The organism is Nocardia aurantiaca (assembly GCF_009708175.1).
Classification (GTDB): domain Bacteria; phylum Actinomycetota; class Actinomycetes; order Mycobacteriales; family Mycobacteriaceae; genus Nocardia; species Nocardia aurantiaca.
In genome coordinates, this window is the sequence record NZ_WMBB01000001.1 from 55,909 (window position 1) to 171,251 (window position 115,343).

The following is a 115,343-nucleotide window of genomic DNA, read 5'->3' on the forward strand; positions in this document are numbered from 1 at the left end:
GTGTACGACCACTACTTCTCGACCTTCCTGATCCCCAGCGACATCCTCTGGTCCTTCGCCCAGGCGATCTTCATGGCCATGGCGGTCATGCTGATCCACACCTATTACGGCTACAACGCCGCGGGTGGCCCGGTCGGCGTCGGCGTGGCGGTAGGTAATGCGGTGCGGGCCTCGCTGATCGCGGTCGTCATGGTGACGCTGCTGATGTCGCTGGCCATCTACGGCACCTCCGGCAATTTCCATCTCTCCGGGTAGGGCGGGACATGGTGCAACAACAGGGCGGTCCGACGAGCCCGATCGGCTCGCCGTTCGTCGAAAATCCAAAGCCCAAGCGATACCTCGAACAGGGGTGGGTGATTCGCCTGGCCGGCGCCGGGCTGGTGCTCGGTGTGGTCGCGGCCGTCGCGATCTGCCTGATCATGTTCGCGGGTGGTTTCCAGGACACCGTCAAGGTGACCGTCGCGGCGCCCCGCGCCGGTCTGGTCATGGACCGGGATGCCAAGGTGAAGATCCGTGGCGTCGAAATCGGACGGGTCAAGTCCATCAGCGACGCCGCCGACGGCAGCGCACGGATCGAGCTCGCCCTCGACCCCGACAAGCTGCGGCTGGTTCCGGCCAACGCCACCGTGGACATCAGCTCGACCACCGTGTTCGGCGCGAAGTACATCAATTTCGTTGCCCCGGAACATCCTTCGACCGACTCGCTGCGGCCCGGCACGACCGTGCGGGCGCAATCGGTGACGGTGGAGTTCAACACCATCTTCCAGCACCTCAACGACGTGCTCGCGAAGGTGCAGCCGGAGAAGCTGAACGCGACGCTCACGGCGCTCGGCACCGCGCTGCAGGGCCGCGGCGACAAGCTCGGCCAGGCGATGGCCGACGCCGACACCTTCCTGCAGCAGATCAATCCGTCACTGCCAACCCTGCAGACCGATCTGCAGAAGACCACGATCGTCAGCGGCACCTATGCCGACACCGTGCCGGATCTGTTGCGCACCACCGACAATGCGGTGGTCACCGGTAAGACCATCGTGGACGAGCAGCAGCGGATCGACGCGATGCTCACCGATCTGATCGGTCTGTCGGACACCACCACCCCGATCCTGAACGAGACCGGTTCGCCGCTCGTGGAGGCACTGCGGCTGCTGAATCCGACCACCGCACTGCTCGACAAATACAAGTCGGCGATCTACTGCACCATCGTGGGCCTCGGCTCGAATATGTCGATCGTCTCCGATGAGTTCGGTGGCCGGTACCCGGCAGTCAATATGAACGCCAGCATCATGCCCGGCGGCACCCCATACAAGTACCCGGAGGATCTGCCGAAGGTGAATGCCAGCGGTGGCCCGCACTGTGAGGGCGTTCTGGACCATGTGCCCGGCACCAATGCCGACTACCTGGTCACCGATACCTCCGAGGGCGAGGTGTGGCATCCGGAGACCAACCCGCACTTCAACGCCACCGTCTTCCAGTTGCTGTACGCGGGCATGCCCGGACTGTCGGGGGGGAAGTAAGTGAGGTTCAAACCACGCGCGGTCACCGTCAAGCTCGGTCTGTTCGCCCTCGTCATGGTGCTCGTGCTGGCCATGCTCGGGGTGATCTTCTCCCAGATGCGTTTCGCCCGTGAGAACGGCTACCACGCGGTGTTCACCAGCTCGTCGGGCATGCTGCCCGGATCGAAGGTGCGCATCGCGGGCGTGCCGGTCGGCTCGGTGAGCCGGGTGTACGTGGGCAAGGACAAGCTGGCGCACGTCGACTTCGATGTGGATCGCAAATACCGGCTCTACACCAGCACCCAGGCGACGATCCGGTACGAGAATCTCGTCGGCGACCGCTATCTGGAACTGCTCGAAGGACCCGGTACCGCACAGTCTCTCGGCAAGGACGGCACCATCCCGGTCGAGCAGACCAAGCCCGCGCTGGATCTGGACATGCTGCTGGGCGGGTTCAAGCCGCTGCTGCGTGGCCTGGATCCTGGTCAGGTCAACGACCTGACCAACGCGCTGCTGCAGGTCTTCCAGGGCCAGGGCGGCACGCTGGTAGCGCTGCTCAACAGCTCGGGCTCGTTCGGAAAGACCTTGGCGGACAAGGACGCCCTGATCGGCAGCGTGATCGATAACCTGAAGACGGTGCTGTCCACCATCGATGATCGCAACCAGGCGTTCGGCAGCACCCTGGACGAATTGCAGCGGCTGGTCAGCGGTCTGGCCGCGGACAAGGATCCGATCGGCGACGCCATCCCGCGGATATCCGGCGCCACCGGTGATCTCACCGATCTGCTGCGGACGGCACGGCCCGATCTGAAGGCCACCTTCGATCAGCTCGGCCGGACCGCCGGCCTGCTGGACGACAACACCGACGAACTGCAGTGGATCATCGAGAACCTGCCCGACGCCTACAAGAAGCTGGTGCGCATCGGTTCGTATGGTTCGTTCCTGAACATCTACGCCTGTCCGACCGACCTGATCGTGGACGGTCCGGACGGTAAGCCGATGCATGTCAAACTGCCCGGTGGCCAGACGACCGGAAGGTGCAGCAAGTGACCGAACGTTCGCCTTTGATCAATGTCGGCATCATCGGTATCGTGCTCGCCTCGACCGTCTCGCTGGCGTCACTGCAATTCGATCGGCTTCCCTTCGTGCGATCCGGCGCCGAATACTCGGCGCTGTTCGCCGACGCGGGCGGCCTTTTGCCGGGCGACCAGGTCCAGGTCGCCGGTGTGAAGTCGGGCCGGGTGGAAGAGGTCGAGCTGGACGGCGCCAAGGTCAAGGTGCGGTTCACGCTCGATGAAGCGATTCCGTTGGGGAACAAGTCCTCCGCGGCGATCAAGACCAATACGGTGCTGGGCCGCAAGTCGCTCGAGGTCACGCCGGCCGGCGAGGGCACGCTGCGCGGGCAGTCCACGATTCCGTTGGAGCGCACCACGTCCCCGTACTCGCTGAACGATGCGCTCGGCGATCTGTCCAATACTGTCAAGGGCTTGGACATGGACCAGGTCAACAAGACCCTGGACGCGCTGTCGGACACCTTCAAGGACACTCCCGCACCACTGCGTTCCGCGCTCGACGGCATCACCGCGCTGTCGCGCAGCATCAATACGCGTGATCAGGCGCTGACCGATCTGCTCAGCAAGGCGCAGGGCGTGACGAAGGTGCTGTCGGATCGCGCCTCGGAGATCAATTCGCTGCTGGTGGACGGCAACAGCCTGTTGGGTGAACTCGACGCGCGCAAGACCGCGCTGGGCCAGCTCATCACCTACGTCAACAATCTGGCCCAGCAGCTCACCGGGTTCGTCAACGACAACGAGGCGCAGCTCAAACCCACACTGGACAAGCTGAATTCGGTTCTCGGGGTACTGCAGAAGAACAAGCAGAACCTCTCCGACGCGCTCGATGCCCTCGGGCCCTACGCGGGCGCGCTGGGTGAGCAGGTCGGCAGCGGCCCCTACTTCCAGGCGTACATCGTCAACGCCAACTCGAGCTATGTCCAGATGCTGGTCGACTCCATGGTGTGGCCGGACCATCTGCCCACCGATCTGCAGCACTACCTGAAAGACTTCCCGCCGGTTATTACCCCGGCACAGACGGAGCCGGGCAAATGAACGCACTGCGCAAAGTTGGAACACTGCCCCGCTGGGCGCGAACCGTGGCGGTGGTGGCGCTCGTGGCCATCGTCGTCGCCGTCGGCTATTCGGCCGTGAGCCGGATCGGCAAGACGAAGATCACCGCGTATTTCCCGTCCACCAGTGGCTTGTACGCCAGTGATGAGGTGCGGGTTCTCGGCGTGAAGGTCGGCAGGATCGATTCGGTGGAGCCTGGCAAGGACCGGGTCACGGTCAAGATGACGCTGGACCGCGGTATCGACATCCCCGCCGACGCCAAGGCCGTGCTCGTCTCCCCGTCACTGGTTTCCGCCCGCTTCATTCAGCTCGCGCCCGCCTATACCGGTGGACCGAAGCTGAAGGACGGCGGGACCATACCGATCGAGCACACCGCCATCCCGGTCGAATGGGATGACATCAAGGCCGAACTGAACAAGCTGGCAACCACTCTCGGACCGGTCGGGCAAGACCAGCAGGGTTCGTTCGGGCGGTTCGTCGATACCGCCGCCAACAATCTCGATGGCAACGGCCAGGCGTTCCGCAATGCGCTCAAGGAGCTGTCCGGGGCGCTGACCACGCTCTCCGACGGCCGCACCGACCTTTTCGCCACCATTCGCAACCTGCAGGTGTTCGTCGACGCGCTGTCGCACAGCAACGACCAGATCGTGCAGTTCGGCGGGCGGCTGGCGTCGGTGTCCTCGGTGCTGGCGGGTGTGTCGACCGATCTCGGTGCGGCACTGGACAATCTGGATGGCGCGGTCTCGGACGTGCGCCGGTTCATCGAGGCACGTGGCGGCGCGCTGACCGACAGCTTGCAGCGGATGGCCGATGTGACCCAGCTGCTGGTGGACAAGCGGCCCCAGCTCGAGCAGGTGCTGCACGCCGGCCCAACCGCGCTGACGAACTTCTACCAGATTTACAAGCCCGCGACCGGTTCGGTGACCGGCTACCCCGTGCTCACCAATATGGCCGATCCCATGAGCTTCCTGTGTGGTTCGGTCGCCGCGCTGCAGGACAACGACTCGGACAAGAGCGCGAATCTCTGTGCTCAGATCCTGGGTCCGGTGTTCCAGAACCTGGCCATGAACTACGTGCCGTTCATGCTCAGCACGGCCACTACCGCGGGCGCCCGCCCGGATCAGATCAAATACAGCACACCGGAACTCGAAGCCCGGGCCAATGCCCAGGTCACCGTACCCAAGAGCCTCGCCGATCTGGCGCTCCCGGGAGGCAACTGATGAAAACCATTCGCGGCCGCAAACAGGTGGCGGGCCTGGCGATCGGGATCGCGATCGCTTTGGGCGCCACCGGATGTGAGTGGGACGGCCTGAACTCGCTGTCCATGCCCGGCGCCGCCGGTACCGGCGAGGGGGCGTGGCAGGTGAAGATCCAGATGCCGAATGTCACCACGCTGACCCGCAATTCGCCGGTCATGGTCAACGACGTCACCGTGGGCACGGTCACCGGAATCGAGGTGGAGGGCTGGCATGCGCTGGTTACCGTCAGCCTGGACAAGGGCGTGAAGCTGCCCGCCAACGCCGTCGCCAAGATCGGGCAGACTTCGCTGCTCGGCAGCAACCATGTCGAACTCGCCATGCCGACAGATGTGGCGGCGCAAGGTGAATTGAAGGGCGGAGACACCATTCCGCTGGAGCGGGCGGGCGCCTACCCGACCACCGAGCAGACGTTGTCCTCGCTGTCGGTGGTGCTCAATGGTGGCGGCATCAGCCAGCTCGAGAACATCACCGGTGAACTCGACAAGGCGCTTTCCGGGCGCACCGACGCGATCCGGGATCTGCTGCCGCAGCTGAACACGCTCGTCGGCACCCTGGACAACCAGACCAAGGACATCATTGCCGCCATGGGCGGCCTGGACCGGTTCTCCGGTATCCTCGCCCAGCAGAAGGATCAAGTGGCCAACGCCATCGACCACCTCCACCCGGCGCTGACCGTGCTGGCCGACCGGCGCGAGAACATCACCAAGACGCTCACCGCCCTCGGTGGTCTGAGCGACGCGGTGGACAAGATCATTCAGCAGGGCGGCTCCGACCTGAAGGCCAACCTGGCCAATCTCTGGCCCGTGCTGGAGCAGGTCGCGAATACCGGCAGCAACCTCACCAGCGCGCTGAACATTCTGCTGACCTTCCCGTTCCCCATGCACCAGATGGATGGCGCCGTCAAGGGCGACTATCTCAATGTGAAGATCACCTTCGATCTCACCGCGGCGCGCCTGGCCAAGAACTTCCTCACCGACACCCCGTTCGGTCCCCGCTACGCGGGGGTGGAGGGCGCACTCGGCCAATTGGGCGGCACGCCGGGCGATCCGGTTGACCCCAAGAACGCTCCGTTCCAGCCCCATCCGGATACGCCCGCGCCGATGCCGAGCATTCCCGGGATCGGGCAGATTCCAGGTCTGCCCGCGATTCCGGGTCTCACCGTGCCGCAAGGGAAGTGACGATGAAACTCACTCGCTTCGTCAAGGTCCAGCTGATCATCTTCTCCGTGCTGACGGTCATCGGCATCACGGTGATGGGTGGCTATTACGTCAAGGTGCCGGCCATGTTCGGCATCGGGCGCTACGGCGTGACCGTGCGGCTGCCGGCCACCGGCGGGCTGTACGAGCACGCCAACGTCGCCTACCGCGGCACCAATGTCGGCAAGGTGCAAGACGTCATCCTGACCCCGGCCGGCGTGGACGCGAAGCTGTCCATCGACAGCGATTACAAGATCCCGCAGGACGTCGACGCCTGGGTGCGCAGCGTGTCCGCGGTGGGTGAGCAGTACGTCGATCTGGTTCCGGTCGATAATCCCAAGGGCGGCAATCTGTCCGACGGTTCGGTGATCCCGGTCGAGCGCACCAAGCTCCCGCAGGATGTCGGCAGCCTGCTCGATCAGACCGACCGGCTGCTGAACAGTGTCGCCGACACCAAGCTGAAGCAGGTCATCGACGACGCCTTCACCGCGTTCAACGGCGCGGGACCGGACCTGCAGCGCTTCCTCGACTCCGCGACCCTGCTGGTGCAGGAGGCGAAGAACAACACCGACGCCACCAAGGACCTGATCGAGAAGATCGGCCCACTGCTGGACACGCAGGTCAAGTCCGACGACGCCATCCGCGGCTGGACCAAGGATCTGGCGACGGTCACCGACCAGCTGCGCGAGCATGATCCCGCACTGCGCAACGTCGTCGAGAAGACGCCGGGTGCGGTCTCTCGGGCGACCCAGCTCTTCCAGGATCTGAAGCCCACGCTGCCGTTGCTCGCGCGCAATCTGGTGAGCGTCGGCCAGGTCGGCTACACCTACAACCCCGGCATCGAGCAGCTGCTCGTGATCTTTCCGCCGCTCATCGCGGGTCTGCTGACCGTCGCGACCGGCGGGCCCACCGAGTACGGCGCGATGGTGGACTTCATGGTCAGCGTCAATGATCCACAGGGCTGCACGACCGGGTTCCTCACCCCGGACCAGCGCCGCTCGCCGGCGTTGCTGGACCACCCGGACACCCCGAAGGGTTTGTACTGCAAGGTTTCCCAGAACGCCCCGCAGGCGGTCCGCGGTATTCGCAATACGCCGTGCATGGAGGTTCCCGGCAAGCGCGCGCCCACGCCCGAATTGTGCCGTGACAGCGAGGGTTACGTGCCCGAGGGCGACAACCCGCCGTTCGGTAAGCCGAATCCGGTGGACAAGGACGGGAACCCGACCAGCGGCACTGCGCCGAGCTCCTACACCACCCCGTCCAGCGCATCCACCGAGGCCCAGCCCGCATCCGTCCAGACCCAGCCGTACGATCCGCGCACGGGTGAATTCCTCGGACCGGACGGACGCACGTATCGTCAGGCGAACATCGACAGCAAGGGTTCCGGGGTAGTCCCGGCTACTTTGACAGCAATGGTCCAGGAGCAGGTGAAATGAGCGATTCGAGTGTGGTGAGAAACCGGACACGACGGCGGGCTGTGCGCTCGGAAGGGCCCCCGCCGGAGGAGAAGGGGACCGCCGCACCGGCGTTCGAGGCCACCGTGCCCGCACCGGACAAGGTGGGCGCTGCCGAAGCCGTACAGGCGGATGGCGGCGTCATCGCGCCGAACGCGGAGTCGGCCGACGACTCGGCGCCGGTGGAGGTGACCGGGTGGGGCGACGTCCCCACCGCGGACGCGAAGCCGTCGGACTCCCCGCAGGAGTCCGCCGAGGACGCCGTGACCGCTGCTCCCGAATCCGAAGCGCCCGCAGTCGCTTCGGCCGACGGTGGCAGCCTCTGGATGCGAGTCGTCGCGGTCGCCGCCCTGGTGCTCGCCGTGGTCGTGGTGGGTGGCACCGTATGGGCCGCGCACCAGCGCAGCACGCTCTCCGATCAGGACGCGCTGCGCGCGGACTACGTGCAGGCCGCCAAACAGGCCATGCTCAACATCACCAATATCAGCGCAGACACCGCCCAGGACGACATCAACCGGGTGCTCGCGGTGACCTCCGGCGATCTCCAGAAGGAGTACACCGACCGTAAGGACGACTACGCGGGCATCGTGCAGAAGGCTCAGGTCCGGGCCAAGGGCGAGGTCGTCGAGGCCGCTCTGCAGTCTTCCGACGACCACTCCGCGATCGTGCTCGTCGCGGTCAAGCAGACGCTCACCAATGCGGGCGTGGACGGACCGCAGCAGCGGCAGTACCGATTCAAGGTGACGCTGTCCCGGGACGACAAGGGCATCACCGCGACCGGAATGGAGATGACGGTATGAGCAAGCGCCGGCGCGATCTGATACTCATGGTCTCTGCCCTCGTCGTATTCGCCGCCGCCCTCGGCGTCGGCGGCTGGATCGGCTACGGCTACTGGCAGGACAGCCACGTCGACAAGGCCCGCGAGCGGTCCGTCGTGGTGGCCAAGCGGACCGTGGAGGGCATGTTCGGCTACAACTTCCGGACCATCGACACCACCATGCCCAAGGTGTGCGACGACATGACCTCGACCTTCCGCAACGACTGGATGAAGGTCACCAATACCGTCCTCGCGCCCGCCGCGAAGGAGAAGGAACTCGTCGTCGAAGCCACCGCCGTGGAAACCGGTGTGATCAAGGCGGATTCGAAGCACGTCGAGGTCATGGTCTACCTGAACCAGAAGAGCGCGGGCAAGGATCCGTCCAAGGGCACCTACGACGCGAGTCGGCTGCGTGTGAAGCTGGACGACAGCGATGGCCGCTGGCTCGTATCGGACGTCAACCCGATCTGAGCCCGGTCCCCTCGATCCCTCCCCAGAACGCGCGCGGCCCTCGGCCACGCGCGTTCCTTTGTTGCGGGACCTCGATCGGGCACACCGCCCACGCGGGCTGATCGGAGCCCTTCACATCAGCGATCGAATCCATGTTCACCGAGCCACTCGATCATGGCATCGAATCCATCGACGCCGTTCAGCTCATGCGCGATGCTGTGGCCCGCGCCGGCCTGAACGTACGTACTGGGCACCGCTTGGGGGCTGAAGTACATCCGCTGCGTCTCCCGCACGGTCGCCGCGTCACACGATCGATGCTCGGGCGGGGTGCAGAAGAGCCAATCGTGCTCGCCGACCACCAGAAGTGTCGGCACCGCAATAGGATTCATGATCTGCGCGAGTGTCACCGTGGTGGGCGTCGCGATTTCGCCGACCGTGTCGGTCCCACGACGCCGATCATCCGCGGCGAGGACCTCCGGGTCGACATTGTCCGGTTGGTAGAAGATCGCCATGCCGCCGGGCCGCATCGTCAGATAGCCGGGCGGGATCGGTTGTCCGTCCGCGTAATTCGCCGACGTGTGTCGTGCCAGCAGTTCGGTGGACGGGAGCAGTCCGGGCATATTCATCCAACCGGTGCCGATGATTCCGTCGACATCGCGATAGGTCGCCGCCTCCAGTTCGGTCACGACGGTTCCGAAGGAATGGCCGACGGTGACGATTCGCGACCAGGGGTTCACCAAGTCGCCGCGGCGTGCCGCCTGGACGATCTGGTGGAGGACGTCCGCATTGGACAGCGCCGTGACATCGGTCCCCGCCGGGCGGGCGCTGCGGCCGGAGCCGATGCGGTCGATGGCGAGGGTGGAGTATCCCTCCGCGGCGGCACGCCGCACGTAGGAATAGCGCTTGTCGAATTCTGGTGGATCCCAATAGAAATGGTCATAAATGAGGCCGTGCACCAGCACCTGCAGGGTGGCCGACGGACCGGCGTCGGGGTTGCAGAGCCGGCCGTACACGGTGTACGCGGACCCGGCCACCGTGACCGGGATATCCATATCGCGGCAGGCCGAGCCGGTATCGGCATTCGCGTTCCCCGGCACCATCAGGCCTGCCAGCATTGCGGCGCTCGCGACCGCGATTCGTCCCCACCCCGACTTCACGACATCCTCCCCTGCCTGGCCCCGCGGCCCTGTTCGGCCGCCGAAGCCACAGAAATGTAACACGTTCTACACGCGTGGATTCGATGGTCCGTCAACCGCGATCTGCGGGACCGGGCGGGCCGGAATCCGCCGTGTGCGGTCATCGGCGCGAAGACAGTTCGCGCAACCGGTGTTTGAGGACCTTTCCGCTCGCGGAGATCGGCAGGGCGTCGATGAAGTCGATTCCGCGCGGTACCTTGTAGCCGGCCAGCCGCACCGCCACATGGTTCCTGAGTTCATCGGGAGTGACCGGCATGGTGGGCCGCGGTACCACGAACGCGTGCACCCGTTCGCCCCACAGGTCGTCAGGTAGGCCGATCACGGCGCACGATGACACGGCCGGATGGGTGGCCAGGGCAGCCTCCACCTCACCGGAGTAGACGTTCTCGCCACCGGTGATGATCATGTCCTTGATGCGGTCCACGATGTAGATGAAGCCGTCGTCGTCCATGGATGCCGCATCGCCGGTGTGAAACCAGTTCTCCCGTAGCACTTCCGCGGTCTCCGCCGGGCGATTGAAGTAACCCCGCATGACGCCGTCGCCGCGCACGGCGAGCTCCCCGACCCGGCCGCGTGGAAGTTCATTCCCGGCGGGATCCACAATGCGCGCCTCGCACTGCGGTACCGCGCGCCCGGCCGAGCGCAGTCGTCGCCCGCCCACGCGGTGATCGTTGCGGGTCAATGCGGTAACGATCGCTGTTTCGGTGGTGCCGTAACCCTGGACGAATCCCGCGGTGGGAAAGGCCTTCGCGGATCGCTCCAGCAGGTCCGGTGTGATCGGAGCGGCGCCGTAGCCGAGAGCCCACAGGCTGCTGGTGTCGAACGCGTCGAAGCCAGGGTGGTCGAGCAGCATTCGCAGCATGGTCGGGACGAGGGTCAGGCTGGTGACCCGGTGCTGTTCGATCGCTCGCAGCACCGCGGGCGGATCGAACGAGGGCAGGAATACCACGGTGCCGCCCAGATAGAGCTGAGTCAGCCAGCACGACAGCGCCGCGATATGGAACATGGGCGCGGTGAGCAGTGAGGTGCCGCCCGCGAAGGCGGTGTCATGACTGATCGCCGATGTCATCAGATTTCGATGAGTCATCAGCACGCCCTTGGCCGACCCGGTGGTGCCACTGGTGTACAACAGCGATGCCGGTGTTTGCTCGCCGATCCGCATATCCGCGACCGGTCGAGCTGCGCCGATGCCCTCTTCGTAGCTCGACATACCCGTCGGCGCCGCGCCATCTCCGCAGTACACGACATGGCGCCGGTGGGCGGTGAGGACTTCGGCCGCGGTGTCCGCGGTGGTGTCGTCGACCAGTAGCACCCGAGGCTCCGCGTCACGAAGCGCATGCGCGATTTCGCCCGCACTCCAGCGGATATTGAGTGGATTGACGACGGCGCCGCACCACCACGCGGCCAGGAACGTCTCATGGTAACGATCGGAATTCCGCGCGAGGATGGCGACCCGGTCCCCGGTCTGGACGCCGAGTTCTCGAAACACACTGGCGAGTCGAGAGACTCGGTGGAATACCTCCCGAGTCGTCCGTGTCCGGTCCCCGGAGATCGTCATCGGCAGGTCGGGTGTCTGTTGTAGTGCGCGATGCAGGGATTGAGTCAGATACATTGCGGTCGATTGCCTTTCGAGCCACAGTTGAACTGGTGAATTGCAGCGGCTCGGAATGGGCTGGCGATGTGAGGGATGCATCGAGGCCTGGTACGGGCGGGTAATGAAAACCGCAGGGCCACTGCGCGTTTGATTACACCATCCCGTGAGTTCGTCGGCAAGGTGAGCGATCGGCCGTGATGTACGTCACTATGTGTTGCTTGGAACATGTTCTATCTACGACTCTGGATTGCGGTGGCGGCATTTCCTTGCCGGTTCCAAAATCTGGGGGTGGCAATGCTTTCTATTTTTGATGCGCAGAAATCCGATCTGCGCGCATCGAAGGCTCTGGCGGCCATGCGTAATGGCCTCGAAATCGTCCGTTATGGGAAACTGCGCGGCGGCAACGAGCCGACTCCATACGAAGTGGTGGAACGGCGGCCGATGTATCGGTTGCGTCGTTATTCCGTTCCTGAGAGCTCGGACACGGCGAATCGCCCTGCGGTGCTGATGATCCCGGCCCTCATGCTGACGGCGGATCTCTACGATCTCGATGCCGAAGATGGCGCGGTGGCGATGCTCGGCGCGGCCGGTGTCGACCCGTGGGTGATCGACTTCGGCTCGCCGGCACACGAGGAAGGCGGCTGGCAGCGAGACATCGCCGACCATGTATTGGCGGTCAGCGATGCCATCGACACGGTGAGTCGGGTGACCGGCCGTGACGTGCACCTGCTCGGCTGGTCGCAGGGTGGCATGTTCGCCTATCAAGCCGCTGCCTACCGGCGTGGCACGGGGGTGGCCGGCATCATCACCTGCGGCAGTCCGGTCGACACCGACTCGGCGGGGCTGCCGTGGCGGGTGTCACCGGAGGTGCTGGTGCGGACCGCCGACTTCCTGGCCGACCGGGTCGTCAGCCGGATGCGTGTCAGCGACCGGACCCTGCGCATGTGGTTCAAATTGCTGGACCCGGTGGGAAATGCGCAGCGGCGACTCGCATTTCTCCGACAATTGCACGACCGCGAGGCATTGCTGCCCGATGAGCGCCGGCGGCGCTTTCTCGCGAAGGATGGATGGGTCGGGTATCCGGGTCCGGCCATCGCGGACCTGCTGCGGCAGTTCGTGGCGGACAACAGTCTGCTGTCGGGCAGTTTCGTACTTCGCGACCGCCTTGTCACGCTGTCGGCTCTGACCTGCCCGATCCTCGCCATCGCCGGCAAGTACGACACCATCGGCACCCCGACGGCGGTGCGTGCGATCGGCCGGTCGGCGCGGCAGGCGAGGGTGTACGAAATCGAGGCCGTGGCAAGCCATTTCGGTTTGGTGGCCGGCAGCGGTGCGGTCAACGTCACCTGGCCGGCCGCCGCTGCCTGGATCAACTGGATCGATGGCGACGGGGCTCGTCCGGCCGGCATTCGTGACGTCGCCGCCACCTCATCGCAGTCGGCTCCCGACAGCGTGGAGCGGCACGGCGGTGCGCTGTCCGGGCGGCATGTCCTGATCACCGGCGGCTCGTCGGGCATCGGCCGGGCCACGGCGCTGGCCGCGGCGGCCGAAGGCGCCACCGTGCTGCTGATCGCGCGCCGCGGCCCCGAACTCGAGCAGGTGGTCGGCAACATTCGAGACGGCGGCGGCGACTCGTACGGTTATCAGTGCGACATCACCGATTCCGAATCGGTCGAACTCGTCGTCAAGGCGATTCTCGACGAGCACGGCAAGGTCGACATGCTGGTCAACAATGCCGGCAGGTCGATTCGGCGACCACTGCATCTGTCGACCGAACGCCTGCACGACTTCGAACGCACCATGGCGGTCAACTACTTCGGTGCATTGCGAATGACGTTGGCCTTCTTGCCGCAGATGCGGGAACGCCGATTCGGGCACATCGTCAACGTCAGCACCGGTGCCGTACAGGCGGGTGTGCCGCGATTCTCGGCGTATCTGGCCAGCAAGGCGGCTCTGAACAAGTTCTCGGAGGTCGCGGCGGCGGAAACGCTCGCCGACGGCATCACCTTCACCACCGTCCATATGCCGCTCGTCGATACGCCGATGATCGCTCCGAACGATTACCGGGCCTTCAAGGTTCGAACACCCGAATGGGCCGCCGGCCAGATTCTGAAGGCACTGGTCGACCGCCCCAAACGAATCACGATGACGAAGGCGGCGCTGTGGGAGACCTGGGGATTGGTGGCGCCCCGGCAGAAGGATCGAATGATGAATCGGCGTTTTCTCGACTCGTTCGACAGCACACACTGAGTGGCCGATGGTATTGGGTAAGTGGGGAATTGAGGTCGTAGTGAGTCTCGACAGGTACCGCGCGCTCATGGCGTGGGTGAACGAAGGACGATTCGGCCCCTGGGCGCCGGCGATCCAATCCGGAATCGTCCGGTGGCTCTTCGAGGCGCGCAGTCACCGCGGGCGTCGGCCGGGGCGAGCCGCGGCACAGGTCACCGAGATCGCGGGCCGGCGAATCCTGATCACCGGTGGGTCGTCCGGAATCGGCCGGGCGACGGCGCTGCGGTTGGCGGGACTCGGAGCCGACGTGGTCGTCGTGGCCCGCAGATCCGCGGAGCTGCAGGAACTCTGCGACGAGATCGTCCGGACAGGCGGCCGGGCCGCGGCCATCGCGTGCGACCTGACCGACGAGGCCGCGGTCGCCGGTCTCTCCGAGCGGTTGATCGCTGAGTGGGGCGGTGTCGACGTCTTGATCAATAACGCCGGTCGTTCGATTCGTCGCAGCGTGGTCGAGACGTTGGGGCGCCATGCGGACGAGCTGCCCGAGAACTCGCGGCTCCTACACGATTTCGAGCGCACGATGGCGGTCAATTACTTCGGCGCCATCGCGCTCACGCTCCGCCTGCTGCCGACGATGCTGGCGAGCGGGGGAGGGCACATCGTGAATGTCGGCACGGCCGGCGTGCAGATCGGGACGATGCCCAAGTTCTCGGCCTACGGCGGGTCGAAGGCCGCGCTGGTCGCGTTCGGTCGCAGCTTGGATACCGAATTGAGCGGCCGTGGAATCACGGTGACCGCGGTGCATTATCCGCTGGTACAGACACCCATGATCGGTGGCACCGAAAACTACAGAGGATTGCCCGCGCTGACACCGGAAGAGGCCGCGGAGTGGCTGGTGACGGCGATCCGGACCAGACCGGTCGCAGTGTATCCACGCTTCGCCGGAATCCTGCGGGCTCTCGGCACCCTATCGCCCCGGTGGGCCGATCGTATGGTCCTGGCGGCGGCCTGACGAGCGGGACGGCCGGTCCCGCAGTGAGATTCGCGACGCGGCTGGTACCCGCGTACAACTCGATCTAGGCTCCCTGGCGGAAATTACTAGATCTGAGTAGTCAGGATCGAACCGTGGGTAGCTCAACGACGCCGTGGACCGCCGACAACATACCGGATCTCCACGGTCGCACCGCGATTGTCACGGGGGCCAGCGCGGGGCTTGGGCTGGAGACCGCGCGGCGGCTGGCCGAGCACGGGGCCCAGGTGGTGCTGGCCTGCAGGAATGCCGAGAAGGCCGCGGCGGCAGCCGAAGTCATCCGAGGGAGTGCGCCCGATGCCGAATTGCCGTTCGTCGAGCTGGATCTGGCATCGCAGGAGTCGGTGCGCAAGGCCGCGGTACGGCTGCACGACGACTTCGACCGGATCGATCTGCTGGTGAACAATGCGGGGACGTTGAACCGGGAGCGGTCGGTGACGGCGGATGGGTTCGAGACCACCTTCGCGACAAATCATTTGGGGCCGTTCGCGTTCACCGGGCTGGTGCTGGATCTGCTGCAGGCCGCGCCGCAGGGGCGAGTGGTGACGGTCTCGAGTGGTTCGCCGTCGCAGCGGGGGACCTCGTTCGAGCTCGACGACCTGTTCTACGAGCGACGCAAGTACAAGGCGCTGGCGGTTTACGCCCAGTCCAAGTTGGCCAATGCGCTGTTCGCGTTCGAGCTGCAGCGGCGGCTCAACGGGACCGGGTCCAGGCTGATCTCGGTCGGGGTGCATCCGGGGGCGGCGGAGTCGGACTTCGCCCAGAATCTCGGTCCCGCGGTGGCTTTCCTGTCGCGGCCGCAGATACGGTGGGTGTTCCGGGTCTTCATGCAGACCGTCGAGATGGGGGCGCTGCCGGCGCTGCGCGCGGCCACCGATCCCGGTGTGCGCGGCGGGGAGTTCTTCGGGCCCAGCGGTGTCAGCAAGGGGTATCCGGTCGAGAACCAGGCGGGGGAGCAGGCCCGCGATCCGGAGCTGGCGGCGAAGTTGTGGGCAGAGTCCGAACGGCTCACCGAGGTCACCTACCGGTTCGAGGACGCTTAGCGCACACACGGCGAACGCCCCCTGGAAGATCCAGGGGGCGTTCGTGTTTGGGCCGGTTCAGCGGCTCACGTCCGGATCCACATCGTCGTCGGACAGCAGTGCGCTGCCCGCCACCCGGTCGGTGGCCAGGGCGTCGAGGAAGGCGCGCGCCCAGCGGTCGACGTCATGGGAGAGAACCTGACGCCGCAGGGAGCGCATGCGGCGGCGACGGGTGTCGCGGTCGTCGTCGATCGCGCCGATCAGGGCGTCCTTGACGCTGTCGAGGTCATGCGGGTTGCACAGGTAGGCCTGCCGCAATTCCGCCGCCGCACCGGTGAATTCGCTCAGCACCAGCGCGCCGTTGAGGCTGCCCTGGCAGGCCACGTACTCCTTGGCGACCAGGTTCATGCCGTCGCGCAGCGGGGTCACCACCATGACGTCGGCGGCCACGAAGAACGCGATGAGCTCGTCGCGCGGGATCGGGCGGTGCAGGTAATGCACCACCGGATAGCCCACCCGGGAGAACTCGCCATTGATCCGACCCACCTGGCGCTCGATATCGCCGCGCATCTGCTTGTAGGACTCGACTCGCTCGCGGCTCGGCGTGGCCAGCTGCACCATCACCGTGTCCGCCGGATCGACCCGACCGTCGTGCAGGAGTTCCTCCAGCGCGGCCAGCCGGATGTCGATGCCCTTGGTGTAGTCCAGGCGGTCCACACCCAGCAGGATCGTCTTCGGATTGCCCAGCTCCGCACGGATTTTCGCGGCACGCTCCCGCACGCTGCGGCGGCGCGAGTACTCGTCCAGCTCCGTGGAGGTGATCGAGATCGGGAATGCGCCCACCCGCACGGTGCGGAAACCCACCTGCACCACACCGAGTTTCGAGCGGACACCCACATTACCGCGCGAAGTCGGCTGTCCCGCCAGCCTTCTGGCCAGGTACAGGAAATTCTGCGCGCCGCCGGGCAGGTGGAAGCCGATCAGGTCGGCGCCCAGCAGGCCCTCGACGATTTCGGTGCGCCACGGCATCTGCATGAACAGTTCCACCGGCGGGAACGGAATGTGCAGGAAGAAGCCGATGGTCAGGTCCGGGCGCAGCATGCGCAGCATCTTGGGCACCAGCTGCAGCTGGTAGTCCTGCACCCACACCGTCGCGCCCTCGGCGGCCACCTTGGCGGTGTACTCGGCGAAGCGGCGGTTCACCTGCACATACGCCTGCCACCACTGGCGGTCGTAGACCGGCCGCACGATCACGTCGTGATACAGCGGCCACAGCGTCGCGTTGGAGAAGCCCTCGTAGTAGTCGGCGACCTCATCGCCCGACAGCGGCACCGGATGCAGTTCCAGACCGTCCTCGACGATCGGATCCAGATCCACATCGGGCACGCCGGCCCAGCCGACCCAGGCGCCCTTGTTATTGCGCAACACCGGTTCCAGCGCGGTCACCAGGCCGCCGGGGCTGCGCTTCCAGCGGGTGGTCCCATCGGGTAGTCGCTCCAGGTCGACCGGAAGCCGGTTGGCGACGACGACGAAACCGGAGCCGGAGCTATCCGGGTGCACGGGTCATTCGCCTCGCGTCGGACCGATGCCCAGCATGGACAACAGCATGCGGCATTCGTCGGCGTCGGTGGCGTAGGCGGCCACCACACGCTGGGCCTGACGAGCGGTTTCGTCGGCGAGCGGCTCCAGATCGTCGTCCGCGATGTCGTTTGCGCCGGTCTTCGCGGCCATCTCATATCCTCTCGGGGAAGTCTGCTCGGTGCGAGAAGTCCATCGTATCTGCCAGGAAAGTCGCGGCCGTCCGCTGCGTGCATTGCGAGCCCTAACCGCAATGCTCACCGGTCGGCGGTCGAAACGGCGAGCCGTGTCGTCGGCATGAGCGAAACGTTCCGGTCCTGGGTACCTATACGGTGAACGAACCATACGAGTCGATGAAGGGGTCGCAAGCATGCCGTTGGCGACGGTGAACGGAATCTCGCTGAACTACCAGGTCAAGGGAGATAGGTCCAAGGGCACCGACGTCAAGGGGTCCGCGCCGCTGGTAGTCATGATCATGGGCACCGGCAGCGGGGGGCGGGTGTGGGAACTGCACCAGGTGCCCGCGCTGGTGGCCGCCGGGTACCGAGTCTGCACCTTCGACAATCGCGGCATCGCACCGTCTTTCGAATCGCCGAACGGGATCACCATCGACGACCTGGTGCGCGACACCGCCGCCCTCATCGAATTCCTCGACGAGGGACCGGCATTGGTGGTCGGGCAGTCCATGGGCGCTCGGGTGGCGCAGGAACTCGCGCTCGCCCGGCCGGACCTGGTGCGCAAGGCCGTGTTCATGGCCGGACACGCCCGGCTCGACCAGTTCCAGAAGACGCTGTCGCTCGGCGAGCACGAACTCGACGCCTCCGGCGTGCAGTTGCCCGCCAAGTACGAGGCCGCCATGTCGGCCATCATGAACCTGTCCCCGGCCACCATGGCCGACCCGCACGCCGCCCGCGACTGGCTCGACCTGTTCGAGTTCACCGGCGGCCCGGTTTCGCCCGGAGTGCGGGCTCAGCGACGCATGGACCACGACTTCGACCGCACGGCCGCCTACAAGGCCATCACCGTGCCCTGCCTGTCCGTGGGCTTCTCGGACGACCGGATGATCCCGCCCTACCTTTCGCGCGAAGTCGCCGATATCATTCCTGGAGCCCGCTACCAGGAGGTCCCCGACGCTGGACACTTCGGCTACCTGGAACAACCGGAGGCCGTCAACAAGATCCTCCTCGAATTCTTCGTTGCCTGAATGAAGTGCAGGTAACCGCCCAGCGGTAACACCTGCCTTGCTAGGGTCGAATCAACGTCGGGGGTCGTTCCGTACACTTCGGTGGCTGGACGATCCGTCTACGTCCCCGTACACAGCGCCAGTATCCAGTGAGGTGAAATGAGCACCAATCCCTTCGATGATGAAGACGGCCGGTTCTTCGTCCTGGTCAACGATGAGGAACAGCACTCCCTGTGGCCGGCCTTCGCCGAGGTTCCGGCGGGTTGGCGAGTCGTGTTCGGCGAGGACAGCCGCGCCGCGTGCGTCGAGTACGTCGAGAAGAACTGGACCGATATGCGTCCGAAGAGCCTGCGTGACGCCATGGCGGCGGACGACGCGGCTCGTCAGGCGGCTCAGTCCTGACACCCTGCGGTTAGTCCGATACTGCGCGAACGGCTTCTGAACGCGGCCGGGCGACGCCACAAGCGTCGCCCGGCCGCGTTCCGGTCCGTTGTGCAGTATCCCCTCCGAACGGGACGGTGGCCTTCTGTGCCTGGGCTCACCGAGCCGTAGCGGTCCTCGGTCGGTACGACTGCCCGCTTGCGTATCTCTCACGCCGAGAGTGCCTACCGTTGCCTCGGTTCCGGCTCTTGTACGCCGGTAGTTGAGAGTCGGAGTTCGGGCAGATGAGCCGCAGGTTCTCCCGTCGGTCGTGAATGGGATCGCCGTCAATGTGGTCGAGGACGAATGCGAGCGGCCGTTCGCACCATTCGCTCGCGATGCCACAGACGGCGCAAGTACGGCCTCGAGCTTCGGCCGAGCAATCACGGAGATAATGCCCTTGGTGGCCGCGTACTCGGGCCTCACCCGCATTCGGCCACAGCGGCATCCCACACGCAATAGCGCCGCCGGCTCGACAAACACCGCGTCACAGCCTTTGCCTCACCTCACTCCGTGGACGCCACCGATATTGTCGGAGGATCATTCAGGGGGCCGCACGACACCGGAAACCCGGTGTTGCACGGTCAACTTGGCCCGTTATGATGGCAACCGCTTCACCCGCCTCCTTAGCTCAGTGGTAGAGCACCGCTCTTGTAAAGCGAAGGTCGTCAGTTCAATCCTGACAGGGGGCTCGACAGGCAGCCTGGCTGCCCAGAACAGCAGTCGAGCGTGTGGGGCCGAGGCAAAACCTCGGCCCCACACGTTTTTCCGGGTTTGGGCCGGCCCCGAGAGCCGAGAGGCGCAGACCGCGGGTCTGGGGCGGAGCCGCGGGAGTTTCGGGGGTCGGGCGCGGATCCCCTGAGAGCATCGAGAGTTCATCCTTCCCAGGAAACTCCCAGGGAAGGGTCAGGTTCTTCGCGGCGGCGGCGCAGAATATGAGGTCATGACAGGTGTGCCCGTTCAGCCGCGCGAACCGGAGGCGAGGGTGCTCGTCGTTGACGATGAGCCGATGATCGTCGAGCTGCTATCGGTGAGTCTGCGATATCAGGGATTCGAGGTCGCGAGTGCCGCGAGTGGCACCGAGGGGCTGGACAAGGCGAAGACCTTCCGGCCGGACGCGCTGATCATCGATGTGATGATGCCCGGAATGGATGGGTTCGGGCTGCTGCGGCGGCTACGGGCCGACGGCATCGACTCGCCCGTGCTGTTCCTGACCGCGCGGGACGACGTGGACGACAAGATCACCGGGCTGACGCTGGGGGCGGACGACTACGTCACCAAGCCGTTCAGTCTCGAGGAGGTGGTCGCGCGGCTACGGGTGATTCTGCGACGGGCCGGGCGGTCGGCGCCGGAGACCAAGTCGTCGCGGCTGCGGTTCGCCGATATCGAACTCGATGACGACACGCACGAGGTGTGGAAGGCCGGGGAGCCGGTTTCGCTGTCGCCGACCGAGTTCACGCTGCTGCGGTACTTCCTGGTCAACGCGGGCACGGTGCTGAGCAAGCCGCGGATCCTGGACCACGTGTGGCGCTACGACTTCGGCGGCGAGGTCGGCGTCGTCGAGACGTATGTGTCCTACCTGCGCAAGAAGGTCGACACCGGGCCGGATCGGCTGATTCACACGCTGCGCGGGGTCGGATACGTCATGCGGGAACCGCGCGGTAAGACGGCCGCGACGTGAACGCCGCCGAGGTGGCGCGAACCGTGCGCGGCAGGCTCGCCGCCGGGCTCGCCGCGGTGCCGCTGCGCACCACCCTGGTGCTGGCTCTGGTCTCGCTGGTCGGATTCGGGCTGCTGGTCTCCGGCATCGCGGTCACCTCGCTCATGCGCAATGTCCTGGTCGAACGCATCGATCGGCAGCTCTACGACGCCGCCCACAGCTGGGCCGCGCCCGGCGCGCAACGCCCCGAACCGCTGCCCACCGTGCGCGGGCGGGAACGGCCGCCGCACCTGTACTGGGTGCAGGTGTGGGATTCGGCGGGGCAGATCACGCTGAGCCTGTCGGCCGGAGCACAGCAGCCCGAGGTGCCCGCGGACCTGGGTACCCGTCCGGAGACCGTCGGCTCGGTCGGCGCGTCCACCGAGGAGTGGCGGGTGCTGCGGACCGTCAACGAGTACGGCACCAGCATCATCGCGCTGCGCATGGACGAGACGAATTCGCTGCTGGACAAGCTGATCGTGCTGCAGCTGGTGATCGGTGCGCTGGTGCTGGCGGCGCTGGCCGCGGTGGCGCGCATCGTGATCCGGCGCAGTCTGCGGCCGCTGCGAGAGGTCGAGCGCACGGCGGCCGCCATCGCGGGCGGTGACCTGCATCAGCGAGTTCCGGTGCGTGGCACCGACACCGAGGTCGATCACCTCTCGCAGTCGCTGAACACCATGCTGACCCAGATCCAGCAGGCCTTCGCCGCCACCGAGGCCTCGGAGGAGGCGGCGCGGCGCTCCGAGGCCAAGATGCGACGTTTCGTGGCCGATGCCAGCCACGAACTGCGCACCCCGCTCACCACCATCAAGGGCTTCTCGGAGCTGTACCGGCAGGGCGCGATCACCGATCCGGACATGCTCATGGACCGCATCGAACGCGAGTCCAAGCGGATGGGTTTGCTGGTCGAGGACCTGCTCATGCTGGCCCGGCTGGACGCGCAGCGACCGGTGGAACGGCGTCCGCTGGACCTGCTCATGCTGGCCAGCGATGCCGTGCACAGTGCGCGCGCGCTGGCGGCGGCCCAGCATCCGGAGGGGCCGGAACGCAAGATCGACCTCGAAATCCGGCCCGGCCCCGGCACTTTGGAGATGCTCGGCGACGAGGCGCGGCTGCGACAGGTGCTGGCCAACCTGATCAACAACGCGCTGGTGCACACCCCGCCCGACGCGGAGGTGACGGTGCGGCTCACCCCGGCCGCCGACGAGGTGCTCATCGAGGTCGCCGACACCGGGCCGGGACTGGAGGTCGAACAGGCCGAGCGGGTCTTCGAACGCTTCTATCGCACCGACGTGTCCCGCAGCCGGGTCAGCGGCGGTACGGGACTGGGACTTTCGATCGTGCAGGCGCTGGTCGACGCGCACGGTGGCACGGTGTCGGTGACCAGCGCGCCGGGGGAGGGCACCACCTTCACCGTGCGGCTGCCACGCGAGCTGCCCCGCCAGCCCGGGCCGTCGTTGGCGTCCGGCTGAGAGCTGCCCCGCCGCTTCGCGCCATTCAGCGCCCGGCCGAGAGCTGCCCCGCCGCTTCGCGCCATTCAGCGCCCGGCTGAAAGTCGTCCTGGGTTGTGCATGCGTGCCGGCGGTTGGGAGCCGAACCGATGCTGGGCGTACCCCAGGAGTTATCCCGATCGGCACGAGATCAGTTGTCACGTTTCGATCGGCACGAGATCAGTGGTGACATTTCGATCGGCACGAGATCCGATGCTTCGGCCCCGCCGGCGCCGGGGTCGGCGACCGGCGGGCACGGGAACGTCGGGATCCTCAGCTCACTCCGGGACGTTCGCGAGCTCTCTGCGGGACGTTCGCGAGCTCACTGCGGGACGTTCGCGCCGTAGCCGAGGTCGCGCAGGGCCTGCTTGATCATGGCCTGCGCCTCGTCGAGGGATTCCTTGCTGGGCTCCGGGTCCGCCCCGGAGATGTCGAAGTCGCCCAGGTGGAAGGCCGGGAAGACATGCATGTGCAGGTGCGGGACCTCGAGGCCCGCGATGAGCAGGCCCGCACGCGGGGCGTCCCACGCGGCCCGCACCGCTTGGCCGATCCTCTGGGCGACAGCGGTCATGCGCGCGAAGGTGTCCGGATCGACGTCCTGCCACTGGTCGATCTCCTTGCGCGGCACCACCAGCGTGTGCCCCTGCGTCACCGGGGCGATCGTGAGGAAGGCGACGAATTCGTCGTCCTCCCAGACGAACCGTCCCGGCAGCTGACCGTCGATGATTGCGGAGAAAACAGAAGCCATGCCGGGGACATTACGCTCTGCCGCCTCGCCCCTGCGTCCCTCCGAACCTCTGCGCACGGCGGGTAGCCGTCGACCGCTGGGCGTGCGTGCCTGCGTTGGGAGCCGAACCGATTTTGGACGTGCCCGATGAGTTACCCCCATCGGAACGGAATCAGTTGTCGCGACCCGTACGGGCTTCCCGGGTGCGGAGCCGCCGGTTGGGTGATGCGGTCACCCTCTAAGCTGTCTGCCGTGCGCGTACTCGTGATCGGTTCCGGAGCTCGTGAACATGCCCTCGTCCTGGCACTGCGCAAGGACCCGTCGGTATCCGCGGTGTACGCGGCTCCCGGCAATGCCGGCATCGCCCAGCACGCCGAGGTGCGTGCGGTGGACGCCACCTCCGGGGAGGAGGTGACGGCGCTCGCCCAGGAGCTGGGCGTCGATCTCGTGGTGATCGGACCCGAGGTGCCGCTGGTGCTCGGGGTGGCCGACGCCGTGCGCGCCGCCGGGATACCGGCGTTCGGCCCGTCCGCCGCTGCCGCGCGGATCGAGGGTTCGAAGGCCTTCGCCAAGGACGTGATGAACGCGGCCGGGGTACGCACCGCGCACAGCGAGATCGTGGATCACCCGGGCGAATTGGATGCGGCGCTGGACCGTTTCGGACCGACCTGGGTGGTCAAGGACGACGGCCTGGCCGCCGGCAAGGGCGTCGTGGTGACCCCGGACCGGTCGGTGGCCCGCGAGCACGGCGCCGAACTGCTCGAGCAGGGCCACCCGGTGCTGCTGGAGTCCTTCCTCGACGGACCCGAGGTATCGCTGTTCTGCCTGGTCGACGGCGAGACCGTGGTGCCGCTGCTACCCGCCCAGGACCACAAGCGGGTCGGCGACGGCGACACCGGCCCGAACACCGGCGGTATGGGCGCGTACACGCCGCTGCCGTGGCTGCCGGACGAGACCTTGCAGGCGATCGTCGACGATGTGGTGAAACCCGTTGCGGCCGAGATGGTTCGCCGGGGCGTGCCGTTCAGCGGCCTGCTGTACGCGGGCCTCGCCATCGGGCAGACCGGGCCCGCGGTGGTCGAATTCAACTGTCGTTTCGGCGATCCCGAGACCCAGGCCGTGCTGGCCATGCTGGACAGCCCGCTCGGTGAACTGCTGTATGCGACCGCCACCGGCACCCTGGACCAGGTGGCCGCGCCGCGTTGGAAGGACGGCGCCGCCGTCGCCGTCGTGCTGGCAGCCGAGAACTACCCGGCCCGGCCGCGCAGCGGCGATGTGATCACCGGGGCCGAATCCAGTGGCACCGGAACCGAATCCGAGGTGCTGCACGCGGGCACCGCCCAGCGTGAGGACGGCGCGCTGGTGTCGGCGGGCGGCCGCGTGCTCGCCATTGTCGGCCAGGGCCCGGATCTCGCCCAGGCGCGCAAGAACGCCTACGACCGGCTGGCCGGAATCAAGCTGCCGGGCGGCCACTTCCGCACCGACATCGCCCTGGCCGCCACCGAGGGCCGCATCTCCGTCCCCACCCCCGCCTGAAGGCGACTGCCGACCGAAGTCCGGATGGCGCGCCCGAAGTCCGGATGGCGCGCCTGAAATCTGGATGGCGCGCCCGAAATCCGAATGACGCGCCCGAAATCCGAATGCCAGCGGGAGAACTGATTTCGTACCGATTCGGGTAACTCCTCGGGTACGCCCGAAGGTGTTTCGGTCCCGAACCGCCCGCACGCGTCGCGATGGCCGACGGCTCCCGAGTCGTGCGCTGAAGTCCGGGGAGGCGGAGCAGTGCCGCCGACGGTCGACGGCTCCCCAGCCGTGCGCTCGAGTCGCGGGGAGGCGGGGGAGTTCAGCCGAGGATGATGCCGCGCTGTGCCAGCCACGGCTGCGGGTCGACGTGCTGACCGTTGATGATGATCTCGAAATGCAGGTGCGGGCCGGTGGAGTCGCCGCGGTTGCCGATGCGTGCGATCTGCAGACCCGCCGGGACGCGTTCGCCGACCGACACCGAGAAGTCGTACATGTGGCCGTAGACGGAGATAGTGCCGTCGTCGTGGCGGATGCGCACCCACAGGCCGAAACCCTGGGCCGGGCCCGCGTCGATGACGGTGCCCGCCGCGACCGCGTAGATCGGTGAGCCGAGCGGTGCGGCGATGTCGATTCCCGCGTGGAAGGTGCCCCAGCGCGCCCCGAACCCCGAGGTGAAGACGCCCTTCGCGGGCAGCGCGAACCCGCCGATGCCCGGAATCACGAAGCCCGGCGGCAGTGTGGCGTCCGGCGACGGCGCCATCCACGGCTGGGGCTGCCCGGCCACCGCCGCGGCGGCCTCCGCCTTGGCCCGCTCCAGTGTGGCCGCGGCCGCCGCCGAGACCACCGCCTGCTCCCGGAGATGCTCACCGTTGTTGATGGCGTCCAGATACCGCTTGGACGTCTCCGTGGTGGCCTGCACCTGCAACGGATATCGCACCGGAACCCGCAGCGCCACACCGGGACCCACCGGGGCGTCGGTCGGCAGCAACCCGAGCGCCCCGTCCGCGCTCGCGAACACCAGCACCGCGACCATGCCGCCGATCAGCACCCGATGCCGAATACTCCACGCCCGCACGACAGGCCACTGCCGCCGCGCTTCCTCCCGCCCCCGCCGCACCATCTCGACGGCCTCGGCCCACGACCGCGGGCGCCGGGCCCAGAGCTCGATCGCCCGGCCCCGCGCTATCGGCGCATATACCCGCAGCCAGGCGGCCACCTGCCCCGCGAGCCGAATCACCAACCGCCTGGCCCGTTTCAACGTGTCCCCGGCCGGTGACGGCTCGTCCGCGAATGCCAGCTGCGACCGCACACCCGGCGTGTAGCTGTCCGCCGCGCCGAACCCGCCGCGCCGCATCCACTTCCGCCCGCCGCTCGGGGCGGCCGCACCGAGCCAGGAGCCATGGGCCGGCGCCGTGTCCGGATCGGCTTCCGGTGCGGTGACCGCCTCCTCGGCGTCCGCGGCAGGATCTTGCGGATCGAGGAGGGTGTCCACCGCTCCCGCGATCGATGCTTCGTCACCGCCCGGCGTGCTCACCTCGGCGCTGTCGGTCTGCGGCGCGCGCCGACGCTTTCGGAGTACGGCCCGCGCCGCGCGCTCCGGCTTGCGGCCGGTGGGCCGGGCGGGCTGTTCCGTCGTGGGTGGGGTGGGTTCGGGTGGGTGTGCGTCGGCCGCCGCGGTGTTCCCGGTGGTTGCTGGTCCCCCCTGCACAGCCGCCTCCTCAGGCATTCGGGTGGCCGTTCCCGGACAGGCGGGGGAGCGGGTGCTCTACCGTCTGTCGAGTGCGTATCGAATCTCGCCGGTCGACCATTCCACCTTTTTACGTGATGGACGTCTGGAAAGCAGCAGCTGAACGGGCCCGGACACACGGAGATGTGCTGGTGCTGGCCGCGGGGCAGCCGTCCACGCCCGCTCCGCAAGCGGTTTTGCGGGCTACCAGAGCGGCCATGGATTCCGAATTGCTGGGATATACCGAGACATTCGGGACCCTGGCGCTGCGGGAGGCCATCGCGGAACACCACCGGAGCACCTACGGGGTGCGGGTGGACGCGGATGACGTCGTGGTGACCACCGGTTCCTCGGGCGCGTTCACGCTCATCTTCCTGGCGGCCTTCGACCCCGGCGACACCGTGGTGGTGGCTCGGCCGGGTTATCCGGCCTATCGGAACACGCTGAGGGCGCTGGGCTGCGATGTCGTGGAGCTGGACTGCGGCCCGCAGACTCGGTTCCAGCCGACCGTGGCCATGCTGGAGGCGCTGCCGGAACCGCCCGCGGGCCTGATCGTGGCGAGCCCGGCGAATCCGACCGGGACCATGATCGCGCCGCAGGAGCTGGCCGCGCTGGCCCGCTGGTGCGACGAGCATGGGACGCTGCTGATCTCCGACGAGATCTATCACGGCATCGTCTATGGGGCTGGGTTTGCCTCGAGTCCCGAGCCGACCTCCTCGGCCTGGGAGACCTCGCGCGAGTCGGTGGTCATCGGCTCGGTGTCCAAATACTTCTCGATGACGGGCTGGCGGTTGGGCTGGATGCTGGCGCCGGAATCGTTGCGCCCGGCGCTGCAGCGGCTGGCCTCCAATATGACCGTGTGTCCGCCGGCTATCTCTCAGTTCGCGGCGGTGCACGCGTTCGGCGCGGAGGCCAAGGCCGAACTGGACGGTCACGTCCGGCGCTATGCGGAGAATCGCCAGCTGCTGCTGTCGGGTCTGCCCAAGCTCGGCATCACCGATCTCGCCCCCGCCGACGGTGCGTTCTACGCCTATGCGGATATCGCTCACCTGACCGATGATTCGATGCGCTGGTGCACCGAGGTGCTCGACGCCACCGGTGTGGCACTGGCTCCCGGCATCGACTTCGATACGCGCAACGGCCATCACACGGTTCGCTTCTCGTTCGCCGGAGCGGGCGCCGACATCGAAGAGGCACTCGACCGGTTGGAACGGTATTTGGCCTGATCTGCCAAGGAGATTGAGCGCGGTGGGCAAAATGAACACAGCGCCGGTGATGACTGGCACGATTGCACGGTGACCACTGTGACGACTCCGAAAGGCGAACGGCGTCGCCAAGCGCTGGTTTGTGCCGCCGCCGAGCTACTGCTCGAAGGCGGCTTCGAAGCGGTTCGGCATCGCTCCGTGGCTACCCGGGCGGATCTGCCGCTCGCGTCTACCACCTACTACTTCGAATCGCTGGAGGATCTGATCGCGCGTGCGGTCGAGTTCTCCGGCAATGCCGAACTGGAGGCCATGCGCCGCCGCGTGGGTGAGGTGACGCATCGCCGGCGTGGCGCGGAGGCCACCGTGGAACTGGTGCTGGATCTATTGGTGGGACCGGAGATTCAGGACGAGGATGCTCGGGGTCAGCTGATCGCCCGCTACGAACGGTCGGTCGCCTCGGCCCGCCATCCGGAATTACGAGAGGTCCAGCTGCGACTACGCGCCCAGCTCGATGAGCTGCTCACCGACGTGCTGCGCCGCAGCGACCGCGTGGTGCGCGCCGAACAGACCCGCCGCTTGGTGGCGGTAGTCGATGGGGCGGTGGTGACCGCGCTCGGTGAACTCGACCCGCAGCCCCGCCGCATGGCGCGGGGCGCGCTCCTGGAGATCATCGACATCGTCGCCCCACCGGCATAGCGGTACCCGGTTCCAAGGATCTTTGGGCTCTGCTCACAGATCCGCGGCGCAAGCGCGGGGAGACGGAGCGCTCGTTCTGGACTGAGCAGAGCGGAGGGCGGGAAGAACGAGACCTCCAGCGTCGCGAGCCCGCGCGGAGCGCAGCGGAGGGCAATTGGGCGCGGTGTGTTGGTTTGTCGCTGATCCCCGAAGTTCGCGGCGCGTCTCGTTCTGGACTGAGTGGAGCGGGGGAGCGAAGCGGAGGGAAGAACGAGACTCCCAGCGCCGCGAACCCGCCCGCAGCGAAGCGGAGGGCAAATTAGACACAGCACCCGCCCGGAGCGCAGCGGAGGGCAGAAAACACAGCCGGTAAACTGCGCAGACGTGAGTCTTGTGCCGAACGTCCTCGCCACCCGCTATGCCAGCCCGGAGCTGGTTCATCTGTGGTCGCCCGAGAACAAGATCGTACTCGAGCGGCGGTTGTGGCTGGAGGTGCTGCGGGCGCAGGCCGAGCTGGGGGTGGATGTCCCGGCGGGGGTGATCGAGGACTACGAGCGGGTCATCGATCGGGTGGATCTGACGTCGATCGCGGAGCGGGAGCGGGTCACCCGCCACGACGTGAAGGCGCGGATCGAGGAGTTCAACGCGCTCGCGGGGCATGAGCACGTGCACAAGGGGATGACCTCGCGCGATCTCACCGAGAATGTGGAGCAACTGCAGATCCGGTTGTCGCTTCAGCATGTGTACGGTCACGGCGTGGCCATCGCGGCCCGGCTGGCCGAGCGGGCGGCGCAGTACCAGACGCTGGTGATGGCGGGACGCTCGCACAACGTGGCTGCGCAGGCCACCACCCTCGGCAAGCGATTCGCTTCCGCCGCAGACGAATTGCTCATCGCGCTGACCCGGTTGCGCGAGCTCATCGACCGATACCCGTTGCGCGGCATCAAGGGTCCGATGGGCACCGCCCAGGACATGCTGGACCTGCTCGGCGGCGACGGGGCCAAGCTGGCGCAGCTGGAGCAGAAGGTGGCCCGGCACCTGGGCTTCGCCGATGTCTTCACCAGTGTGGGCCAGATCTACCCCCGCTCCCTGGATCACGATGTGCTCTCCGCCTTGGTGCAGGTGGGCGCGGGCCCGTCCTCGTTCGCGCACACCATTCGCCTGATGGCGGGCCACGAGCTGGTCACCGAGGGCTTCCAGCCCGGTCAGGTGGGCTCCTCGGCCATGCCGCACAAGATGAACACCCGCTCCTGCGAGCGTGTCAACGGTCTGCAGGTGGTGTTGCGCGGCTACGGCTCCATGGCGGCCGAGCTGGCGGGCGCGCAGTGGAACGAGGGTGACGTGTTCTGCTCGGTGGTGCGCCGCGTGGCGCTGCCGGACGCCTTCTTCGCCATCGACGGCATGATGGAGACCTTCCTGACCGTGCTGGCCGAGTTCGGCGCGTACCCGGCCGTGGTCGAGCGCGAGCTCAACCGCTACCTGCCGTTCCTGGCCACCACGCGCATCCTGATGGCGGCCGTGCGCGCGGGCGTGGGCCGCGAGACCGCCCATGAGGTCATCAAGGAGCACGCGGTGGCGGTGGCGCTGGCCATGCGTGAGCTGGGTCGCGAGCCGGATCTGCTGGACCGCTTGGCCGCCGACGACCGCATGCCGCTGGATCGGGCCGGCTTGGACGCGGCGCTGGCCGACCGCTCCGCCTTCATCGGCGCGGCCGAGGCCCAGACGGCGGACGTGATCGCGCAGGTGCAGAAGCTGGTGGACGCCAACCCGGAGGCCGCCCGCTACACCCCCTCCCCGATCCTGTAGGGAGCGAACCACTCTCGCTCTCGCCCCCGGTTCCGCGCTGGAGCCGGGGGCGAGTGCGTTCGGCGGCTAGGCTGCGGGCATGAATCCTTACACGATCTTCTCCGACATCGTCGCCGGTCGGGCACCGTCCTCGAAGGTGTTCGAGGATGAGGATGTGTTGGCGTTCATGGACATTCGGCCGGTGACGCCCGGCCATGTGCTGGTGATTCCGAAGAAGCCGGCCCGCAGTCTCGCGGAGCTGGATCCGGCCTTGGGCGGCAAGCTGTTTCAAGTCGGGCAGCGGATCGCGGCGGGACTGCGGGAGTCGGAAGTGGGCTGTGACGGCGTGAATTTCTTTCTGGCCGACGGGGTGACCGCCGGTCAGGAGGTGTTCCATGTGCACCTGCACGTGATTCCGCGCACCCCGGGGGATGGTTTCGGGTTGCGGGCGCGGCCGACCACGCCGGCGCGCGCGGACCTCGATTACCTGGCGGGATCGATTCGGGGCGCGTTGACCCGGATCGCCGCCGATTGATAGCGCAACGGTATTACCATATCTGAACCGTCTGGTTTGCCAAGGACACGCCAAAACGGCATTTCCCCGCGCCGCGTCGACCACTCGAGTTACGTTTGAAAGCGATTGTGGTGGGCTGATGAAGGTGGGGGCATGCGTAGAAGAGTCGTTGCCGCAGCTGTTTTGACAATCGCCGCAGGTTTGCTGTACCCGGTGGCCGTGCCGCCGGCAATCGCGCGCGCGGCACAGGTGGTCCGGGTCGACGAGCTGAGCGCCACCCGCTCGGCGATCTTCATCGACTCCGCGGCCATGGGACGCACCGTTGAGGTGCAAGTGCTGCACCCCGCCGGCGGCGGTGACCGCCCCAGCTACTACCTCCTCGACGGCCTCGATCCGGGCGCGGCCCAGAGCACCTGGACCAATGCCACCGACGCCGAATCCTTCTTCCGGGGCAAGGACCTGAATGTGGTGCTGCCCATGGGCGGCCAGGCCAGTTACTACACGGACTGGGTCGCCGACGATCCGCGCTTCGGCCGCTATCGGTGGGAAACCTTTCTGACACAAGAACTTCCGCCCATCATCGACGACTACTTCGCTGGTAACGGAGTGAACGCCATCGGCGGCCTCTCGATGGGCGGCATCGCGGCTTTCGTCCTGGCCGTGCGGCATCCGGAGCTCTACCGGGCGGTGGCGGGCTACAGTGCCTGCCCGGACACGACGATCGCGCAGGGCGCCATGATGTTCTCGGTGGCGAATCGCGGCGGCAATCCGCTCAATATGTGGGGTGCGCCGGGCAGTGCGGCGTGGACGGAACATAATCCGGCGGTGCGGACCGAGGCGCTGCGCGGCAAGACCATCTTCCTGTCCACCGGCACCGGCCTGCCCGGCCCACATGAGCTGGAGATCAAGCCGCAGCTGCCGGAGAACATCTTCTTCGGCGGGCCCATCGAATTCGGGGTGGACGCCTGTGTCACCTCGTTCGAGCAGCGGCTGCGGGCGGTGAACATCCCGGCGCGGGTGGAGCACTCGCCGGTCGGCACGCACTCGTGGTCGTACTGGCAGGACACCCTGCATGAGTCGTGGCCGACGATCGGCGGTGCGATAGGGGCTTGAACAGCCCGAATCAGGCTTCGGGCCGGTTGAATTCGCCGTCCTTGGCCCCGGCCACGAAGGCCTCCCACTCGCCGGGGGTGAAGATCAGCACCGGGCCGTCGGGATTGCGAGAGTCCCGCAGTCCGATATTGCCACTGGACAGAAAGGCGATCTCGACGCCGTCGGCGCTGTCGTCACCGCGTCGCCATACCGCGTCGGCATCGATTACGCGGTTTTTCGCTTCCACTGTCGGCCTCCCCTGAATGCGTACCAGCAGGACTGGTCGGTGATGTAGATCGCACTCATAATGCCAGGGTTTGTGAAGGGTTCGGATCGGATATTCCATCTTCTGTCAGCGGAAGGAGGTATGTGGTGCGCACCCGATGGTCCCCGCAACGAGCGGCTCCGGTCTCCGACAGCTGTGCGGTGGTTCCGGAGCGCTTCACGGTGGAATTGGCCCACAGTATTCTCCGGATCCACCGAAGTTGCCCAACCGACCAGTGTGCTCGTCGCAAGGCCGCCGTCTTCTACCTCTACGAGCAGCGCCAGGTCGCCCAGTCGCGTCGGCGCCAGGTGCGGTAGCAGGTCAGCGCGCGGCCCCCGGAATCTGCCCGGCGCAGCAGTCGCACACGACGATGGCGGCACCCGGCGCCGGGGCGAGCACCGAACCCGGGCCCGCCCGGCACCGCCGGGTCTCGGGCCCGCGGTGGGACAGCGCTACTAACGTGGACCCCATGGCTTTGGACAGTGGGAGCGCGACCTCAGTTAACGGCGCGGTGGTGGCGCCGATCGCCAAGCGGGTGCCGAAGGAGCGCGTGCACCACGGAGATGTCGTCATCGACGAGTACGAGTGGCTGCGGGACAAGGAGAACCCCGAGGTCATCGCGTATCTGGAGGCGGAGAACGCCTACACCGACGCGCAGACCGCGAAGCTGGCCCCGCTGCGCGAGAAGATCTTCGAGGAGATCAAGGGCCGCACGCAGGAAACCGATCTCTCACTGCCGACCCGCATGGGGGACTACTGGTACTACTCGCGCACCTTCGAGGGCAAGCAGCACGGCGTGCACTGCCGCTGCCCGATCGCTGATCCCGACGATTGGACCCCGCCCAAGCTGGAGGCCGACGTCGAGATTCCGGGCGAGGAGGTGGTGCTGGATTCCAACGAGCTGGCCGCGGGCCACGATTTCTTCGCCTTGGGCGCCTACTCCATCAGCCACGCCGGCGATCTGCTCGCGTACTCGGTGGACACCGTCGGCAACGAGCGGTACACGCTGCGCGTCAAGAATCTGCGCACCGGCGAACTGCTGAGCGACGAGATCCCGAATATCGCGCCGGGCGCGACCTGGTCGCTGGACGGCACCCACCTCTTCTATCAGACCCTCGACGACTCCTGGCGGCCCGACAGCGTATGGCGGCATCGCCTGGGCGCCGAGCAGGCCGCCGATGTGCGGGTCTTCCATGAGGCGGACGAGAGCTTCTGGGTCAGCATCGGCGCGACGCGCTCGGAGCGGTACCTGGTCATCATGACCGGCTCCAAGATCACCACCGAGAACTGGATCCTCGAGGCGGACAATCCGGAGGGCGAGTTCCGGGTGCTCATGCCGCGTCGCGAGGGCGTCGAGTACTCCGCCGAGCACGCCGTCATCGGCGGCGAGGACAAGCTGCTCATCCTGCACAACGATGTGGTGGACGGGGTGAAGGCGGTCAACTTCGTGCTGGCCGAGGCCCCGCTGTCGAATCCGTCCGATATGACCATCCTGATCCCGCACCGCGACGACGTCCGACTCGAGGACATCGACGCCTTCTCCGACAAGCTGGTGCTGAGCTACCGGCGCGAGGCGCTGCCGCGAGTCGCGGTGTGGCCGTTGACCGCCGAGGGCTACGGCGAGCTGAAGGACATCGACTTCGATCTGGCCCTGTTCTCGGCCGGGCTCAGCTCGAACCCGGAGTGGGAGCAGCCCATGCTGCGCATCGGGCTCACCTCCTTCATCACCCCCACCCAGATCTTCGACTACGTGCCCCAGACCGGTGAGCTGCTGCTGCGCAAGGAGCAGGTCGTGCTGGGCGGCTACGACGCCGACGACTATGTGCAGCAGCGGGATTGGACGGTGACCGCGGACGGCACCCGGGTGCCGGTCTCACTGGTGATGCGCCGGGACGCGGTCGCGGGCCCGAAGCCGTTGCTGCTCTACGGGTACGGCTCCTACGAGGCCGCCATCGACCCGTACTTCTCGGTGGCGCGGCTGTCGCTGCTGGACCGGGGCATGGTGTTCGCGGTGGCGCACGTGCGCGGCGGCGGTGAGATGGGCCGGCTGTGGTACGAGCACGGGAAGACGCTCAGCAAGAAGAACACTTTCACCGACTTCGTCTCGGTCGCACGGCATCTGGTGGATACCGGGGTGACCGCGCCGGATCGCATGGTGGCCGACGGCGGCAGCGCGGGCGGCCTGCTCATGGGAGCGGTGGCCAATATCGCGCCCGAGCTGTTCGCGGGCATCCTGTCCAATGTCCCGTTCGTGGACCCGCTGACCTCCATCCTGGATCCGTCCCTGCCGCTCACCGTCACCGAATGGGACGAGTGGGGTAATCCCCTGGAGGACAAGGAAGTCTACGAGTACATGAAGTCCTACTCGCCCTACGAGAACGTGACGGCGCAGGACTATCCGGCCATGCTGGCCATCACCGGCCTCAACGACACCCGTGTGCTGTACGTGGAGCCTGCCAAGTGGGTGGCCAAGCTGCGCGCCACCAAGACCGGCGACTCGCAGCTCATCCTCAAGACCGAGATGAGCGCGGGCCACGGCGGTGTCAGCGGCCGCTACGAGAAGTGGAAGGAAGTCGCCTTCGAGTTCGCCTGGGTCCTCGATACCGTGGGGCTGGCCAACCCGTAGCGGGGGAGTCCGGAACATGCGGCGGTGACGGGCGATTCCGCCACGGCCGCATGTTCCGGCTCTACCGGGGGCGTGCGGAACTACCGCTGTGCTGAGGTGCTTCCGTACCGGAGCCTTTTCGCCGGGGGCCGGTGGAAAGCCCTGCGGCGGCTGAACTCTCGGCCGCGCTCACTTCTTGCCCATCGTGGCCTTGCCCGCGGCGGTCTTGGACTTCTTGGCCGCGGGCTTCTTGTCATCGGATTTCGCCCGGCTGTCCCGTTTCACCCCGGCCGCCATGAGATCCGCGGTGGAGACGGCGGGATTGGCGTCATGGGTGAATCCGCCCGCTTCCTCGCGGGTGAGCGAGGTCTCGAGCGGGTGCCGGTCGAGCACTTGCATGCTGCGCGCCAGGTCGGTCAGCAGCAGATCGGCCATGTCGTGGGTGAATCCGTGCCGCAGCACCGCGCGCATGATGGTCTCGTCCTCGCGGTCGGCCGGGAGCGGGTAGGCGGCGATGAGCCAGCCGCGGGTGCGCAGCCGGTCGGACAGGTCGTACAGCTCGAGCTTCGACGTGGCCGCCGCTTTCCAGGACACCGCGGTGATGCCGCGATGCGGGTCGCAGTCGTGGATGAGCTCGAACGGCCCGGCCTCGGCGAGCCCCTTGGCCAGATGCTGCCCGGCGCTATAGATAGCGGTCTGGACGTTGCGGTAGCCGATGCGGCCGAGCCGGATGAACTCGTAGTACTGGGTGATCGCCTGTGCGCCGGGCCGCGAGAAGTTCAGGTTGAAGGTGGGCATATTGCCGCCGAGGTAGTCGACATTGAAGATGAGCTCTTCGGGCAGGTCCTCCTTGGTGCGCCAGATGGCCCAGCCCGCGCCCAGCGGGGCGAGACCGGTCTTGTGGCCGGAGGCGTTGATGGACTTCACCCGGGGAAGCCGGAAATCCCAGGAGATCTCGGGCGCGCAGAAGGGCGCGAGGAAGCCTCCGCTGGCCGCGTCCACGTGGATCGGGATGTCGAGCCCGGTCGTGGCCTGCAGCTCGTCGAGCGCCTTGCTGACGCCCTCGACGTCTTCGAACAGGCCGGTGAAGGTCTGACCGAAGGTGGGCACCACCATGATGGTGTTCTCGTCGCAGTAGGCGGCGATGTCGTCGGGGTGCATGGTGTAGCGCTCGCCGCGCAAGGGGATCTGGCGGATCTCGACGTCGAAGTAGCGCGCGAACTTCTCCCAGCACACCTGGACCGGTCCGCAGACGAAATTGGGGATGCCCGTGCCGCCGCGCCTGCGCCAGCGGAACTTCGCGGCCAGCCCGCCCAACATGGCGGCCTCGCTGGAGCCGATGGTGGAGGTGCCGAGGGTGTTCATGGGATCGGGGGAATGCCACAGGTCGGCGAGCATGTGCACGCAGCGCTGCTCGATTTCTGCGGTCTGCGGGTACTCGTCCTTGTCGACGATGTTCTTGTCGAGGCATTCGCTCATCAGCCGCCGGGCCTGGTCGTCGATCCAGGTGGTGCAGAAGGTGGCCAGGTTCATTCGGGAGACGCCGTCGAGCAGCAGTTCGTCGTGCACGATCTGATAGGCGACCTGCGGGAAGATCTCGTGTTCCGGGAAACCCCGGTGCGGTGCGGAGCGTTTGATGCCGGGCATCGCGAAGACGTCGTCGGGTTCCGAAATGCCGGTCATGTGGCCTCCGATCTCAGGCACGGCAAGGGTTGCCGCAAAGATGGTAGCCAGCCCTCCACGATCGAAACTGGTTCAGCGAGCCACCGTTTCGCAATAAAGAAATAGTTGCTGAAAGGTTACTATTCAGCACTATGGACTATCAGCATGTCATAGGTAGGTGAGGTCCGCCATGACGCCGCACATCGGGGAGGGCGCGGTCGTCAACCACATTCCCGGCTCGGCCGCAGCCGGTCTGCCGGATGTGGCCCCCGGCCGATGCTCGATCGCCGACCGGAGCGCCGGATCTGGAGCAGCCGGTTTCACGTCGCCGGACCCGCAGACCATCGCCGACTCGCTGGGCGAGGATGGCGGGCAGGCCCTCCCCGCTCATCCCCGCACGCTACGAGGCCCATCACCGAGGTGGCCGGTGGTCCCGGGAGTCGGCCCGTCGTCGCCGACGCCGATGTCCGCACGGCTACCGCGCTCGCCGTCGAAACCCATGCCCGGACAAGCTCGCGTCGTACCTGGACACCATCGGTCACCTGAAGAAAGGTGAGAGCGTGAAACCCGATACCGCCAAGTGATCAGGAGACTTTCATGGCCACAACCGCAGGGGTGCAGGAGGATTCGCGGGTCGCCGCGTTGCGCGCCGCCGTCAAGGCACTCATGCCGCGTGCGAAAAGCGACCTCGCGCAGCTCGTTTCGTTCAAGTCGGTGTACGACGCCCGGCAGTTCCCGATCGAGGAGTGCGAGCGCACCGCGCAGTGGGTCGCCGACGCCTTCGAGGCCGAGGGGCTCACCGACGTCGGGCTGCACCGGACGCCGGACGGCAGCAATGCCGTGGTGGCGCGCAGCCAGACCCCGGCCGGTGCGCCCACCGTCATGCTGTACTGCCACTACGACGTGCAGCCGCCACTCGACGACGCCGCCTGGAAGACGCCGGTCTGGGAGCTCACCGAGCGGGACGGCCGCTGGTACGGGCGCGGCGCGGCCGACTGCAAGGGCAATATCGTCATGCACCTGACCGCGCTGCGGGCGCTGCGCAGGGTACACGGCGACGACTTCCCGGTCGGGCTGGTACTGGTCTCTGAGGGCTCCGAAGAGCAGGGCACCGGCGGCCTGGAGGAGTTCGTGCCCGGCAATGTCGAACTGCTGCGCGCCGACACCCTGCTGATCGGCGACTGCGGCAATTTCGCGGCCGGCGTCCCCACCTTCACCCAGACTCTGCGCGGCAATGTGAATGTGGTCGTCACTGTCGAAACCCTCTCCGGCCCCATGCATTCCGGCATGTTCGGCGGTCCCGCCCCGGATGCCCTGGCCGCCATGATCCACCTGCTGGGGACCCTGCGCGACGCCGACGGCAACACCACCGTCGACGGCTTGCGCAATGACCAGGTCTGGGCCGGGCACGAGTATCCGGCGAACCAATTCCGTTCCGACGCGGGCGTTCTCGATGGCGTCGACCTGATCGGCGGCGGCGAGGTGGCCGACATGCTGTGGGCGCGGCCCGCTCTGACGGTGCTCGGCATGGATGTCCCGCCGGTGGTCGGTTCGTCGGCCGCCATCCAGCCCAGGTCCCGGGCCCGGCTCAACCTGCGCATCCCGCCGGGGATCGAGCCGGGCCAGGCGCTGAAAGCCCTGACCGCCCACCTGAAGTCGCACGCGCCGTGGCACGCGAGGGTGACCGTGGAGACCGAGGCCACCGGGTCGCCCTTCGTCGGCAGCACCGACGGCCCCGCCCGGCAGGCCATGGCGGCGGCCATGGAGGCCGCCTACGGTCGCCCCGCCACCACCGCGGGGCAGGGCGGGTCGATCCCGTTGTGCAATGTCTTCGCCGACACCTACCCGGACGCGGAGATCATGCTCATCGGCGTGGAGGAACCGCGGTGCCTGATCCACGCGCCCAATGAGAGCGTCGATCCCACCGAGATCGAGAACATGGCACTGGCCGAGGCGCTGTTCCTGGCCTCGTTCGCGACGAATCCGCCTCGGCCGCAGTAGGTTCCACAGCTCGCGCCGCCGGGCGGCGGCCGCTCCCGCCCGGCGCCGCGGTATCAGAATTCGGCGTGATCCTCGGGTTCGATGATCGTGAATTCGGTATTGGCGGGACCCATTTCGCTCAACCGGCCGAAATAGATGCCCTGAGCTTCGGGAGTGATGATGCCGTAGTGGATCGGGAACGCGGCGCGCGGATTTACCGCCCGCAGATAATCCACGGCCTCACTGATGCGCATCCACGGTGCGACCGCGGGAATGGCGAGAACATCCACCGGAGTCGGCGGCACCCAGAGTGAATCTCCAGGATGGACGAGTTGCGAGGGATCGTCCGGAGTGCCGAGTTGGAAGACGGTGTTGTCGATAACGGGGATCTCGGGGTGGATGACCGCGTGTCGGCCACCGCCGCCGGTTATTTGGACATCGCCGACTTCGATAACATTTCCGGCGTGAACCGCTTCCCACGGCTCACCCCGCAGCAGCGCGGTCTGCGGATCGCACAGGAGTCTGGCCTGCGGATTCGCCTCGATCAGCGCCTCGATCCGGTTCGGGCAGATGTGATCGGGATGCTGATGCGTGACCGCGATGGCGGTCAATCCGGTGAGGCCTTCGAATCCGTGCGAGAAACTGCCCGGATCGAACAGGATCTTGCTGCCGTTGAGTTCGACGAGTATGCAGGAATGTCCGAAATGGGCTATGCGCATGGATCAACGGTAGCTGTGTTCGACTGCCCTCCGCTTCCCTCGGGCAAGCCGCAGGGAGGTGGAGGCGGCCGCGGCCGTCGAGTCTCCTTCTTCCCTCCTCCGCTCCTCCGAGGCGCAGGTCTATGGAGCCGTTCGCTCCCCCGCTCCAAGCGCGGGGAGGCGGAGCGCGGTCCAGAACGAGCGCTCCGCCCCCGTGCTCGGGCCGCGAACCTGCGGCGATCGATCCCTGTGGTGGGCGCCACTTCGTGCCTGCCCCGCCGGTACGTGGGCGTCGAGTGCCATCTACGCTGGTCGTAGATTCCCGCTCGGATTCGCATGTGCCGGGCGGCCGCCCCATCAGTTGAGGAGCAACGCGTGGCACGTGTCGTGGTCGAGGTGATGCCGAAGGCCGAGATCCTGGATCCGCAGGGACAAGCCATTGTCGGCGCGCTGGGGCGTCTCGGGCACCCCGGCATCTCGGATGTGCGGCAGGGCAAGCGATTCGAACTCGACGTCGATGACAATGTCAGCGACGCCGAACTCGAGCAGATCGCCGAATCGCTGCTGGCCAATGTCGTGATCGAGGACTGGAAGGTCGTCCGGCTGTGAGCGCCCGCATCGGTGTGATCACCTTCCCGGGCACGCTCGACGACGTCGACGCCGCCCGCGCGGTGAAACTGGCCGGATCCGAACCGGTTTCGCTCTGGCACGCCGACGCCGACCTGAAGCAGGTCGACGCGGTCGTGGTCCCCGGCGGCTTCTCCTACGGCGACTACCTGCGCGCCGGCGCCATCGCGTCGATGGCCCCGGTCATGGCCGAGGTCATCAAGGCCGCCGAGCACGGCATGCCGATCCTGGGCATCTGCAACGGTTTCCAGATCCTGTGCGAGGCGGGCCTGTTGCCGGGCGCGCTGACCCGCAACGAGGGACTGCACTTCGTCTGCCGTGACCAGTGGCTGACCGTCGAGCGGACCGACACCGCCTGGACCACTCGCTACGAGCCGGGCGCCCAGATCCTCATCCCCGTCAAGAACGCCGAGGGCCGCTACCAGGCGTCCGCCGACGTGCTCGACGAACTCGAGGGCGAGGGCCGCGTGGTGTTCCGCTACGCGGGCGGCAACCCGAACGGCTCGCAGCGCGATATCGCCGGCATCACCTCGGCCAACCGCCGGGTCGTCGGCCTGATGCCGCACCCCGAGCACGCCACCGAGCCGCTCACCGGCCCCAGTGACGACGGCCTCGGCCTCTTCTTGTCCGTCCTCGACAGCCTGGTCTCCGCCTGATTCGTCCTTGTCGGTGCTGGATGGACAACCTGGTCTCCGCCTGATCGGTTCTTGTCGGTCTGGACAGCGCCTGATTCATCCATGTCGGTCCTGGACAGCCTGGTCTCCGCCGGATTCTCCCCGCGCTTGGAGCGGGGGAGCGAACGGCTCCGTAGACCTGCGCCTCGGAGGAGCGGAGCGAGGGAAGAACGAGACTTCCAGGGCCGCGACCGCCTCCCTGCGGCTTGCCCGGAGCCAAGCGGAGGGCAAATCAAACACAGATCCCGTCCAGGATCTCGAAGTCGACGCCGCCCGCCCTGGCCAGCCAGGTCGGGCGGATCGCCTGATTGCCCTCGAAACCGACCCCGCCCCACGGGGTTTCGATGACGGGCCGGTCCGTGACCGCGGCCTGGATTTGCCGCACATCGAGGGATCCGGCCAGCTCGGCCATGCCGCGCAGGGTGTGGATGGCCTCGTAGCTGGTATTGCTGAAATTGGTGAGTGAAGGCGCGAACCAGCCGTGCAGCTTGTGATAGCGGTCCAAGCGCTCCCGGTCGTGCGGCCCGTTCACGAAGAACCCGGACGGCACGAACAGATTGCGGTTCGCGCCGCCGCCCGCGGCCAGCAGCACGTTCTCGTCCACCGCCGGGCTCACCCGCACCTGCTGATCGGACCGCCCGGTCCGCGAGAATTGCAGGTTGAAGCGGGCGACGTCCGCGCCCACCAGTAGCACGATGATCCCGTCGGCCTGGTCGAGCCGGGGGTCGCCGAGGAACCGGCGGAAGTCGCGGGTTCCCATGGGTACGAACATCTCCAGTGCAACGAGGTCCGGATCCAGCAGCGCAGCCCGCACGGCCTGCGCGGTGCGCCGGGGCCACACATAGTCATTGCCGATGATCGCCCAGCGCCGGGCCTCGAAGGACCGGCGCAGCCAGTCCAGGGCGGGCACGATCTGGTGCTCAGGGTCCGCGCCGATCATGAACAGCCCGTCCGGGTGCGATGTCTGACCCTCGTGATCGGTGGCGAACAGATACGGCACCCGCCCGGCCGTCACCCGCTCCACCGCCCGCCGCACCGCCGAGGTGTGCCAGCCGGTCACCGCCCGCACCATGCCGGTGGCCAGCAGCGCCGCCACCTCTCCGGCCACCACGTCAGGTTCACAGCCGCCGTCAATGTGGGTGACGCGCAATTCCCTTCCCAGAATTCCGGAGCTGGAGTTGATTTCTTCCAACGCCAGAGAAATGGCCGCTTCACACGACGGTCCGAAGATACCGCCGGGACCCTGCTGGGGAACTATGTTGATGATCTCGAGAGTATTCTCGGGATTCCCGTCGAACGGGGACATCGGTTACCCTTCCCCTCGTTCTGGCGGTTTTATGACGGGCGGGAAATATGGCGACAATCCTAGGTGGATTTTCCACCTTGCATGGAGCCCTCCGAGCGGCCGAGCGGAGTTGGCTTCGTCACCTGGACGCCGCATTGTGTACCAGGCGGCTCACCGCCGACCAGTGGTGCATGCTCTCCAATCTGTCCGCTGACGTCGGCATCACCATGAGTGAGCTGGCCGCCCGGGCACAGCTGCCGCCCTCCTCGGCCACCCGGCACGCCGACCAGCTCGCCGAGCGCGGCTTCATCTTCCGGGTCGCCGCGGCCGACGATCGCCGCCGCATCCTGATCGGCCTGAGCCGGCGCGGCGAGGAGCTCGTCGAGCAGATGCGCGCCGAAGAGGCGCGGGCCGAGGCGGAAATGCGCCGCAGTCTCGGAAGCGACGACTATCTGGAACTGGTCCGGCTGCTGAGCCGGGTCGCCGAGGCTCCGGTTCCGGAATAGCTGCTGACGCCCGGCGGTATCCCCACGTGACAACTGATCTAGCAAGGATCGGGGTAACTTCCCGGGTACCCCAAGATCGGGTTGGCACTCGACGTAGGTGCCGGATGCCACCCCGCCGACGGCTCCCAGCTGCCCGCTGGAGGCTCGGGGAGGCGGATAAGCTCGACCCATGCCCGTTGCCGAGACCACCGCGACCGCCGCCGGCCTGTGTGAATTCATCGATGCCTCCCCGTCGCCATTCCACGTCTGCCGCACTGTCGCAGCGGAACTCGACGATCACGGCTTCACCCGGTTGTCCGAATCGGCGCCCTGGCCCGCCGGCGGCGCGGGCCGCTACTACGTGGTGCGCGGCGGTTCGCTGGTGGCGTGGGCCGATGGCGGCCCGAGTGCGTCCACCGGTTTCCATGCCGGACAGGCCACCCCGTTCCGGGTGGTCGGCGCCCACACCGACAGCCCCAACCTGCGCGTCAAGCAACATCCGGACCTGGCCGTAGCGGGCTGGCAGCTGGTCGGGCTGGAACCCTACGGCGGGGCCTGGTTGAACTCGTGGCTGGACCGGGACCTCGGCATTTCCGGACGACTGTCGGTCCGCGACGGAAATGCGGTGCGGGAGCAGCTGATTCGCATCGACGAACCGATTCTGCGGGTGCCGCAGCTGGCCATCCACCTCTCCGAGGACCGGCGCGGGGTACAGCTGGATCCGCAGCAGCATGTGAACGCGGTGTGGGGGGTCGGCAGCGAGCCGCGCTCCTTCCTGGCATTCATCGCCGAGCGTTTCGGCCTCGAGCCGGACGCCGTGCTCGGCTGGGAGCTCATGACCCATGATCTGGCGCCCTCCACGCTGATCGGGCGTGACCTGGACCTGATCAGCGCGCCTCGGCTCGACAATCAGGGCACCTGCTACGCGGGGTTGTGCGCCTTCCTGGCCGCCATCGCCGCACCCGGTGCGGCGGTGCCCGTACTGGCCATGTTCGATCATGAGGAGGTCGGCAGCCAGTCCGACCGGGGCGCCCAGTCCGGGCTGCTGCCCGAGGTGCTGGAGCGCATCGTGCTCGCCCGCGGCGGCGGTCGCGCGGAATACCTGGCGGCCCTGGCCGGTTCGGTGTGCGCCTCCGGCGACATGGCGCACGCGACGCACCCGAACTACCCGGACCGGCACGAGCCCCGGCACCGCATCGAGGTGAACGGCGGGCCGGTGCTCAAGGTCAATCAGAATCTGCGCTACGCCACCGACGCTACCGGCGCGGGCGCCTTCGCCCTGGCCTGCGCGCAGGCGAATGTTCCGCTGCAGCGCTACGTGCACCGGGCCGACCTGCCCTGCGGCTCGACCATCGGGCCGATGACCGCGGCCCGCACCGGCATGCCCACCGTGGATGTCGGCGCGGCCCAGCTGGCCATGCACTCGGCGCGCGAAATGATGGGCGCCGCAGACGTTCCCGCCTACGCTTCGGCGCTGGCGGCCTTCTTGACCGCCTCTCCGGGCCTTCAGCGCGCGGCCTGGTAGCCGTCGCGGCTTTCGCGCGCAGGCGGTCGGAGGCCGAACCGATTCCGGGCGTGCCCCGGGAGTTACCGCAATGCTCGCGAAATCAGTTGTCGCCTTGGGCATCCCGTATGGGATCTAAGCGTTCAGCGCGTCGGCTCTGGCCGGGTCCGGCTTCGTCTGATAGGTCAAAGCGGCCGCCACGAAGATCGCCAGGGTGAACAGCACGTAGCTGTTGCCGATGATCTGCTGCCACCAGTTCCAGGTGAGTTCGCGATCGTGGTCGTGCGGGAGCAGCCACATGGGCCCGATGGCGAACATGACCACGGCCAGCCCCACCGCGGTGAGGAACCACGGATTGCGGCGGCCGCGGGCGATGGCGTCGGCGGCCACGATCAGCGCGGGCGCGATCCACACCCAGTGATGCGACCAGGAGACCGGGGACACCAGCAGCACCGCGGCGGCATTCACCATGAGGGCGGCCACGGTGGCGCCGGCATCCAGCAGGCGCTTCATCCACAGCGCGGCGAGGGCCACGGCTGCCACCGACAGCACCAGCCAGATCAGCGTCGACATCGAGGTGGAGTAGCCCAGCCGGAACACGAAACCCTTGATCGACTGGTTGCCCGCGTACCAGGGTGGGCCGATGCGTCCGGTGTCGGACAGCGTGTGGAACCAGTACTGCGGCGAATCGTGCGGGAACAGCACGAAACCCACCGCGACGGCGCCGATGGCGGACGCGACCAGGGTGATCGCGCCCTTCCAGTCCTTGCGCAGCAGGAAGTAGAGGAGATAGCCGCCCGGGGTCAGCTTCACCGAGACCGCGATGCCGATCAGCATGCCGCGCGGCCAGAATGGCTTGCGCACCAGACAATCCAGCGCCACCGCGGCCATCAGCACCAGGTTGATCTGCCCGAACCCGTAGGTCTGGCGGATCGGCTCCAGCAATTGCAGCAGCCCCACCGACGCGAGGACGCTCGCGAGCCGGGTCTGCCACGCCATGCTCGGCCGGATCCGGTCCAGTACGACCCATAGCGTCGCCCCGAGCGAGGCGACGGAGACCGCGAGCACCGCCCACTCGGCGATACCCAGCGGCATGATGGCCAGCGGTGCGAAGAACAGGGCGGCCAGCGGCGGATACGTGAACGGCAGTCCGAGCCCGTACACCGGCGGCATCGGCCCGTACAGATCCTTGCCGTCCAGCCAGGCCCGCGCGCCGTTCCGATACACCTGCAAGTCGATGTATCCGTGCCAGAACTTGGCCTGGTAGCTGATCATGGCGGACACCGCGAACAGCGCGACCGCGATCGCCAGCAGCTGTCCCTGCCGCCGCGTCAGCCCTCCAGGCGTGGTCACGGGCTTCTCGGTCGGATCCGCGACCCCGGATCGATCGTTCACCGCCACAGAGTAGCGGGTGACCGGGCCCGCGTCGGTCGGCGGCCTGTAGCCCGAAGTGCCCGGCATCACACCACCGGCGACCCGAGTTCGTATGTCAAGGAGGCGGCCGATTTCGTATCGATTGGGGTAACTCCCTGGGTATGGCCGAAATCGGTGTGGCGCCCGGCCGCCGGCACGCGTGCATGAATGGTGACCGCTCTCAGCCGTGCGCCCAAGTCCCGGGGAGGCGGGGGAGCAGGCGGGGTAAAGGCGCGATTTGCAGGCAATTAGACTCGGGCCGTATTTCGCCGACATCCAGCAACGCCGGCTCTCGCTTCCGACCTGCCCGGCCGAAAGGACTCTGGTATTCCCGTGACCAGCCACGTCGATACCGTCAGCAACGCCGCGGCCACCCCGGACAATCCGCAGCCCTACAAGGAACTCGGCCTCAAGGATGACGAGTATGCCCGGATCAAGGAGATCCTGGGCCGGCGTCCGACCGATGCCGAGCTCGCCATGTACTCGGTGATGTGGTCGGAGCACTGCTCGTACAAGTCCTCCAAGGTGCACCTGCGCTACTTCGGTGAGACCACCACCGAGGAGATGAAGAAGTCAATGCTCGCGGGCATCGGCGAGAACGCGGGTGTGGTGGACATCGGCGACGGCTGGGCGGTCACCTTCAAGGTCGAATCGCACAACCACCCGTCCTATGTGGAGCCCTACCAGGGTGCGGCCACCGGCGTCGGCGGCATCGTGCGCGACATCATGGCCATGGGCGCGCGCCCGATCGCGGTCATGGACCAGCTGCGCTTCGGTGCGGCCGACCACCCGGACACCCGGCGCGTGGTCGACGGCGTGGTGCGCGGCGTCGGCGGCTACGGCAACTCGCTGGGCCTGCCCAACGTGGGCGGCGAGACCGTATTCGACTCCTCCTACCAGGGCAATCCGCTGGTGAACGCGCTGTGCGCGGGCGTCATGCGGGTCGAGGACCTGCATCTGGCCTTCGCCTCCGGCCAGGGCAACAAGATCATCCTGTTCGGCGCGCGCACCGGCCTCGACGGCATCGGCGGCGTATCCGTGCTGGCCTCGGACACCTTCTCCGGTGACGAATCCGGTTCCGGCCGTAAGAAACTGCCCAGCGTGCAGGTCGGCGACCCGTTCGCCGAGAAGGTCCTCATCGAGTGCTGTCTCGAGCTGTACCACGCCGGACTCGTGGTGGGCATCCAGGACCTCGGCGGCGCCGGACTGTCCTGCGCCACCTCCGAACTCGCGGCGGCCGGCGACGGCGGCATGCACATCGACTTGGACCGGGTGCCGCTGCGCGCCGCCAATATGACTCCCGCCGAGATCCTTTCGAGCGAGTCGCAGGAGCGCATGTGCGCGGTCGTCACCCCCGAGAACGTGGACGCCTTCATGGCCGTGTGCGAGAAGTGGGATGTCACGGCCACCGTCATCGGTGAGGTCACCGACGGCGAGCGCCTGGTCATCACCTGGCACGGTGAAACCGTGGTGGACGTGCCGCCGCGCACCGTCGCCCACCAGGGCCCGGTCTACGAGCGCCCGGTGGAGCGGCCCGCGGATCAGGATGCGCTGAACGCGGATTCGGCCGCCCGCCTGAACCGGCCGAAGACCGGCGACGAACTGCGTGCCACCCTGCTGAAGATGCTGGCCAGCCCGCAGCTGTGCTCCCGCAAGTGGATTACCGAGCAGTACGACCGCTACGTGCGCGGCAACACCGTGCTCGCCGAGAACGCCGACGCCGGTGTCATCCGCATCGACGAGGAGACCGGCCGCGGCATCGCCCTGGCCACCGACGCCTCGGGCCGCTACACCAAGCTGGATCCCTATACCGGCGCGCAGCTGGCGCTGGCCGAGGCCTTCCGCAATGTCGCCGTCACCGGCGCCACCCCGAAGGCCGTCACCAACTGCCTCAACTTCGGTTCGCCCGAGGACCCGGGCGTCATGTGGCAGTTCCAGCAGGCCGTCCGCGGTCTGGCGGACGGGTGTGCGGCGCTGGGCATTCCGGTCACCGGCGGCAACGTGTCCTTCTACAATCAGACCGGCCAGACCGCCATCCTGCCGACCCCGGTGGTCGGCGTCCTGGGCGTCATCGACGATGTGCACCGCCGCATTCCGACCGGCCTGGGCACCGAGCCGGGCGAGACCCTCATCCTGCTCGGCGAGACCCGCGACGAGCTGGACGGCTCCATCTGGGCGCAGGTCGAGCACGACCACCTCGGCGGCCTGCCGCCCAAGGTCGACCTCGCCCGCGAGCAGCTCATCTCGGAGATCCTCACCTCGGGTTCGCGTGACGGCATGATCTCCGCCGCCCACGACGTCTCCGAGGGCGGCCTGATCCAGACCGTCGTGGAGGCCGCGCTGGCCGGCGAAACCGCTTGCCGCGTCCTCATTCCGGAGGGCGCCGACCCGTTCGTCACCCTGTTCTCCGAGTCCGCGGGCCGCGTGCTGGTGGCCGTGCCGCGCTCGGAGGAGACCCGCTTCACCAAGATGTGCGACGCCCGCGGCCTGCCGTGGGTGCGCATCGGCGTCGTCGACGACGGTTCGGATTCGGTCGAGGTGCAGGGTCAGTTCAGCGTGAAGCTGGACGAGTTGCGCGCCGCCCACGAGGGCACGCTGCCCGCCCTGTTCGGGGCGTTCGAGCACTGATTCCCGAGCGCTGAACTGATCCGGCCGCCAGGCCGTGGACATACCGAGAGCCCGCCGGTTTCCCCTCACTACGGCGGGCTCTTGTCGTCCCCGCGGTCGGGGGCTCGGTCAGTTGATCTTGAACGGATCGTGCTCGGCCATCAGCTTTTCCATCCGGGCCTCGTCGATGCGGTGGTGCACCTTGGAGGACTCGTGCTGATCGCGAATCACCTTCGCGAGAGTGAAGCAGCTGCTGACCAGGAACAGCGTTGCCATCAACAGGAATCCGCGCTGCCAGATGTCCAGCGGCAAGTAGACGATGCCGATGATCAAGGCGGAGAAGCTGATTCCGAAGGCGATCATGGCCTGAGCCAGAAACGCGTTGGTGCTCTTGGTGTGTGCGCTCGGAGTGCTCATGGTCATCGAGTCTGGTGCGCACGCCGCCGCATCGACCGAGTACATCTACTCGAGTAGGCCGAGTAGATGCAACGCCCGACACGCCGGTGCGATGGCCCCTCTCACACCCAGGGGTCCCCGGATCGCGGCCGGCTGCGTCCATACTTGACGGGTGCTGGACTCCGCCGACGCCTTCACCAGGCTGCGCACGCGCGGCTCGGTGGTGTATCGGCGTGGCGCGCTGCTGTTCCGGAACGGGTGGGGACGCAAGATCGCGGTGTTCGCGCGGAAGGTCGAGGCCATCATCGACCTCAACCACACCGGGCTGGTACTGGCGACCATCTTCTTCGCCTGGTCGGTGACCCCCTCGCTGGTACCGCGCGACTGGCTGTTCCAAGGCTTGATCTCCGGCCTCAACGCTGCCATCGGATACGGCGTGGGGTGTGTGCTGCTGTGGGCGTTCCGCAAGTGGCTCCGGCCGCGGATCAAGATGGCCACCCCGTCGGAGTGGGTGCGGTATCTGATCAAGGTCTTCGTGGTCGTCGCCTGCATTCTGGTGGCGGCCTACATGCTGGTGCTGTCCGCGGACTGGCAACGCGAACTCACCGGCCTCATGGGGATGGAGGGCACCACCCGCGCCGCGTATCTGCGCACGGGCGCGCTGAGTTTCGCGGTCGGCGCGCTGGTGGTAGCGGTCTATCGCACGCTGCGCGAGGTCGTGCGGTTCCTGGCCCGGATGCTCAGCCGCTGGGTGAGGGTGCCGCCCGCGCTCGCGCCCGCTGCCGGCGCACTGCTGCTCACCGTGCTCATCGTGACGCTGTTCAACGGTGTCGCCACCCGCGCCTTCTTCGCGGTCGCCAACTCGGCGTTCAGCGTGCGCAACGACAAGATGACCGAATACGCGGTGCAGCCCACCAAGCCCGAGCGCTCCGGCAGCCCGGCCTCCCTGGCCAAATGGGAGACGCTGGGGTCGGAGGGCCGCTGGTTCGTCTCGCACGGACCCGACCCGCTGCTGATCAGCGCCGTCACCAGAAAGCCCGCGCGCGAACCGATCCGGGTGTACGTGGGCTTGAAGTCGGCGAGCGCGGACACCACCGAGGAGGATCTGGCGGTCGCCGAACTCGAACGCACGGGGGCCTTCGACCGCAAGGTGCTGGTACTGGCCACCACCACCGGCACCGGCTGGGTGAACGGGGAAGCCGCGGCCGCCATCGAATACATGTGGGGCGGCGATACCGCCATCGTGGCGTCGCAGTACTCGTATCTGCCCAGCGTGCTGTCGTTCCTGGCGGACCGGCAGAAGGTGGCGATCAACGGCAGGACGATGTTCGACGCCGTCTACGCGCATTGGTCGCAGCGGCCGCCCGAGCATCGGCCCAAACTGCTGGTGTACGGGGAGAGCCTGGGCTCGCAGGGCTCCGAATCCGCCTTCGACGGCCTGGCCGACCTGCGCTCGAAGGTGGACGGCGCGCTGTGGGTCGGCCCGCCCAACTCGAATCGCCTGTGGCAGCAGTTCGTTCAACGCCGCGATCCGGGCACCCGCGAGGTGGACCCCATCTACGCCGACGGGCTGGTGGTCCGATTCGCCGCCACCGCCGCCGATCTGAACAAGCCCTCGGCCGATTGGCGCAAACCGCGTATCGCGTACCTCCAGCACCCCTCCGACCCCATTGTCTGGTGGTCCCCGGATCTCATCTTCTCCCAACCGGATTGGCTGTCCGAGCCGCGTGGCGCGGATGTCTCGCCGCAGATGCGCTGGTGGCCTTTCGTCACCTTCTGGCAGGTCGTCGCGGATCTCACCAATGCCCAGGGCGTCAGCGACGGCCACGGCCACCGCTACGGCTCCCTGGTCCTCGACGGCTGGGCCGCGATCGCCGCGCCACCGGACTGGGACCAGGACCTCGCCGAACGCATTCGCACCCAGATCGAACTCGCGGAGGCCTACGAGCGGGCGGTGAAATAGCCGTGCTCGCCGTCGCCCGCCCGCTACTGCGCCCGAAAGTCCTTGCCGCCGTGACGCTGCCGCTGGTGTGGAGCAACTACCTGCTCCCGGCCCTGCGCCTGGATGTGCGCGGCCGCACGGCCGCCAACACCGCCTTCGCCGCGGCCTACACCCGGATTTTCCGTGGTGAGCCGAACTGGCTCTCCCGCCGGGGCTTCCGGGCCGGAGTCCTCGCCGCCGCGGTGGTCCTGTCCGGTTACGGTGCGGCTTTGGTGGTTCCGTCCACCCGCCGCCACCTCGCCGGGCTCGCCGACCGCGGCCCTGGCGTCTCCACCGTGGAATGGACCGCCCTCCACATTCCCGGTGGCACCGTCCTGAGCGAAGAACTCGTCTACCGATCCACCCTGACCCCGCTCCTGGAGCGGGCGGCCGCTCGCCCCGAAACGGGCCTGGGCGCACTGGTTTTCGGTCTCTCGCACATACAACCGGCCCGCGCCGCGGCCGATCCCGTCTCAGCCACCGTGGCGCTCACCACCGGCGGCGGCCTGGTCTTCGACCTGCTGCGCCGCCGCACCGGCAGCGCCACGGCTCCTGCCTTGCTGCATGTGGCCCTCAACGCGGGCGGGGCCGTCGCCCCACGCCTGGCGCGCCGCTTGCGGGTCTAGAGGGAAGCTCGTCGGTCATCCCGGCATGCTATTGGCCGGGATCCGCGCGGTCGGTGGGATTCCGGCCGACAGCGCGCCGGAATGGCGAGGGGAGAATCCCCTGTCAGGTGTCTGGATATTCACCGGCGGTAGCCTCGCGGCATGGCGCGACGAGGAGCGGTTGATCCGGCCGAGGTGCGGGCGGCGGTGGCTGCGGTGGGTGACTGGCTGCGGGACGATTCCAGTCCCGCTCCCGCGCGGGCCGAACTCGCGACGGCGGTGCGGGGGACCGCGCGGGCGCTGGCCGCGGACGCGCCGGGGCATTCGGTGGAGGTACGGGTGCCGCCGTTCGTGGCGGTGCAGTGCATCGAGGGGCCGCGGCATACGCGGGGGACGCCGCCGAACGTGGTCGAAACGGATCCGCGCACTTGGCTTTTGCTGGCCACCGGGCTGCTCGGCTTCGAGCAGGCGCACGAGTCCGGTGCGCTGAGCGCCTCCGGCAGCCGCGCCGGCGAGGTGGCGCGGTGGCTGCCGGTCGCGCAGCTGTGACGTCGCCGGGCGAGCGCGGCAGCGGCCGCCCCGCCACGGCGGTCAGGCTTCGGTGGTCTTGGCGTGCTTGCCGCTGCCGGCAGGCTCGGCGGGCCTGCGTTCCAATCCTTTTCGGTCGTAGTAGGGCGTGATGATCAGCCCGAAGACGACGCCGATGGCCAGCCCGAGCGCGGCCATCCAGAAGCCCCGCGTCAGGCCCGCGTGGCCGTTGCCGTTGAAGTAGAGGATGGAGCGCGTCCCCAGGAACACCTGGTGCATGGGCTCGAACTTGGCCAGCCAGCCGAAGTACTTGGGGGTGGCCTCGATCGGAATGGTGCCGCCGGAGGACGGCAGGCCCAGGATGATGAAGACGGTCAGATTGATGATCAGGCCGGCCGTACCGACCGCGGCCAGCGTCGAGGAACAGGTGAAGCCGACGGCGATGATCACGAGGGCGCCGAAGAGGAACAGCAGCAGCGGTTTGTCGATCGGCATGCCGAGCGCCGCCGCTATGCCCTCCAGCACCGCCGAGACCACCACCGCCATCACCGCGATCGCAGACCACTTGACGAGCAGTGTCCTCAGCCGCGAAATGGACGCACGCGGATAGTGCACGTACCACGGCCCCCACTCGGTCGGCAGGAAGCCGAGGGCCGAATCGATGAGCTGGTGAATGATCATCGCGCCCACCATGCCGACCAGTAGGAGCAGCAGGCTGTAGAAGAACGCGGTCAGTCCCTCACCGGAACCGCCCGGCAACGGCCGGAATTGGTCGACCACGATGTTCAGCGGCTGGGCCAGCACCAGGCGGGTGGCCGCGGACAGTTCGGTGGGGGGCGCGCCCGGCGGTGGCGTCAACTGCTTGTTCACCTGCTCGGTCAGCTGCCGCCCGACCTGGTCGTTGACCTGGGTGAGCGCCTGCGTTCCGAACTTCTGCACCACGGCGGTGGTGAACGCGCCGGTACGCGGATTGGTCTGCAGCGTCAGCACCGGCTTGGAGATATCGCCCGGCACCACACTGCCGACGCCGAGAATGCCCAGACGCTTGGAGAAGTCGCCGGGAATGATGATGGTGCCGTACACCTGCGCCGACTGCATCTGCAACTGCGCCTCGTTGATGCCGAGCACGCGCAGATCGATCTTGTCCGAAGGCACGGCCTGCTGGAGTCCGGCCGAGACCTGTTCGCCGAAGTTGACGTGCCGGACCTGATCGCCGGTCTTGATGTCGTCGCCGACATCCTGATTCACCAGCGCGATCGGGAAGTCGTGCAGATTCTTCTCCGGATCGACCACGTAGTCGAGATACATGACGCCCAGCAGCGAGGCCAGCAGGGTGACCACCACGATCGGGGCCGCCCACCTGATCGGGCTCAGATGCCTGCGTCGTGGACTGGTTTCCGCACTGCCGTTGCTGTCCGTGGTCGCCACGGTCGAACGCTAACAGCAAACGGCGTGCCATCTCCGTTATCCCAACGGTGGGTTGCCTGGCGGTTACCCGTAGAATGGCGGTCGCCCCCAGCCCGCCGAACAGGGAGCAAACGGTGAATCTCCCCTCCGCCACCACCACCTCCGACCAGGACGAGAACGAACCGCGCGAAGAATGCGGTGTGTTCGGTGTCTGGGCGCCGGGCGAAGATGTGGCAAAGCTCACGTATTACGGACTTTACGCATTGCAGCACCGTGGTCAGGAGGCGGCGGGCATCGCCGTCGCCGACGGCTCGCAGGTGCTGGTGTTCAAGGATCTCGGCCTGGTGAGCCAGGTCTTCGACGAACAGACCCTGGCCGCCATGCCCGGCCACGTCGCCGTCGGTCACTGTCGCTACTCCACCACGGGTTCCACCACGTGGGAGAACGCGCAGCCGATCTTCCGCACCACCGCCGTCGGGACCGGAATCGCACTGGGCCACAACGGAAACCTGGTCAACACCGCCGAATTGAGTACGCGGGCACGAGAACTCGGACTGGTCACCGGCCGCTTGGCGGGGAATGTGGCCGCCACCTCCGACTCCGATGTGATGACTGCGCTGCTGGCGCACGCCGCCGCCGACAAGAGCATCGAGCAGGCGGCCATGGAGCTGCTGCCGACGCTGCGCGGCGCCTTCTGCCTCACCTTCATGGACGAGCACACCCTCTACGCCGCCCGCGACCCGCACGGGGTGCGCCCGCTGTGCCTGGGCCGGCTGGACCGCGGCTGGGTGGTCGCCAGCGAGACCGCCGCCCTCGACATCGTCGGCGCGTCCTTCGTGCGCGAGATCGAGCCGGGTGAACTGCTGGCCATCGACGCGGACGGGGTCCGCTCGCTGCGCTTCGCCAATCCGACGCCCAAGGGCTGCGTCTTCGAATTCGTGTACCTGGCCCGGCCCGACTCCACCATTTCGGGTCGCTCGGTGCACGCCACCCGCGTCGACATCGGCCGCCGTCTGGCCGCCGAGCATCCGATCGACGCCGACCTGGTCATCCCGGTGCCGGAGTCCGGCACCCCGGCCGCCGTCGGCTACGCGCAGGGCTCCGGAGTGCCCTACGGCCAAGGCCTGATGAAGAACGCCTACGTGGGCCGCACCTTCATCCAGCCCAGCCAGACCATCCGTCAGCTCGGAATCCGGTTGAAGCTCAATCCACTGCGCGAGGTGATCCGCGGCAAGCGGCTCGTCGTGGTGGACGACTCCATCGTGCGCGGCAACACCCAGCGGGCCCTGATCCGCATGCTCCGTGAGGCGGGCGCGTTGGAGATCCACGTGCGCATCGCCTCCCCGCCGGTCAAGTGGCCCTGCTTCTACGGCATCGACTTCGCCTCGCGCGCGGAGCTGATCGCCAATGGCGCGGGCCCCGACAGCATCGAAGGTGAGAGCCTCGACGACATGGTGGAGGGCGTGCGCCGCTCCATCGGCGCGGACAGCCTCGGCTACATCTCGATCGAGGGCATGATCGCCGCCACCGAGCAGCCGCGTTCGCGGCTGTGCTGCGCCTGCTTCGACGGCGATTACCCGATCCCGCTGCCGGTGGAATCCGCCATCGGCAAGAACGTGCTCGAGGGCATGCTGTCGGGCACGACCGAAACCGAGCTGCTGGCGGACAATGCCAATGCCTCGGCCCTGAGCCGCCCGTAACCGCAAGGCCTTCCGGTGCCCGTTCGCGTAATCGCGGACGGGCACCGTGCTTTTCCCGCACCGAACCGGGAAATCCGCTGGCGCAGTTGCGACGTGGGCGTCGCCGGGCCGAGGGCTCGATTTGTATACCGATTGTTCGGAAACGCAACATGCCGGTTATAACCGGTCGATACTGTGCCCAGCCAAAGGATGTCCACCGCGGCGCGGCGGGCCCGCGACCCGGCCGCTGCGCTGCGTTTCGAGAGCAGGGCAGTGATGCGCGCGAAAAAAGTTGCGGCAGTCGGATTCGCAGGACTGACGGTGCTGGCGATAGCCGGATGCGGATCCGGCAAGACCGGAGGCGGCGGCGGGGGAGCCGGAATCCTGGTCGGCACCACCGACAAGATCACCTCCCTGGATCCCGCCAAGGCCTACGACAACGGATCACTACTGGCGGAAACCCAGGTCTACCAGTTCCTTCTGAATTTCCCCGCCGGCGAGGCCGTCCCGAAACCCGATGCGGCCGACAAGTGCGAGTTCACCGCCCCGACCGTGTACACCTGCACGCTGAAACCGGGTTTGAAATTCGCCAACGGTGACCCCCTCACCGCGCACAGCGTGAAATTCTCCTTCGACCGCATGGTGAAGATCGACGATCCGCAGGGCCCGAAGGCCCTGCTGGACAACCTCGATCACACCGACGCCCCGGACGACAAGACCGTCAACTTCACTCTGAAGATGGCCAATGACCAGACCTTCCCGGCCATCCTGCCCACCCAGGCGGCGGCCATCGTGGACGAGAAGGTGTTCCCGGCCGACAGGGTGCTCGCCGACGAGGACATCGTGAAGGCGAAGCCGTTCTCCGGGCCGTACGCCATCACCAGCTACGACAAGAACAAGCTGGTCGAATACCAGTCCAACCCGGATTACAACGGGCTGTTCGGCAAGCCGAAGACCGATACCGTCACGGTGAAGTACTACGCCGAGGCCGCGAACCTGAAACTCGATGTGCAGCAGGGCAATATCGACGTCGCCTGGCACACCCTCACCCCGACCGACCTGGACTCGCTGAAGACCAGCGACAAGGTGACCGTGCACCAGGCGCCCGGCGGCGACACCCGCTACATCGTGTTCAACCTCAACACCCAGCCCGGCGGCAATCCCGCACAGAAGCTGGCAGTTCGCAAGGCCGTCACCACCGCGGTCGACCGGGAAGCCCTGGCCACCACCGTCTTCAAGGGCACCTGGGCGCCGCTGTACTCGCCGGTGCCCAAGGGCGTTCCGGGCGCGACCGAGCCCATCAAGGACATCTACGGGGCCAAACCGAACAAGGACGCGGCCGCCAAGTTCCTCGCCGACGCGGGCGTGGCCACGCCGGTCGAACTGAACCTGCAGTACACCACCGAGCACTACGGCACCGTCAGCTCCGAGGAGTACGCCGCCATCAAGAGCCAGCTCGAGGCCACCGGACTGTTCACGGTGAACCTGCAGTCCACCGAATGGGTCGCCTATCAGAAGGCCCGCTCCACCGACGGCTATCCGGTGTTCCAGTTCGGCTGGTTCCCCGACTATCCGGACGCCGACGACTACCTGCGGCCCTTCTTCACCGAGGACAACTTCCTGCGCAACCACTTCGGTGATCCGAAGATCACCGCGGAGCTGAACGCCGAACTGACCGAACCGGATCCGGCCAAACGGGCCGCCGCGCTGGCAACGGTGCAGCACGACCTGATGGCCGACTACCTGCCCATCGTGCCGCTGCTCACCGGTAACCAGATCGCGGTGGCGGGCAAGAACATCCAGGGTGTGGACCAGACCCTGGACCCATCCTCCAAGTTCCGCTTCGGCGTGCTGAGCAAGTAGTCGGATGGTCACCACCACCGACCCCGAGGGCGGGCCGGCGACCCCGGCCCGCCCGGCGGGAAAGCGATTGCGCGGCGGCGAAACCCGCTACGGCGCACTGGCGCGATACCTCGGCATGCGCGCGCTGCTCATCATCCCCACCACCTGGATCCTGGTGACCCTGGTGTTCTTCCTGATGCGGGTGATCGGCGACCCCATCACCGCCGCGCAGGGCGGGCGGCTCACCCCCGAGGAATTGCATAGGCGTAAAGAGGCGGCCGGGCTCACCCGGCCCATCGCGACGCAGTACCGGGACTACCTGTCCGGGCTGCTGCGCGGGGATTTCGGCCGCTCCCAGGACAATCGGGCCATCAGCGATGTCATCGTCACCTACGGCGCGGCCACGCTGGAGCTGGTGTTCTGGTCGCTCCTCGTGGCCTTCGCGGTGGGCGTGCCGCTGGGCAGATACGCGGCCACCAAACGGGATTCGGCCGCCGATGTGAGCCTGCGGCTGTTCGCCATCCTGGTGTACGCGGCACCGGTGTTCTTCGTCGGCCTGCTGCTCAAGCTGATCTTCGCGGTGAAGCTGGGCTGGCTGCCGGTCGCCGGGCGGGCCGGCACGAATGTCGAGCTGCAACTTCAGCACGTGTCACCCAAGACCAACATCATGATCGTCGACGCGATCCTGTACGGCGATACCGGGAACATCGTCGACGTGCTGAAACACGCGGTGCTCCCGGCCATCGCGCTGGGGCTGCTCACCGCCGGCGTATTCCTGCGGCTGGTGCGGATCAACCTGATCCAGACCCTGCGCTCGGGATATGTGGAGGCCGCCCGGGCGCGCGGGCTGTCAGACCGCGTGGTCACCGGGCGGCACGCCTTCCGGAATGCCCTCATCCCGGTGGTCACCGTCATGGGCATGCAGATCGCCATGATGCTCGGCGGCGCGGTGCTCACCGAGACCACCTTCGAATGGAAGGGATTGGGCTACCAGCTCGCCTCCTACCTGCAGGCGCGCGACTTCGTGGCGGTGCAGGGCATCGTCGCGTTCATCGCCATCGTGGTCGCGATCATGAGCTTTCTGGTGGACCTGATCGTGGCGCTGATCGACCCGAGGGTGAGGTTCTGATGACGATCATCGAAACGGGCGTCTCGGCGCCGGTGCCGCCCAGCCGTTCCCGGCTCCGCCTCCCCGGAACGGCCCTGGTGCGCATGACCTCCGGGCTCCAGCGATTCACGCTGCTGCTCGGGGTCGTGCTGGTGGCGGGCTTCATCCTGGTCGCGCTCCTCGCGCCGCTGCTCGCGCCCTACGGATTCGCGCAGAACGCCTCCGACGGCGTCGACTTCGCGCGGCAGCAAGCGCCCTCGGCGGCGCACTGGTTCGGCACCTCGGTGCGCGGCGAGGACGTGTTCTCCCGCGTCCTCTTCGGTGCCCGCACGGCGCTGTCGGTGATCGCGGTGTCGCTGGTGCTGTCGCTGATCGCCGGCGTGCCGCTGGGCCTGGTGTCCGGGTACCTCGGGCGCTGGGTGGACCGGGTGCTGGTGCTGTTCATGGACGCCATGTACGCGTTCCCGTCGCTGCTGTTGGCCATCGTGGTCTCGATCGTGGTGTCGGGCGGGCAGTCCAGCAGCTTCGGCGGCATCCTGTCGGCGGCCATCGCCATCACCGTCATCTTCGTGCCGCAGTACTTCCGGGTGGTGCGCAATGCCACCATCTCGGTGAAACAGGAACCGTACGTGGACGCCGCACGGGTCACGGGCGCGTCCACGGCGCGAATCCTGTTCCGGCACATTCTCGCCAATGTCACCCAGTCGCTGCCGGTGCTCATCACCCTCAACGGCGCGGAGGCCATCCTCACGCTGGCCGGACTGGGGTTCCTCGGCTTCGGCATCGAACCCACACAGGCCGCCGAATGGGGCTACGACCTCAACAAGGCCCTCGCCGACGTCTCCAACGGCATCTGGTGGACGGGGGTCTTCCCCGGCGTCGCCATCGTGACCGTGGTGCTCGGCATGACCCTGGTCGGCGAGAGCCTCAACGAGGTGCTCAACCCGCTGCTGCGCACCCGACGCGCGGCCACCGCCGCCGCGACCGACACCGCGCCCACCGAAGCCGCGCCCACCGAAGCCGCGCAGGAGGACGGCCATGCCTGAACCCGTACTGTCCTTCGAATCCCTCACCGTCACCTTCGCGACCGACGCCGGTGCCGTGACGGCCGTGAAAGAGGTTTCGTACCAGGTGTTCCCGGGCGAGGTGCTGGCCGTGGTCGGCGAATCCGGGTCCGGCAAATCGGTGAGCTCCCGCACCGCCATGGGACTGCTGCCGCCCACCGCGAGCGTGCGCGGGCACGTCCTGCTCGGGACCCGAGCGGTCACCACGATGAGCGAGAAGGAACTCACCGCGTTGCGCGGCGGGGCCGTCTCCATGGTGTTCCAGGAGCCGGGCGCGGCACTGGACCCCCTGTTCACCGTCGGCTTCCAGATCGGCGAGGCGCTGCGCGCGCACTCGGGCATGAAGCGGAAACCGGCCCGTGCCAGGGCGATAGAGCTGCTGCGCGCGGTCGGCCTGCCCGATCCAGAGGCCCGGGTCGACTACTACCCGCACCAGCTCTCCGGCGGCCAGAAGCAACGCGTGGTGATCGCCATCGCCATCGCGTGCGAACCCAGGGTGATCATCGCCGACGAACCCACCACCGCGCTCGACGTCACCGTGCAGGCCGAAATCCTGGAACTGCTGCGGGACCTGCGCGACCGGCTCGGCGCGGCAATCGTGCTCATCACCCACAATATGGGCGTGGTCGCCGACCTCGCCGACCGCGTGGTGGTGATGCGCGACGGACGCATCGTCGAAGAGGCCACGGTGGACCGGCTTTTCGCCGAACCTCAGCACGAGTACACCCGTGCGTTGCTGGCCGCGGTGCCGAAACTGCATGTGCTGCCGGATAACTGGGAGGCCGCCGACGTCGAGACCGACTCCGCGCCCGTGGCCGGCGCCGCCCTGGCGAGAACCATTGTCCGCGAGCCCATCCCGGCCGATGCCGCCACCGTGCTCGAGGTCTCCGGCCTGGTGGTGGAATTCCCGGCCCCGTTCGGCCGCCCGTCCTTCCGGGCCGTGAACGACGTCGGCCTGGCCCTGCGCCACGGCGAAACCCTCGGCCTGGTAGGCGAATCCGGCTCCGGCAAGTCCACCATCGGCCGCTGCGTGGCCGGCCTGCAACGCCCCACCGCCGGCAGCGTGCGGGTGCTCGGCACCGATATCGCCGGGCTCTCCGAACGGAAGTTGCGGCCCCTCCGCCGCCGCTTCGGCTTCGTCTTCCAGGATCCGGCCACCTCCCTCAACCCGCGCCTCACCATCGGCGAGTGCGTGGCCGAACCGCTGCTGGTGCACAAACAGGCCAAGGGCGCGGCCGCCCGCGAGCGCGTCCGCCGCCTCCTCGACGACGTACAACTCCCGGCCGGAGTGGAAAAGCGCTATCCGCACGAACTTTCCGGAGGCCAGCGCCAGCGCGTCAGCCTGGCCCGGGCCCTGGTGCTCAATCCCGACCTGCTGGTCGCCGACGAGCCCACCAGCGCCCTGGACGTCTCGGTGCAGGCCCGGGTACTCGAGCTGTTCGCCGAACTCCAGCGCGAGTGCGGCTGGGCCTGCCTGTTCATCAGCCACGACCTCGCCGTGGTGGATCAGCTGGCCGACCGGATCGTGGTGCTGCGCAATGGAACCGTCATCGAAGAGGGCAGCAATGACGACATCCTGCGCAGCCCACGCGAGGACTACACCCGCCGCCTGGTAGCCGCCGTCCCCGTCCCCGACCCTGCTGAACAACGCCGCCGCCGTATGGGCACGCGACAACCGATTTCGTAATGTTCGGGGTAACTCCCCCAGATGTCGTCTCGGTACGCGACAACTGATTTCGTCACATTCGGGGCAACTCCCCGGGTATGTCCAAAATTGTCTCGGCCCCAACCGCCGGCACGCGTGCCCGACAGTCAACGGCGCTCGAGCTGTGCGCCGAAGTCCCGGGGAGGCGGCGGAGCCGGGGGAGGGGGAGCGGTACCGGGGGAGGCGGGGGAGCCCGGGGAGGCGGGGGAGGACTGCTACCGTGAGCAGGCATCTATCCACCCGATTCGGCTTGGAGCTCTCCCCGACAATGACTGAACAGACCCCCAGTGGTGCCGGTGCCTCGTACGCGGCGGCCGGCGTCGACATCGAAGCCGGTGACCGCGCAGTCGAACTGTTCGCTCCCCTGGCCAAGAAGGCCAGCCGCCCCGAAGTGCAGGGCGGACTCGGCGGCTTCGCAGGACTGTTCGCACTGAAGGGCGGCTACAAGGAGCCCCTGCTCGCCGCCTCCACCGACGGCGTCGGCACCAAGATCGCGGTCGCCCAAGCCCTCGACAAGCACGACACCGTCGGCCTGGACCTGGTCGCCATGGTGGTGGACGACCTGGTGGTCTGCGGCGCCGAACCGCTGTTCCTGCAGGACTACATCGCCGTCGGCAAGGTGGTCCCGGAACGGGTCGCGCAGATCGTTTCCGGCATCGCCGAGGGCTGTGTCATCGCGGGCTGCGCCCTGCTGGGCGGCGAGACCGCCGAACACCCGGGCCTCATGGGCATCGACGACTACGACCTGTCCGCCACCGGCGTCGGCGTGGTGGAGGCGGACGCCGTGCTCGGCCCGGACCGCGTCCGCCCCGGCGACGTGGTGATCGGCATGGGAGCCTCGGGCCTGCACTCCAACGGCTACTCGCTGGCCCGCAAGGTGCTGCTCGACATCGACCGCATGTCCCTCACCGGGCACGTCGAGGAGTTCGGCCGCACCCTCGGCGAGGAACTGCTCGAGCCGACCAAGATCTACGCCAAGGACTGCCTGGCCCTGATCGCCGAGACCGACGTGCGCACCTTCTGCCACGTGACGGGTGGCGGGCTGGCCGCCAACCTGGCCCGCGTGCTTCCCGCCGGCCTGGTCGCCGAGCTGGATCGCGGCACCTGGAACCCGGCCCCGGTCTTCAAGATGATCGCCCAGCGCGGCCGCGTCGAGCGCGCCGAGATGGAGAAGACCTTCAACATGGGCGTCGGCATGGTCGCGGTCGTCGCCCCCGAGGACGCCGACCGCGCCCTCGCCGTCCTCACCGCCCGCCACATCGACTGCTGGACCCTCGGTACGGTAAAGAAGGCCAAGGACGCCGACGCCGCCCGCGCGGTGCTCATGGGAGACCACCCGCGCTTTTGAGCGCGTTCGAGCCACAATAGAAGGGCCCCGGCCGCTCTGATGAGCAGCCGGGGCCTTTCGTTTCGCCGGTCGAGCCGGGTGAGACTCTGTCGCCGCAGGGCAGGTGGAACTACCTGCTCCCAAAGTCGGATCGTCACCCAACCGCCGGCACGCATACGAAACCGGATACGGCTCCCAAGCTGTGCGCCAAAGACGCGGAGAGGCGGGGAGCCGCCGGTGTCATTCGGGCGAACCTTCAGCGGCAGACCTCGGCGCAAATCGACGTGCTAAGGGGGAGGCCAATGAAGGCCTCCCCCTTAGCACGTCGATAATCCGAGGTCAGCGACGCCAGTCGTCGTAGTCGTCTTCGTCCCAGCCCGATCGAGACTCGCTCGCGTCGTGCTCGTCCGAAAGCACACCACTCCGCTGCGTGTCGGAGGGACTCCCCGACAACTCACGCTGAAGGCTCGCGAAGTCGGTCGACGGCGAGCTGTACTTCAGCTCTCGTGCAACCTTGGTCTGCTTTGCCTTAGCCCGGCCACGGCCCATGGCTGACCCCCTCGCGTCACTGCGGGGCGGCCTGGGGTGGGTTTGGCGGCCCCGTTCGAATTAATACTCTTCCTGACGAACACTTTAGCGTGTGTCCGGCGGTCGCGCTTCCAGGAGTGGGGGATAAACGTCCCGGGGCGGGGCCCGGCGCTGACCGGGCCCTCGGGAAAGCACGCCGACCGGCGGCTACAGCACCCCGGGAATCGCTCGGATGATGCCCACCCGGGCTCCGCCTCCGAGCACCGCGGGGGCCGCCAGCTCGGCGTGCTCGTCGGTCCACTCCACGCCCATACGCTGGAGAATGGCCAGCGTCAGCGGAAGGCGTGCGCGATCGGCGCCGTCGTCGATCTTGTAGGCGAAGGCCGAACCGTCCGGCAGCGCACCGGCGTGCACCCCGTCGGCGCCGATCTTGCACACCAGGCCCGGTGTCGCGCTCATCACGCGGAAATCGGGACCGTCCGTGCCGGAAATCACTCGCGGATGCGCGCGGATCGCGTCCGCGACCCGACGTTCCGGAGTGCCCGGGGCCGCGGTGGCGAAGGCCGCGTAGGCGCGGGCCAGGTTCACCAGCGACACCGGCACGATGGGCAGCCCGCAGCCGTCGATGCCCAGATCGGTCTCCGGCTCACCGGTCACGTCGGCGATGGTCTCCAGCACGGCCTGCTGCAGCGGATGCCCGACCTCGAGGTAGCCGCGGGTCGGCCAATCGTTGATCTTGCAGGTGGCGAGCATGGCGGCATGCTTGCCGGAGCAGTTCATGTAGATGCGGCGGGCGGCCTGCGCGCGGTCGCTCCCGGCCAGCACCCGGGCCCGGGCCTGCTCCTCGAACGGCAGATCCGGCGGGCACTCGAGGTCGTCCTCGGTGCAGCCGAAGCGGTCCAGCAGCCGCTGCACCAGCCGCAGGTGATCCGCTTCGCCGAAGTGCGAGGCGGTGGCGATGGCCAGCTCGGCGTCATCGGCGGGCTCGAAACCGTTGCGCAGCAAGGTGAGCGCCTGCATCGGCTTATTGGTGGAGCGCGGGAAGATCGGGCCGTGCACCGCGCCCACCTCGACCAGCGGTTCGCCGTCCGGGCGTAGCGCCACCGCCGACCCACGGTGCACACACTCGCGGAAACCGGACCGCACCACTTCGACCAGATCCATGCTCAAGGCTGTGCCCCTTTCACGCGCGAGCGGAGCGCCGCGTGCTCACGCTCCGCGAGCGCTGTGTGGTGGAGCGGCTCCTCCGCGTTCGACCGCTCACGCGCGGAACTCCCTTCGAAAGTCATCGAGCGGGCCGCCGCGGCATGGCGGCGGCGGTGGCGGTCGATCTGCATGCGGACGTCGTCGGAGATGGTGGGCTCGGCCGTGGCCAGCACATCCAGGCGCTGCGGGTCCGCGCCGGTGAACAGGTCGCGAACGGTGACGCCGTGCCCGGGCACGTGCACCACCCGCGCCTCGTCGCCCGCGCCGATCGTGCCCTCGGTGAGCACACGCAGGTAGGCCCCCGTATTCGCCTGTGCGGTGAAGCGTTTCACCCACTGCGACTCACCGGCGTGCCACTGGAAGGTGGCGCACGGGACACGCGGGGCGGTCACCTCCAGGAGGGTATCGCCGACGATCCAGCGCTCGCCGATGACCGCGTCACTGACGGAAAGCCCTTCCAGGCGCAGGTTCTCCCCGAACCAGCCCGCGCGGAGCTCGCGGCCCAGCTCGGTGGCCCAGCGCCGGGCGTCCTCCTCGGCGTAGGCGTAGACCGCCTGATGCACGCCGCCGTGATGCTTGGTATCGCACACGTGATCGCCCTCCAGGCCCACTGCCCGGACCGGAACCCGGTGCGGCACCGGACGTTTGTCGATGGAGGTGCGGCCCACCTTGGACGATTTGGCGGGCACCTCCAGTTCGGCGTAGACCACGCAGACGGCCAGCACCCGGCCGACAGGGGCGGCGTTCACCGGCCGCGCAGCTTCTCGACGGCGAGCCGGCCGGCCTGCGGCTCGTCGTGCGCGGGCACCGAATCCGGGTCGATGGCCGCCGCGCACGGGCCCGCGACCAACGCGGTGTCGACGGGGATGGTGCGTTTGATCAGAGCCAGTGCGATCGGGCCGAGCTCGTAGTGGTCGATCACCGTGCCCAGCACGCCGACGGCGCGACCGCCCGCTGTCACCGGATCACCGGTCTCCGGGCGGGAATCCGCGGAACCGTCCAGGTGCAGCAGCACCAGGTGCCGGGGAGGCTTGCCGAGATTGTGCACGCGCGCCACGGTCTCCTGACCGCGGTAGCAGCCCTTGTTCAGGTGCACGGCGCCGTGTTCGCCGGGTCCGCCGATCCAGTTCACCTCATGCGGGATGGTGCGGTCGTCGGTGTCGATGCCGAGGCGCGGGCGCAGCGCGACCACCCGCAGCGCCTCGAACGCCCACAGGCCCGCGGCCGCCGCGCCCGCGTCACGCAGCCTCGTCCACCAAGTGGCGAGTTGGTCGCGGGGCACGAGGAGGTCGAAGGAGTCGGCGGTGGGCCAGGGCATGCGGCGCAGGAAGCCGCCGCCGGGCAGGGGCACCGCACGATAGGTCTCGGGAAGGGCTGCGACGCCGAGGTTTTCGGTGAGCTCGGCCACATCGGGGCCCAGCAGGCTCAGCACCGCATGGTCATTCGCGTCGACGGGCTCGGCGTCGGCCCAGAACACCATCTTCTGCAGGAAGCTCAGCAGCTCGGGTCCGCGCGGGCCCTCGGTGTCGATCCACACCGTGCCGTCCAGGTCGGTGAGCACGAAGTGGTTCAGCACCCGGCCGTTCAGATCCAGGTCGAGACTCTCCGCGGACTCCCCGTCGCCGAGGTCGGCGACCGCCTGGCTGGAGATGGTGTGCAGCCAGCTCAGCCGCTCCTTGCCGGTGATCGAGATGACGAACCGGTGGGACCGATCCACCACCGCGACCCGCTCGACCGCCGCGCGTTGCTCGCCGAAGGGATCGCCGTAATGCCACGCCACCGCGGCATCCGGTGACTCCGGCGGCCCCGCGACAGCCCCTGGAACCTGCAAGATCGGACTGGGCGCAACCGAGGAGGACACGAGTCAACATTAACCCGCCACCCGGGACCGATCAGCCTCCCCGGGACTTCAGCGCACGGTTGGGAGCCGTTGCGGCTCTTGCACGTGTGCCGGCGCTGGGGTCCGAATCGATTTCGGGCGTGGCCGGTGGGTTACCCGGACTGATCCGCTTCCTCGGGACTTCGGCGTGCGGCTGGGAGCCGTCGCGGCCTTCGCATGCGTGCCGGCGGTTGAGCGCCGAATCGATGTCGGGTCTACCCGGTGAGTTACCCGGATCGTTGCGAGATCGGTCCGTCGCGTTGGGAGACGAAGTCCCGGGGCGGAACGAGCGATGGTGTCGTGATCGGGTCATGGGGCGGGGTGTGGTGGTGAGGCGGTTGTCGCGTTTGGGCCGGGGTAGGGGGCCATCGGGTGGTGGCGGGCGGGTTGACGGGTCGGGTGGCGCGGTATGGCCGCCGGGTCGGGCCATCTGTCATAGGGTCGAGGCCATGGTGGAACGGGTTTTGGTGACACTCGACGGCGTGATCCGGGATCCGGACGCGCCGTTGTTGTATGCGGACGATATCGGCGTACTGCGTGGCGACGGCATCTTCGAGACGGTGCTGGTGCGCGGCGGCGTGCCCTGTGCGCTGGAGTTGCATCTGGCGCGGCTGCGGCGGTCGGCGGAGGCCCTCGAATTGCCCGCGCCGGATCTGGACGCGTGGCGGTTCGCGGTGGAGTCGGCCGCCGAGCAGTGGGGTAGCGAGCGCGAGGGCACGCTGCGCATGGTGCTCACCCGGGGGCGTGACGGCGATCATGGAAGGGGTGGTGAACGAACGGCTGTCAAGGGCGGGGATCTGGCCGGGGCCGAACCGGTGACGACCGGTTTCGTTTACGTGGTTCCGGTGCCCGAGCGCGTGAAAAAAGCTCGCACCGAGGGTGTTTCGGTGATCACGCTCTCACGCGGCATCTCCATCGATCTGGCGCAGAACGCGCCATGGCTGCTGCTGGGCGCGAAAACCCTGTCCTACGCGACGAATATGTCCGCGCTGCGGTTCGCCCAGCGCATGGGCGCCGACGATGTCATCTTCACCAGCACCGAGCATCGCGTGCTGGAGGGCCCGCGCTCGACAGTCGTTGTGCAGCGCGGGAATCAGCTCATCACCCCGCCCGCGCGCAATGGCGTGCTGCCCGGCACCACACAGCGGGCGCTGTTCGCGCAGGCGGAGAAGGCGGGCTGGGAGTGCCGGTACGAGCAGCTGTTCACCGCGGATCTGATCACCGCCGACGCGGTCTGGATGCTGTCCTCGATCACGCTGGCCGCGCGGGTCAATTCCCTGGACGGACTGCGCATGTCGGCGCCCGACAACGCCGAGGAGATCGTGGACATGGTGAATCGCGGGATCACCCTGCCGGGGAGTCTCGCGGACTGGTGACCCGGCTCGAAGAGCTGTCGCTCGAGGGTCTTTCGCCCTGGCCGGTCCCCATTCCGCCCGAGCGCCGTAGGGACCTTGGTGATCGATCTGTCACATTGTGGCAAATAATCCGCACACTGTGGTGCGGCGCATGTTGATCTGAAGACCAGTCGGCGTAGTGTCTGTTACTACGTCATGTCGTAGATCGGCAGGGAGGTCGGATGAGCGTCGTAGACCTGGCGCGTTGGCAGTTCGGAATAACGACCGTCTATCACTTCATCCTGGTGCCACTCACCATCGGCCTCGCTCCGCTCGTCGCGGGCATGCAGACCGCCTGGGTGATCACCGGCAAGGAGCATTGGCTCAGGCTCACAAAATTCTTCGGCAAGCTGTTCCTGATCAACTTCGCCCTCGGCGTCGCCACCGGCATCGTGCAGGAATTCCAGTTCGGCATGGGCTGGAGCGAATACTCCCGCTTCGTCGGCGACGTGTTCGGCGCACCGCTGGCCATGGAGGCGCTGGTCGCCTTCTTCATGGAATCGACCTTCCTGGGCCTGTGGATCTTCGGCTGGACCCGCCTGCCGCAGAAGGTGCACCTGGCCTGCATCTGGCTGGTCGCCATCGGTACCAACGCCTCCGCGTACTTCATCATCGCCGCCAACTCGTTCATGCAGCACCCGGTCGGCGCGAAGTTCAACCCCGACACCGGCCGCGCCGAGCTGCAGAGCATTTGGTCGGTACTCACCAACAACACCACACTCGCCGCCTTCCCACACGTGCTGGCCGGATCCTTCCTCACCGCAGGCACTTTCGTCGCCGGCATCGCCGGCTGGTGGATGGTGCGAAATGCCCGCAAGGCCAAGACCGACGGCACCGACGCGCCGCTCGAGGACGCCCGCACCATGTGGCGGCCGAGCGCGCGGTTGGGCCTGTACGTGATCCTGATCGCCTCGGTCGCGCTCGTCTTCACCGGTGACATCCAGGGCAAGCTGATGTTCAAGCAGCAGCCCATGAAGATGGCCTCGGCGGAATCGCTGTGCCACACCGCGACCGATCCGGACTTCTCCGTGCTGACCGTCGGCACCCACAACAACTGCGACAGCGTCGACCACCTCATCGAGGTGCCCTACGTGCTGCCGTGGCTGGCCACCGGCGACTTCACCGGCGTCACGCTGAAGGGCGTCAAGGACCTGCAGGTCGAGTACAACCAGAAGTACGGCATCGGCGACTACCGGCCCAACCTGTTCGTGACCTACTGGTCCTTCCGCGCCATGATCGGCTTCATGGTGGGCCCGATCCTCTTGGCGCTGGCCGGATTCTGGGTCACCCGCCGCGGCCGCGTGCCCGATCAGGCCTGGTTCAAGTGGCTGTCGCTGCTCGCCATCGCAACGCCGTACCTGGGCAACATCTCCGGCTGGGTCTTCACCGAGATGGGCCGCCAGCCCTGGGTGGTCGCGCCCAACCCGACCGGCGACCAGCAGATTCGAATAACGGTGCAGCAGGGCGTCTCCGGGATCTCGGCCGGCACGGTGCTCACCTCGCTGATCATCTTCACGGCGCTCTACGGGTTGCTGGCCATCGCGTGGTTCTACCTGATGCGCCGCTACGTCGTCGCCGGACCCGACAAGGCGTCCACCGATTCGGGCGCCCCGAAGATGACCGGGGAGCCCGTCGAAAAGCTCTCCTTCGCCTACTAGGAGCCGAGAATGAGTCTCCCTGAATTCTGGTTTCTACTGATCGCGGTCCTGTTCACCGGCTATTTCGTGCTGGAGGGCTTCGACTTCGGCGTCGGCATGCTGATGCCCGTCATCGGTCGCGGCGACGAGCAGAAGAGGCGGACCGTGCTCAACACCATCGGCCCGGTGTGGGACGGCAACGAGGTGTGGCTGCTCACCGGCGGCGGCGCCATGTTCGCCGCCTTCCCGGAGTGGTACGCCAGCTTGTTCTCCGGCTTCTATCTGGCGCTGCTGCTCATCCTGGTCGGACTGATCACGCGGGCGTGCGCCATCGAATGGCGCGGCAAGATCAACAATCCGCGCTGGCGCACCTGGTGCGACGTCGGCATCGCGCTCGGATCCTGGATTCCGGCGCTGGCCTGGGGCCTGGCCTTCGCGAACATCGTGCACGGCGTGAAGCTCAACGGGCACCGGCACATCGAGGGCACGGTGCTCGATCTGCTGAACCCGTACGGCATCCTCGGCGGACTGGCCACGCTGCTGCTGTTCCTGCTGCACGGCGCGGTGTTCATCGCCCTGAAGACCGGCAACGAGGTGCGCGACGACGCCCAGCGCATCATCCGGCTGCTCTTCGCGCCCACCGCCGTGGTGGTGGTGGCCTTCGGCCTGTGGACGCAGCTCGCCCACGGCAATGGCTGGACCTGGATTCCGCTGGTGCTGGCCGTGGTCGGCCTGGTGGTGGCGGGCCTCGCCGCCACGCAGGGCCGCGACGGCTGGGCGTTCACCGGCACCGCGGTCACCATCGCGTCGGCCACGGTGCTGCTGTTCGGGTCGCTGTTCCCGCATGTGCTGCCGTCCACCATCAATGACGCGTTCAGCCTCACCGTCGACGGCCGCAACGGCACCGTGGCGGCGTCCTCGACCCACTACACGCTGGTGGTGATGAGCTGGGTGGCGGTGGCACTGGTCCCGGTGGTGCTGATCTACCAGGCGTGGACGTACTGGGTATTCAGCAAGCGGCTCACCGTGGAGCAGATCCCGGCCCCGATCGGGCTCCCCATGGAATCCGCGCGGAGCTGAACGGAGCGGGCGCGCCGAGATGTCCACGGGCCCGGCGTGCCCGTCTCACAGAGGAGATCGACCATGGCACGACCGGTGGACCCGCGACTGTGGCGGCACGCCCGCTCCGCCCGCAGCTATCTCGGGCTGAGTGTGGGGCTGTCGCTGGTCACCACCGGCTGCATCGTGATCGCGGCGTTGGCGCTGGCCAGGGTGCTCGCGGGCGTCATCACCGCACCGGAGCACCGCCGAATCGGCTCCTGGACAGTGGAATTGGTGATCTTCGCGCTCGCGGTGCTGTGCCGGGTGGCCGCCACCTGGTGGCAGTCGCGGCTCGCGCATCGGGCAGGCGCGCAGGTCGTCGCCGAACTCGAGACCGCCGCGCTGAACGCCGGAGCCCAGCTGCCGCCGCGTGCGTTGGAGAGCCGCCGAACCGAACTCGCGGTCGTGGTCGGCTCGGGGCTGAGCGGACTGCGCGCCTATCTCGCGGGCTATCTCCCCGCCCTGCTGCTGGCCGCGCTCGTCCCGCCCGTGGTCTTGGCCATGATCGCCGCCCACGACTGGGTTTCCGGCCTGATCATCCTCGTCACCCTGCCGCTGATCCCGATCTTCATGATCCTCATCGGCCTGCTCACCCAGGGCAAATCCGCCGACACCCTGGCCGCCACCACGCGCCTGTCCGATCAGCTCCTCGACCTGTTCGCGGGCATGCCGACCCTGCGCGCCCTGGGCCGCGAGACGGGCCGCCCGGCCTCGGGCGCCGCCGGAGCGTGGGCCGTGAGCACGAACACGGCCGATGCCGAGGGCGACCATGGTGCGAGGCAGGACGACTCACCGCGCAGCATGGCCGGCCGAGTCCGTGAGCTCGGCGATGTGCTGCACCGCCGGACGATGTCGGCGCTGCGCCTGGCGTTCCTGTCCTCCATGGTCCTGGAGATGCTGGCCACCCTCTGCGTGGCCTTGGTCGCGGTCTCCATCGGCATGCGCCTGGTCTTCGGGCACATGGGGCTGTACGCGGGCCTGCTCGCCCTCATCCTCGCCCCCGAGGTCTACCTCCCGCTGCGCGCGGTCGGCGAACGGTTCCACGCCGCGCAGGACGGAATGGCCGCCGCCGACAAGGCCTTCGCGATCCTCGAGCCCGGGGCGGAGCAGGCCCCGATCACCGAAGCCGGGTCGCCCGCGCCGCAGCGGACTCCCGCGACGCACCGAAACCTGCACGGCCACATCGACATCCGCGACCTCGCGGTGCGCTCTCGCGACGGGAGCGCACCCGCAGGGCTGTCCGCCACCCTCCGTCCCAGCACGGTCACCGCCCTGACCGGTCCGAACGGCTGCGGCAAATCGACCGCGCTGCAGGCCATCCTGGGACTGCTCACCCCGGACGCCGGAAACGTGCTCGTCGACGGCGTCCCCGTCGCCGCGCTGGACCTCGACGACTGGTGGTCCCGCATCGCCTGGCTGCCCCAGCGCCCGGTTCTGATCCCCGGCACGCTCCGCGCCAATCTCGAACTCCTGGGCCCGCCGTCGGGTCCCGACCAGGTGGACGCCGCCTGCGTCGCAACCGGTTTCGACGCGGTCCTCGACACCCTCCCGGCCCGCTGGGACACCGTGGTCGGGACCGGCGGCCTCGGCCTGTCCCTGGGCCAGCGTCAGCGTCTGGCCCTCACCCGCACGCTGGCGGCCCCCCGCGACATCCTGCTCTTGGACGAGCCCACCGCCCACCTCGACGACACGTCCGAGGCGAAGGTTCTCGCGGCCCTGGCCGCCCGCGCCCACGCCGGAGCCACCGTCGTCGTGGTGGCCCACCGTCCGTCCGTCCTGGCCGTCGCCGACCATATCGTGGAGGTCCGGGCCACCACGTCGGCGCGACCGTCGCACGCCCGGTTGGAAACCGGCCTCCGACCAGCCGGTTCGGCGGCCGGCGCCGGGCCCGGACGGCGGACCACCGGGAGCTCGGCTGCCGGGCACGGCGATAGGCCCGCACCCGGTACCGCCGACGTCTCCGCGGATATCGCTGCCGTCGCCCCGGATACGGGCGCATCGCCGTCCTCGCCGAAATCCGCGACGGCCGAGCCGGTGCCCAACTCCGGTGCGAATCCGGTGGCCCGGCAGCCCCGCGGCAATGACACCGGCCCGGTCGGCAGCGGCGAGGCCGACGCCCCGGATACGGGGACCGGAGCCGTGGGCCCGAGGGAGGTATCAGCGCGATGAAGGCGGTAGTGGCCGATTTTCGGCGGATTCGGGAACTGCTCGAACTGTCGCGGGCGCGGATGGCCCTCTCGGTGGGGTGGGGAGTGCTGGCGCTCGGAAGCGGGCTCGGACTCGCCGCACTGGCGGCGTGGCTGATCGCCCGAGCGTGGCAGATGCCGCCGGTGCTGGATTTGAGCATCGCGGTGGTCACTGTTCGCGCGCTGGGTATTTCGCGCGGGCTGTGCCGGTATCTGGAACGGCTGGCCACGCACGATGTGGCGCTGCGGGCCATGAGCACGGCGCGGACCACGACGTATCGGACATTGGCCGGTGCGAATATCTGGCGGCCGCGCCGGACCGGGGCGGCGAACGGCGACGGCGCCGCTGCCGGATTGCCGAGCGCGGAAGCCGAAGGCCGGCAGGGAGATCCGACGCAACTGCGGCGCGGCGAACTGCTCGGGCGGGTCATGAGCGATATCGACGATCTCGGGGCCGTGGTGGTGCGCGCCTTCGTGCCGATCGCGGTCGCGCTGATCCTGTCGCTGCTCGCGGTGGGGCTACTGGCGAGCATCTCGATGCCCGCGGCGGTCATCCTCGCGGTGGCGCTGGCGGTTTCGGGGATTCTCGCGCCGTGGTTGTCGGCGCGGGCGGCCCGGGAGGCGGAACTGGCGGTGCGGGCGGACCGCACCGAGTTCACCGCCGAGGCACTCACGGTGCTGGATCATGCGCCCGAATTGCGGGTCGCGGGAAGGCTTTCCGAGGCGGTCGGCGCGGCCGCCGCGGCGGGGCAGCGTGCGGTGGCGGCCGAGGATCGGGCGGCCGCGCGCGGCGCGTGGGCGGCGGCGGTGCTGCCGCTGTCCATCGGGGCCAGCGTGCTGGGGGCGCTTCTGATCGGGATCGTGCTGTACGGCAGCGGTTCTCCGGTTCCAACCGCGGGCTTCCAGACCGTCGCGCCGGGCGGCATCACGCCGATGGCGTTCACCGTGCTGGTGCTGGTGCCGCTGTCGGCCTTCGAAGCCGTCGCCGTGCTCCCGGCGGCCGCGCAGGCGCTCACCACCGGTCGCGCGGCGTTGCACCGCCTGGATCGGCTCGAGCACGACGAATCCGCGACTCCCGCATCGGAATTTCCCGAGCTGCCGCCGGGCCGCCGCATCGCCGTGGTCGGACCCAGCGGCGCGGGGAAGACCACGTTGCTGATGGCTTGGGCGGGTTTGTTCGACGCGCCTCGCCCGGGCGTCACCTTCTTCGCCGAGGACGCGCACCTGTTCGGCACCAGCGTCCTGGAGAACCTCCGCGTGGCTCGCGGCGACATCACCGCGGGCGAGGCCGAATCCGCCCTGCGCGCAGTCGGAGCCGGCGACTGGCTGGACTCCCTGCCCGACGGCGTCGACACGGATCTGGTGGGTGGCGCGGCCGCGGTCTCGGGCGGTCAGCGCCGCCGCATCCTGCTGGCCCGCGCCCTGCTCGCGCCGGCCCGGGTCCTACTGCTCGACGAGCCCACCGAGCACCTCGAGGCCGCGGCCGGAGCCGAGCTGCTGCACCGCCTGCTGGACGAATCCAGCGGCTTGGTCGAGCGCGATCGCACCGTGGTGGTCGTCACACATCAGCTGCCGCCGGACACCAAGGCGGACACCATCGTTCGCGTCGAGCCGGGCGGGACCGTCTCGATCGAGCGGTCTATTCCCACGGTGACCACCTGACCTGCGATTTCGCGATCCGAGAAAATGCATTGCCGCCTTTGCCTGATACGACTACTTTCGTCGGTACACAGGAAGGAGGTGGTTCGAGAATGATTTCAAGGACACGTGAGGTGGCTGCCAGCTAGGCGCTACCGCTGCAATCGGATTCCCGATCGCGCGAGCCCTCGCGAATCCAAGGCAGTCACCCGGCCCCCGAGTCACGGTCTTGTCCGACCGGACCTGCGTGAGAGTTGCATCTCCGCGGGTACGACTCGGGGGCCGTACCCTTCTGCTCCGCCTCTCCGCGACTTCAGCGGGCAGCTGTGAGCCGTCCACGTTGGCATTACGTGCCTGCGACGGATGCCCGAACAGTTGTGGGGTACCCCTGGAGGTACCCCCATCGCTACGAAATCAGTTGTCGCGTTTCGGACCGACCAGTTACCCGATGTAGCGCTGCAGGCGGGCCGAGAGGCGCGGTTCGAGTGCGCCGTCGGCGGCGATGCGCTCCTCGACGTAGCCCAGATCGCCGCCCTCGACAATGCCGTAGAGCCGCTTGGCGCCGCCCACGACGATGCCGGACTGGCTGCGGATCACCACGTCGGTGGCCAGCTCCCAGGAGGACTGGGTGAGCGCCTGGCCGTAGAACAGCTCGACAATGCCGGTCGAGTGGGTGAGCAGCAACTCCAGCACCTCGTCGTCACCGTCGATGCCGACCCGCCAGAAACCGCTCTCGCGCAGATCCGGGCACGCGTACTCGCCCCGGGCGTCCAGCTTCCAGGAGCGCGACTCCCAGGTCAGGTAGTCGCCGCCATCGTGGGAGACGACGATCTGCTGACCGAAGCGGTAGTCACCGGTGTCGGGATCGTTGCCCTCGCCCTCACCGCGCCACACGCCGACCAGCGGCAGCAGCGCGAGCATGGAGGGACTCAGGTCCGGGCCCAGCCGCAGGTTGGCGGTATCGACGGGCAACGGCAGACCCGGCAGGGTCGGAACGTTCAGCGCCCCGGTCGACTTGGCGCGCTCGGCCGCCTCCGCGACCGCCTGATCGCCACTGCGTCGCGGGGCGGCGGTTTCGGAGGAGCCGTTGGCCAGGCCGTTTTCGATGTTCTCGTGGGCCGGATCTGTCACGACTCGGTGAACAGCCGGTAGAGGACGTACAGACCGAACCACGCGATCAGCACGGAGACGAGAACCAGCAGAATCTCGAAGGTAAGCACCACGCCTGGGAGTCTAATCGCACCGGCGGGAGCACGTGAAAACGGCCCCGGGAAAATCTCCGGCAGCTACGAGAACGGCCCCGGGATCACGAATCCCGGGGCCGTTCTTGGCATTTCGCTTACTTGGCGACGGTGACGTCCACGTTGTGGATGCCGTTGCCCTCCGGCGACACCGCGGCGGCGCCGTTGCCGGACGCCGACAGCGCGCGGATGGTCCACGAGCCCGGCGCCGCGAAGAAGCGGAAGTCACCGGTGCCCGAGGCCACGACCTCGGCGGTGAAGTCGCCGTTGCCGTCCAGCAGGCGGACGAACGCGCCACCGACGGTCTGGCCGTCAGCGGTCAGGACACGGCCGGTGATGACCGTCTCCTTCTCGACATCGACATTGGCGGGCAGGGCCTGGCCCTGGGTAGGTGCTGCACACATAGGTAATTACGCTCCCAACTCGATCGGTGCACCGACGAGGGAGCCGTATTCGGTCCAGCTCCCGTCGTAGTTCTTGACGTTCTGGTGGCCCAGCAGCTCCTGCAGCACGAACCAGGTGTGCGAGGAACGCTCACCGATGCGGCAGTAGGCGATGGTCTGCTTCTCACCGTCGAGACCGGCCTGCGTGTAGATCTCCGCCAGCTCGGCGTCGCTCTTGAAGGTGCCGTCCTCGTTCGCGGCCTTCGACCACGGAACGTTGATCGCTCCGGGGATGTGGCCCGGACGCTGCGACTGCTCCTGCGGCAGGTGCGCCGGAGCCAGGATCTTGCCGGAGAACTCGTCGGGGGAGCGCACGTCGACCAGGTTCTTGGTGCCGATGGCATCGATGACCTCGTCGCGGAAGGCGCGGATGGACAGGTCCTGCGCGGAGGCCTTGTACTCGGTGGCCGCGCGGTCCTTGACCTCCTTGGTCAGCTCACGGCCGTCCAGCTCCCACTTCTTGCGGCCACCGTCGAGCAGCTTGACGTCCTGGTGGCCGTACAGCTTGAAGTACCAGTAGGCGTAGGCCGCGAACCAGTTGTTGTTGCCGCCGTACAGCACCACGGTGTCATCGTTGGAGATGCCGCGCTCGGACAGGAGAGCCGAGAACTGCTCCTGGTTGACGAAGTCGCGACGGACCTGGTCCTGCAGGTCCTTCTTCCAGTCGAGACGCACGGCGCCCTCGATGTGTCCCAGGTCGTAGGCCGAGGTGTCCTCGTCGACCTCGACGAGGACGACGCCCGGGGTGTTCAGGTTCTCTTCGACCCAGTCTGCGGAGACCAGGACATCGGAGCGGGCCATGTTGTTCCTTTCGATGCGGCGCCGGTTAGGCGTTGCGTTCGTGCGGTTGAGGGATGGGTGATGGTCAGGGTTATGCGGAGGTCTTCACCGAGTCGGCAGAGGACGGCGCGGCGCTGCCCGACGGCGTGCGGAACCGCGCGACCAGCGGATAGATCTTGCAGCCCAGGCAGATTCCGAAGGCCGCGTTGAGGAAGGCCGCGAACAACGCGAAGCCGGTGAAGACCGCGCCCAGCACGGTGCTGCCGGCTACGAAGCCCAGCACGCCCAGCACGGCGAAGGCCAGGCCCACCAGCTGCGCGAACCGCAGCGGCGCAACGGGTTCCAGCTCGGTCGGCGCGCCGACACGCGGCGCGACCGCCACCGCGTAGAGGCGACCGTAGGGGCTGCGGCGCGGACCGAGGGTCGCGCCCAGGCCGAACACGACGGCCTGCAACGCCAACAGCACGGTGGCGACGGGAACGGAGACGGCGGCGAGGATGAGGACCAGGACGAGCACCGCGGTGGTGATCCAGGCGGCGAAGCGAGGGCCGCGAACATCGACCTGCCCGGCGGGCGGTGTGCTCGGATGAGAGTTCGACATGGGAGTACTCCTGCGCTGAAGGTGTATTGGCCAGATCGCTGGAGGATCGACATGATCTCTCGACAGCGGGGACACATCCGGTCGGCGACAGGGGAATACGAAAGGCCGACCGGCTAACGGCACAGGCAGCAACAACCACCGAGCCGGCACAGGTCTACCGTGCGGCGTCGGGTGAGCATCAGCTCGCGGTTGGATTGCACGAGGGGGAGTTTACCCAATTTTCGGGGGAAATTGGACCCGGGGTCCGTAATGCTGATCACTCAGCGGTGCCGGAGACCGTCAAAGGCCGCAATGACGTGCGCAGATCCGCCGTCTTCGGAACTCCGGAGATGCGGAAGCGTTCCAATCCTCGAGAATCCAATCCGAAAGTGGTGGGCAGCGAGAGCACGTTCAGCTCGCGCGCCAGCTCCGGATACGCGTCGATGTCGACCTCGAGATCCAGCGGCGCCAGCTCGGCGTCGGCCAGTTCGGTCACCACGCCCGACACCACCCGCCGTACCGCCGCGCACGGGCCGCACCAGTCTGCCGAGAAGTGCAGCACCGTCGGTCGTCCCGGGAGCACCCCGGCCGCGGCCAGCAGCGCGGCCCGATTCGATTCGGGCTCCGGCGGATTCGCCGCGGCACTGGCGCGCACGCGACCCTCGTTGCGGCGCACCAGGATTCCGACCGCGATCGCCGCGGTCAGCATGACCACCAGGATGACGACCGTGATCACGACTTCTGCAGCCGATCCAGATCGACGGTCACATTGCGGCCGACGCCCTCCACCACGATCTGCCCGCCACTGGCCTCCACCTTGCCGGGGGTGAGGCCGAACGGCATGTTCTTGGTGTCGATGGTGTGGGTGAAGCGGGCCAGCACCGCGGGCCGGTCCTGTTCGGCGATGACGGTCCGGTCCTGGTCGGGGAGCACGGAATCGGTGTCGGCCTGCAGATCGCGGCCGGAGATGGCGGTGGCGGTGATGCGGACCTCATCGCCCTCCAATCGCAGATCCGCCAGCACGTGCACCTTCTTCTTCGTGATCTTCACACCGCCGTCGCCGCGCGGATCTGTGACCGCCGCGGTTTCGGCATCCGGGCCGATCGGCACCGTGCCCTCCAGGATGATAGCGCCGGCCGTGGTCATGCCGGTGCCGCCGGAACCGCCGGAGCCGTCGGACTTGTCGGTGGGCGGGCCGAACACCTGCAGGTCCGGGATCTTGAACAGGCGGCCGAGCTCGGTCGGCTCGATGCGCATGCGCGCCTGTACCTCGTCCACCGGGACCTGGCCCACCTCGCCGTCGATGAGATTGCGCATCGACAGGTGCACCCCCTTCAGATTGGCCTCGACCGTGATCTGGCCGGGAATGTCCGGGCGCATGGCGCGGGCACGCATGTCGATATTGCCGTACTCGCCGTCCAGCGCCTGTGCCACGAACGGACGCCGCAGCGACTCGTGAATGGTGATCTCCGGATCGGCGCTCAGGTCCGAGCCGGTCCGCAGGAGCCGCGAGACCCGGTACTCGGTGTACGCCGCTACTCCGAAATCCAGTAGGACGGTCAGCCCTGCCAGGCAGAGCAGTCCGATGAGCAGCCTCCGGAAACGCATAGCTGCACCCTAGTAGGGCTGCGGCGGCAACCTGCTGTGCAGCACGCTGTGGAGTGGTCCTGCCGGAACAGGACGCTGATGGTTCGCGGCGCGCCTCGTTCTGGACCGCGCTCCGCCTCCCCGCGCTCGGCGCGAAGCGGAGGAGGGAAGGACGAGACTTTCAGCGCCGTGAACCCGCCCGGAGCGAAGCGGAGGGCGAATAGGACACACGACACGCTAATGTAGGCAGCGATTACCTGTGATGACCTGCATGAGGTAGTGGCGGACAGTGCGGTAGCCACACACATGCCAGATGGGATGGAGGGCCCTCATGGAGCTGCTCCTGCTGACCTCCGACCCCAACCCCGAGGCGGTGTTGCCGTCGCTGGCGTTATTGCCGCACCACGTGCGACCCGCGCCGACCGAGGTGGCCTCCCTGCTCGAGGCGGGTTCCGCCGATGTGGCACTGGTGGATGCCCGCACCGATCTGGCCGCCGCGCGCGGACTGTGCCGTTTGCTGGGCAGCACCGGATCCTCGGTGCCGGTGGTGGCCGTACTGACCGAGGGCGGCTTGGTCGCGGTGAACGCGGACTGGGGACTGGACGACATCCTGCTGCCCGGCACCGGGCCCGCCGAGCTCGATGCCCGGCTACGGCTGCTGGTGGCCCGCAACGGCGGCGTCGCCAGCCCCGAGAACACCGGAAAGATCACTCTCGGCGAGCTGGTGATCGACGAGGGCACCTACACCGCGCGCCTGCGCGGCCGCCCGCTCGACCTCACCTACAAGGAGTTCGAGCTCCTCAAGTACCTGGCGCAGCACGCAGGCCGGGTGTTCACCCGCGCCCAGCTGCTCCAGGAGGTCTGGGGCTACGACTTCTTCGGCGGCACCCGCACCGTGGACGTGCACGTGCGACGCCTGCGCGCCAAGCTGGGCAGTGAATACGAGTCGCTCATCGGCACGGTCCGCAATGTCGGCTACAAGGCGGTGCGCCCCGCGCGCGCGGCCGGCAAGGGCGACGCGGTCACCTTCCCCGACTCCGACGGCACCGACGACACCGAATTGACCACGGCGAACGGCGCGCTCTGATGATCTCCTGGACCGACCGGCTGTCCCCCGAGGCCGCCGCGGAGGTGAAGGGGGTGCTGGAGCGGGCCGCGGCCGCCGACGGCGTGGCGCCGATATCGGAGCAGGCGGTGCTGTCGCTGGCCGGAAACGATTCGCCCGCAAGACATCTCGTGGACATCCGCGACGGCGCGGTCGCCGGCTACGCGAATCTCGTTCCGGCGCATGGTGAGCACCCGGCCATGGCGGAGATCGCCGTCGATCCGGCCGCCCGCGGACAGGGTGTCGGCGCAGGTCTGGTGGCCGCCGCACTGGCGGAGGGCGGCCCGGGCGCACGGGTCTGGGCACACGGTGATCTGGCCCCGGCGCGAGCGGTCGCGGCTCGTTTAGGTCTGTCCGTTTCGCGTGAATTGTGGCAGATGAGGCGCGAGATAGCTAATTCAGAGCTACCACGCTTGATCGTGCCGGACGGTCTCGAATTGCGCACCTACTCGGGCCCTTCCGATGACGCCGAACTGCTCCGCGTGAACAACGCGGCCTTCGCCTGGCATCCGGAACAGGGCGGCTGGAGTGAACGCGAGATCGAAGCCCGCCGCGCCGAACCCTGGTTCGATCCCAAGGGCCTGTTCATCGCCGTGGATCCGGCCCGCCCGGCCCGCATCCTCGGATTCCACTGGACCAAGGTGCATTCCGACGAGACTCCGGCGATCGGCGAGGTTTACGTGGTCGGCATCGACCCCGAAGCTCAGGGCCGCGGCCTGGGCCGACTGCTCACCCTGGCGGGACTGCACTATCTGAAGGACCGCGGCCTCGGCGCCGTGCTCCTCTACACCGAGGGTGACAACACCGCCGCCGTGCACACTTACACCCGGCTCGGTTTCACCCGATTTCACGTCGACGTGGCCTACTCCAGCGCCTCCTGAAACCGGTCTGGCAACGGTGCGGCTAATGTCACGCGAAGTGCATCGCAATCGGGGCGGGTTGTTCATCTCTCGTTCACCTGTGCTGGTCCAACTGTCAACCAGGTGCCCTTACGTTGCAAGTGGGCCGCAGACCGCTGCCCGGTGCGCTAGTTCGCAGCGAACAGCCGCCAGATCGCGCCCGTCCGACCGTTGAGGGGTTGGACGTGCAATCGTGATTCCCGGAGGATATAGGTGAATCTCAAGCGCAGCAGCGCCCTGCTCGGTGTGTTGGCCGCGGCCGGTGCCCTGACTCTGTCCGCGTGTGGCAGTGACAACAACAACACCGGCAACGGCGCCGCCAAGATCGACGTCGCCTGTGGTGGCAAGTCGTCGCTGAAGGCCAGTGGCTCCACCGCCCAGAAGAACGCGATGGACCGCTTCGTCGCCGCTTACCAGGCCAACTGCTCGGGCGCCAAGCTCGACTACACCGGCTCCGGCTCGGGTGCCGGCGTGAACGAGTTCATCGGTAACCAGACCGATTTCGCCGGTTCCGACTCGCCGCTGAACGCCGAGAAGGGTGAGACCGACAAGGCCGCCGCCCGCTGCGCCAGCCCGGCCTGGAACCTGCCGGCCGTCTTCGGCCCGATCGCCGTCGCCTACAACATCCCGGGCATGGACGACCTGGTCCTGGACCCGCCCACCATGGCCAAGATCTTCTCCGGTGACATCACCACCTGGAACGACCCGCAGATCAAGGCCCTGAACACCAACAAGGCCGACAAGCTGCCGTCGGACAAGATCGGCGTGATCTTCCGCTCCGACGAGTCGGGCACCACCGACAACTTCCAGAAGTACCTGACCGCCGCCGGTGGCTACACCAAGGGCGCGGGCAAGTCCTTCAACGGTGGCACCGGTGAGGGCGCGAAGGGTTCGGACGGCACCTCGGCCGCGGTCGCGAACACCAAGTTCACCATCACCTACACAGAGTGGTCCTTCGCCAAGGCGCAGAAGCTGTCCACCGTGCGCGTGCTGACCACCGCCACCTCCAATGACCCGAAGCCGGTCGAGCTGACCGCCGAGTCCGCGGGCAAGGCCGTCGACGCCGCGAAGGTCGCCGGCCAGGGCAACGACCTGGTGCTCGACAACAGCTCGATCTACAAGCCCACCGCCGCGGGCGCGTACCCGATCATGCTGGCCACCTACGAGATCGTCTGCTCGAAGTACAGCGACGCCGACACCGCCAAGGCTGTCAAGGCGTTCCTGACCTCGGCGGTCGGCAACGGTCAGACCGGTCTCGCCGACGCCGGCTACGTGCCGCTGCCGGACGCGTTCAAGACCAAGCTGACGACCGCGATCAACGCCATTCAGTGATCGCCTGATCGAAAAAACCACGATGACCGTGCACGACGAAACTGCCTCCTCGGGTCTGTCCGTTTCGACCGACCCGAGGGAAGACCGTGCCCAACTGCCGGGGGATACTGCGCCGATGCCGACCGAACCCAGCATCAAACCGGCCGCGGGGCGCGGCGCACCCACGAAGTTCGGCGCGGAGTTCGCCTTCCGCTCGGCGGCCACGGCAGCCGGTGGAATCATCGTCGCCGCCATCGCCCTGATCGCGCTGTTCCTGCTGATCCGGGCGTGGCCTTCGATCGCGGCGAACAAGTCGAACTTCTTCACCACCACGGAGTTCAACGTCAAGGACGAGAACAACCTGCACTTCGGCATCAAGGACCTGTTCATGGTCACGGTGCTGAGTTCGGTGTTCGCGCTGGCGATAGCGGTGCCGATCGGTGTGGGTATCGCGCTGTTCCTGACGCAGTATGCGCCGAAGGCGCTGGCGCGGCCGTTCTCGATCATCGTGGATCTGCTGGCGGCCGTGCCGTCGATCGTGTTCGGTCTCTGGGGTCTCCTGGTCGTGGCCCCCAAGCTGGGGCCCTTCCAGGGCTTCCTGAACAAGCACCTGAGCTGGTTGTTCCTGTTCGCCGACGGCAATGTCAGCATTGCCGGCGGCGGCACCATCTTCACCGCCGGCGTGGTCTTGGCGGTGATGATCCTGCCGATCATCACCTCGGTCAGCCGTGAGGTCTTCGGCCTCACCCCGCGCTCGCAGATCGAGGCGGCGCAGGCGCTGGGCGCCACCAAATGGGAGGTGGTGCGCCTGACCGTGCTGCCCTTCGGCCGCTCGGGCGTGATCGCCGGTTCCATGCTGGGCCTGGGTCGTGCGCTCGGTGAGACCATCGCGGTCCTGATCGTGCTGCGCACCTCGACCAAGGCCGGACACTGGTCGCTGTTCGACGGCGGCTACACCTTCGCCTCCAAGATCGCCTCGGCCGCTTCGGAATTCAGTTCGAAGCTGCCGACCGGCGCCTACATCGCCGCCGGTTTCGTGTTGTTCGCTCTCACGTTCGTCGTCAACGCACTGGCTCGGCTGGCGGCCGGCGGGAAGGTCAACGGATGACCACCACACTCGACAAGCCGATCAAGGCGCCGACCTTCCGGCACGTCAGCGTCGCCCGTCGGCTCAAGAACAACATTGCCACCGGCCTGGTGTGGCTGTGCTTCGGCCTGGCGCTGGTGCCGCTGCTGTGGGTGCTCTACGTGGTGCTCCAGAAGGGCGCGAAGGCCGTCGCCAATATCGATTGGTGGACCAAGTCGCAGAACGGCGTGCTGCCGGATCAGCACGCGGGCGGTGTCTACCACGCCATCTACGGCACCATCGTGCAGTCGGGAATCGCCGCGATCATCGCGGTGCCGCTCGGCATCATGGCCGCCGTCTACCTGGTCGAGTACGGGCGCGGCTGGCTGGCCAAGACCACCACCTTCATGGTCGACATCCTGGCCGGCGTGCCCTCGATCGTGGCCGCGCTGTTCATCTTCGCGCTGTGGATCGCCACCTTCGGAAACCCGCAGAGCGCCTTCGCGGTATCGCTGGCCCTGGTGCTGCTCATGCTGCCGGTGGTGGTGCGCAGCACCGAGGAGATGCTCAAGCTGGTTCCGGACGAATTGCGGGAAGCCTCCTACGCACTCGGTATCCCGAAGTGGAAAACCATTGTGCGGATCGTGATTCCGACGGCCGCGCCGGGCATGATCTCCGGCATGCTGCTGGCCGTCGCCCGCGTCATGGGTGAGACCGCGCCGGTGCTGGTGCTGGTGGGTTACTCGAAGGCCATCAACTTCGATGTGTTCAACGGCAATATGGCCTCGCTTCCGCTGCTGATGTACCAGGAGCTGTCGAACCCGGAGCCGGCCGGCCGCGAACGCATCTGGGGTGCGGCGCTGACTCTGATCCTGATCATCGCGCTGCTGTACCTCGCCGCCGCGGCGGTCAACAAGCTGCTGACGCGGAACCGATAGAAGGAAAGACTGATGGCCAAGCGAATTGACGTCAAAGACCTCAATATCTACTACGGCAAGTTCCATGCGGTCGCCAATGTCGGGCTGACGGTGCTGCCGCGCAGCGTGACCGCGTTCATCGGTCCGTCCGGCTGTGGCAAGTCCACCGTGCTGCGCGCGCTCAACCGCATGCACGAGGTGACCCCGGAGGCCCGCGTCGAGGGCGCGGTGCTGCTCGACGGCGAGGATATCTACGGCGCCCAGGTCGACCCGGTCGGCGTGCGCCGCACCATCGGCATGGTGTTCCAGCGGCCGAACCCGTTCCCCACCATGTCGATTCGCGACAACGTGGTGGCGGGCCTGAAGCTGCAGGGCGTGCGCAACAAGTCCCAGCTGGACGAGGTGGCCGAGCAGTCGCTGCGCGGCGCCAACCTCTGGAACGAGGTCAAGGACCGGCTGGACAAGCCGGGCGGTGGCCTCTCCGGCGGTCAGCAGCAGCGTCTGTGCATCGCCCGCGCCATCGCGGTATCGCCGGACGTGCTGCTCATGGACGAGCCGTGTTCGGCCCTGGACCCCATCTCCACGCTCGCGATCGAGGATCTGATCACGGAGCTGAAGAAGGAGTTCACCATCGTCATCGTCACCCACAACATGCAGCAGGCCGCGCGTGTGAGTGACCAGACCGCGTTCTTCAACCTCGAGGCGCAGGGCAAGCCGGGCAAGCTCATCGAGATCGATGAGACGGAGAAGATCTTCTCCAACCCGTCGCAGAAGCAGACCGAGGATTACATCTCGGGTCGCTTCGGATAGACCGCAGACTCCCCGCCTCCCCGAACCCACGGCCGCCCACGGCTCGTGCCGTGGGCGGCCGTGCGCGCGCGTCGGCGGTTGGATGCCGAACCGACCTAGGAGGTGCTTGGGGAATCACCGTCGGTCGGCACAAAATCAGTTGTCACGAACAATTCGGCCTCAGGAAGCGGTCCGGCCCCTTGTGGGGGCTGGGCCGCTTCTTCTTTGGTGGACATCGGGGAATCGTGGCGTGGGTCATATCTGCGAGCCGCCGTTGTGTGCAACTGTTCGTAACAGTTAGTCTGACCTCATTGGTAAACCGATCGGTTTAGTAAGGAGGTGTCGGATGACCGTCTCAACGGCGAGCCTGGATTCCGGACAGGGCGCGGCGGGATTGTCACAGCGCGCGAAGGTGGCGGCCCTGATCGCCATCTGTCTCGCGGAACTGCTCGTGGTCCTGGACAACACGCTGGTCAATGTGGCCCTGCCCGCAATGGCCGTGCAGCTGCAGGCCTATATGAGCGGCCTGCAGTGGATCGTGGACGCGTTCACCCTGGCCTTCTCCGGCCTGCTGCTCGCCATGGGACACCTCGGCGACCGATACGGACGACGGCTGTTCATGATCATCGGCCTGAGCGGCGTCGCGGTCATGTCCGCGGCCGGAGCGCTCTCCTCCGGCCTCGGACAGGTCATCGCGGCCCGCGCGGGCATGGGCGTGTTCGCGGCCGTGGTCTTCCCGGCCACACTGGCGCTCATCACCAATATCTTCACCGTGGCCCGCGAGCGCGCCGCCGCCATCGCGATGTGGACTGCCATGGCCGGCATCGCGGTCGCCCTCGGGCCGACCGTGGGCGGCTGGCTGCTCGAGTACTTCTCCTGGCACTCGGTGTTCTGGATCAATGTTCCGGTGGCGCTGGCGGGCATCGCGGCCGCGCTGGCGACCGTGCCGGAATCGCGTGCCGACCATGTGGATCGGCTCGACCGGCTCGGCATCCTGCTGTCGCTGGCGGGGGTGACCGCGCTGGTGTGGTCCATCATCGAGGCCCCCAAGCAGGGCTGGTTCGCCACCGAAAGCCTTGCGGGGTATCTCCTTTCGGTCGCGCTGCTGGCCGCGTTCGTGGGCTGGGAGCTGCGGGCGCCGGCGCCGGTGCTGAACATGCGGCTGTTCCGCAATCGCCGCTTCGCGCTGCCGTCGCTGGCGATCACGGTGTCCTACTTCTCGGCGTTCGGATTCCTGTTCCTGATCACCCAGTACTTCCAAGGCGTGAAGGAGCTGAGCCCGCTCGAATTCGGCGTCCACTCACTGCCTTTCGCGGTGGCGGTGGGCTTCGGCGCGCCGATCGCGACCATGCTGGCGCAGCGGCTGGGCACCACGGCCATGGTGGTGTCGGGCCTGCTGATCCTGGCGGTGGCCATGTACATCGCGGGCCGGACCACCGTCGAAACCCCTTATCTGGGGCCGGTCGTGGTGTCCATGATCCTGATGGGCCTGGGCTTCGCGGTGGTGCAGGGCCCGGCCACCGAATCCATCATGGGCGCGGTGCCGGCGGAGGAGGCGGGCGCCGGCTCGGCGGTCAACGACACCACGCGTGAGGTGGGCGGAGCCCTCGGGGTGGCGCTGCTGGGCTCGGTGATGACGTCGGTCTACTCCGGCCACATCGCCGACCGGATCGGCGCGATTCCCGGCCAGATCATGAACCCGCAACAGAAGGAGTTGGCGAGCGATACGCCCATCAGCATCATCGGGATCGTCAAGGCGCCGGTGAATCCGCTGCTCGCGCCGGCGAAAGCGGACCTGATCCACGCCATGAAGGTCGCGGCCATGCAGGGCGCCGAGGCCGCGTCCTATATCGCGGTCGGCACCCTGGTTGTCTGCGCGGTCATCGTGGCCGCGACGCTCCCATGGCGCCCCGAACGGGGCCGATCGATTCTGATGGGTTGGCGCGAGTCCGACGAGGACTGACGCCACCACGGCCCCGGGCTCTGCCCGGGGCCCTCACGGTTTCGCCGGGGTGACTCTCAGCGGGCTCGGCCCCTGAGAGGCCGGAGAGTCAGATGCTCTCTTTTTCCGAATCCGGGTCGGGCGGCAGCACACCGGTGACCAGGAAGACGACCCGGCGCCCGATCTCGACCGCGTGGTCGGCGAAGCGCTCGTAGTAGCGGCCCAGCAGCGCCACGTCCACGGCCGCCGCCACGCCGAACTGCCAGTCGCGATCCATGATCAGCGTGAACAGGTGTTTGTGGAGGTCGTCCATCGCCTCGTCGTCATCGGTGAGCTTGGCGGCCCGCTCGGGATCGCGGGACTCCAGCACCTCCTTGGCGGTGGCGCCCATCTTGACCGCGACGCGACCCATCTCGGCGAAGTAGCTGTTGACAGCCTCCGGCACGGCGTGTTGCGGGAACCGCCGACGGGTCATCTTGGCCACGTGCAGAGACAGCACGCCCATCCGGTTCACATCGGAGACGATCTGGATGGCGCTGACCACCTGCCGTAGATCACCGGCGACGGGGGCCTGCAGGGCCAGCAGCGCGAAGGCCTTCTCCTCCGCCAGCTGGATCATCTCGGCGATGCGGTCGTACTCGGTGATCACCTGCTCCGCGAGCTCGAGATCGGCATTGAGCAGGGACTGGGTGGCCCGCTCCATCGCCGATCCGGCGAGCCCGGCCATGCCGCCGAGCAGATCGGCGAGCTCGGCCATTTGTTCGTTGTAGATGACACGCATGAGTCAAGACATTAGTGCGCACCGCTGACCAAGTCACCAACTGCGGGTGAACCGTCGGTGCTGGTCGGTTCCAGTACGGTCGCCGCAGTTCCGGTAAGCGGGACGGATGGTCACTTACACAGGTCGTCGGCCGCGTTCACATGCTCCAGATCGGGCGGAAGTGTGACCGGAGTCGCACTCGGGCCGCCCGAGTCGCTCGGGGTGTCGGGCAGCGGCTGCCCGAAGGCCGTCGGCGTCTTCACGGTGCCGGTGAAGTCGGAACCGAGGACCACCTCCACGATGCTGCCCAGCCCGCTCGCCGGCTCCAGGACCGCACCGGGAATGGCGCTGGCCACCGTTCCCGCCTCGGCCTCGTGACCGCTGGAGAAGCGGACCTTGGTCTTGGCCGAGGTGCCGTCGGCGTAGTTGCCGGTGCTGTAGATCTGGAAACCCTGCGCGGCCAGCCTGGTCGCCGTGGTGCCGGCGATGCCCGCCTGGCCGGAACCGTTGGACACCTGCACCGAGACCGTGTTCGGATCCACCGCCGCCGGCTTGGGTTTGGCGACGGGTGCGGCGCTGGTGCTCGCCGGGGTGTCGGTCTTCTTCTCGCCGGGCAGCGGCTGATCGTCGATGACGGCGCGGAAGATGGCCTTGATATCCGATTCCCGCGGGATCTCGTTGCCGTAGGAAGTGGTGCCCGCGGTCGGGACGGTCAGGAAGGTGATGCTCCCGGCCTGCATCTTCTGCAGCGAACGGCCCAGTGTCAGCAGGTCTTTGGTGCTGACGTTGTCCATGAAGGAGTGCTGGGCGAAGGCGTTGATGAACCCGTTGAGCTTGCCCGGGTCGAACAGCACCTTGCTCGACAACGCGCTGCGCAGCAGCGAGGACAGGAAGCGCTGCTGCCGGTTGATGCGGTCGTAGTCGCTGCGCTCCTCGCCGTAGACGTGGCGGGCGCGCACATAGTCCAGCGCGGTGGAACCGTTCACGACCTGCTTGCCGGGGGTGGTGAGCACGGTGCCGAGGACCTCGTCGACCAGCGGTTTGGTGGTGCACACCTCGACGCCGCCGACCACGTCGACCATGGATTCGAAGCCGGAGAAGTCGATGCCGACGAAGTGGTTGATCTTCAGGCCGGACAGCTTGGTGATCACCTTGGTCAGGCATTTGGGCCCGCCCAGCGCATAGGTGGCATTGAGCTTGTCGCCGTCGGCGGCCGGGAATTTCTCGCCGGTGTAGACGGCCTTGTCGTTGTCCCAGCCCTCGCAGACCGGGCGGGAGACGTCCAGGTCGCGGGGGAAGGACACGGCCACCACGCGGGCCCGGTTGGCCGGGATGTTGACCAGCATGACGGTGTCGGAGCGCGCGCCCTCGGCGTCGGCCACGCTGCCCGCGCCCAGGCTGCCATTGGCGCCCGCGCGGGTGTCGGTGCCGACGATGAGGAAGTTCTCGTCACCGCTCTGCCCGTCGGCGTCGACGATGTCGGGGGAGTTGTCGTCGAGGGCGGAGACCTGCTGGAAGTTGTTGTCCTTGGCGCGGAGATAGCTCCAGCCGCTGCCGGTGACGATGAGCGCGATGACGGCGACGATGGCGAGCCCGACGCGACCGGCCAGGTGCAGGCGCCGGTTGCGTCGGCGGTTCGCGCTCGAAACCCGTGTAGCCGGTGTGGAACCCACGGCTGCGGGGAGCGCGGTGGTCGGATAGTCCGCGGGGGATTTGATTTTTCGCGTCAGGGCCCGGGTGTGTTCGGGCGGAGTGGGCGCGGGCGGCGTCGGCGGGGTGGCCTCGGTGACCGGGGGTAGTTCCACGGTGACCGGATCGGCTGTCGGGTCGACCGGCCGCGCGGTCCGGTTGCTGCCGGTGCCGGGTGCGTTGGCGACCCGGCGTAGGTGGCTGGTGTCGCGCACGGTGCGCTGGGAGCCGGTGCTCGTCACGGGCGGGGATCCGTTGATGGGTGCGGGGTTCTGCGGGGGAGTCGGAGGCGCCGGAACGGGTGTCGAGCCGGCCGGTCCAACTGTTGTGTGGCCGCTGCCCGGCTCGACGCCATCGACTACCGGTTCGTCTGGCTTATTCGCCGCGGCCCGGCGCCGTCGGCGGGTCTGGCGCTCGCTGTCCACCCGCTCGACGAGGTCTTGGACCGAAATGGGCGCGGCGGCGGGATCGGAGTCGTCGGTATGGCGTGAGCGCCGGCCGGTGCGCGCCTGGTCGTCCGAGTCCGCGGGATAGCGCTCCCAGGGGGCGCGACCTCCGGGTCGTGGCGTGCGCCCGTACCGATCGTCACCCACCAACGAACCTCACTTTGCTCTTGATGCCGAGGGCCATGATAACGATTTCGCCACGGTGAACCACTCGAACGTATGTCCACCGCAGGTGGGGCCGGTATTTCTGCTTTGTCCGGGTGCGCCGCGCACCTGGACGGCCATGCCTCCGCAAAGTGTGCCAGGGTACGCGCGCAAGGCCCGGGAGCTGCGCCGGGCGGTGTCCGGATCGAGCCCGAACCGGGAGCGTTCAGCCACCGCTGTGCATGACGTCGGCCGCGGTGGGCACGGTCGTGTCCTCGGGATCATCGAGCCAGCCGTCCGGGAGGGCAACCTTGGTCTGCGGGGAACCCTGCCGCCCGCGCGGGCCGAGCGCGTCGGCCGGGAACGGCACGTCCGGATCCAGCTGCCCGACCAGGTCGGCGATCTGCGCGAGGCTGGTCACGGTGGCGAACCGCCGGCGCAGCGCCGAACCCACCGGGAAGCCCATCAGGTACCAGGCCATGTGCTTGCGGATATCACGCATGGCCTTGTCCTCGCCGTCGTGCTCGACGAGCAGCGCCGCGTGCCGATAGAGGATCTCGCCGACCTTGCCCAGGGTGGGGCCCGCGGGAATCGGCTCGCCGCGCAGGGCGGCGCTCAGTTCGGCGAACAGCCACGGGCGGCCCAGGCAGCCGCGGCCGACGACCACGCCGTCGCAGCCGGTCTCGGCCATCATGCGCAGGGCGTCCTCGGCGGTGAAGATATCGCCGTTGCCCAGCACCGGAATGCTGGTGACGGTCTCCTTGAGCCGGGCGATGGCGGACCAGTCCGCCTGCCCGGAGTAGAGCTGCGCGGCCGTGCGGGCGTGCAGTGAAACCGCCGCCGCGCCTTCGGCTTCGGCGATCCGGCCGGTGTCCAGGTAGGTGTGGTGCTCGTCGTCGATGCCGATGCGGAACTTGAAGGTGACCGGCACATCGCCTGCGGCCGAGACCATTTCGCGCACGATCTCGCGGAACAGCCGCCGCTTGTATGGCAGCGCCGACCCGCCGCCGAGGCGGGTCACCTTGCGCACCGGGCAGCCCAGGTTCATGTCGATGTGGTCGGCCCAGCCCTCGCCGACCACGATCCGTACCGCCTCGCCCAGGGTCTTGGGGTCGACGCCGTAGAGCTGCATGGAGCGCGGCGACTCGTCCGGCCCGAAGGCCATCATGTTCAGCGTCTTCTCATTGCGCTCCACGATGGCGCGGGCGGTGATCATCTCGCACACGTACAGCGAAGTGGCGCTGCCGAATTCGCGGCACAGGGTGCGGAAGGCGACATTGGTGATGCCCGCCATCGGGGCCAGCACGACCGGCGGATCGAGCGGGTAGGGGCCGATCCGCAGCTCGGTCTTGGGGGCTTCGAGCGAGGCAGTCACGCTCTCCAGTCTCTCATCCGCGCGACCGTGGCCAGAGCCGCCCGCCCGCCGGAGTGCCCCCGGTCACAGCGCTGCGCGCGCGGCGGGCCGGGTGCCGGGCTGGGACTCGAAGGTGATTGTCTCCAGCAACGGCTTGCGCTGGGTCTTCTGGACGGCCGCGATCCGCCACTGCCCGTCGGCCTCGCGCACCACCGTGTAGGTGACCCGCTTGCCCAGCTTTTTCGGCTGCCTCTTGGCCGAGTCCCCGGCGAACTGGCCGCCCGCACCGGACTCACCACCGGACCGACCACCCGCCTCATCGACCGCCTGGAACAGGCGGGCTACATGCGCCGGGTGCCGGATGCCAACGACCGCCGCAAGGTGCTGGTCGAACCCGTCGGCCGACCCGCCGATCTCGACCGGATGCTCGCCCCCCGGCAGAAGGGCGGTGAAATCCTGCTCGGCTACACCCCTGAGCAGCGCGAAGTCCTCTTCGACTACTTCGACCGCACCGCCACGGCCTTCCAAGAGACGGTCGAGGAAATCGAGTGAGCCGCACCGACCCCGGACATGACGACGGCCCCTCGGGAATGAATCCCGAGGGGCCGTGCCGGACTGGCGGTACCGGTCAGCTGCCGGTGGCGGCCAGTTCCTGCTCGCGCTTGGCGGCCTCGCGGGCCAGCATGCGGTCGCGCTGCTCCTCGAACTTCACCACGTCCTTGCTGAGCTTCTCGAGGAAGGCGCCCAGGCGCTCCCGGGTCGCCTCACCGCGGGCGGTGAAGTCGTCGCGCTCGAAGATCCTCCACTTCTTGAGCACCGGGTTCACCACCTCTTCGAGGTGCTGGCGCAGGTCGTAGATGCCGTGCTTGGCCATCAGCACGCCGTTGCGGCGGAAGTTGGGCATGCCGGCGCCCGGCATCTGGAAGTTCTCCAGAATGAGGGTGATGGCGTCGAGAGCCTGGTCGGGCGAGAGGTCCAGGGCCGCACCGCACATGTTGCGGTAGAAGATCATGTGCAGGTTCTCGTCGGCCGCGATGCGCTGCAGCATGCGGTCGGCGATGGGGTCGTCACAGACCCGGCCGGTGTTGCGGTGCGAGACGCGAGTGGCCAGCTCCTGGAAGGTCACGTACGCGACCGAGTGCAGGAAGCCGGCGTCCGCCTCGGTGGGGGAGGCGAACCCGTTGGTCATATGGATCATGCGCGCCTGCTCGAGGGCGACCGGGTCGACGCCGCGGGTGACGACCAGGTAGTCGCGCATGACGATGCCGTGCCGGTTCTCCTCGGCGGTCCAGCGACCGACCCAGGTGCCCCAGGCCCCGTCCTGCGAGAAGTTCTCGGCGATCTCACGGTGGTAGGAGGGCAGATTGTCCTCGGTGAGCAGGTTGGTGATCATGGCGGCCTTGGCCACCTCGTTCAGCCGCGACTGCGACGGATCCCAATCCTCGCCGCCCATCGCCGCGAAGTTGCGGCCTTCGTCCCACGGCACGTAGTCGTGCGGATGCCATTCCTTGGCCAGGGAGAGGTGGCGATTGACGTTCTCCTCGGCAATTGGCTCCAACTCCGTCAGTAGCTCGAGTTGAGTCAGATCCTTTGCCATACATGTGCCCTTCGTGTCGTGCGTCGTGCTGTCATACCCTCGCCGGCCTGCCGCCGCGCCAATACCTTACGTGACCGTAGGGTGATGTGAAACTCACACGTGTGCCATTGCGGTGTTGGTGAGAGATGTCATATGACAGGCGGCCCACAGCGACCGGTGTATCGCTGTGGGCCGCGGTTCGTTAGCCGCACGTCGTCTTCCGGTGCACGGCTACTTCTTGCCCAGTAGATCGCCCAGCACGGTGCCGAGCGCGCTGCCCGCGTTCCGGCCGACCGCCTTGCCGAGGATGGAGCCCAGGTCGCCTCCGGTGTTTCCCCCGGTGGCGCCGCCGAGCAAACCGCCGAGGATGTCGCCGAGGCCGCCGCCACCGGGCTCGGCGGCCACGCCGCCGAGGGCCTTCCCGCTGAGGTATGCCAGCACGATCGGGGCGAGCATGGGCAGCAGTCTGCCGATCAGATCCTGGCTGATATCGCTGCCGCCGACATTGCCGAGAGCGTTGATCACCGTGTTCTTGTCGGCGCCGAAGGTCTGATCGACGATCTGGCTGCCGTTGACGACGTCCACCTGATCGATGTCGACACCGCCGTCGAGCAGTCCGTGCGGCTGGTTGGCGACTTCGTTCTCCAGATTCAGGCCGACATCGGGGTTGCCGGCCTGTGTCTGAAAACCGCCGAGTAGGACGGGTACGGCCGCGTCGATCGCTGTTTTGGCAGTCGCCTCGTCGACGCCGAGCTTCTCGGCGATCTGGGCGACCGGGACATTGGCGAGCAGGTCATCGAAGGAGGTCATGAACTCCGCCTGTGGTGGTGGTTGCCGGGAAAGGCTCTGTCCGGGTCACGGTAGGTGAGGACCGGATGGATTGCCACGGATTCGCGGATGTGGCGAGGGGCCCGGTGATACGTCTCCGGGCCCCTCACGCGGGCGTGCCCCCACCAGGGCTCGAACCTGGGACCTGCGGATTAAAAGTCCGTAGCTCTACCAACTGAGCTATAGGGGCGTGCGGGACGTCAGTTTAATGTGCCGACCCCCTAAGTGTTAAACGAGTATCCGATTGTGCTCTGGCAGATGGTGTTTGCGCAGGTCATAGCCCGGTCGGATGGGGCTGGGCGGTGCGGCGCGGGCGGGGTGGCGGGGTCCGCGGGGAATGGGAGTACCCGGGCGGGGGTGACGCGGTGTGCCGTTGGGGTGACTTGCCGTGCCGATCGGCGAGGCTCGGGGGGTCGTGGGGTCCGGATCGGGGGACGATGTCCCGCTGTGAGGGTGCGGACCCGGTCGGTGCGGCGCCGCGAGAAAAAGGACCTGGGGTCGGCAGGGGTCCGGTGCGGAGTGTGGCGGGTGGAGTGTCGATGTCGTCCCGTCGCGCCGGTGAGCGACCGCTGATTGCCGTTGTCGAGGGGTCCGGCAATCGCCTTGCCACTCAATTTGTTTCGTAGCGCTGGAGTGTGAATATCATCCAATGGTGATGTGTGGCAAGCTTTTTGGGGCTGTGGGCCGTTACCGGCCGGGGTCGGCGCGGGGGTGGCGCCGGCGACTCGATGGCGATGCGGCGTCGATGAGAACAGTGTGCGCATCGCCGATCGGTGTGGCGAACATCGGTGGGATATGGGCGAATTCGCCGAATCGAACCAATCATCCCTTCGATTGCCGGGATATTGCGGTTTTCGATAGGGGGTATGCTGGCTAACTGACTTTCCGGTACACCTCACGCTGGGTGCGCTTTCCGGGTACGGTGACCGACTGGTGAATTCCCGAAGAACCGGGATTGCCCCGGCGGCACGGGATTCGGCTTATCGTTGATGTGCCCGAACGTGTCGCGACCGGTCTGGCCGATCGCGGCTCCCATACGATGAAGCTGCGGGGAGGCGGACCAGGACAACGTGAACGCCCGGGCGCGCACCCGCTGTGCACCCTGGCGGGAAAAACTATACCAGTTGGTGTGTTTCAAGTTTTTCGCGCTTTTTCGTACCAAGAGTTTGGTCATTCCGGGCGAAGCCCGTTTTGAAGTATTTGAAAGACACGTAACTTTGCGTCGAGGCCGCGCGCCGGTCTGCGACGGTTAGCTAGCTTCGGAGGCATTTCGAGCATGGCACGGCAGCAAGAGCGGGCCCGCCGGACACGCGCGGCGATCATCAGGTCCGCCGCCGTTGAGTTCGGGAAGAGCGGCTATGCCGCTGCATCGCTCAACCGCATATTGGAAGGTTCCCGGGCGACCAAGGGGGCCATGTACTTTCACTTCGACTCCAAGGAGGACCTGGCCCGTGCGGTGCTGGAGGCGGCGGTCGACCGCTATCGGGCATCGACCGAAAGGTGGCTCGCCAGAACCGATCTCGACCCACTGGACGTGCTGCACGGCATGATCGACGAGATCGCGCTGCGGCTGGAGAACGACATCATCATCCAGGCCGAGTTCCGGCTCATCATCGAGCCGGAGTTCTATCGCGACATCCAGGCCGGCGGCGGCCGCATCCTCGGGCGCGCTATTCGGCAGCTCGCGGTGAAAGCGGCCGAGCGCAAACAGCTGCGTCAGGATTCGGATCCGGACCGATTCACCCGCACCCTGGCGGCGGCGCTGGCGGGTCAGCGCTACATCGCCGATGTGCTGGCGGGTCCGGTGGATCTGCGGTCCCGGTTCGCCGAGGCGCTCGAGGTGATCGTGGATGCCACCGCGACACCGGAGTGGACCGAGGAGTTCCGCCGCACCGGCTGGCGGGTGTCCGCCCGCCTCGAAGATCTTAACTTGGGACTCTGACCAGCAGATTTGGGAATCACGCGGAGGCTGTCATAAGCTATCTCCGCTCCCAACGGAAGCCGTTGAGCAAACGGTCCGGAGAAATCCGGCGGGCCCCCTTCGTCTAGCGGCCTAGGACGCCGCCCTTTCAAGGCGGTAGCGCGGGTTCGAATCCCGTAGGGGGTACGACGATGGCGACATCGTTGTCGGAGCAGAAGCAAGGCCCTGTGGCGCAGTTGGTTAGCGCGCCGCCCTGTCACGGCGGAGGTCGCGGGTTCGAGTCCCGTCAGGGTCGCAAGACAACTAAAGCTCGGCATTCGAATCGGGTGCCTACGGCCAGGTAGCTCAGTTGGTACGAGCGTCCGCCTGAAAAGCGGAAGGTCGCCGGTTCGATCCCGGCCTTGGCCACTTCGATCGCAGGGAGCCCCTGCTCGCGGAAAGCGCGAGTGGGGGCTTTCTTCGTTTATTTTGTGGGGGCCGAGCCCCCGCATCCCAGCGGGAGGGGCTTCGCCCCCGGACCCCCTCCTGCAGAGCCGGTGTATTCGGCGGCTTGTCATACCGGGTTGATGACCTGGGGCCGAGCCTCACGCCTCAGCCGGAGGGGCTTCGCCTTCTGGACCCTCTCTTGCAGCCGATGTGTTCGGCGGATGCTCATGACGGCGTTGATGACCTGAGGGCCGAATCCCTACGCCCCAGCAGGGTGGGCCTTCTTCGCGTGTTCGGGGTATTCCTGCTGATCTTGGTGCCATGCTGGGGTTATGGCTGACGAACAATGGTATTACTGCCTGAGACACCATGAGGCCGAGCAAGGGAAGCGGTGCTGGTTCGCGGACCGGATGGGCCCGTACCCGGATAAAGCAACAGCGGAACGGGCGTTGGCAATCGTGCGAGAGAGAAACCGGGCGGCAGACGAAGGTGACGACTGATTTCGACGACGTCCGGGTAACTCGTCGGGGACGTTCGACTTCGGGTTGGCACCAGCCGCCGGCACGCGTGCACAACGGTCGACGGCTCTGAGCCGGGCGTTGAAGGCGCGGGGAGGCGGGACAGTCGTGCATTGGATATTGTGCGGGAACGAGATCGGCGAGCGGACCAGGAACACGACCGACGCCGGAGTGACGGGGGTGACGCGCCTGCTTGGTGCGCTCACGAGGCACTCAGGTGGACCAGGTACGGTTTCGTGAGCCAGAAGACGACCGAGCGGGAGGGCGTACCTTGAAGGTCACCGTGGTGGTGCCGACCTACAACGAGCGGGAGAACCTGCCGGTGGCGGTGGAGCGGCTGACCGCGCTACCGGTGGCCGACCTGCATGTGCTGGTGGTGGACGACAATTCACCCGACGGCACCGGCGAGGTGGCCGACAAGCTGGCCGTCGATCTGCCGAACGTGGTGAGCGTGCTGCACCGCAGCGAGAAGGACGGTTTGGGCCGGGCCTACATCGCGGGCATCACCAAGGCGCTGGACGAGGGCGCCGACGTGGTCATTCAAATGGACGCCGACCTGTCGCACCCGGCCGAGGTCATCCCGGCCATGCTGGACAAGCTGGAATCCACCGACGCGGGCGTGGTGCTCGGATCCCGGTACGTCGCGGGTGGTTCCACCGCGGCGGAGTGGAAGTGGTACCGCAAGGCGCTCTCCGGCTGGGCGAACTTCTACGTGAACCTGATTCTGCGCCTGGGCGTGAAGGACGCGACCGCCGGTTTCAAGGCGTGGAAGGCGGACACCTTGCGCGCCATCGACGTGGCTTCGATCAAGTCGAACGGCTACTCGTTCCAGGTCGAGATGAACTACCGGACGGTCAAGAAGGGCATCGCGATCGCGGAGGTGCCGATCCGTTTCGAGGAGCGCACCAAGGGCGCGTCCAAGATGAGCCTGAAGGTGCAGCTGGAGTCCGCGGCCATGCCGTGGAAGCTCCTGTTCGGTCGCGCTGTCTAACTGTCGGGCCAGTGGAGCAGCGTATCCACGAACAGCTGACGCACCTGCTCCACCTCGGCGTCCATATCGGACGGATCCCAGCCGCTGACATCGATCGGCGGTAGGACGGCCACGTCCACGACGCCTTTGCGCACGACGGCCGAATTGCGCCACGCGATTTCACCGGCATTGCGGATCACCACCGGGATAACCGGCACGCCCGCCCGCATGGCGATGTGGAACGCGCCCTTCTTGAACGGGCCGATGCGCGGGGTCAGGGACCTGGTGCCCTCGGGCGCGATCACGACCGAGAGTCCGCCGCGCAGGGTTTCGACCACCGGTTCCAGGGCGGCCTTGGCGGCCGCGGTGTTCGCGCGGTCGATGAAGGTCACCTCCACGAAGCGCATGAGGGGACCGAAGACCGGGTTCTTGGTGATCTCGCGCTTGGCGATGCCGGTGAAGCCGGTGCCCAGCACCTCGGCGAGCACCACGATGTCGAACTGGCTCTGGTGGTTGAAGATGAACACGGCGGGGCGTGGGGCGCGGGCGTTCTCGGCGCCCACCACCCGGATTTTCACGCCGGTGCCGCGCAGGGTCGAGTCCGCGGCATAGGTCATCATCGAATCCGCCATCTGGCGGCGCTGTTTCGTGTGCGCCTTGGCGGCCACACCGAACAGCGCCCCGCCCAGCAAACCGGCCAATCCGGCCAGGGTGCGGACGTAGTCGGTGGCCTTGGGCGATTGCCGGGGCCGGAAATGCAGCACCGGCCAATCTTTTTCGGCCGCCTCCAGCACCACGCGGGGGTCCGGGTTGACCGCCACCGGGTGTCCGGCGGTCTGCAGCAGCGGCAGGTCGGCGGCGCTGTCGGCGTAGGCCCAGCTCTGGGTCAGGTCGATGTCGTGGGCGATGGCGAAACGGCGCACGGCGTCGGCTTTGCCATTGCGCCACAGCGGCTTTCCTTCCACATGCCCGGTGAGTACGCCGTCCTGCACGGCCATGGCGGTGCACAGCACGTGCGGGATGCCGAGCTCCTCGGCCACGGGCCGCACCTGGTAACAGGTGATCGAGCTGATCAGCACCAGGGTATGTCCGGCCGTCTCGTGCTCGCGCACCAGCCGCCACGCTTCGGGATAGATGTGCCCGTACACGCTGTGTGCGAACACCTGTCGCCCGAGTTCCTCCAGGTCGGCCTCGGGCACTCCGGCCCAGCTGTACATGGCCGTCTGCAGGAAGCGCTCGTACTCGCCCTCGCTGCGTGCCCCGCGAATGCTGCTCAGCAGGGTGGCGGTGAGCGCGCCCCGGGTACTGCTGCGCCGCGCCAGCCGCCGTGGGAGCGGGGGCGGGTTGAAGCCGTGCACCACGGTGCCGCCGAAGTCGAAAAAGGCTGCCACCCGTGGTCCTTGCGGCCCGTTGCGCACGGCTTCCAATGCTTCGCCGAGATCCTGTGCGCCGACCGGTCGCTGGGTGACACCGACGCCGGGCAGGTGCGGGAGAGTGGGCCGGCCCGCCGCGATGCCCAGGACCCGATGTGTCACAGCGCTTCCATCCGATTGGAGGGATCCAGGGTGGCGGCCCGCGAGATGCGCTGGCTGATGGCCCGCAGTTCGGCGGCGAAGCGGCTGCGGCGGGCGGCCAGGTCGGCGGGATCGTCGGAGGGCTCGAGCAGTCCGTGGTTGTCGGCGAGTTTGAGTGCGCTGCCGAACAATTCGGAGGACACCGATTCGGGGCTGTGCAGCCGCTGCTGCAACAGCATTTGTTTGCCGACGTGCAGGCACTCGTCGATCAAGGTCTTCCGGTCGATCTCCAGCACCGGGTCGCGGGAGGCGAGCCGTTCGGCCACCACCAGCTGCGCGTCGAAGAAGGAGCGCAGCACCCGGTGCGCCATCATGAAGCCGGATTCGGCCAGCCGGGCCAGGATTTCGGAGCCGACGGTGCCGGCGGCGGTGCGGCGGTGCCATTCGGGGTCCACCAGCAGCATTTCCGCGGTGAGTTGGCTGGTGAATTCGGCCCGTTCGGGGAAGAAGAACTCGAATTTGAGCAGGTCGCGCAGCCGGTAGGCGGCCTCCCATCCGACCCGGAGCTGATCGCCCTCGGACGCCTCGACGGCGGTGAGGATGGCCAGTTCGAGGATGGCGCGATTGACGAACCAGTGCACGGCGCTGTTGCGGTAGAACGCGGCCTCGAGGTGCGCCCCGGCGTGGATGGCGTACACCGGTTCCAGCCCGCCGCGGTACACGGTCACGACCTTGGCGACGGCCAGCTGTTCGAGCACCACGGCCAGCCTGTGATCGTCACGCAGCGTGGCGAGTTCGCCGCGGGGCAGGTCGCGGCGCTCGATGTAGCCGAGCACGGGTGAGATGGCGGTGCGCAGTTCGCCGCGGGTGAGGGCGCGCTCGTGCACGCCCAGCAGCACCAGTGTGGTGAGCGCGTTGACGGTGATGGGGGTGACCTCGTTGATGCCGCACGCGACCTCGAAGGCCAGTCGCTGCACCGCCAGGTGCTCGCGCTCGACGACCTCTTCGGATTCCGGATTCGAGTGTGCCGTCAGCGGATCCCCGTGGGCGGCCAGCCGCTCGCGGGCCGAGAGCGGCGTCCCGAAGCGCACGTAGACGTGCCCGGCGGAGTGCTGCTGGTTGCGTACGTAGCGGGCCAGCCAGGTCAGGCCCTCGGCTTGTTTGCCGCCGCCGGTCTGTTCGTCGGCGATGGCCCCGATCTCGTTGAGCCGCTCGTAGGTGATGGACACCGGAATCAGCATGACGTCGTCGATGCGTTTCGAACGCAGTGCTGCCGCAAGGTAATTCAGCAGTCCGTAGCGGGGCGGCCGGAGTTTGCCGGTGCGGGTGCGGCCGCCCTCGAAGTACCACTCCAGATTGAAGCGCTTGGTCAGCAGGTAGGCGAAGTACTCCTCGACGACCGCCTTGTACACCTCGTCGTCGCCGAAGCTGCGGCGGATGAACACGGTTCCGGTGCGCCGCGCGATGGGCCCGATCGGCCAGAACTTGAGGTTGGCCCCGCCGATCACGTGATTGGGTGGAAAGTCGTTGCGCGCCAGGATGTCCCCGAGCACGAAGGCGTCCACGTAGGAGCGGTGCGAGGGCAGGAAGACCAGCGGGTAGCGCCGGTTCAGCGAGCGCAGCCGGTCCAGCCCGGATTCGTCGGAGTCGACCTTCCAGGTGGAGGCGTGCACGGGACGCATGGCCTGCGTGAACAGGTCCGACACCAGCCGGCTCTGCGCCGCGACGAGTTCCCGCAGCCCGCGCTCGGCCCGCCGGTACACCTCACGCGACGGGATCCCGGACCCCTCGGCGATGGCGTCGAGCCGGCGCAGGAATTCCGGAGAGTCCAGGATCTCCTCGGCCACCAGCCGCGGCACCTTGTACCGGTCGCCGATGACGGCGCGTTCGGCGCGTTCGAGGGCCACGGTGCCGGCGCGCACGATGGCGCGTCCGAAAGCCTCGGGAGCCCCGGCGGATCCGGGATTGTTGGCGCGCAGCTCGCTGAGCCGGGCGGGTTGCCCGGTCAGCACCAGGTGCCGGTCGGGGGCCTTGCTGAGCAGCCGCCGCTGCATGAGCCGGTGGGGTTTGCGTGGATTGGACAGGGTGAGCAGGTCGCTGAAGGTGGTGCGGCGCACGCCGTCTCGCTCGGGTGGCAGCCACAGCACGCGCACCGGTACCACCAGCGGATCGTCGCTGCGCCCGACCAGCCGATCGGTGACGGCCCCGGCATCGAGATCGATCTGGGTGACGGGTGCGGAGGTGCCGAACTCCTGGGTGATGCCGCCTTCGGCGAGCCAGTGCCCGACGAGTTCGCGTTCCACCGGGGAAGCGGCGTCGACCAGGGCGACGACGGACTGCGGAGCGGTGAGCGCGGCTTCGGGGAGCCGGCTGTCATGATCGAGCATCGTGGTTCCCTCCGCATGAGCCGCTGCGATCCATTGAAACCCAAACGAGCGCGGCCGGTCGGAAGGTCTGGCAATTCCCCCGTCGGGCTCGGGGTTTCGCGGTGCCGGCGGGTTGCCATGGCACAGGTCGCAGCCGGCCCGGCCCATAGCGGGAAAGGTAATGCTAACCTCACCCCCAAGTTAGGTAAGGCTAACCTTGGAGGTCTGGTGTCGGTCGCTGACGAACGGGTACGGCTCGACGGGGAGCGGCGGTGGGGCGAATACGTCACCGATCCGGTCGCGGCGGTATCCGCGCTCGCCGCGGCGGATCACTTCGGCGAATACGTGGTGTACGAGCGGCCCGGCGAATGGGTCTTCGCCGCCGACCCCCTGGGCGGGGTCGAACTGGATGTCGACGAACTGCGGGTGAGCTGGGACGGGCGCACCACGGCCGGGCCGTGGACGGGGAACCCGGCGCGGGCGATCGACCGCGCGCTGGCCGGACTGCCGCTGGACGGGCGGAATGCGTTCGGGTGGATCGGCTTCGAGTTCTGCGCCTGGTCGCTGGGCGCGACCGAGCATGTGCACCCGGGGGCGACGCTGGCGCACCTGATGATTCCGCGCATCGAGGTGCGCATCGACGCGGCCGGGGTGCGGGTCTGCGGCGCAACGCCGTCGGAGACCGGGGACGTCCACGCGCTGATCGCGGCCGCGCAGGGCGCGCCGCTGCCGCGGCCGCACCCGGTGGACGTCAGCAAGGATCACACGGGCTATCGGGACAGGGTGGCCACCGGTGTCGCGGAAATCCGGGACGGCAAGTATCAGAAGGTGATTCTGTCGCGGAAGGTGGAACTGCCCTTCGCGGTGAACATTCCGGCCACCTACCGGCTGGGTCGGGTCAACAACACTCCGGCGCGTTCGTTCCTGCTGCGCCTGGGTGGCCTGGAGGCGGCGGGCTTCAGTCCGGAACTGGTGGTGGCCGTGGACCGGGATCGGGTGGTCACCACCGAGCCGCTGGCCGGGACGCGGGCCTTCGGTCGCGGCGATGATGTCGATCTCGCGGCCCGCGCCGATCTGGTGCGCGACCCGAAGGAGATTGTCGAGCACGCCATTTCGGTGCGGACCTCCTTCGCCGAGATCGCCGCCGTGGCCGAGCCGGACACCACCGCGGTCTCGGACTTCATGGCGGTGCGTGAGCGCGGCAGCGTGCAGCACCTGGCGTCCACGGTGCGGGGGCGGCTGGCGGCCGACCGCAGCCCGTGGGACGCGCTGGAGATGCTGTTCCCGTCCGTGACCGCCTCCGGCATCCCCAAGGCGGCGGGCGTGGACGCCGTGTTCCGCCTCGACCACGATCCGCGCGGCCCGTATTCCGGTGCGGTGGTGACCGTTTCGCCCGACGGCGCGCTGGAGGCGACGCTGGTGCTGCGCGCGGTCTATCAGACCGGTGCGGGCGCATGGCTGCGCGCGGGCGCGGGCGTGGTCGAGCAGTCCCGGCCGGACCGCGAATTCGAGGAGACGTGCGAGAAGCTCGGCAGTGTCGCGCCGTACGTGGTGCGGGCCTGACGGCTAGATGTCGAACTCCACGCCGGTCAACCGCTCGGACAACTCCCACAGCTGCCGTGCGGTTTTCTCGTCGTGGGAGGCGGCACTGGAGTTCACCCTGGTGGGGTGGCCGCGCCAGTTGAACCGATCGGGGCCGTAGTAGCCGCCCGGCTCGACCTCGGCGGTGGCGGCGTACAGGGTTGGCAGCGCGCCCATCTCGGCACTCTGCGCCACCAGGCGATTGCCCAGCCCGACGATCTGCTCGAGCAGGTTCTCGGTCTCGGAGCTGATCTCGGTGGCCGCGTAGCCGGGGTGCGCGGCCACCGCCAGCTTGGGTGAGCCGGTGAGAGTCAGCCGCCGCTGCAGCTCGTAGGTGAACAGCAGCAGCGCCAGCTTGGACTGCGCGTACGCGCCGAACCGGGAGTAGGCGCGCCGCTCCCAGTTCAGATCGTCCAGATCGATGCGGCCGATGAAGTGGGTGAGGCTGGAAGTGTTCACCACGCGCTCCGAAATGCGGTCCATCAGTAGTCCGGTCAGCGCGAAGTGGCCGAGATAGTTGGTGCCGATCTGCAATTCGAAACCGTCAGCGGTGCGCTGCTTCGGCACCGCCATCACGCCGGCGTTGTTGATGAGCACATCGGCCCGCTCGACGCCCGTGGCGAAGGCGCGCACCGAGGCCAGATCGGCCAGATCGAGCTGGCGGATCTGCACGTTCCCGGTCATGGTCCGGGCCACCGCCTGCGCCTTGATCTCATTGCGGCAGGCCATGATCACCTGGGCGCCGGCGGCGGCCAGGGCGCGCGCGGTGGCCTCGCCCAGGCCGCTGGTGGCGCCGGTGACGATGACGGTGCGGCCGGTCTGGTCAGGAATGTTCGATCTGTTCCACCCGCCCATGATTGAACCCTATGGCGTCTGGCTCAGTACCGCGCTGCGAGGGCCTTCTTGTCGATCTTGCCGACCGCGGTGACCGGCAGCGCGTCGGCCTGCCGCAGCACATCGGGCAGCTTGTAGGTGGCCAGACCGCGTTCGGTCAGGAAGGTCTTGATGTCGGCCAGGGTCGGCGGGGCGCCCTCGGTCACCAGAACCACGCACGCCTTCTCGCCGAGCGCCGGATCGGGCAGGCCGACGGCGGCCGCGTGCCGGACGCCCGGATAGGCGAGCAGGTGCTCCTCGAGCTCATCGCAGGAGATGTTCTCGCCGCCGCGGTTGATCACGTCCTTGACGCGGCCGGACACGATCAGGTGGCCGCTGGGCAGGCGGCGTACCAGGTCGCCGCTGCGGTAGAAGCCGTCCGGGGTGAAGGCGCGCGAATTGTGTTCGGGGGCACGGTAGTAGCCGCGCAGGGTATAGGGGCCGCGAGTGAGCAGTTCGCCTTCCTCGCCGTCGGCGACGTCGCGGCCCTGCTCGTCCACCACCCGCACCTCGTCGGCGGGGGAGAGGGGACGGCCCTGCGTGGTGCAGACCAGCTCGGCGGAGTCCTCGGCGCGGGTGTAGTTGAGCAGGCCCTCCGCCATGCCGAACACCTGCTGCAATCGGACGCCCAGGGCGGGTGCGACATCGCGGGCGTTCACCTCGGCCAGTTTCGCGCCGCCGACCTGGAGCAGGCGCAGCGAGGACAGGTCGGCGTCCTCCCAATCGACTGCCGCGCACCACAGTTGGGCCAGCGGGGGCACCACTGCGGTGACGGTCACGCGGTGGCGTTCGATGGCGGCGAAGGCGCTCTCCGGGCTGGGGTCGGTCACGAAGGCGATGGCCCCGCCGGTGGCGACGGCGCCCAGCACCCCGGGGCAGGCCAGCGGGAAGTTGTGGGCGACCGGGAGGGTCGCGAGGTACACGTCCGCCGGGCCGAGCTCGCAGACCTCGGCGCTGGCCTTCGCGTTGTAGGCGTAGTCGTCGTGGGTGCGGGCGATGAGTTTGGGCAGGCCGGTGGTGCCACCGGAGACCAGCATGAGCGCGATCTCGGAGGCGTCGACCTCGGGGAGCGAATCGCCTTCGGCGGGAATCGAATTCAAATCGGTGAACGCGCCCGGGTCGCCGAGTATCAGGACGTGCCGGAGCGGCGGGACAGTCGCGCTGACCTCGGCCGCGAGGCCGCGGTAGTCGAAGTCGCCGAGGCGATCGGCGGCGATGTAGGCGACCGCGCCGGAAAGCCTTGTCAGATGCTCGATCTCGGCGCGGCGATGGGCGGGGAGGGCCAGCACGGGAATGATCCCGGCGCGTAGCAGGCCGAACAGCACCGGCACGAATTCGCAGACATTGGGCAGCTGCACGACGACTCGATCGCCGGGCCGGATGCCCAGGCCCAGGAAGCCGTGCGCCATCCGGTCGGCCGCGTGATCGAGCGCCGCGTAGGAGGTCGCGGCGGCGCCGAGCAGCGCCGGCCGTTCGGGCCACTGCCGGGCCGCGTCGCGCAGGAGTTCGCCCAGCGGGCGGCCCGCCCAGTACCCGGCTCGCCGGTACCGCTCGGCCAGGTCGGCGGGGAACGGGACGAAGCCGTCGCGGTGGTCCGTGGCGGGCGATGCGGTCGATGTCTGCGCGGATGCGGTCGATGTCACAACTCTGGCCTCTGGTTGGTAAGGATGACCTTGCATAGGTTAGGCAACCCTATATCTATGCGCTACGCTCTGCCGAACGACACCCGAATCCGGATCGGCAGCGGCCATCACCCACCCCCGAACAAGGAGCATCAGCGGAAATGGAGTCACCCCAGGCGCCGGCGGCGACAATCGCCCGGGACGAGATCCGCACCGCGATCGCCGGTCACCTCAACCTCGACCCGGCCGCCATCGCCGACCACGACGACCTGATCAAGCTCGGCCTCGACTCCATCCGCACCATGAAGCTCGCGGGCTCCTGGCGCAAACGCGGCCTCCCCGTCAACTTCGCCCAGCTCGCCGCCGAACCCACCATCGCCGCCTGGCACCGCCTCCTCGGCGAGGCGGACCGGGGCGTTCGGGTGAATGCCGATGCCGGCGACTCGCCCGACCACGGGAAGTGCGACACGCACCCGCCCGCGGGCGCAACCCCGAAGGCCGTGAATCGAACAGCCGGCCAGGGTGATTCGCCTGCGGCGGCTGACTCGCGCGGTGCGGCGGACCGCACGACCGACGCTGTCACCGGGTCGGCGGACATCACGACAGCGGTCGTCGGGGGCGTTGCGGCGGTGCACAGTCTGGTCGGCGGGGCAGCTGCACCGGGTGACGACGGGAGGCCCTTCCCGCTGGCGCCGATGCAGCACGCGTACTGGGTGGGGCGGGCCGAGGGGCAGGAACTCGGGGCCGTCGCGGCGCATCTGTATGTCGAATTCGACGGGGCAGGCGTGGATCCGGAACGGCTGGGAGCGGCGGTCGCGGGGCTGGTGCGGCGGCATCCGATGTTGCGGACGCGGTTCCTGCCGGACGGGAGGCAGCAGACGCTGGAGCGGCCGGGGCGGGAGGTCTGGAGTGTCACCGATCTTCGTACGGCGGACGCCGAGTCGGTGGCGCGGGCGCTGGCGGAGTTGCGGGAGCGGCGGACTCATCAGCTGATGGCGGTGGAGGAGGGGCAGGTCGTCGATATCGCGCTGACGCTGCTGCCGGAGGGGCGGACCCGGCTGCACCTGGATGTGGACATGCTCGCGGCCGACGCCATGAGCTACCGGATCCTGGTGGCGGACCTGGCGCGGCTGTATCACGGTGAGCAGCTGCCGCCGCAGGACTACACGTTCCGGCGGTACCTGGCCGAACACGCCGGTCCCGCACCGGAACACGCGGCCGACCGAGAGTGGTGGCGGCAGCGCCTCGCTGATCTGCCGGGCGCACCCGAGCTACCGCGTGCCTGCGAAACCACTGCGCCCCCGAGCCGGGGCGCGGCGTCCGGAGCCGGCCTGGGCATGGCCGGTGCGGCGGGCCCGGAACCGGGTGAGCGGGCGGCGCGGACCGTGCGATTGCATCGCCGGCTGTCGCCGCAGGCGAAGACGCGCATGTTCGCCGCGGCGCACGCGCGGGGCATCACCCCGGCCATGGCGTTGGCCTCGGTGTTCGCCGAGACCATCGGCGGCTGGTCGGCACAGCGCCGCTTCCTGCTGAATCTGCCGCTGTTCCATCGGGAACCGGTGCATCCACAGGTGGACGGGGTGGTCGGCGACTTCACCTCCTCGGTGCTGCTCGAGGTCGATGTGACCGAGCCGGCGACAGTCACCGATCGTGCTCGCGCGTTGCAGCGCGAATTGCATGCCGCCGGAGCCCATTCCGGCTACACCGGCCTCGAGGTGCTGCGCGATCTGGGCCGCCTGCGCGCCGAACCGGTGCTGGCCCCCATCGTCTACACCAGCGCCATCAACCTCGGCGAACTCTTCGCCGACCAGGTCACCGCGACCTTCGCCGACCAGGTCACCGCGACCTTCGGCGACCCGGTCTGGATCATCTCGCAGGGACCGCAGGTCCTGCTCGACGCCCAGGTCACCGAGGTGCGCGGTGGTCTCCTGCTGAACTGGGACGTCCGCGCCGACGCCTTCCCGCCCGCCATGGTCGAAACCATGTTCACCCGCTACATCGACGCAGTCCTGCGGCTCGCCGGCGGCGACGAGTCCGTGCCGGGCACTACGCCGGTGGCGGCCGACGTCGTCGCGCCGGGCGCGGTCGAGCAGCCGGATCCGCTGTCGGTCGGCGACGCGGGCCGAGGGGGCGCGGTGACGGACGGTCGGGGAGCCGAGCGCGTCGATCGCGGCGCGGGGTGGGACGCGGAGGCCGCGGTCCGAATCCCGGTGGAGCAGGCGGTCGTCCGGGCCCGGGTCAATGCCACCGACGGTCCGGCGAGCGGGCGTGTCCTGCACAGCGGGCTGTTCGCGTTCGCCGCCGCGAATCCCGCCGCGCCGGCGGTTATCTGGGAGTCCCGCGCCGACGCCGAAGAATTGGGCGTCACCACGCACGAAAAGCGACGCGCGGAGGTGGTTCGGTGGTCGGATTCCGGCTCCGGGACACGGGTGCTGACCTACGGCGAGCTGGCGGCGCAGGCGCTCGCGGTGGCGGGCGCACTGCGCGCGGCGGGCGTGCGGCCGGGAGACGCGGTCGCCGTCCAGTTGCCGAAGGGGCCGGAGCAGATCCTGGCAACCGCGGGTGTGCTGGCCGCCGGGGGCGTGTACGTGCCGATCGGGTTCGATCAGCCCGCGGCACGGCGCGACGAGATCGCGCGGACCAGCGCCGTCGTGGCGGCCGTGACGGCCGGGGCGGAGGTGCCCGGGGCCGCGACGCTCACGCTGGACGAGGCGCGGCGGTATCCGAAGCCTTTGGGGGAGGCGGTGATTCCCGATCCGGAGGCCATCGCCTACGTGCTGTTCACGTCCGGTTCGACGGGGAAGCCGAAAGGCGTGGAGGTACCGCATCGGGCGGCCATGAACACCATCGACGACCTCAACGAGCGGTTCGGGATCGTCGCGGCGGATCGGGCACTGGCCCTGTCGGCGTTGGAGTTCGACCTGTCGGTGTACGACATCTTCGGCCTGCTGAGCGCCGGCGGTGCGGTGGTCGCGCTGGATGAGGGACAGCGCGGCGAACCGGGCCGATGGGTCGAGATGATCCGGCGGCACCGGGTTTCGGTGGTCAACTGCGTGCCCAGCCTGCTGGACATGCTGCTGGCGGCCGCGGACGGTAACCCGGTGAACAGTCTGCGCACGGTGATTCTGGGCGGCGACCGGGTGGACGTGGCGCTGCCCGGACGGCTCGCCGCGGTGGCCCCGGACTGCCGGTTCGCCGGCCTGGGCGGGGCCACCGAGACCGCCATCCACTCCACCATCTGCGAGGTGGTGAATGCCGAAGTGCCGCAAGCCTGGTCGGCTGTGCCGTACGGCACCCCGCTGCGGAATGTGCGCTGCCGGGTGGTCGGCCCCTCGGGGCAGGACTGCCCGGACTGGGTCACCGGTGAGCTGTGGATCGGCGGATCGGGCGTGGCCGCCGGCTACCGGGGCGATGCCGAGCGCACCGCCGAACGGTTCGTGACTCATGAGGGCCTGCGCTGGTACCGCACCGGCGATCTCGCGCGGTACCTGCCCGACGGCTGCCTGGAGTTCCTGGGCCGCGCCGATCATCAGGTCAAGATCCGTGGTTACCGGATCGAACTCGGTGAGGTCGAGAGCGCGCTGCGGGCCCTGCCGGGCGTGCGCCATGCCGTCGCCGCGGTGCTCGGCGCGGCCGCCCCCAAGCTGGCGGCGGTCGTGGTGGCCGACGAGGGCGTCACCCTGGAGGTCGCCGCCCTGCTGGACGCCGCCGCGGACCTGTTGCCCGCCTATATGATTCCCGCCCACATCGAACTGTCGGCCGAGCTGCCGTTCACCTCGAACGGCAAGCCGGATCGCAAGGCCATCGCGACCCTGCTCGCCGCGGGTGAGCGGGACGGCGAATTCGTCGCTCCCCGCACCGATGTCGAGCGGGCGGTGGCCGATATCGTCGCCACGGTCCTGGGCCGTGAGCGGGTCGGCGTGACCGACGACTTCTTCGCCCTCGGCGGCGATTCGGTGCTGGCCACCGCCGTGGTCGCCCGCGTGCGGGACTGGCTGGACTTCCCGGACATTGTGGTCGCCGACTTCTTCGCCGCGCGCACGGTCGCGGGCTTGACCAGGCGCTCGCTGGATCGCGAACAGCGCGCCGGTGCGGCCGGTCGCCTGGACGGGGTGGCCCGGCTCTACCTGGAGGTGGCCGCCATGTCCGACGACGAGGTCCTCGCCGCGTCCTGAAAAGCACGGTCCCCGTGTCCTTTTCGCAGGGCGCGGGGACCGATGCGGCCGGGGCCTCTCAGGGCGTCGGCGGCAGGGTGCATCCGTCGCTGAGGATGCCGGGATCGGGCAGCAGCTGGTAGCAGACGGGTCGTCCGTATCGGTCGGCGGTCATTGTCATCGTCGGCTGGACCGGTGTCGTCCGCGGCGGCGTCCAGTTCGGCGGGGACTGTCTCCGCTGGATCTGCCCCCGAATCCGCCATTGCCGCTCGCGGTCGCGGTGGTCGCGGTTCGAGGCCGCCGGTGATGTGACTTCAGTCCGGCGCGGACAGGGCCATGACCCGCCCGGTGGCCAGGACGGACCGGCGGGAACCCTCTTTCCAGATCCGGAGCGGAACGCCCGGCAAACCCGTGAATATCGGCGCGTCCATGGTCGAGAAAGCCATCTCTTGCGCAGGTCGAAGGGGATGAAGGCGAGTTAGACACGCCGGGTGTCGGTGGACCCCCGGTGGGCATGGGCAAATCGCGGATCGGGGACCGGTTCGCGCCGACACCAGACGAGCGCGCCTCCGCCGCCCTAGACTCGACTCCGTGAGCGGCTGGGACATCTCCGACATCCCCGATCAAGCGGGCCGGACGGTCATCGTGACCGGCGCCAACAGCGGGCTGGGCGCGGTCACCGCGCGTGCGCTCGCGGGTGCTGGGGCGCAGGTGATCATGGCGTGCCGCAATGAGATCAAGGCGCGCGCCGTCGCCGACGAGATCGGCCCCAATGCGCAGGTGCGCCGGTTGGATCTGGCCGACCTGGCCTCGGTGCACGAGTTCGCCGACTCCGTCGACGGGGCCGACGTGCTGATCAACAATGCGGGCGTGATGGCGGTGCCGCTCAAGCGCACCGCCGAAGGCTTCGAAATGCAGATCGGCACAAACCATCTCGGCCACTTCGCGCTGACCGGACTACTGCTGGACAAGATCCGCGACCGGGTGGTCACGCTCTCCAGCGGCATGCACGCCATCGGCCGCATCGACCTCGAGGACCTCAACTGGGAGCGGCGCTCCTATCAGCGCTGGGCCGCCTACGGGCAGTCCAAGCTGGCCAACCTCATGTTCGCGCGGGAGCTGCAGCGCCGCTTGACCGCCGCCGGTTCGAGCAAGGTGTCGGTGGCCGCCCATCCCGGCTACGCCGCCACCGAACTGCAGGGGCACACCGAGTCCCTCTACGACACGCTCATGTCGATCGGCAACAAGCTGTTCGCGCAGAGCGCCGAAATGGGCGCGCTGCCAACGCTGTTCGCCGCCACCGCGGAGGTCGAGCCGGGCGGGTTCTACGGCCCGACCGGGCTGCGCGGCATGCGCGGCTACCCCGGGCCGAGCCCCTCCACCGCCGCCTCCAAGGACGAGGTGACGGCGCGGCGGCTGTGGGAGCTGTCCGAGCAGCTGACCAAGGTCAGCTATCCGTTCGTGCGCCGTTGACCTCGACCCGGAGGGTGGGCAGATGAACATTCCAGTCGACCGGCGGGATCAGTTCGACAAGATCCAGCAGGGACTGTTGCCCGGCGAGCAGATCCTCGCCGTATACGACGCCATCGGGGTGGGCACCGGATTCCTCGGGCTCACCGACCGGCGGGTCGTCATCCAGGACAACTCGTTCGTCGGCAAGAAGATCGCTATCACGAGCATCCCGTACGGGCGGATCTCGAGCGTGAGCATCCTGACCAACAAGTCCTTCGCGGGACAGTTCTTCTCCTCCGGGCACATCGCCATCAGCACCGGGCACCACACCTACGAGGTGGAGTTCCGCGGCGACGAGAAGACCCGCCACGTACACGATGTGATCCTGCACTACATCCTGCGCTGACCGGGGCCATCCCAGCTAGTGGGAAGCCCGTCCCATCGATCGTGTCCTACGCCACAGGCACGACGCGGGATCTCTGGTACAGTTCGTGGCATGCAGCGTGCGTATTTCTGGTTTAGCCAGCCGGCCCCGGGTGGGTCGCGCGGCGTGAACCTGCGCTGATATCCTCCACCCCGAGCCGGACGAAAACAGACCGGCTCTAAGGGGTTTCGAACGAAGATCTCCGTGGGTCGGCCTGGGACAAGGAAACCCACGCATGACTATCACCGCCGATCTCGACCGGCATTCCGATCTCGACGACCAGCGCACGCTCAGCGTGAGCCCGCTGCGCTCGCCCCGGGAGATCCGTGCCGCCCACCCGATCGACGACACACTCGCCGACATCGTGCGCGCGGGCCGCAAGGCCACCGTCGACGTGCTCAATGGCGAGGACGACCGCCTCATGGTGATCGTCGGCCCGTGTTCGGTGCACGATCCCGAGGCCGCCCTGGACTACGCGCGTCGCCTCGCCGCCAAGGCCGCCGAGCTGGACGACCGGCTGCACGTGGTGATGCGCGTCTACTTCGAGAAGCCGCGCACCACGCTGGGCTGGAAGGGTCTGATCAACGACCCGCACCTGGACGGCAGCTTCGACATCAACACCGGCCTGGACCTGGGCCGCCGCCTACTGGTCGACATCACCGCGCTCGGGCTGCCGGTGGCGTGCGAGTTCCTGGACCCGATCACCCCGCAGTACATCGCCGACCTGGTGGCCTACGGCGCTATCGGCGCGCGGACCGCCGCCAGCCAGGTGCACCGGCAGCTGTCCTCGGCGCTGTCCATGCCGGTCGGCATCAAGAACGGCACCGACGGCGACGTGCAGGTCGCGGTGGACGGCGTGCGCGCCGCGGCCGCCTCGCACGTGTTCCCCGGCACCGACCTCGACGGGCGTTCGGCGCTGATCCGCACCGCGGGCAATCCCGACTGCCACGTCATCCTGCGCGGCGGCAGCAACGGCCCCAACTACGACGCCGCCTCCTGCGCGGAAGCCCTGCTGCGGCTGGAGAAGTCTTCGCTGGCTCAGCGGCTGGTGGTGGACGCCTCGCACGGCAACTCCAACAAGGACCACAACAAGCAGGTGGATGTCGTCACCGATCTCGCCGAGCGCATCGCGGCGGGCGAGGACACCGTCGTCGGCCTGATGATGGAGTCCTTCATCGTGGCGGGCCGCCAGGACCTCACCCTCGGCCACCCGGAGGACCTGACCTACGGCCAGTCCATCACCGACGCCTGCATCGACTGGGACACCACCGATGCCCAGCTCGATCGCCTGGCCGACGCCGTCGCCCGGCGCCGCGCGGCCCGCGGCTGACCCGGTCCGGCCCCGGACCAGCACCCGCTCGTAGCGAGCTCGCCTCGCGCCGAACGAGTCCGGCGTGCACACTGTGTTCGGCGCACACCCAGTCCGGCGGGTGTGCGCCGAACACATTTCAGGGCCCGAGCAATGTCGCACGCGCTGACAGCGCGGTGGTGTAGCGGTTCATGACCATGGCCTTCTCACCTTCGACTCGGCCGAGGTCATGCATGATCCGCTGGTCCGCCGCCTCACCCCGACCGAATGCGTGGGCCGGCATCAGGACCGTGCGCGCCGGGGCGACCTGCGATCGGAGAACCCGCCCGCGCATCGGCTTCGACGATCACACCGATGCCGGTGAGAACGCGGCCTGACCGACTGCGCGCCGACCGGGGCAGGCCGAGTCGTGCGCTCCCACCCGGTGGCGCGCGCGGCGTCGTGCCGCGGTCCCGCGGCCGTTCAGACGCCCCGCGGCCAGTTGGGGCTGGGGGTCGCGGGGTCGGCGCGGAGGCGGCCCGCTACCCATATGTCGCGGCGGGTGCCGCGCTGCATGCCGCCGCCGCGGATCAGTCCCTCGTAGTGGTAGCCCGCGCGGCGGGCCACGGCGGCGGAGGGGTGATTGCCGACGAAGGCGCGCCACTCCAGGCGCTCGAAGGCCAGGGACGTGGGATCGAGACCGGCGGCGGAGACCAGCCGGGCCGCCCGCGTCATGAGTCCCGTGCCGCGGGCGGCGGGGGCGAGCCAGAAGCCGATCTCGGCGATGCCGTCGTCGCGGCGGTGATAGAGCGGGCTCAGACCGATCATGCCGATCACCGGGCCGTGCTCGGCGCCGCGCAGCGCCCAGGTGGGACTGCGGCCGGCCCAGCCGGGGCCGACGACGTCGAGGACGAACTTCTCGGCGTCGGCGCGGTGGTAGGGGACCGGCATGGTGGTCCACGCGCCGATGGACGGTTCCTGGCACAGCGCGGTGATCGCGTCGATATCGGAAACGGTCGGCGGCGACAGCCAGACCGTGCCGTCGGAGAGGGATTCCGCGTCCATGTGGTCATGCTGTCACGGAATCCGGCGCGGCCGGTGGGGAATCCCGTGCGGGCCCAGCGGGTTATGGCCGCCCGGGGTGGTGGCGAGGCTGTCGGAGCCCGGTCGTAGGATCGTTGCGATGGTTGCCGCTCTTCTCGCCGACTTGTTCGAAACGCATCGGCCGCATCTGCTCTCGGTGGCCTATCGGCTCACCGGCAGTGTCAGCGATGCCGAAGACGCGGTGCAGGAGAGCTGGCTGCGGCTCGCGGTGGCCCGCCAATCCGAGATCGAGGACCTGCGCGCCTGGCTCACCACCGTGGTCAGCCGCATCTGTGTGGACCGGTTGCGCAGCGCGACGGTGCGGCGGGAAAAGTATGTGGGGCAATGGCTCCCGGAGCCGGTGGTCACCGCGGTGACGCCCTCCAGCGCCCCCGATCCGCTGGCGGCCGTGGTACGCAAACAGGAATTCCGTTTCGCCGCCCTCGTCGTGCTGGACACGCTCACACCGCCGCAGCGCGTGGCTTTCGTTCTGCACGACGGGTTCTCGGTGCCGTTCAGCGAAATCGCCGATATCCTCGGTGTTTCCGTGGACTCCGCGCGGCAGTTGGCGACGCGCGCCCGCAAGGCGGTGTCGGCCGCACCGGCGCCGGTCACCGACGACGAACACCGGGCCGCTGTGCAGCGACTGATGTCCGCACTGGCCAGCGGGAATGTCGACGCCATCGTGGCCGCGCTGCACCCGGACGTGCGCACCATCGGCGACGGCGGCGGCGCGGTATCCACCGCGGTCAATGTGGTTGCGGGCGTGGACAAGAACGTGCGCCTGTGGCTGGGGCTGTGGCGCAGGTTCGGGCTCTTGGATCCGGAGCGCACCGGGCTCGGCCGCGAGCTGGAACCGGTGCTGGTCAACGGGCAGTGGGGAATTCTCGCGCACGCTATCCCGCCGCGGGACGGCGATGCCGGAAACCCGCAGCGCGTGTATGCCTTCACCGTGTGCGACGGCAAGGTGTGGGGCGTCTACGACGTGGTGAATCCGGCGAAGCTGAGCGGCATCCGGCTGCCCGACTGAGCCGCTGTCACCCGCGATTGTGAGACAAATCACCGCCGACGGTCGTTTTCGCCGATGGATTAGGCTCCGAACATGCCGCGTATTCCGACCGTCGCCCGTCTGCAGCCCTTCGCGTCGACGATCTTCGCCGAGATGACCGAACTGGCCGTGCGCCACGGCGCGGTCAACCTCGGCCAGGGTTTCCCCGACAGCGACGGTCCCGCGGGCATGCTCGAGGTGGCGCGGCAGGCCATTGCCGACGGTTTCAACCAGTACCCGCCCGGCCGCGGCGTGCCCGCGCTGCGCCAGGCGATCGCCGCCGACCGCGCCCGTCGCTACGGCACCCACTACGATCCGGACAGCCAGGTGCTGGTCACGGTCGGCGCCACCGAGGCCATCGCGGCCACCATTCTGGGACTGGTCGAACCGGGCGATGACGTGGTGCTCATCGAGCCCTACTACGACTCCTACGCCGCGGCCATCGCATTGGCCGGGGCGCGGCGCCGGACCGCGCGGCTGGTCCCCGACGGCGACGGCTTCGCCCTCGATCTGGACAGCCTGCGCGCCGCCATCACGCCGAAAACCCGTCTGCTGCTGGTGAATTCGCCGCACAATCCCACCGGGGCCGTGCTGTCGCGCGCCGACCTCACCGCCATCGCGGAACTCGTCATCGAGCACGACCTCTATGTCATGTCCGACGAGGCGTACGAGCACCTCTACTACGACGGGCACGAGCACATCAGCCTGTCCACCCTGCCGGGCATGTTCGAACGCACCATCGTGGTCTCGAGTGCCGCCAAGACTTTCAGCGTCACCGGCTGGAAGATCGGCTGGGCGTGCGCGCCCGCGCCGCTGCTGGACGCGGTCCTGGCGGCCAAGCAGTTCCTCACCTTCGTCGGCGGCGGGCCGTTCCAGCCCGCCGTCGCCCACGCGCTGAACAATGAGCAGCAGTGGGTGGCCACGCTGCGAGACACCCTGTCGGAGAAGCGGCTTCGCCTGTCGGCCGCGCTCGCCGAGGCCGGATTCGGTGTGAAGCGCAGCGATGGAACGTATTTCGTGTGCGCCGACATCACGCCGCTGGGCGCGGCCGACGCCTACGCCTTCTGCCGGGAGCTGCCCGAACGCCTCGGCGTGGCCGCGGTGCCGGTGAGCGTCTTCGCCGATGACCAGGCCGCCTGGAATCACCTGGTTCGCTTCACCTTCTGCAAGAAGGAGGAGACCATCGCCGAGGGTGTCCGCCGCCTGCGCGCCGGGCACAGCGCGGAAGCGCTGCGCTGACACGGCGTCCCGCCTCAGCCCCGACATCGGGCTCACCCCTCGACTGGGCCGAAACCCCGAAAGCCTTCGAGGCCCTCGGATCCCGCGTCCTCCGCGGCAAAGCCGACCTCACCCCGGACAGCTGACGTCGGCTCGGCGGTGACCGATCGACGGGGAGCGGAGCATGGCGTGGATCGGTGGGACTTTCCAGCGGACACCCCCGATCTCGGTCGGTCGGGGAGGCGGTTCGGCGGCTCTCGCGTCGCGGTCCAGCCGGTGGCAAGTGGACCGAGACAGGGGTGGGTGGGGCTCGGAGAATAGGGCGGGTGATCGAAACTGGTGCGGTGCTGGGAGTGGCCGCGGCGGCGCTGGGGCTGGTGCTCACGCCGGGGCCGAACATGATGTATCTGGTGTCGCGGACGGTATCGCAGGGTCGGCGGGCCGGACTGGTGTCGCTGGCGGGGGTGGCGGTCGGGTTCGGGGTGTACCTGGCGGCGGCGACCGCGGGGATCACCGCCGTATTCGCCGTGGTGCCCGCGCTGTATCTCGCGTTGAAGGTGGCGGGTGCGCTGTACCTGCTCCACCTGGCGTGGAAGACCTTGCGGCCGGGCGGGGGCTCGCTGTTCACGCCCACCGAGCTGCCCGCCGACTCGACGCGGCGGCTGTTCACCATGGGCATGGTCACCAACCTGCTGAATCCCAAGATAGCCATCCTGTACATGGCGCTGATTCCACAGTTCGTCGTACCCGCGCGCGGTCAGGTCTGGCTGCAAAGCCTGTGCCTGGGCGCGGTGCAGATCAGCATCGCCGTCACCGTGAACGGGCTGATCGTGCTCAGCGCGGGCGCGTTCACGGCCTTCCTCGGGCGCCGGCCGCTCTGGCTGCGCGCCCAGCGGTTCGTCACCGGCTCGGTGCTCGGCGCCATGGC

General features: G+C 68.0%; 95 protein-coding genes, 5 tRNA genes and 2 pseudogenes (2 of these 102 only partly in view). 67 read left to right on the plus strand and 35 right to left on the minus strand.

The genetic code is table 11. The annotated features are described in order from the left end of the window. The 9 genes in view from GLP40_RS00275 to GLP40_RS00315 are tightly spaced (at most 8 nt apart) and all read left to right on the plus strand, a layout consistent with a single transcriptional unit that may run on beyond the window. A protein-coding gene (locus GLP40_RS00275; RefSeq protein WP_154785805.1) for an MlaE family ABC transporter permease crosses the window boundary here: on the plus strand, window positions 1-255 show its final stretch. 597 nt of this gene lie to the left of the window's left edge; 255 of the gene's 852 nt are visible here — the last part of the coding sequence; its start codon lies beyond the left edge, outside the window; it ends in the stop codon at window positions 253-255. Window positions 256-263: 8 nt separating this feature from the next. Beyond that, window positions 264-1,514 (plus strand): MCE family protein, encoded by a 1,251-nt coding sequence (locus tag GLP40_RS00280; protein WP_154785806.1) that lies wholly within the window; start codon window positions 264-266, stop codon window positions 1,512-1,514. Next, the gene (locus GLP40_RS00285) at window positions 1,515-2,543 is read left to right on the plus strand and encodes an MCE family protein (protein WP_328289500.1); all 1,029 of its coding nucleotides are present in this window, start codon (window positions 1,515-1,517) and stop codon (window positions 2,541-2,543) included. It begins immediately after the preceding gene. Continuing rightward, on the plus strand, window positions 2,540-3,601 hold the full coding sequence (locus GLP40_RS00290; RefSeq protein ID WP_328289501.1) for an MCE family protein: 1,062 nt from the start codon (window positions 2,540-2,542) through the stop codon (window positions 3,599-3,601). Before GLP40_RS00285 ends, GLP40_RS00290 begins: the two co-directional genes overlap by 4 nt. Continuing rightward, window positions 3,598-4,839 carry an MCE family protein gene (locus GLP40_RS00295; RefSeq protein WP_154785807.1) on the plus strand — a complete coding sequence of 414 codons (1,242 nt, stop codon included), beginning with the start codon at window positions 3,598-3,600 and terminating at the stop codon, window positions 4,837-4,839. Before GLP40_RS00290 ends, GLP40_RS00295 begins: the two co-directional genes overlap by 4 nt. Further along, window positions 4,839-6,056 carry an MCE family protein gene (locus GLP40_RS00300; RefSeq protein WP_154785808.1) on the plus strand — a complete coding sequence of 406 codons (1,218 nt, stop codon included), beginning with the start codon at window positions 4,839-4,841 and terminating at the stop codon, window positions 6,054-6,056. The genes GLP40_RS00295 and GLP40_RS00300 overlap by 1 nt, the downstream gene beginning before the upstream one ends. A 2-nt stretch (window positions 6,057-6,058) precedes the next feature. Then, window positions 6,059-7,510 (plus strand): MCE family protein, encoded by a 1,452-nt coding sequence (locus tag GLP40_RS00305; protein WP_154785809.1) that lies wholly within the window; start codon window positions 6,059-6,061, stop codon window positions 7,508-7,510. After that, on the plus strand, window positions 7,507-8,328 hold the full coding sequence (locus tag GLP40_RS00310) for a hypothetical protein (RefSeq protein WP_154785810.1): 822 nt from the start codon (window positions 7,507-7,509) through the stop codon (window positions 8,326-8,328). Before GLP40_RS00305 ends, GLP40_RS00310 begins: the two co-directional genes overlap by 4 nt. Continuing rightward, the gene (locus GLP40_RS00315; RefSeq protein WP_154785811.1) at window positions 8,325-8,816 is read left to right on the plus strand and encodes a h domain protein; all 492 of its coding nucleotides are present in this window, start codon (window positions 8,325-8,327) and stop codon (window positions 8,814-8,816) included. The genes GLP40_RS00310 and GLP40_RS00315 overlap by 4 nt, the downstream gene beginning before the upstream one ends. Window positions 8,817-8,932: 116 nt before the next feature. On the opposite strand, the gene GLP40_RS00320 is transcribed toward GLP40_RS00315, so the two are convergent. Beyond that, window positions 8,933-9,952, minus strand: a complete 1,020-nt coding sequence (locus GLP40_RS00320) for an alpha/beta hydrolase (protein WP_154785812.1) — start codon at window positions 9,950-9,952, stop codon at window positions 8,933-8,935. Window positions 9,953-10,091: 139 nt separating this feature from the next. Next, window positions 10,092-11,603: a class I adenylate-forming enzyme family protein gene (locus GLP40_RS00325; protein WP_154785813.1), complete on the minus strand. Its 1,512-nt coding sequence runs from the start codon at window positions 11,601-11,603 to the stop codon at window positions 10,092-10,094. Between the two features lie 276 nt (window positions 11,604-11,879). On the opposite strand from GLP40_RS00325, the gene GLP40_RS00330 reads away from it, so the two are divergent. From GLP40_RS00330 to GLP40_RS00340, 3 genes are all read left to right on the plus strand, one after another. Beyond that, window positions 11,880-13,835, plus strand: a complete 1,956-nt coding sequence (locus GLP40_RS00330; protein ID WP_230329165.1) for an SDR family NAD(P)-dependent oxidoreductase — start codon at window positions 11,880-11,882, stop codon at window positions 13,833-13,835. Between the two features lie 40 nt (window positions 13,836-13,875). Then, a complete protein-coding gene (locus tag GLP40_RS00335; RefSeq protein ID WP_328289502.1) occupies window positions 13,876-14,826 on the plus strand; it encodes an SDR family NAD(P)-dependent oxidoreductase in 951 nt (316 codons plus the stop codon). Between the two features lie 113 nt (window positions 14,827-14,939). Next, window positions 14,940-15,887: an oxidoreductase gene (locus GLP40_RS00340; RefSeq protein WP_328289503.1), complete on the plus strand. Its 948-nt coding sequence runs from the start codon at window positions 14,940-14,942 to the stop codon at window positions 15,885-15,887. Window positions 15,888-15,944: 57 nt separating this feature from the next. On the opposite strand, the gene GLP40_RS00345 is transcribed toward GLP40_RS00340, so the two are convergent. Together GLP40_RS00345 and GLP40_RS33125 are read right to left on the minus strand one after the other, a co-directional pair. Further along, window positions 15,945-17,426, minus strand: coding sequence for an alpha,alpha-trehalose-phosphate synthase (UDP-forming) (locus tag GLP40_RS00345; RefSeq protein WP_328289504.1), 1,482 nt, complete (start codon window positions 17,424-17,426; stop codon window positions 15,945-15,947). Window positions 17,427-17,429: 3 nt separating this feature from the next. After that, complete coding sequence (locus GLP40_RS33125) at window positions 17,430-17,597, minus strand: hypothetical protein (RefSeq protein WP_162958162.1); 168 nt, start codon at window positions 17,595-17,597, stop codon at window positions 17,430-17,432. A 217-nt stretch (window positions 17,598-17,814) separates the two neighbouring features. Between GLP40_RS33125 and GLP40_RS00350 the strand changes: the two genes are divergently transcribed. Beyond that, window positions 17,815-18,648: an alpha/beta fold hydrolase gene (locus tag GLP40_RS00350; protein WP_154785816.1), complete on the plus strand. Its 834-nt coding sequence runs from the start codon at window positions 17,815-17,817 to the stop codon at window positions 18,646-18,648. Between the two features lie 138 nt (window positions 18,649-18,786). Next, the gene (locus tag GLP40_RS00355; RefSeq protein WP_019931522.1) at window positions 18,787-19,029 is read left to right on the plus strand and encodes an MbtH family protein; all 243 of its coding nucleotides are present in this window, start codon (window positions 18,787-18,789) and stop codon (window positions 19,027-19,029) included. Window positions 19,030-19,165: 136 nt separating this feature from the next. Here GLP40_RS00355 and GLP40_RS33480 read toward each other — a convergent pair whose 3' ends face one another. Next, on the minus strand, window positions 19,166-19,495 hold the full coding sequence (locus tag GLP40_RS33480) for an HNH endonuclease (protein WP_230329132.1): 330 nt from the start codon (window positions 19,493-19,495) through the stop codon (window positions 19,166-19,168). A 172-nt stretch (window positions 19,496-19,667) separates the two neighbouring features. On the opposite strand from GLP40_RS33480, the gene GLP40_RS00360 reads away from it, so the two are divergent. The 3 genes from GLP40_RS00360 to GLP40_RS00370 all read left to right on the plus strand — a co-directional run bounded on the left by GLP40_RS00360 (window position 19,668) and on the right by GLP40_RS00370 (window position 22,218). Beyond that, window positions 19,668-19,739: transfer RNA gene (locus tag GLP40_RS00360), tRNA-Thr, on the plus strand. 251 nt (window positions 19,740-19,990) lie between these two features. After that, window positions 19,991-20,728 (plus strand): response regulator transcription factor, encoded by a 738-nt coding sequence (locus GLP40_RS00365; RefSeq protein ID WP_154785817.1) that lies wholly within the window; start codon window positions 19,991-19,993, stop codon window positions 20,726-20,728. Then, entirely contained in the window at window positions 20,725-22,218 is a 1,494-nt protein-coding gene (locus tag GLP40_RS00370) for a sensor histidine kinase (RefSeq protein ID WP_328289505.1), read from the plus strand. The genes GLP40_RS00365 and GLP40_RS00370 overlap by 4 nt, the downstream gene beginning before the upstream one ends. Window positions 22,219-22,558: 340 nt before the next feature. Here the strand turns inward: GLP40_RS00370 and GLP40_RS00375 are convergent, their stop codons facing one another. Continuing rightward, window positions 22,559-22,984: an HIT family protein gene (locus GLP40_RS00375; protein ID WP_154785818.1), complete on the minus strand. Its 426-nt coding sequence runs from the start codon at window positions 22,982-22,984 to the stop codon at window positions 22,559-22,561. Window positions 22,985-23,215: 231 nt separating this feature from the next. Between GLP40_RS00375 and purD the strand changes: the two genes are divergently transcribed. Beyond that, window positions 23,216-24,499 (plus strand): phosphoribosylamine--glycine ligase, encoded by a 1,284-nt coding sequence (gene purD / locus GLP40_RS00380; RefSeq protein ID WP_328289506.1) that lies wholly within the window; start codon window positions 23,216-23,218, stop codon window positions 24,497-24,499. A 307-nt stretch (window positions 24,500-24,806) separates the two neighbouring features. On the opposite strand, the gene GLP40_RS00385 is transcribed toward purD, so the two are convergent. Beyond that, window positions 24,807-25,703: a M23 family metallopeptidase gene (locus tag GLP40_RS00385; RefSeq protein WP_407671519.1), complete on the minus strand. Its 897-nt coding sequence runs from the start codon at window positions 25,701-25,703 to the stop codon at window positions 24,807-24,809. Window positions 25,704-26,266: 563 nt separating this feature from the next. Here GLP40_RS00385 and GLP40_RS00390 point away from each other — a divergent pair. The 5 genes from GLP40_RS00390 to GLP40_RS00410 all read left to right on the plus strand — a co-directional run bounded on the left by GLP40_RS00390 (window position 26,267) and on the right by GLP40_RS00410 (window position 31,505). Then, window positions 26,267-27,439, plus strand: a complete 1,173-nt coding sequence (locus tag GLP40_RS00390; protein ID WP_328289507.1) for a pyridoxal phosphate-dependent aminotransferase — start codon at window positions 26,267-26,269, stop codon at window positions 27,437-27,439. A 69-nt stretch (window positions 27,440-27,508) separates the two neighbouring features. Further along, window positions 27,509-28,114, plus strand: coding sequence for a TetR/AcrR family transcriptional regulator (locus GLP40_RS00395; RefSeq protein ID WP_328289508.1), 606 nt, complete (start codon window positions 27,509-27,511; stop codon window positions 28,112-28,114). A gap of 363 nt (window positions 28,115-28,477) precedes the next feature. Then, complete coding sequence (purB, locus tag GLP40_RS00400; protein ID WP_328289509.1) at window positions 28,478-29,899, plus strand: adenylosuccinate lyase; 1,422 nt, start codon at window positions 28,478-28,480, stop codon at window positions 29,897-29,899. Between the two features lie 79 nt (window positions 29,900-29,978). After that, entirely contained in the window at window positions 29,979-30,413 is a 435-nt protein-coding gene (locus tag GLP40_RS00405; protein ID WP_154785821.1) for an HIT family protein, read from the plus strand. Between the two features lie 132 nt (window positions 30,414-30,545). Continuing rightward, on the plus strand, window positions 30,546-31,505 hold the full coding sequence (locus GLP40_RS00410) for an alpha/beta hydrolase (RefSeq protein WP_154785822.1): 960 nt from the start codon (window positions 30,546-30,548) through the stop codon (window positions 31,503-31,505). A 10-nt stretch (window positions 31,506-31,515) separates the two neighbouring features. Here the strand turns inward: GLP40_RS00410 and GLP40_RS33485 are convergent, their stop codons facing one another. Then, on the minus strand, window positions 31,516-31,731 hold the full coding sequence (locus GLP40_RS33485) for a DUF397 domain-containing protein (RefSeq protein ID WP_328289510.1): 216 nt from the start codon (window positions 31,729-31,731) through the stop codon (window positions 31,516-31,518). Between the two features lie 487 nt (window positions 31,732-32,218). Here GLP40_RS33485 and GLP40_RS00420 point away from each other — a divergent pair, with 487 nt between their 5' ends. Beyond that, window positions 32,219-34,375: a S9 family peptidase gene (locus GLP40_RS00420; protein WP_154785824.1), complete on the plus strand. Its 2,157-nt coding sequence runs from the start codon at window positions 32,219-32,221 to the stop codon at window positions 34,373-34,375. A gap of 168 nt (window positions 34,376-34,543) precedes the next feature. Here GLP40_RS00420 and GLP40_RS00425 read toward each other — a convergent pair whose 3' ends face one another. Then, window positions 34,544-36,037, minus strand: a complete 1,494-nt coding sequence (locus tag GLP40_RS00425) for a glutamate decarboxylase (protein ID WP_154785825.1) — start codon at window positions 36,035-36,037, stop codon at window positions 34,544-34,546. A gap of 576 nt (window positions 36,038-36,613) precedes the next feature. On the opposite strand from GLP40_RS00425, the gene GLP40_RS00430 reads away from it, so the two are divergent. Further along, window positions 36,614-38,017 carry a dipeptidase gene (locus GLP40_RS00430; protein WP_154785826.1) on the plus strand — a complete coding sequence of 468 codons (1,404 nt, stop codon included), beginning with the start codon at window positions 36,614-36,616 and terminating at the stop codon, window positions 38,015-38,017. A 53-nt stretch (window positions 38,018-38,070) separates the two neighbouring features. Here the strand turns inward: GLP40_RS00430 and GLP40_RS00435 are convergent, their stop codons facing one another. Further along, window positions 38,071-38,715: an MBL fold metallo-hydrolase gene (locus tag GLP40_RS00435; RefSeq protein WP_154785827.1), complete on the minus strand. Its 645-nt coding sequence runs from the start codon at window positions 38,713-38,715 to the stop codon at window positions 38,071-38,073. A 354-nt stretch (window positions 38,716-39,069) separates the two neighbouring features. Here GLP40_RS00435 and purS point away from each other — a divergent pair, with 354 nt between their 5' ends. Both purS and purQ read left to right on the plus strand, forming a co-directional pair. Further along, entirely contained in the window at window positions 39,070-39,303 is a 234-nt protein-coding gene (gene purS, locus GLP40_RS00440) for a phosphoribosylformylglycinamidine synthase subunit PurS (RefSeq protein ID WP_328289511.1), read from the plus strand. Further along, window positions 39,300-39,977, plus strand: coding sequence for a phosphoribosylformylglycinamidine synthase subunit PurQ (gene purQ / locus GLP40_RS00445; RefSeq protein WP_328289512.1), 678 nt, complete (start codon window positions 39,300-39,302; stop codon window positions 39,975-39,977). The genes purS and purQ overlap by 4 nt, the downstream gene beginning before the upstream one ends. A 250-nt stretch (window positions 39,978-40,227) precedes the next feature. Here the strand turns inward: purQ and GLP40_RS00450 are convergent, their stop codons facing one another. Further along, window positions 40,228-41,301, minus strand: a complete 1,074-nt coding sequence (locus GLP40_RS00450; RefSeq protein WP_154785830.1) for a substrate-binding domain-containing protein — start codon at window positions 41,299-41,301, stop codon at window positions 40,228-40,230. Window positions 41,302-41,435: 134 nt separating this feature from the next. On the opposite strand from GLP40_RS00450, the gene GLP40_RS00455 reads away from it, so the two are divergent. Both GLP40_RS00455 and GLP40_RS00460 read left to right on the plus strand, forming a co-directional pair. After that, complete coding sequence (locus tag GLP40_RS00455; RefSeq protein ID WP_230329133.1) at window positions 41,436-41,786, plus strand: MarR family winged helix-turn-helix transcriptional regulator; 351 nt, start codon at window positions 41,436-41,438, stop codon at window positions 41,784-41,786. Window positions 41,787-41,955: 169 nt separating this feature from the next. Continuing rightward, complete coding sequence (locus GLP40_RS00460) at window positions 41,956-43,290, plus strand: M18 family aminopeptidase (protein ID WP_154785832.1); 1,335 nt, start codon at window positions 41,956-41,958, stop codon at window positions 43,288-43,290. Between the two features lie 114 nt (window positions 43,291-43,404). Here GLP40_RS00460 and GLP40_RS00465 read toward each other — a convergent pair whose 3' ends face one another. Further along, entirely contained in the window at window positions 43,405-44,664 is a 1,260-nt protein-coding gene (locus tag GLP40_RS00465; RefSeq protein WP_328289513.1) for a glycosyltransferase 87 family protein, read from the minus strand. A gap of 351 nt (window positions 44,665-45,015) precedes the next feature. Here GLP40_RS00465 and purL point away from each other — a divergent pair, with 351 nt between their 5' ends. Next, window positions 45,016-47,310: a phosphoribosylformylglycinamidine synthase subunit PurL gene (gene purL / locus GLP40_RS00470; protein WP_328289514.1), complete on the plus strand. Its 2,295-nt coding sequence runs from the start codon at window positions 45,016-45,018 to the stop codon at window positions 47,308-47,310. A 108-nt stretch (window positions 47,311-47,418) separates the two neighbouring features. Here the strand turns inward: purL and GLP40_RS00475 are convergent, their stop codons facing one another. Next, a complete protein-coding gene (locus GLP40_RS00475) occupies window positions 47,419-47,706 on the minus strand; it encodes a YiaA/YiaB family inner membrane protein (protein WP_154785835.1) in 288 nt (95 codons plus the stop codon). A 151-nt stretch (window positions 47,707-47,857) separates the two neighbouring features. Between GLP40_RS00475 and GLP40_RS00480 the strand changes: the two genes are divergently transcribed. From GLP40_RS00480 to GLP40_RS00490, 3 genes are all read left to right on the plus strand, one after another. Next, window positions 47,858-49,648, plus strand: a complete 1,791-nt coding sequence (locus GLP40_RS00480) for an alpha/beta hydrolase (RefSeq protein WP_328289515.1) — start codon at window positions 47,858-47,860, stop codon at window positions 49,646-49,648. Window positions 49,649-49,650: 2 nt separating this feature from the next. Then, the gene (locus GLP40_RS00485; RefSeq protein ID WP_328289516.1) at window positions 49,651-50,292 is read left to right on the plus strand and encodes a CPBP family intramembrane glutamic endopeptidase; all 642 of its coding nucleotides are present in this window, start codon (window positions 49,651-49,653) and stop codon (window positions 50,290-50,292) included. Window positions 50,293-50,433: 141 nt separating this feature from the next. Then, entirely contained in the window at window positions 50,434-50,820 is a 387-nt protein-coding gene (locus tag GLP40_RS00490) for a sterol carrier family protein (RefSeq protein WP_154785836.1), read from the plus strand. Between the two features lie 42 nt (window positions 50,821-50,862). On the opposite strand, the gene GLP40_RS00495 is transcribed toward GLP40_RS00490, so the two are convergent. Continuing rightward, window positions 50,863-52,227: a YhgE/Pip domain-containing protein gene (locus GLP40_RS00495; protein WP_407671510.1), complete on the minus strand. Its 1,365-nt coding sequence runs from the start codon at window positions 52,225-52,227 to the stop codon at window positions 50,863-50,865. Between the two features lie 113 nt (window positions 52,228-52,340). Here GLP40_RS00495 and purF point away from each other — a divergent pair, with 113 nt between their 5' ends. The 6 genes from purF to purM all read left to right on the plus strand — a co-directional run bounded on the left by purF (window position 52,341) and on the right by purM (window position 60,952). Beyond that, complete coding sequence (purF, locus tag GLP40_RS00500; protein ID WP_407671511.1) at window positions 52,341-53,906, plus strand: amidophosphoribosyltransferase; 1,566 nt, start codon at window positions 52,341-52,343, stop codon at window positions 53,904-53,906. 252 nt (window positions 53,907-54,158) lie between these two features. Further along, a complete protein-coding gene (locus tag GLP40_RS00505; RefSeq protein WP_407671520.1) occupies window positions 54,159-55,748 on the plus strand; it encodes an ABC transporter substrate-binding protein in 1,590 nt (529 codons plus the stop codon). 115 nt (window positions 55,749-55,863) lie between these two features. Beyond that, a complete protein-coding gene (locus tag GLP40_RS00510) occupies window positions 55,864-56,856 on the plus strand; it encodes an ABC transporter permease (RefSeq protein ID WP_154786300.1) in 993 nt (330 codons plus the stop codon). Continuing rightward, window positions 56,856-57,881 (plus strand): ABC transporter permease, encoded by a 1,026-nt coding sequence (locus tag GLP40_RS00515; RefSeq protein ID WP_154785839.1) that lies wholly within the window; start codon window positions 56,856-56,858, stop codon window positions 57,879-57,881. Before GLP40_RS00510 ends, GLP40_RS00515 begins: the two co-directional genes overlap by 1 nt. Beyond that, window positions 57,874-59,586, plus strand: coding sequence for an ABC transporter ATP-binding protein (locus GLP40_RS00520; RefSeq protein WP_154785840.1), 1,713 nt, complete (start codon window positions 57,874-57,876; stop codon window positions 59,584-59,586). Before GLP40_RS00515 ends, GLP40_RS00520 begins: the two co-directional genes overlap by 8 nt. Before the next feature lie 286 nt (window positions 59,587-59,872). Beyond that, on the plus strand, window positions 59,873-60,952 hold the full coding sequence (gene purM, locus GLP40_RS00525) for a phosphoribosylformylglycinamidine cyclo-ligase (RefSeq protein WP_154785841.1): 1,080 nt from the start codon (window positions 59,873-59,875) through the stop codon (window positions 60,950-60,952). 318 nt (window positions 60,953-61,270) lie between these two features. On the opposite strand, the gene GLP40_RS00530 is transcribed toward purM, so the two are convergent. From GLP40_RS00530 to ygfZ, 4 genes are all read right to left on the minus strand, one after another. After that, window positions 61,271-61,480, minus strand: a complete 210-nt coding sequence (locus GLP40_RS00530; RefSeq protein WP_154785842.1) for a DUF3073 domain-containing protein — start codon at window positions 61,478-61,480, stop codon at window positions 61,271-61,273. A 186-nt stretch (window positions 61,481-61,666) separates the two neighbouring features. Beyond that, window positions 61,667-62,629 carry an asparaginase gene (locus GLP40_RS00535; protein ID WP_154785843.1) on the minus strand — a complete coding sequence of 321 codons (963 nt, stop codon included), beginning with the start codon at window positions 62,627-62,629 and terminating at the stop codon, window positions 61,667-61,669. Continuing rightward, on the minus strand, window positions 62,626-63,414 hold the full coding sequence (locus tag GLP40_RS00540; protein ID WP_407671512.1) for an MOSC domain-containing protein: 789 nt from the start codon (window positions 63,412-63,414) through the stop codon (window positions 62,626-62,628). The genes GLP40_RS00535 and GLP40_RS00540 overlap by 4 nt, the downstream gene beginning before the upstream one ends. Further along, window positions 63,411-64,526: a CAF17-like 4Fe-4S cluster assembly/insertion protein YgfZ gene (ygfZ, locus tag GLP40_RS00545; RefSeq protein ID WP_328289517.1), complete on the minus strand. Its 1,116-nt coding sequence runs from the start codon at window positions 64,524-64,526 to the stop codon at window positions 63,411-63,413. Before ygfZ ends, GLP40_RS00540 begins: the two co-directional genes overlap by 4 nt. Before the next feature lie 467 nt (window positions 64,527-64,993). Between ygfZ and GLP40_RS00550 the strand changes: the two genes are divergently transcribed. The 5 genes and pseudogenes from GLP40_RS00550 to GLP40_RS00570 all read left to right on the plus strand — a co-directional run bounded on the left by GLP40_RS00550 (window position 64,994) and on the right by GLP40_RS00570 (window position 72,524). Continuing rightward, window positions 64,994-65,920 carry an aminodeoxychorismate lyase gene (locus GLP40_RS00550; RefSeq protein ID WP_154785844.1) on the plus strand — a complete coding sequence of 309 codons (927 nt, stop codon included), beginning with the start codon at window positions 64,994-64,996 and terminating at the stop codon, window positions 65,918-65,920. Window positions 65,921-66,120: 200 nt separating this feature from the next. Beyond that, window positions 66,121-67,596 carry a cytochrome ubiquinol oxidase subunit I gene (locus tag GLP40_RS00555; RefSeq protein ID WP_154785845.1) on the plus strand — a complete coding sequence of 492 codons (1,476 nt, stop codon included), beginning with the start codon at window positions 66,121-66,123 and terminating at the stop codon, window positions 67,594-67,596. A gap of 9 nt (window positions 67,597-67,605) precedes the next feature. Continuing rightward, window positions 67,606-68,655, plus strand: a complete 1,050-nt coding sequence (cydB, locus tag GLP40_RS00560) for a cytochrome d ubiquinol oxidase subunit II (protein ID WP_154785846.1) — start codon at window positions 67,606-67,608, stop codon at window positions 68,653-68,655. A gap of 63 nt (window positions 68,656-68,718) precedes the next feature. Beyond that, window positions 68,719-70,497 (plus strand): annotated as a pseudogene (locus GLP40_RS00565) (ABC transporter ATP-binding protein/permease); the annotation flags it as partial. Between the two features lie 344 nt (window positions 70,498-70,841). Then, on the plus strand, window positions 70,842-72,524 hold the full coding sequence (locus GLP40_RS00570) for an ATP-binding cassette domain-containing protein (protein ID WP_154785848.1): 1,683 nt from the start codon (window positions 70,842-70,844) through the stop codon (window positions 72,522-72,524). Between the two features lie 417 nt (window positions 72,525-72,941). Here GLP40_RS00570 and GLP40_RS00575 read toward each other — a convergent pair whose 3' ends face one another. From GLP40_RS00575 to GLP40_RS00600, 6 genes are all read right to left on the minus strand, one after another. Continuing rightward, window positions 72,942-73,607 carry an FABP family protein gene (locus GLP40_RS00575; protein ID WP_328289620.1) on the minus strand — a complete coding sequence of 222 codons (666 nt, stop codon included), beginning with the start codon at window positions 73,605-73,607 and terminating at the stop codon, window positions 72,942-72,944. Window positions 73,608-73,839: 232 nt separating this feature from the next. After that, the gene (locus tag GLP40_RS00580; RefSeq protein ID WP_154785849.1) at window positions 73,840-74,145 is read right to left on the minus strand and encodes a DUF1416 domain-containing protein; all 306 of its coding nucleotides are present in this window, start codon (window positions 74,143-74,145) and stop codon (window positions 73,840-73,842) included. Window positions 74,146-74,151: 6 nt separating this feature from the next. Next, entirely contained in the window at window positions 74,152-74,985 is an 834-nt protein-coding gene (locus GLP40_RS00585; protein WP_154785850.1) for a sulfurtransferase, read from the minus strand. 70 nt (window positions 74,986-75,055) lie between these two features. Further along, window positions 75,056-75,565, minus strand: coding sequence for a DUF4395 domain-containing protein (locus GLP40_RS00590; protein WP_154785851.1), 510 nt, complete (start codon window positions 75,563-75,565; stop codon window positions 75,056-75,058). 256 nt (window positions 75,566-75,821) lie between these two features. After that, the gene (locus GLP40_RS00595) at window positions 75,822-76,280 is read right to left on the minus strand and encodes a thioredoxin family protein (protein ID WP_328289518.1); all 459 of its coding nucleotides are present in this window, start codon (window positions 76,278-76,280) and stop codon (window positions 75,822-75,824) included. Continuing rightward, complete coding sequence (locus GLP40_RS00600) at window positions 76,277-77,152, minus strand: LmeA family phospholipid-binding protein (protein WP_154785852.1); 876 nt, start codon at window positions 77,150-77,152, stop codon at window positions 76,277-76,279. Before GLP40_RS00600 ends, GLP40_RS00595 begins: the two co-directional genes overlap by 4 nt. Window positions 77,153-77,462: 310 nt before the next feature. Here GLP40_RS00600 and GLP40_RS00605 point away from each other — a divergent pair, with 310 nt between their 5' ends. The 7 genes from GLP40_RS00605 (at window position 77,463) to GLP40_RS00635 (ending at window position 85,181) form a co-directional block, all read left to right on the plus strand. Continuing rightward, on the plus strand, window positions 77,463-78,218 hold the full coding sequence (locus GLP40_RS00605) for a winged helix-turn-helix transcriptional regulator (protein WP_154785853.1): 756 nt from the start codon (window positions 77,463-77,465) through the stop codon (window positions 78,216-78,218). Continuing rightward, the gene (gene mshD, locus GLP40_RS00610; RefSeq protein WP_154785854.1) at window positions 78,218-79,117 is read left to right on the plus strand and encodes a mycothiol synthase; all 900 of its coding nucleotides are present in this window, start codon (window positions 78,218-78,220) and stop codon (window positions 79,115-79,117) included. Before GLP40_RS00605 ends, mshD begins: the two co-directional genes overlap by 1 nt. Before the next feature lie 231 nt (window positions 79,118-79,348). Next, window positions 79,349-80,467: a phosphate ABC transporter substrate-binding protein PstS gene (gene pstS, locus GLP40_RS00615; RefSeq protein ID WP_328289519.1), complete on the plus strand. Its 1,119-nt coding sequence runs from the start codon at window positions 79,349-79,351 to the stop codon at window positions 80,465-80,467. A gap of 115 nt (window positions 80,468-80,582) precedes the next feature. Beyond that, the gene (gene pstC / locus GLP40_RS00620; protein ID WP_154785855.1) at window positions 80,583-81,554 is read left to right on the plus strand and encodes a phosphate ABC transporter permease subunit PstC; all 972 of its coding nucleotides are present in this window, start codon (window positions 80,583-80,585) and stop codon (window positions 81,552-81,554) included. Beyond that, on the plus strand, window positions 81,551-82,450 hold the full coding sequence (gene pstA / locus GLP40_RS00625) for a phosphate ABC transporter permease PstA (RefSeq protein WP_154785856.1): 900 nt from the start codon (window positions 81,551-81,553) through the stop codon (window positions 82,448-82,450). Before pstC ends, pstA begins: the two co-directional genes overlap by 4 nt. Window positions 82,451-82,462: 12 nt before the next feature. After that, a complete protein-coding gene (gene pstB / locus GLP40_RS00630; RefSeq protein WP_154785857.1) occupies window positions 82,463-83,239 on the plus strand; it encodes a phosphate ABC transporter ATP-binding protein PstB in 777 nt (258 codons plus the stop codon). A 325-nt stretch (window positions 83,240-83,564) separates the two neighbouring features. Beyond that, window positions 83,565-85,181: an MFS transporter gene (locus GLP40_RS00635; RefSeq protein WP_154785858.1), complete on the plus strand. Its 1,617-nt coding sequence runs from the start codon at window positions 83,565-83,567 to the stop codon at window positions 85,179-85,181. Between the two features lie 88 nt (window positions 85,182-85,269). Here GLP40_RS00635 and phoU read toward each other — a convergent pair whose 3' ends face one another. Then, a complete protein-coding gene (gene phoU, locus GLP40_RS00640; RefSeq protein WP_154785859.1) occupies window positions 85,270-85,941 on the minus strand; it encodes a phosphate signaling complex protein PhoU in 672 nt (223 codons plus the stop codon). A 110-nt stretch (window positions 85,942-86,051) separates the two neighbouring features. After that, window positions 86,052-87,851, minus strand: a complete 1,800-nt coding sequence (locus GLP40_RS00645) for an LCP family protein (RefSeq protein ID WP_328289520.1) — start codon at window positions 87,849-87,851, stop codon at window positions 86,052-86,054. A gap of 87 nt (window positions 87,852-87,938) precedes the next feature. Between GLP40_RS00645 and GLP40_RS34670 the strand changes: the two genes are divergently transcribed. Further along, entirely contained in the window at window positions 87,939-88,100 is a 162-nt protein-coding gene (locus tag GLP40_RS34670) for a hypothetical protein (RefSeq protein WP_328289521.1), read from the plus strand. Between the two features lie 325 nt (window positions 88,101-88,425). Here GLP40_RS34670 and dusB read toward each other — a convergent pair whose 3' ends face one another. Next, window positions 88,426-89,574: a tRNA dihydrouridine synthase DusB gene (gene dusB, locus GLP40_RS00650; RefSeq protein WP_328289522.1), complete on the minus strand. Its 1,149-nt coding sequence runs from the start codon at window positions 89,572-89,574 to the stop codon at window positions 88,426-88,428. Between the two features lie 27 nt (window positions 89,575-89,601). Here dusB and GLP40_RS00655 point away from each other — a divergent pair, with 27 nt between their 5' ends. Continuing rightward, window positions 89,602-90,105, plus strand: coding sequence for a MarR family transcriptional regulator (locus GLP40_RS00655; protein WP_328289523.1), 504 nt, complete (start codon window positions 89,602-89,604; stop codon window positions 90,103-90,105). A gap of 76 nt (window positions 90,106-90,181) precedes the next feature. Here the strand turns inward: GLP40_RS00655 and GLP40_RS00660 are convergent, their stop codons facing one another. The 3 genes from GLP40_RS00660 to GLP40_RS00670 form a co-directional block, all read right to left on the minus strand. Then, complete coding sequence (locus GLP40_RS00660; RefSeq protein WP_154785862.1) at window positions 90,182-91,150, minus strand: acyl-ACP desaturase; 969 nt, start codon at window positions 91,148-91,150, stop codon at window positions 90,182-90,184. A gap of 210 nt (window positions 91,151-91,360) precedes the next feature. Next, window positions 91,361-91,939, minus strand: a complete 579-nt coding sequence (locus tag GLP40_RS00665; protein ID WP_154785863.1) for a DUF937 domain-containing protein — start codon at window positions 91,937-91,939, stop codon at window positions 91,361-91,363. A gap of 135 nt (window positions 91,940-92,074) precedes the next feature. Next, window positions 92,075-92,147, minus strand: a tRNA-Lys gene (locus GLP40_RS00670). Between the two features lie 1,086 nt (window positions 92,148-93,233). On the opposite strand from GLP40_RS00670, the gene GLP40_RS00675 reads away from it, so the two are divergent. The 5 genes from GLP40_RS00675 (at window position 93,234) to GLP40_RS00695 (ending at window position 95,813) form a co-directional block, all read left to right on the plus strand. Beyond that, window positions 93,234-93,899: a TetR/AcrR family transcriptional regulator gene (locus GLP40_RS00675; protein WP_154785864.1), complete on the plus strand. Its 666-nt coding sequence runs from the start codon at window positions 93,234-93,236 to the stop codon at window positions 93,897-93,899. Between the two features lie 92 nt (window positions 93,900-93,991). Further along, a tRNA-Glu gene (locus tag GLP40_RS00680) sits at window positions 93,992-94,064 on the plus strand. A 35-nt stretch (window positions 94,065-94,099) separates the two neighbouring features. Then, window positions 94,100-94,173 (plus strand) — tRNA-Asp (locus tag GLP40_RS00685). A gap of 39 nt (window positions 94,174-94,212) precedes the next feature. After that, a tRNA-Phe gene (locus GLP40_RS00690) sits at window positions 94,213-94,286 on the plus strand. Window positions 94,287-95,111: 825 nt separating this feature from the next. Further along, window positions 95,112-95,813: a polyprenol monophosphomannose synthase gene (locus GLP40_RS00695; RefSeq protein ID WP_328289621.1), complete on the plus strand. Its 702-nt coding sequence runs from the start codon at window positions 95,112-95,114 to the stop codon at window positions 95,811-95,813. Here the strand turns inward: GLP40_RS00695 and GLP40_RS00700 are convergent. After that, window positions 95,810-97,327 (minus strand): HAD-IB family hydrolase, encoded by a 1,518-nt coding sequence (locus GLP40_RS00700; RefSeq protein ID WP_328289524.1) that lies wholly within the window; start codon window positions 97,325-97,327, stop codon window positions 95,810-95,812. The genes GLP40_RS00695 and GLP40_RS00700 overlap by 4 nt on opposite strands. After that, the gene (locus tag GLP40_RS00705; RefSeq protein WP_154785866.1) at window positions 97,324-99,693 is read right to left on the minus strand and encodes a glycerol-3-phosphate 1-O-acyltransferase; all 2,370 of its coding nucleotides are present in this window, start codon (window positions 99,691-99,693) and stop codon (window positions 97,324-97,326) included. Before GLP40_RS00705 ends, GLP40_RS00700 begins: the two co-directional genes overlap by 4 nt. 207 nt (window positions 99,694-99,900) lie before the next feature. Here GLP40_RS00705 and GLP40_RS00710 point away from each other — a divergent pair, with 207 nt between their 5' ends. After that, window positions 99,901-101,235, plus strand: coding sequence for a salicylate synthase (locus tag GLP40_RS00710; RefSeq protein ID WP_328289525.1), 1,335 nt, complete (start codon window positions 99,901-99,903; stop codon window positions 101,233-101,235). Window positions 101,236-101,238: 3 nt separating this feature from the next. On the opposite strand, the gene GLP40_RS00715 is transcribed toward GLP40_RS00710, so the two are convergent. Both GLP40_RS00715 and GLP40_RS00720 read right to left on the minus strand, forming a co-directional pair. Further along, window positions 101,239-102,108, minus strand: a complete 870-nt coding sequence (locus GLP40_RS00715) for an oxidoreductase (RefSeq protein ID WP_154785868.1) — start codon at window positions 102,106-102,108, stop codon at window positions 101,239-101,241. 23 nt (window positions 102,109-102,131) lie between these two features. Then, window positions 102,132-103,805, minus strand: coding sequence for a (2,3-dihydroxybenzoyl)adenylate synthase (locus tag GLP40_RS00720; protein ID WP_154785869.1), 1,674 nt, complete (start codon window positions 103,803-103,805; stop codon window positions 102,132-102,134). A 104-nt stretch (window positions 103,806-103,909) separates the two neighbouring features. On the opposite strand from GLP40_RS00720, the pseudogene GLP40_RS34675 reads away from it, so the two are divergent. The 5 genes and pseudogenes from GLP40_RS34675 to GLP40_RS00740 form a co-directional block, all read left to right on the plus strand. After that, window positions 103,910-104,074: pseudogene (locus GLP40_RS34675) on the plus strand (phosphopantetheine-binding protein); the annotation flags it as partial. Between the two features lie 369 nt (window positions 104,075-104,443). Continuing rightward, window positions 104,444-107,923, plus strand: a complete 3,480-nt coding sequence (locus GLP40_RS33490; protein ID WP_407671521.1) for an amino acid adenylation domain-containing protein — start codon at window positions 104,444-104,446, stop codon at window positions 107,921-107,923. A 570-nt stretch (window positions 107,924-108,493) separates the two neighbouring features. Next, window positions 108,494-109,375 (plus strand): oxidoreductase, encoded by an 882-nt coding sequence (locus GLP40_RS00730; RefSeq protein ID WP_328289527.1) that lies wholly within the window; start codon window positions 108,494-108,496, stop codon window positions 109,373-109,375. Window positions 109,376-109,397: 22 nt separating this feature from the next. Beyond that, the gene (locus GLP40_RS00735; protein WP_154785870.1) at window positions 109,398-109,760 is read left to right on the plus strand and encodes a PH domain-containing protein; all 363 of its coding nucleotides are present in this window, start codon (window positions 109,398-109,400) and stop codon (window positions 109,758-109,760) included. Window positions 109,761-110,013: 253 nt separating this feature from the next. After that, window positions 110,014-111,108: a 3-deoxy-7-phosphoheptulonate synthase gene (locus tag GLP40_RS00740; protein WP_154785871.1), complete on the plus strand. Its 1,095-nt coding sequence runs from the start codon at window positions 110,014-110,016 to the stop codon at window positions 111,106-111,108. 441 nt (window positions 111,109-111,549) lie between these two features. On the opposite strand, the gene GLP40_RS00745 is transcribed toward GLP40_RS00740, so the two are convergent. Beyond that, complete coding sequence (locus GLP40_RS00745; protein ID WP_154785872.1) at window positions 111,550-112,131, minus strand: GNAT family N-acetyltransferase; 582 nt, start codon at window positions 112,129-112,131, stop codon at window positions 111,550-111,552. 118 nt (window positions 112,132-112,249) lie between these two features. Between GLP40_RS00745 and GLP40_RS00750 the strand changes: the two genes are divergently transcribed. The 3 genes from GLP40_RS00750 to GLP40_RS00760 all read left to right on the plus strand — a co-directional run. Next, window positions 112,250-113,179, plus strand: a complete 930-nt coding sequence (locus tag GLP40_RS00750; RefSeq protein ID WP_154785873.1) for a sigma-70 family RNA polymerase sigma factor — start codon at window positions 112,250-112,252, stop codon at window positions 113,177-113,179. 72 nt (window positions 113,180-113,251) lie between these two features. Continuing rightward, window positions 113,252-114,436 (plus strand): pyridoxal phosphate-dependent aminotransferase, encoded by a 1,185-nt coding sequence (locus GLP40_RS00755; RefSeq protein ID WP_154785874.1) that lies wholly within the window; start codon window positions 113,252-113,254, stop codon window positions 114,434-114,436. 305 nt (window positions 114,437-114,741) lie between these two features. Beyond that, window positions 114,742-115,343: the 5' portion of a LysE family translocator gene (locus tag GLP40_RS00760; protein WP_328289528.1), read on the plus strand. 43 nt of this gene lie beyond the right edge of the window; the window shows 602 of its 645 coding nt (coding positions 1-602); it begins with the start codon at window positions 114,742-114,744; its stop codon lies beyond the right edge, outside the window.

What these genes read in the sequence shown, in the direction of transcription:
- GLP40_RS00515 (WP_154785839.1), top strand. Translation starts at nt 56,856, where the DNA reads ATGACGATCATCGAAACGGGCGTCTCGGCGCCGGTGCCGCCCAGCCGT.
- GLP40_RS00590 (WP_154785851.1), bottom strand. Translation starts at nt 75,565, where the DNA reads ATGTCGAACTCTCATCCGAGCACACCGCCCGCCGGGCAGGTCGATGTT.
- GLP40_RS00755 (WP_154785874.1), top strand. Translation starts at nt 113,252, where the DNA reads ATGCCGCGTATTCCGACCGTCGCCCGTCTGCAGCCCTTCGCGTCGACG.
- GLP40_RS00375 (WP_154785818.1), bottom strand. Translation starts at nt 22,984, where the DNA reads ATGGCTTCTGTTTTCTCCGCAATCATCGACGGTCAGCTGCCGGGACGG.
- GLP40_RS00570 (WP_154785848.1), top strand. Translation starts at nt 70,842, where the DNA reads ATGAAGGCGGTAGTGGCCGATTTTCGGCGGATTCGGGAACTGCTCGAA.
- phoU (WP_154785859.1), bottom strand. Translation starts at nt 85,941, where the DNA reads ATGCGTGTCATCTACAACGAACAAATGGCCGAGCTCGCCGATCTGCTC.
- GLP40_RS00585 (WP_154785850.1), bottom strand. Translation starts at nt 74,985, where the DNA reads ATGGCCCGCTCCGATGTCCTGGTCTCCGCAGACTGGGTCGAAGAGAAC.
- GLP40_RS00600 (WP_154785852.1), bottom strand. Translation starts at nt 77,152, where the DNA reads ATGCGTTTCCGGAGGCTGCTCATCGGACTGCTCTGCCTGGCAGGGCTG.
- GLP40_RS00330 (WP_230329165.1), top strand. Translation starts at nt 11,880, where the DNA reads ATGCTTTCTATTTTTGATGCGCAGAAATCCGATCTGCGCGCATCGAAG.
- GLP40_RS00635 (WP_154785858.1), top strand. Translation starts at nt 83,565, where the DNA reads ATGACCGTCTCAACGGCGAGCCTGGATTCCGGACAGGGCGCGGCGGGA.
- GLP40_RS00425 (WP_154785825.1), bottom strand. Translation starts at nt 36,037, where the DNA reads ATGACCGGCATTTCGGAACCCGACGACGTCTTCGCGATGCCCGGCATC.
- pstB (WP_154785857.1), top strand. Translation starts at nt 82,463, where the DNA reads ATGGCCAAGCGAATTGACGTCAAAGACCTCAATATCTACTACGGCAAG.
- GLP40_RS00520 (WP_154785840.1), top strand. Translation starts at nt 57,874, where the DNA reads ATGCCTGAACCCGTACTGTCCTTCGAATCCCTCACCGTCACCTTCGCG.
- GLP40_RS00510 (WP_154786300.1), top strand. Translation starts at nt 55,864, where the DNA reads ATGCGCGCGCTGCTCATCATCCCCACCACCTGGATCCTGGTGACCCTG.
- GLP40_RS33490 (WP_407671521.1), top strand. Translation starts at nt 104,444, where the DNA reads ATGCAGCACGCGTACTGGGTGGGGCGGGCCGAGGGGCAGGAACTCGGG.
- cydB (WP_154785846.1), top strand. Translation starts at nt 67,606, where the DNA reads ATGAGTCTCCCTGAATTCTGGTTTCTACTGATCGCGGTCCTGTTCACC.
- GLP40_RS00720 (WP_154785869.1), bottom strand. Translation starts at nt 103,805, where the DNA reads ATGCAAGGTCATCCTTACCAACCAGAGGCCAGAGTTGTGACATCGACC.
- GLP40_RS00750 (WP_154785873.1), top strand. Translation starts at nt 112,250, where the DNA reads ATGGTTGCCGCTCTTCTCGCCGACTTGTTCGAAACGCATCGGCCGCAT.
- GLP40_RS00450 (WP_154785830.1), bottom strand. Translation starts at nt 41,301, where the DNA reads ATGTCCCCGTTCGACGGGAATCCCGAGAATACTCTCGAGATCATCAAC.
- GLP40_RS00325 (WP_154785813.1), bottom strand. Translation starts at nt 11,603, where the DNA reads ATGTATCTGACTCAATCCCTGCATCGCGCACTACAACAGACACCCGAC.
- GLP40_RS00490 (WP_154785836.1), top strand. Translation starts at nt 50,434, where the DNA reads ATGGCGCGACGAGGAGCGGTTGATCCGGCCGAGGTGCGGGCGGCGGTG.
- GLP40_RS00675 (WP_154785864.1), top strand. Translation starts at nt 93,234, where the DNA reads ATGGCACGGCAGCAAGAGCGGGCCCGCCGGACACGCGCGGCGATCATC.
- GLP40_RS00405 (WP_154785821.1), top strand. Translation starts at nt 29,979, where the DNA reads ATGAATCCTTACACGATCTTCTCCGACATCGTCGCCGGTCGGGCACCG.
- GLP40_RS00355 (WP_019931522.1), top strand. Translation starts at nt 18,787, where the DNA reads ATGAGCACCAATCCCTTCGATGATGAAGACGGCCGGTTCTTCGTCCTG.
- GLP40_RS00315 (WP_154785811.1), top strand. Translation starts at nt 8,325, where the DNA reads ATGAGCAAGCGCCGGCGCGATCTGATACTCATGGTCTCTGCCCTCGTC.
- GLP40_RS00435 (WP_154785827.1), bottom strand. Translation starts at nt 38,715, where the DNA reads ATGCGCATAGCCCATTTCGGACATTCCTGCATACTCGTCGAACTCAAC.
- GLP40_RS00365 (WP_154785817.1), top strand. Translation starts at nt 19,991, where the DNA reads ATGACAGGTGTGCCCGTTCAGCCGCGCGAACCGGAGGCGAGGGTGCTC.
- GLP40_RS00745 (WP_154785872.1), bottom strand. Translation starts at nt 112,131, where the DNA reads ATGGACGCGGAATCCCTCTCCGACGGCACGGTCTGGCTGTCGCCGCCG.
- GLP40_RS00605 (WP_154785853.1), top strand. Translation starts at nt 77,463, where the DNA reads ATGGAGCTGCTCCTGCTGACCTCCGACCCCAACCCCGAGGCGGTGTTG.
- GLP40_RS00295 (WP_154785807.1), top strand. Translation starts at nt 3,598, where the DNA reads ATGAACGCACTGCGCAAAGTTGGAACACTGCCCCGCTGGGCGCGAACC.
- GLP40_RS33480 (WP_230329132.1), bottom strand. Translation starts at nt 19,495, where the DNA reads ATGCCGCTGTGGCCGAATGCGGGTGAGGCCCGAGTACGCGGCCACCAA.
- GLP40_RS00460 (WP_154785832.1), top strand. Translation starts at nt 41,956, where the DNA reads ATGCCCGTTGCCGAGACCACCGCGACCGCCGCCGGCCTGTGTGAATTC.
- GLP40_RS00705 (WP_154785866.1), bottom strand. Translation starts at nt 99,693, where the DNA reads ATGCTCGATCATGACAGCCGGCTCCCCGAAGCCGCGCTCACCGCTCCG.
- GLP40_RS00410 (WP_154785822.1), top strand. Translation starts at nt 30,546, where the DNA reads ATGCGTAGAAGAGTCGTTGCCGCAGCTGTTTTGACAATCGCCGCAGGT.
- GLP40_RS00665 (WP_154785863.1), bottom strand. Translation starts at nt 91,939, where the DNA reads ATGACCTCCTTCGATGACCTGCTCGCCAATGTCCCGGTCGCCCAGATC.
- purM (WP_154785841.1), top strand. Translation starts at nt 59,873, where the DNA reads ATGACTGAACAGACCCCCAGTGGTGCCGGTGCCTCGTACGCGGCGGCC.
- GLP40_RS00660 (WP_154785862.1), bottom strand. Translation starts at nt 91,150, where the DNA reads ATGGCAAAGGATCTGACTCAACTCGAGCTACTGACGGAGTTGGAGCCA.
- GLP40_RS00740 (WP_154785871.1), top strand. Translation starts at nt 110,014, where the DNA reads ATGACTATCACCGCCGATCTCGACCGGCATTCCGATCTCGACGACCAG.
- GLP40_RS00530 (WP_154785842.1), bottom strand. Translation starts at nt 61,480, where the DNA reads ATGGGCCGTGGCCGGGCTAAGGCAAAGCAGACCAAGGTTGCACGAGAG.
- GLP40_RS00300 (WP_154785808.1), top strand. Translation starts at nt 4,839, where the DNA reads ATGAAAACCATTCGCGGCCGCAAACAGGTGGCGGGCCTGGCGATCGGG.
- GLP40_RS00715 (WP_154785868.1), bottom strand. Translation starts at nt 102,108, where the DNA reads ATGGGCGGGTGGAACAGATCGAACATTCCTGACCAGACCGGCCGCACC.
- GLP40_RS00280 (WP_154785806.1), top strand. Translation starts at nt 264, where the DNA reads ATGGTGCAACAACAGGGCGGTCCGACGAGCCCGATCGGCTCGCCGTTC.
- GLP40_RS00550 (WP_154785844.1), top strand. Translation starts at nt 64,994, where the DNA reads ATGGTGGAACGGGTTTTGGTGACACTCGACGGCGTGATCCGGGATCCG.
- GLP40_RS00430 (WP_154785826.1), top strand. Translation starts at nt 36,614, where the DNA reads ATGGCCACAACCGCAGGGGTGCAGGAGGATTCGCGGGTCGCCGCGTTG.
- GLP40_RS00555 (WP_154785845.1), top strand. Translation starts at nt 66,121, where the DNA reads ATGAGCGTCGTAGACCTGGCGCGTTGGCAGTTCGGAATAACGACCGTC.
- GLP40_RS00420 (WP_154785824.1), top strand. Translation starts at nt 32,219, where the DNA reads ATGGCTTTGGACAGTGGGAGCGCGACCTCAGTTAACGGCGCGGTGGTG.
- GLP40_RS00475 (WP_154785835.1), bottom strand. Translation starts at nt 47,706, where the DNA reads ATGAGCACTCCGAGCGCACACACCAAGAGCACCAACGCGTTTCTGGCT.
- mshD (WP_154785854.1), top strand. Translation starts at nt 78,218, where the DNA reads ATGATCTCCTGGACCGACCGGCTGTCCCCCGAGGCCGCCGCGGAGGTG.
- GLP40_RS00305 (WP_154785809.1), top strand. Translation starts at nt 6,059, where the DNA reads ATGAAACTCACTCGCTTCGTCAAGGTCCAGCTGATCATCTTCTCCGTG.
- GLP40_RS33125 (WP_162958162.1), bottom strand. Translation starts at nt 17,597, where the DNA reads ATGGCCGCGAAGACCGGCGCAAACGACATCGCGGACGACGATCTGGAG.
- GLP40_RS00735 (WP_154785870.1), top strand. Translation starts at nt 109,398, where the DNA reads ATGAACATTCCAGTCGACCGGCGGGATCAGTTCGACAAGATCCAGCAG.
- GLP40_RS00580 (WP_154785849.1), bottom strand. Translation starts at nt 74,145, where the DNA reads ATGTGTGCAGCACCTACCCAGGGCCAGGCCCTGCCCGCCAATGTCGAT.
- pstA (WP_154785856.1), top strand. Translation starts at nt 81,551, where the DNA reads ATGACCACCACACTCGACAAGCCGATCAAGGCGCCGACCTTCCGGCAC.
- pstC (WP_154785855.1), top strand. Translation starts at nt 80,583, where the DNA reads ATGCCGACCGAACCCAGCATCAAACCGGCCGCGGGGCGCGGCGCACCC.
- GLP40_RS00350 (WP_154785816.1), top strand. Translation starts at nt 17,815, where the DNA reads ATGCCGTTGGCGACGGTGAACGGAATCTCGCTGAACTACCAGGTCAAG.
- GLP40_RS00310 (WP_154785810.1), top strand. Translation starts at nt 7,507, where the DNA reads ATGAGCGATTCGAGTGTGGTGAGAAACCGGACACGACGGCGGGCTGTG.